Origin of the sequence: Vallitalea pronyensis (genome assembly GCF_018141445.1) — a bacterium.
In the GTDB taxonomy this organism is placed as follows: domain Bacteria; phylum Bacillota; class Clostridia; order Lachnospirales; family Vallitaleaceae; genus Vallitalea; species Vallitalea pronyensis.
The window spans coordinates 205,001-320,343 of record NZ_CP058649.1 but is presented as its reverse complement, the minus strand read 5'-3'; the positions used below and the strand labels follow the sequence as shown (position 1 = coordinate 320,343).

Annotated in this window: 89 protein-coding genes, 3 rRNA genes and 1 pseudogene (2 of these 93 running past the window's edge); 71 read left to right on the top strand and 22 right to left on the bottom strand. The window is 37.6% G+C overall.

The annotated features are described in order from the left end of the window. The 3 genes from HZI73_RS26740 to HZI73_RS01335 form a co-directional block, all read left to right on the top strand. On the top strand, positions 1-154 hold the final stretch of the coding sequence (locus HZI73_RS26740) for an ABC transporter permease (RefSeq protein ID WP_330619675.1). 1,223 nt of this gene lie to the left of the window's left edge; the window shows 154 of its 1,377 coding nt (coding positions 1,224-1,377); the start codon falls outside the window, past its left edge; its stop codon occupies positions 152-154. A 94-nt stretch (positions 155-248) separates the two neighbouring features. Then, on the top strand, positions 249-1,085 hold the full coding sequence (locus HZI73_RS01340; protein ID WP_408648282.1) for a carbohydrate ABC transporter permease: 837 nt from the start codon (positions 249-251) through the stop codon (positions 1,083-1,085). Positions 1,086-1,204: 119 nt separating this feature from the next. Beyond that, positions 1,205-2,875, top strand: coding sequence for an extracellular solute-binding protein (locus HZI73_RS01335; protein WP_212696477.1), 1,671 nt, complete (start codon positions 1,205-1,207; stop codon positions 2,873-2,875). A gap of 486 nt (positions 2,876-3,361) precedes the next feature. Here HZI73_RS01335 and HZI73_RS01330 read toward each other — a convergent pair whose 3' ends face one another. Further along, positions 3,362-4,504 (bottom strand): hypothetical protein, encoded by a 1,143-nt coding sequence (locus tag HZI73_RS01330; protein WP_212696476.1) that lies wholly within the window; start codon positions 4,502-4,504, stop codon positions 3,362-3,364. Between the two features lie 726 nt (positions 4,505-5,230). Between HZI73_RS01330 and metG the strand changes: the two genes are divergently transcribed. After that, positions 5,231-7,201, top strand: a complete 1,971-nt coding sequence (gene metG / locus HZI73_RS01325; protein ID WP_281418889.1) for a methionine--tRNA ligase — start codon at positions 5,231-5,233, stop codon at positions 7,199-7,201. 15 nt (positions 7,202-7,216) lie between these two features. After that, positions 7,217-7,993, top strand: coding sequence for a TatD family hydrolase (locus HZI73_RS01320; protein ID WP_212698670.1), 777 nt, complete (start codon positions 7,217-7,219; stop codon positions 7,991-7,993). Positions 7,994-8,027: 34 nt separating this feature from the next. On the opposite strand, the gene HZI73_RS26610 is transcribed toward HZI73_RS01320, so the two are convergent. Then, on the bottom strand, positions 8,028-8,150 hold the full coding sequence (locus HZI73_RS26610) for a hypothetical protein (protein ID WP_281418845.1): 123 nt from the start codon (positions 8,148-8,150) through the stop codon (positions 8,028-8,030). Between the two features lie 433 nt (positions 8,151-8,583). On the opposite strand from HZI73_RS26610, the gene rsmA reads away from it, so the two are divergent. Beyond that, the gene (gene rsmA, locus HZI73_RS01315) at positions 8,584-9,456 is read left to right on the top strand and encodes a 16S rRNA (adenine(1518)-N(6)/adenine(1519)-N(6))-dimethyltransferase RsmA (protein WP_281418844.1); all 873 of its coding nucleotides are present in this window, start codon (positions 8,584-8,586) and stop codon (positions 9,454-9,456) included. Positions 9,457-9,536: 80 nt separating this feature from the next. Continuing rightward, on the top strand, positions 9,537-10,715 hold the full coding sequence (locus tag HZI73_RS01310) for a DUF6128 domain-containing protein (RefSeq protein ID WP_212696474.1): 1,179 nt from the start codon (positions 9,537-9,539) through the stop codon (positions 10,713-10,715). A 235-nt stretch (positions 10,716-10,950) separates the two neighbouring features. Here the strand turns inward: HZI73_RS01310 and pgsA are convergent, their stop codons facing one another. The 4 genes from pgsA to HZI73_RS01290 form a co-directional block, all read right to left on the bottom strand. Next, positions 10,951-11,487 carry a CDP-diacylglycerol--glycerol-3-phosphate 3-phosphatidyltransferase gene (gene pgsA, locus HZI73_RS01305; RefSeq protein WP_212696473.1) on the bottom strand — a complete coding sequence of 179 codons (537 nt, stop codon included), beginning with the start codon at positions 11,485-11,487 and terminating at the stop codon, positions 10,951-10,953. A 322-nt stretch (positions 11,488-11,809) separates the two neighbouring features. Next, positions 11,810-13,021: a DUF4097 family beta strand repeat-containing protein gene (locus HZI73_RS01300; protein ID WP_212696472.1), complete on the bottom strand. Its 1,212-nt coding sequence runs from the start codon at positions 13,019-13,021 to the stop codon at positions 11,810-11,812. A gap of 2 nt (positions 13,022-13,023) precedes the next feature. Beyond that, positions 13,024-13,671, bottom strand: a complete 648-nt coding sequence (locus HZI73_RS01295; RefSeq protein WP_212696471.1) for a DUF1700 domain-containing protein — start codon at positions 13,669-13,671, stop codon at positions 13,024-13,026. Beyond that, positions 13,664-13,987 (bottom strand): PadR family transcriptional regulator, encoded by a 324-nt coding sequence (locus tag HZI73_RS01290; RefSeq protein ID WP_212696470.1) that lies wholly within the window; start codon positions 13,985-13,987, stop codon positions 13,664-13,666. Before HZI73_RS01290 ends, HZI73_RS01295 begins: the two co-directional genes overlap by 8 nt. A 553-nt stretch (positions 13,988-14,540) precedes the next feature. Here HZI73_RS01290 and HZI73_RS01285 point away from each other — a divergent pair. From HZI73_RS01285 to HZI73_RS26805, 10 genes and pseudogenes are all read left to right on the top strand, one after another. Next, complete coding sequence (locus HZI73_RS01285) at positions 14,541-15,506, top strand: beta-ketoacyl-ACP synthase III (RefSeq protein WP_212696469.1); 966 nt, start codon at positions 14,541-14,543, stop codon at positions 15,504-15,506. Positions 15,507-15,673: 167 nt separating this feature from the next. After that, entirely contained in the window at positions 15,674-15,898 is a 225-nt protein-coding gene (gene acpP, locus HZI73_RS01280) for an acyl carrier protein (RefSeq protein WP_212696468.1), read from the top strand. A 150-nt stretch (positions 15,899-16,048) separates the two neighbouring features. Beyond that, a complete protein-coding gene (gene fabK / locus HZI73_RS01275) occupies positions 16,049-16,987 on the top strand; it encodes an enoyl-[acyl-carrier-protein] reductase FabK (protein WP_212696467.1) in 939 nt (312 codons plus the stop codon). A gap of 28 nt (positions 16,988-17,015) precedes the next feature. After that, on the top strand, positions 17,016-17,942 hold the full coding sequence (gene fabD, locus HZI73_RS01270; protein ID WP_212696466.1) for an ACP S-malonyltransferase: 927 nt from the start codon (positions 17,016-17,018) through the stop codon (positions 17,940-17,942). A gap of 26 nt (positions 17,943-17,968) precedes the next feature. Continuing rightward, the gene (gene fabG / locus HZI73_RS01265; RefSeq protein ID WP_212696465.1) at positions 17,969-18,706 is read left to right on the top strand and encodes a 3-oxoacyl-[acyl-carrier-protein] reductase; all 738 of its coding nucleotides are present in this window, start codon (positions 17,969-17,971) and stop codon (positions 18,704-18,706) included. Positions 18,707-18,724: 18 nt separating this feature from the next. Beyond that, positions 18,725-19,963 (top strand): beta-ketoacyl-ACP synthase II, encoded by a 1,239-nt coding sequence (gene fabF, locus HZI73_RS01260; RefSeq protein ID WP_212696464.1) that lies wholly within the window; start codon positions 18,725-18,727, stop codon positions 19,961-19,963. A 122-nt stretch (positions 19,964-20,085) separates the two neighbouring features. Continuing rightward, entirely contained in the window at positions 20,086-20,562 is a 477-nt protein-coding gene (accB, locus tag HZI73_RS01255; RefSeq protein WP_246552503.1) for an acetyl-CoA carboxylase biotin carboxyl carrier protein, read from the top strand. An 87-nt stretch (positions 20,563-20,649) separates the two neighbouring features. After that, complete coding sequence (gene fabZ, locus HZI73_RS01250; protein WP_334300211.1) at positions 20,650-21,072, top strand: 3-hydroxyacyl-ACP dehydratase FabZ; 423 nt, start codon at positions 20,650-20,652, stop codon at positions 21,070-21,072. A gap of 24 nt (positions 21,073-21,096) precedes the next feature. After that, positions 21,097-22,440 (top strand): acetyl-CoA carboxylase biotin carboxylase subunit, encoded by a 1,344-nt coding sequence (locus HZI73_RS01245; RefSeq protein WP_212696462.1) that lies wholly within the window; start codon positions 21,097-21,099, stop codon positions 22,438-22,440. Between the two features lie 809 nt (positions 22,441-23,249). Further along, a pseudogene (locus tag HZI73_RS26805) lies at positions 23,250-24,968 on the top strand (acetyl-CoA carboxylase carboxyltransferase subunit alpha). An 86-nt stretch (positions 24,969-25,054) separates the two neighbouring features. Here the strand turns inward: HZI73_RS26805 and HZI73_RS01230 are convergent. Next, a complete protein-coding gene (locus HZI73_RS01230; protein WP_212696460.1) occupies positions 25,055-27,262 on the bottom strand; it encodes a multicopper oxidase family protein in 2,208 nt (735 codons plus the stop codon). Between the two features lie 415 nt (positions 27,263-27,677). On the opposite strand from HZI73_RS01230, the gene HZI73_RS01225 reads away from it, so the two are divergent. The 5 genes from HZI73_RS01225 (at position 27,678) to HZI73_RS01205 (ending at position 32,207) form a co-directional block, all read left to right on the top strand. Continuing rightward, complete coding sequence (locus tag HZI73_RS01225; RefSeq protein ID WP_212696459.1) at positions 27,678-28,106, top strand: MarR family winged helix-turn-helix transcriptional regulator; 429 nt, start codon at positions 27,678-27,680, stop codon at positions 28,104-28,106. A 57-nt stretch (positions 28,107-28,163) separates the two neighbouring features. Next, on the top strand, positions 28,164-28,982 hold the full coding sequence (locus HZI73_RS01220) for an alpha/beta fold hydrolase (protein ID WP_212696458.1): 819 nt from the start codon (positions 28,164-28,166) through the stop codon (positions 28,980-28,982). Between the two features lie 432 nt (positions 28,983-29,414). Continuing rightward, the gene (locus HZI73_RS01215; RefSeq protein WP_212696457.1) at positions 29,415-29,762 is read left to right on the top strand and encodes a VOC family protein; all 348 of its coding nucleotides are present in this window, start codon (positions 29,415-29,417) and stop codon (positions 29,760-29,762) included. Between the two features lie 240 nt (positions 29,763-30,002). Continuing rightward, a complete protein-coding gene (locus tag HZI73_RS01210) occupies positions 30,003-31,421 on the top strand; it encodes a hypothetical protein (RefSeq protein WP_212696456.1) in 1,419 nt (472 codons plus the stop codon). 120 nt (positions 31,422-31,541) lie between these two features. Beyond that, the gene (locus tag HZI73_RS01205) at positions 31,542-32,207 is read left to right on the top strand and encodes a stalk domain-containing protein (RefSeq protein WP_212696455.1); all 666 of its coding nucleotides are present in this window, start codon (positions 31,542-31,544) and stop codon (positions 32,205-32,207) included. Positions 32,208-32,335: 128 nt separating this feature from the next. Here HZI73_RS01205 and HZI73_RS01200 read toward each other — a convergent pair whose 3' ends face one another. The 5 genes from HZI73_RS01200 to HZI73_RS26730 all read right to left on the bottom strand — a co-directional run bounded on the left by HZI73_RS01200 (position 32,336) and on the right by HZI73_RS26730 (position 35,724). Then, positions 32,336-33,232 (bottom strand): sensor histidine kinase, encoded by an 897-nt coding sequence (locus tag HZI73_RS01200; protein WP_212696454.1) that lies wholly within the window; start codon positions 33,230-33,232, stop codon positions 32,336-32,338. Positions 33,233-33,271: 39 nt separating this feature from the next. Beyond that, complete coding sequence (locus HZI73_RS01195; protein ID WP_212696453.1) at positions 33,272-34,066, bottom strand: ABC transporter permease; 795 nt, start codon at positions 34,064-34,066, stop codon at positions 33,272-33,274. Continuing rightward, positions 34,059-34,982 carry an ATP-binding cassette domain-containing protein gene (locus HZI73_RS01190; RefSeq protein ID WP_212696452.1) on the bottom strand — a complete coding sequence of 308 codons (924 nt, stop codon included), beginning with the start codon at positions 34,980-34,982 and terminating at the stop codon, positions 34,059-34,061. The genes HZI73_RS01195 and HZI73_RS01190 overlap by 8 nt, the downstream gene beginning before the upstream one ends. Positions 34,983-35,045: 63 nt before the next feature. Continuing rightward, positions 35,046-35,333 carry a winged helix-turn-helix domain-containing protein gene (locus HZI73_RS26735; protein ID WP_330619672.1) on the bottom strand — a complete coding sequence of 96 codons (288 nt, stop codon included), beginning with the start codon at positions 35,331-35,333 and terminating at the stop codon, positions 35,046-35,048. 10 nt (positions 35,334-35,343) lie between these two features. Further along, positions 35,344-35,724, bottom strand: coding sequence for a response regulator transcription factor (locus tag HZI73_RS26730; protein WP_330619671.1), 381 nt, complete (start codon positions 35,722-35,724; stop codon positions 35,344-35,346). Between the two features lie 350 nt (positions 35,725-36,074). Between HZI73_RS26730 and HZI73_RS01180 the strand changes: the two genes are divergently transcribed. Both HZI73_RS01180 and HZI73_RS01175 read left to right on the top strand, forming a co-directional pair. Then, positions 36,075-36,410, top strand: coding sequence for a PadR family transcriptional regulator (locus tag HZI73_RS01180; RefSeq protein WP_212696451.1), 336 nt, complete (start codon positions 36,075-36,077; stop codon positions 36,408-36,410). After that, on the top strand, positions 36,403-36,936 hold the full coding sequence (locus HZI73_RS01175) for a DUF2812 domain-containing protein (RefSeq protein ID WP_212696450.1): 534 nt from the start codon (positions 36,403-36,405) through the stop codon (positions 36,934-36,936). The genes HZI73_RS01180 and HZI73_RS01175 overlap by 8 nt, the downstream gene beginning before the upstream one ends. 442 nt (positions 36,937-37,378) lie before the next feature. Here HZI73_RS01175 and HZI73_RS01170 read toward each other — a convergent pair whose 3' ends face one another. Next, positions 37,379-37,672 carry a hypothetical protein gene (locus tag HZI73_RS01170; RefSeq protein ID WP_212696449.1) on the bottom strand — a complete coding sequence of 98 codons (294 nt, stop codon included), beginning with the start codon at positions 37,670-37,672 and terminating at the stop codon, positions 37,379-37,381. A 940-nt stretch (positions 37,673-38,612) separates the two neighbouring features. On the opposite strand from HZI73_RS01170, the gene HZI73_RS01165 reads away from it, so the two are divergent. The 9 genes from HZI73_RS01165 (at position 38,613) to HZI73_RS01125 (ending at position 47,582) form a co-directional block, all read left to right on the top strand. Continuing rightward, positions 38,613-39,257 carry a hypothetical protein gene (locus tag HZI73_RS01165; RefSeq protein ID WP_212696448.1) on the top strand — a complete coding sequence of 215 codons (645 nt, stop codon included), beginning with the start codon at positions 38,613-38,615 and terminating at the stop codon, positions 39,255-39,257. A gap of 312 nt (positions 39,258-39,569) precedes the next feature. Next, entirely contained in the window at positions 39,570-40,667 is a 1,098-nt protein-coding gene (locus tag HZI73_RS01160) for a polysaccharide deacetylase family protein (RefSeq protein WP_212696447.1), read from the top strand. Between the two features lie 227 nt (positions 40,668-40,894). Continuing rightward, positions 40,895-42,334 (top strand): glucose-6-phosphate isomerase, encoded by a 1,440-nt coding sequence (locus tag HZI73_RS01155; RefSeq protein ID WP_212696446.1) that lies wholly within the window; start codon positions 40,895-40,897, stop codon positions 42,332-42,334. Between the two features lie 119 nt (positions 42,335-42,453). Then, positions 42,454-42,993 carry a transcription repressor NadR gene (locus HZI73_RS01150; protein ID WP_212696445.1) on the top strand — a complete coding sequence of 180 codons (540 nt, stop codon included), beginning with the start codon at positions 42,454-42,456 and terminating at the stop codon, positions 42,991-42,993. Between the two features lie 66 nt (positions 42,994-43,059). Continuing rightward, positions 43,060-44,163 carry a PTS transporter subunit IIC gene (locus tag HZI73_RS01145; protein WP_212696444.1) on the top strand — a complete coding sequence of 368 codons (1,104 nt, stop codon included), beginning with the start codon at positions 43,060-43,062 and terminating at the stop codon, positions 44,161-44,163. Between the two features lie 218 nt (positions 44,164-44,381). Further along, entirely contained in the window at positions 44,382-45,980 is a 1,599-nt protein-coding gene (locus HZI73_RS01140; RefSeq protein ID WP_212696443.1) for a DUF4097 family beta strand repeat-containing protein, read from the top strand. Between the two features lie 80 nt (positions 45,981-46,060). Then, a complete protein-coding gene (locus HZI73_RS01135) occupies positions 46,061-46,606 on the top strand; it encodes an RNA polymerase sigma factor (RefSeq protein WP_212696442.1) in 546 nt (181 codons plus the stop codon). Then, positions 46,587-46,925 (top strand): hypothetical protein, encoded by a 339-nt coding sequence (locus HZI73_RS01130; protein WP_212696441.1) that lies wholly within the window; start codon positions 46,587-46,589, stop codon positions 46,923-46,925. Before HZI73_RS01135 ends, HZI73_RS01130 begins: the two co-directional genes overlap by 20 nt. A gap of 21 nt (positions 46,926-46,946) precedes the next feature. Beyond that, positions 46,947-47,582 carry a hypothetical protein gene (locus HZI73_RS01125; RefSeq protein WP_212696440.1) on the top strand — a complete coding sequence of 212 codons (636 nt, stop codon included), beginning with the start codon at positions 46,947-46,949 and terminating at the stop codon, positions 47,580-47,582. 155 nt (positions 47,583-47,737) lie between these two features. On the opposite strand, the gene HZI73_RS01120 is transcribed toward HZI73_RS01125, so the two are convergent. Beyond that, on the bottom strand, positions 47,738-48,028 hold the full coding sequence (locus tag HZI73_RS01120; protein WP_212696439.1) for a hypothetical protein: 291 nt from the start codon (positions 48,026-48,028) through the stop codon (positions 47,738-47,740). 288 nt (positions 48,029-48,316) lie between these two features. On the opposite strand from HZI73_RS01120, the gene HZI73_RS01115 reads away from it, so the two are divergent. From HZI73_RS01115 to HZI73_RS01090, 6 genes are all read left to right on the top strand, one after another. Beyond that, on the top strand, positions 48,317-50,332 hold the full coding sequence (locus HZI73_RS01115) for a methyl-accepting chemotaxis protein (RefSeq protein WP_212696438.1): 2,016 nt from the start codon (positions 48,317-48,319) through the stop codon (positions 50,330-50,332). A gap of 309 nt (positions 50,333-50,641) precedes the next feature. Next, positions 50,642-51,592, top strand: a complete 951-nt coding sequence (locus HZI73_RS01110) for a hypothetical protein (RefSeq protein ID WP_212696437.1) — start codon at positions 50,642-50,644, stop codon at positions 51,590-51,592. 102 nt (positions 51,593-51,694) lie between these two features. Further along, on the top strand, positions 51,695-52,417 hold the full coding sequence (locus HZI73_RS01105) for an ABC transporter ATP-binding protein (RefSeq protein ID WP_212696436.1): 723 nt from the start codon (positions 51,695-51,697) through the stop codon (positions 52,415-52,417). Further along, the gene (locus HZI73_RS01100; RefSeq protein ID WP_212696435.1) at positions 52,414-53,148 is read left to right on the top strand and encodes an ABC transporter permease; all 735 of its coding nucleotides are present in this window, start codon (positions 52,414-52,416) and stop codon (positions 53,146-53,148) included. The genes HZI73_RS01105 and HZI73_RS01100 overlap by 4 nt, the downstream gene beginning before the upstream one ends. A gap of 2 nt (positions 53,149-53,150) precedes the next feature. Continuing rightward, entirely contained in the window at positions 53,151-54,608 is a 1,458-nt protein-coding gene (locus HZI73_RS01095; protein WP_212696434.1) for a sensor histidine kinase, read from the top strand. Positions 54,609-54,611: 3 nt separating this feature from the next. Next, positions 54,612-55,301, top strand: a complete 690-nt coding sequence (locus HZI73_RS01090; RefSeq protein WP_212696433.1) for a response regulator transcription factor — start codon at positions 54,612-54,614, stop codon at positions 55,299-55,301. Between the two features lie 385 nt (positions 55,302-55,686). Here the strand turns inward: HZI73_RS01090 and HZI73_RS01085 are convergent, their stop codons facing one another. Further along, a complete protein-coding gene (locus HZI73_RS01085; protein WP_212696432.1) occupies positions 55,687-57,723 on the bottom strand; it encodes a chitobiase/beta-hexosaminidase C-terminal domain-containing protein in 2,037 nt (678 codons plus the stop codon). 266 nt (positions 57,724-57,989) lie between these two features. On the opposite strand from HZI73_RS01085, the gene HZI73_RS01080 reads away from it, so the two are divergent. From HZI73_RS01080 to HZI73_RS01050, 7 genes are all read left to right on the top strand, one after another. Continuing rightward, positions 57,990-58,910 carry an ABC transporter permease gene (locus tag HZI73_RS01080; RefSeq protein ID WP_212696431.1) on the top strand — a complete coding sequence of 307 codons (921 nt, stop codon included), beginning with the start codon at positions 57,990-57,992 and terminating at the stop codon, positions 58,908-58,910. Positions 58,911-58,921: 11 nt separating this feature from the next. After that, entirely contained in the window at positions 58,922-59,800 is an 879-nt protein-coding gene (locus tag HZI73_RS01075) for a carbohydrate ABC transporter permease (RefSeq protein WP_246552314.1), read from the top strand. Positions 59,801-59,827: 27 nt separating this feature from the next. Next, positions 59,828-61,492, top strand: coding sequence for an extracellular solute-binding protein (locus HZI73_RS01070; RefSeq protein ID WP_212696430.1), 1,665 nt, complete (start codon positions 59,828-59,830; stop codon positions 61,490-61,492). A gap of 185 nt (positions 61,493-61,677) precedes the next feature. Continuing rightward, positions 61,678-63,486, top strand: a complete 1,809-nt coding sequence (locus tag HZI73_RS01065) for a sensor histidine kinase (RefSeq protein ID WP_212696429.1) — start codon at positions 61,678-61,680, stop codon at positions 63,484-63,486. A gap of 1 nt (position 63,487) precedes the next feature. Continuing rightward, positions 63,488-65,047, top strand: coding sequence for a response regulator transcription factor (locus HZI73_RS01060; protein WP_212696428.1), 1,560 nt, complete (start codon positions 63,488-63,490; stop codon positions 65,045-65,047). Continuing rightward, positions 65,044-66,594 carry a hypothetical protein gene (locus HZI73_RS01055; RefSeq protein WP_212696427.1) on the top strand — a complete coding sequence of 517 codons (1,551 nt, stop codon included), beginning with the start codon at positions 65,044-65,046 and terminating at the stop codon, positions 66,592-66,594. Before HZI73_RS01060 ends, HZI73_RS01055 begins: the two co-directional genes overlap by 4 nt. 22 nt (positions 66,595-66,616) lie before the next feature. Further along, positions 66,617-68,131, top strand: a complete 1,515-nt coding sequence (locus tag HZI73_RS01050; RefSeq protein WP_212696426.1) for a glycosyl hydrolase — start codon at positions 66,617-66,619, stop codon at positions 68,129-68,131. A 116-nt stretch (positions 68,132-68,247) separates the two neighbouring features. Here HZI73_RS01050 and HZI73_RS01045 read toward each other — a convergent pair whose 3' ends face one another. After that, positions 68,248-68,532, bottom strand: a complete 285-nt coding sequence (locus HZI73_RS01045) for a hypothetical protein (RefSeq protein WP_212696425.1) — start codon at positions 68,530-68,532, stop codon at positions 68,248-68,250. A gap of 227 nt (positions 68,533-68,759) precedes the next feature. Here HZI73_RS01045 and sfsA point away from each other — a divergent pair, with 227 nt between their 5' ends. The 3 genes from sfsA (at position 68,760) to HZI73_RS01030 (ending at position 71,583) form a co-directional block, all read left to right on the top strand. Continuing rightward, a complete protein-coding gene (gene sfsA / locus HZI73_RS01040; RefSeq protein WP_212696424.1) occupies positions 68,760-69,446 on the top strand; it encodes a DNA/RNA nuclease SfsA in 687 nt (228 codons plus the stop codon). Positions 69,447-69,664: 218 nt separating this feature from the next. After that, positions 69,665-70,606 carry a phosphotransferase enzyme family protein gene (locus HZI73_RS01035; protein WP_212696423.1) on the top strand — a complete coding sequence of 314 codons (942 nt, stop codon included), beginning with the start codon at positions 69,665-69,667 and terminating at the stop codon, positions 70,604-70,606. Between the two features lie 365 nt (positions 70,607-70,971). Then, a complete protein-coding gene (locus HZI73_RS01030) occupies positions 70,972-71,583 on the top strand; it encodes a pentapeptide repeat-containing protein (protein WP_212696422.1) in 612 nt (203 codons plus the stop codon). Positions 71,584-71,798: 215 nt separating this feature from the next. Here HZI73_RS01030 and HZI73_RS01025 read toward each other — a convergent pair whose 3' ends face one another. Beyond that, positions 71,799-73,862 (bottom strand): M56 family metallopeptidase, encoded by a 2,064-nt coding sequence (locus HZI73_RS01025; RefSeq protein WP_212696421.1) that lies wholly within the window; start codon positions 73,860-73,862, stop codon positions 71,799-71,801. A gap of 2 nt (positions 73,863-73,864) precedes the next feature. After that, positions 73,865-74,227, bottom strand: coding sequence for a BlaI/MecI/CopY family transcriptional regulator (locus HZI73_RS01020; protein ID WP_212696420.1), 363 nt, complete (start codon positions 74,225-74,227; stop codon positions 73,865-73,867). 404 nt (positions 74,228-74,631) lie between these two features. Between HZI73_RS01020 and HZI73_RS01015 the strand changes: the two genes are divergently transcribed. The 9 genes from HZI73_RS01015 (at position 74,632) to HZI73_RS00975 (ending at position 91,555) form a co-directional block, all read left to right on the top strand. Beyond that, complete coding sequence (locus tag HZI73_RS01015) at positions 74,632-76,962, top strand: glycoside hydrolase family 65 protein (protein ID WP_212696419.1); 2,331 nt, start codon at positions 74,632-74,634, stop codon at positions 76,960-76,962. A 38-nt stretch (positions 76,963-77,000) separates the two neighbouring features. Further along, complete coding sequence (locus HZI73_RS01010) at positions 77,001-78,029, top strand: LacI family DNA-binding transcriptional regulator (RefSeq protein WP_212696418.1); 1,029 nt, start codon at positions 77,001-77,003, stop codon at positions 78,027-78,029. Positions 78,030-78,049: 20 nt separating this feature from the next. Continuing rightward, on the top strand, positions 78,050-78,934 hold the full coding sequence (locus HZI73_RS01005; RefSeq protein ID WP_246552312.1) for a carbohydrate ABC transporter permease: 885 nt from the start codon (positions 78,050-78,052) through the stop codon (positions 78,932-78,934). Then, complete coding sequence (locus tag HZI73_RS01000) at positions 78,924-79,748, top strand: carbohydrate ABC transporter permease (protein WP_212696417.1); 825 nt, start codon at positions 78,924-78,926, stop codon at positions 79,746-79,748. The genes HZI73_RS01005 and HZI73_RS01000 overlap by 11 nt, the downstream gene beginning before the upstream one ends. A gap of 91 nt (positions 79,749-79,839) precedes the next feature. After that, positions 79,840-81,162 carry an ABC transporter substrate-binding protein gene (locus tag HZI73_RS00995; protein WP_212696416.1) on the top strand — a complete coding sequence of 441 codons (1,323 nt, stop codon included), beginning with the start codon at positions 79,840-79,842 and terminating at the stop codon, positions 81,160-81,162. Positions 81,163-81,559: 397 nt separating this feature from the next. Then, positions 81,560-84,826 (top strand): TIM-barrel domain-containing protein, encoded by a 3,267-nt coding sequence (locus tag HZI73_RS00990; RefSeq protein WP_212696415.1) that lies wholly within the window; start codon positions 81,560-81,562, stop codon positions 84,824-84,826. Between the two features lie 145 nt (positions 84,827-84,971). Continuing rightward, the gene (locus HZI73_RS00985) at positions 84,972-88,793 is read left to right on the top strand and encodes a TIM-barrel domain-containing protein (RefSeq protein ID WP_212696414.1); all 3,822 of its coding nucleotides are present in this window, start codon (positions 84,972-84,974) and stop codon (positions 88,791-88,793) included. Positions 88,794-89,455: 662 nt separating this feature from the next. Further along, a complete protein-coding gene (locus HZI73_RS00980) occupies positions 89,456-90,520 on the top strand; it encodes an endonuclease/exonuclease/phosphatase family protein (RefSeq protein WP_212696413.1) in 1,065 nt (354 codons plus the stop codon). Between the two features lie 57 nt (positions 90,521-90,577). Continuing rightward, positions 90,578-91,555 carry a cation diffusion facilitator family transporter gene (locus HZI73_RS00975; protein ID WP_246552501.1) on the top strand — a complete coding sequence of 326 codons (978 nt, stop codon included), beginning with the start codon at positions 90,578-90,580 and terminating at the stop codon, positions 91,553-91,555. A 235-nt stretch (positions 91,556-91,790) separates the two neighbouring features. Here HZI73_RS00975 and yyaC read toward each other — a convergent pair whose 3' ends face one another. Continuing rightward, positions 91,791-92,366, bottom strand: coding sequence for a spore protease YyaC (yyaC, locus tag HZI73_RS00970; RefSeq protein ID WP_212696412.1), 576 nt, complete (start codon positions 92,364-92,366; stop codon positions 91,791-91,793). 297 nt (positions 92,367-92,663) lie between these two features. Here yyaC and HZI73_RS00965 point away from each other — a divergent pair, with 297 nt between their 5' ends. Then, positions 92,664-93,956: a LysM peptidoglycan-binding domain-containing protein gene (locus tag HZI73_RS00965; protein WP_212696411.1), complete on the top strand. Its 1,293-nt coding sequence runs from the start codon at positions 92,664-92,666 to the stop codon at positions 93,954-93,956. 234 nt (positions 93,957-94,190) lie between these two features. Here the strand turns inward: HZI73_RS00965 and HZI73_RS00960 are convergent, their stop codons facing one another. Further along, a complete protein-coding gene (locus HZI73_RS00960) occupies positions 94,191-96,557 on the bottom strand; it encodes a glycoside hydrolase family 2 TIM barrel-domain containing protein (protein ID WP_212696410.1) in 2,367 nt (788 codons plus the stop codon). Positions 96,558-96,846: 289 nt separating this feature from the next. Between HZI73_RS00960 and HZI73_RS00955 the strand changes: the two genes are divergently transcribed. From HZI73_RS00955 to rhaA, 4 genes are all read left to right on the top strand, one after another. Next, positions 96,847-97,713: an AraC family transcriptional regulator gene (locus HZI73_RS00955; protein ID WP_212696409.1), complete on the top strand. Its 867-nt coding sequence runs from the start codon at positions 96,847-96,849 to the stop codon at positions 97,711-97,713. A gap of 101 nt (positions 97,714-97,814) precedes the next feature. Further along, positions 97,815-98,840: an AraC family transcriptional regulator gene (locus HZI73_RS00950; protein WP_212696408.1), complete on the top strand. Its 1,026-nt coding sequence runs from the start codon at positions 97,815-97,817 to the stop codon at positions 98,838-98,840. A 257-nt stretch (positions 98,841-99,097) separates the two neighbouring features. Continuing rightward, complete coding sequence (rhaB, locus tag HZI73_RS00945) at positions 99,098-100,555, top strand: rhamnulokinase (protein ID WP_212696407.1); 1,458 nt, start codon at positions 99,098-99,100, stop codon at positions 100,553-100,555. 51 nt (positions 100,556-100,606) lie between these two features. Beyond that, positions 100,607-101,878, top strand: coding sequence for an L-rhamnose isomerase (gene rhaA / locus HZI73_RS00940; protein WP_212696406.1), 1,272 nt, complete (start codon positions 100,607-100,609; stop codon positions 101,876-101,878). Between the two features lie 106 nt (positions 101,879-101,984). On the opposite strand, the gene pepF is transcribed toward rhaA, so the two are convergent. Further along, positions 101,985-103,793 (bottom strand): oligoendopeptidase F, encoded by a 1,809-nt coding sequence (gene pepF / locus HZI73_RS00935; RefSeq protein WP_330619670.1) that lies wholly within the window; start codon positions 103,791-103,793, stop codon positions 101,985-101,987. A gap of 139 nt (positions 103,794-103,932) precedes the next feature. Continuing rightward, a complete protein-coding gene (locus HZI73_RS00930; protein ID WP_212696405.1) occupies positions 103,933-104,307 on the bottom strand; it encodes a winged helix-turn-helix transcriptional regulator in 375 nt (124 codons plus the stop codon). A gap of 152 nt (positions 104,308-104,459) precedes the next feature. Here HZI73_RS00930 and HZI73_RS00925 point away from each other — a divergent pair, with 152 nt between their 5' ends. The 8 genes from HZI73_RS00925 to HZI73_RS00890 all read left to right on the top strand — a co-directional run. Next, entirely contained in the window at positions 104,460-104,855 is a 396-nt protein-coding gene (locus tag HZI73_RS00925) for a pyridoxamine 5'-phosphate oxidase family protein (protein WP_212696404.1), read from the top strand. A gap of 287 nt (positions 104,856-105,142) precedes the next feature. Next, on the top strand, positions 105,143-106,588 hold the full coding sequence (locus HZI73_RS00920) for a glycogen synthase (RefSeq protein WP_212696403.1): 1,446 nt from the start codon (positions 105,143-105,145) through the stop codon (positions 106,586-106,588). A gap of 349 nt (positions 106,589-106,937) precedes the next feature. Continuing rightward, the gene (locus HZI73_RS00915; RefSeq protein WP_212696402.1) at positions 106,938-108,059 is read left to right on the top strand and encodes a YkvI family membrane protein; all 1,122 of its coding nucleotides are present in this window, start codon (positions 106,938-106,940) and stop codon (positions 108,057-108,059) included. 13 nt (positions 108,060-108,072) lie between these two features. Further along, positions 108,073-109,212, top strand: a complete 1,140-nt coding sequence (locus HZI73_RS00910; protein WP_212696401.1) for a DUF5711 family protein — start codon at positions 108,073-108,075, stop codon at positions 109,210-109,212. Positions 109,213-109,225: 13 nt separating this feature from the next. Next, positions 109,226-109,933 carry a CvpA family protein gene (locus tag HZI73_RS00905; protein WP_212696400.1) on the top strand — a complete coding sequence of 236 codons (708 nt, stop codon included), beginning with the start codon at positions 109,226-109,228 and terminating at the stop codon, positions 109,931-109,933. 648 nt (positions 109,934-110,581) lie between these two features. Then, positions 110,582-112,110: ribosomal RNA gene (locus tag HZI73_RS00900) — 16S ribosomal RNA — on the top strand. 164 nt (positions 112,111-112,274) lie between these two features. Then, positions 112,275-112,392: ribosomal RNA gene (gene rrf / locus HZI73_RS00895) — 5S ribosomal RNA — on the top strand. Positions 112,393-113,071: 679 nt separating this feature from the next. Next, a 23S ribosomal RNA gene (locus HZI73_RS00890) occupies positions 113,072-115,343 on the top strand; it runs 633 nt beyond the window's last position. Together the 16S, 23S and 5S rRNA genes form the textbook arrangement of a ribosomal RNA operon.

Below are 115,343 nucleotides of genomic sequence, written 5' to 3'. Positions count from 1 at the left end.
CGTTATTAGTACATTTGTGTATAGGCTTGGGCTGATTCAAGCGCAATACTCTGTTGCAGCAGCAGTAGGTGTTTTCAAATCCTTTATCAGTATGTTTTTGGTCACAACATCTTACTATTTGAGTAAAAAATATGCAAATTATCGTATTTTCTAGGAGGGATAATATGGTGAATAATGGTCATGATGCCAAACCACCCAAAAAAATTAAGAAAAGCAAAGGGCGAATAGCCTTTGAAGTCATAAATATCGTGTTTCTTGTGTTCATAGGGATAACAACACTGCTACCCTTTATCCATGTTCTAGCCATATCACTGAGTTCATCAAGAGCTGTTATGGCAGGAGAGGTTATGCTATGGCCCATAGAATTTACGGTAAAATCCTATAATTTTGTTGTTTCAAGACCCGCCTTTTTAAAGTCCATTCTTGAGAGCTTCTTTCGAATTGCTGTTGCTATGCCTATTTATATGGTTTATATTATTATCACAGCATACCCTTTGTCAAAAGAACCAAAAGAGTTCAAATGGCGAAGTTTTTATGTATGGTTTATCTTCATTACAATGCTTATCAATGGCGGGTTGATTCCAACCTATTTTGTTATCAAGCAAATAGGCTTATATAATAGTAGATGGGCCCTAATCGTTCCATTATTAGTTTTTCAGGTATTTAATATCATCTTATTATTAAATTTTTTCAGGCAGTTACCAAAGTCTTTAGAAGAGGCGGCATTTGTGGATGGGGCGAATTACTGGCAGGTACTGCTTAAAATCATTATACCTCTATCAAAGCCAGCAATTGCAACAGTTACGCTGTTTGTTTTGGTATTTCACTGGAATGAATGGTTCCATGCGCTTATCTATATGTCAAACCCAGACAAATACCCATTAGCTAGTTATCTCAGAATGATTTTAGTTGAGATGAGTGGTCGAACCATGTCCATGGATGATATTGAATATTTGAAATTTATTAATAACGAAACATCCAAAGCCGCTCAAGTTTTTGTCGGTGCACTACCCATTATTTTAATCTACCCTTTCATGCAAAAATTCTTTGTGAAAGGGATTACTCTTGGCAGTGTAAAAGGTTAGTGATCTTGTATATGAGGTAAAAAAAAGACAATGGATGTAAAAAGTGTTCTCTATAAGAGTATCATTTTGCGCGTTATGATAGACATGTAGCAGAAAACAGAATATAGGAAGGAGATCATATGAAAAAAATGAATAAGTTGTTCGTTTTATTACTTTTGGTGTCAATGGTTTTAATGGGCTGTAGTAAAAGTGGGGATACAGTAGTCGTTGTACCTGATGGTGAAGAAACAGATACAGATCAAGCAGGAACAACAGAAAAACCAGCAGAAGTTGATATTTGGGGTAAATATGAAGAACCCGTTGAAGTTGAGCTTGCCGTATTTTTACCCGGTGACATTAAATTTCCAGAGGGTGATAGCTTTGAAAACAATATTTGGACGAGGCTTTATAAAGAAGAGTTGAATGTGGATGTTAAGTTCAAGTGGGTTGCGCAAACGTGGGAAGTCTATGAGCAAAAAATGAATATTGATATTGCAGCTGGAGACCTACCAGACATTTTTTGGGTTATACCTGAGAATATGTACAAGTTAAATGAAAGTGGTTCTCTTGCAAATCTAACAGAAGCTTATAATGCATACCTGATTGATACATACAAGGACCTTTTAGAAGTGGATGATTATCTTGAGAAGTCTTCAAGTGCTGACGGAAAGTTAATCGCTATGCCAGAAAAGCCATTGCAAATGGATGCCACCACAGTATGGTTAAGAGAGGATTATCTAGATGCAGTTGATGCAGATGTACCTACTTCTTATGAAGAATTACTTGAACTTGCAAGAACCATAAGTAAGAAAGACGTAAGCGGCTCTGGTACATTTGGCTTACCACTTAATAATACGCTAACCCTTGCTGATGGTTTGTTTGCTGCTCATGGCGTTAACCCTCGAGCATGGATTAGTGATGGTGAAGGAGGTATTGTTTTTGGAGGTATTCAAGAAGAAGCCAAACAAGTATTAGCTGATTTAGCTGCACTATATGCTGAAGGCGTTATTGACCCTGAGTTTGTGATTAAAGGGGATGGTGCTGTTTTTGGTGACTTAACGGCAGGAAAATTCGGGATTTTAGCCCATAAGACATGGAACCCGTTTTGGCCACTTAATCAGATGGTAACGGATGAGCATGCTGTAAAATGGATTCCTATTAACATGCCTTCCGTTGGAGGTGGTGAAGCACCTGGTTTTATTAATGCAAAAGGTAATGGCCGATTTGTGGTTAATAAAGAATATGAGCATCCAGAAGTATTAATGAAGATGATGAATGTAGCATGGAAATACTTAGGTGTTGATTCAGAAGATGCATCCATTGATTATCATTCTCCTGATGGGATTGTACAATTTAAGCTAAGTATCTTTAATTATTATACACCAATAGGAACCAATGGTATTATTGCAAGAGGTGTCGCTAAAGCTCTTGAACAAGGGTCCATCGAGGGTTCTGGGCTCAATGAGTTAAATCAGAATTACTATATAGAGTCTAAGAAGTATTTAGGTGGGGAAATAAGTGGTACCACATGGGCAAATTGGGCAATTTATAACAGTGAAGGCTCTGCCATTCAAGAGTTAGCATTATACGAAAGTGGAAATATAAAATATGATGAAATGTTTTGGACACCTGGTGAGATGTATGCATCCAAATGGAGTACATTAAGCAAGCTTCAAGAAACCACCTATACGAAAATAATTATGGGTGAAGAAAGCATTGATGCCTTTGATACTTTCGTAGAAGATTGGAAAGCTTTAGGCGGCGATGACATTACGCTGGAAAATAACGAGATTTATAAGTCTTACAATTAATAGATATAAATAGAGTAAATTGTTCTAAAAAGAAGAGGGTCTCTCACCAACTAGACATAAATGTTTAGTGAGATACCCTCTTATAGTTATTTTTTAAAGATACCCTACTGATTTTTTCGTATTTATAATCCTCCAAAATAATATATAATAAATGCGTACTACACATGTAATAACATACGTTTTAAAATAGTCAACATAATAAGAAGTCTAAAAACATCATATAGTATTCAAATTTCTTACTTAGAGGTATAAACAATGAAAAAAAGACGATCAAAGCCGTTGTTATTGTTATTGGATTAATTATAGTTACTCTTTTATATATTCAATAAGATGTATAAAGTTAGTAATCCAAGCCAATGTATAATGTGCACGTTTGTCAAGACATAAATTAATATAGAGCTGTGCACTTAACTCGTACAAGTTAGTGCAATAGCCCTTTTCTGATATTAATGTGTATTTTATATATTATTCAATATTGATTTATTTTCAAGTATTATTTTTTAGTCTCACAAAATGCCATATGCCTTCTGATGAAGGTAGTGGCATAACTGATTCAACTAATTTTGTAATTGTTGAGCCTGCTTGAACATTAAAAGTATAGTATACCTTTTCACCTGTTCTATTAAAGTATGCATCACTTATGCCATTTGGTGTTTTCATTACTAAACGTTTTCCAGCACCATTGCTGATAGTATACACGCCAACTTCAACAGTTCTTGTTTTACTTCCTGTATTTTTAATAACAATATTATGTCTATATTGAACTCCCCAGTTAGCTAAGTTCTCACTTCTATTAATATATGTAGTACCACCATTTTTTAAAGGTACGGTAAATTCAAATATATCATCTAAAAAAGCATTAGGTTGATTAGCCTGTTCATGTGTATTTGTTTGTAGCATATCATATTGTTTATTATTATATTTTACAGGTAGATAGCCAGAGGTTGAATCGCTTATGGACCAATTAAATGTTTCGGTTAATATAGGGAGATTAGGAGCTTCTCCTTTATAGACACCATTTTGCAATATATAATTTGGTGGGTTAAACCAATCTGCTCTTGAACTAGTTATAAAACCAATATAACGAGCACTACCATCTTCTGCATAAGAAATATTTCTAAACGCATAAAAATTAACAATTGCATAATTATTTACATTAAATTCAATTACACCAGAAACTACGTTAGCATGGCTAACTGAATTAGATATGTAAATCCATTTAGAACGACCTGAAGGAATTGTTATGTTTTCAATAGATGTATCATTATAAAATTCATACCATGCGGGAGCTCCATTCCAACCACTTGTGGAATCTCCTTTCCTTTTAACCTTTACTGTTAGTGTAGTAGAGTTTGGGTTATATACTTGTACCCCATATTTAAATATTTGATTTGTACAATTTAAATGTTCAAAAATAGCTTGTGCATCTCCTGGAGGTATAAGCTCTTCATATATTATAGAACCATTATCGGCTAAATCACCTTCATTAATAAATTCTGGGTTATTACAGTATAAAAATGTACCTGACTGCTTACTGTATGATACTGTTGTAGGAATAGCCGAAGAAGCATGTGATATATTTGAGAATACGAGCAAAAATGCAACTATAAACAAATTAAATTTTTTCATTATCAGTAAATCTCCTTCCTGTTATAAATTTTATATAAAATACACTATATATATTTTATTATTATATGCATTTAATGTAAATATTAAAAATAAACAAAAAAACTAAAAATTTATTTATATATTTATTTAAAATTTAAAATATATAAAAAAATAAACAAACCTATACATTTATAGTGATAAATACCTTTATTACAATATTCAGACTATCCACATTGCCAATAAAAAAATAGGCTAATTACACATCTTTTACTAATACAAAAGGGAATAAAAGTGCAAGTATCATCCCAATCACCAGTATAATTATTTAGATGTATGATTATGAATTACTGTTATTAAACGATGTATAGTATAATGCTACATCTATCTATATATGAACAGTAAATTCATTGGTTAACTTATTATATTAACTATAATCTTAGAATATATGGATATTTAAATATCTACTATATAAAAGATTAACTGTTATGGATAGTTTTAGAGGGATGGGCTGAATTTATATGCATACGTACAGAACAATCAATATTTGTTACCCAAGTGGGCATTGAAAGGAAAGTACTGATAACTCAAATATTGTATACAAACATTATTAGCATCCATGATGAGGGAAATAGTGCTAAACAGATAAAAAGCCATCTTAGGAAAGGCACCTAGGAAAAATACTTTGCTTTTTTTTGGTTATAACTATATAATATATCATAACGATAAGACTAAGGATAAGCATAAATCATAGGGTTTTATCATTCTAATAATGAACGGAGGATTTTCATGGGTAAGAAACCATATTATATTACAACACCAATCTATTATCCAAGTGATAAATTACACATTGGTCATTCCTATACAACCGTAGCGGCAGATACAATGTCAAGGTATAAACGCATGCGAGGCTATGATGTCATGTTTTTAACGGGTACGGACGAACATGGACAGAAAATTGAGAAGGTAGCCATGGAAAAGGGGACAACCCCAAAAGCATATGTGGATAACATTGTGGATTGGATAAAGGATCTGTGGAAAACAATGGATATATCCTACGATAAATTCATTCGTACAACCGATAAAGAACATGAATTAACAGTACAAAAAATCTTCAAAGAATTGTACGACAAAGGTGATATTTACAAGGATGCATACGAAGGATGGTACTGTACCCCATGTGAATCCTTCTATACAGAAATACAGTTAAAAGACGGGAAGTGTCCAGACTGTGGACGACCTGTGGATAAGATTAAAGAAGAAGCTTATTTCTTCAAATTATCCAAGTATCAAGACAAATTAATTGCCCACATTGAAGAAAACGATGATTTTATTCAGCCAAAGACCCGACAGAATGAAATGCTGAATAACTTTTTACGTCCAGGTCTTGAAGACTTGTGTGTATCAAGAACCTCTTTTGAATGGGGTATTCCTGTAGAATTTGATAAGGGGCATGTGGTTTATGTATGGCTGGATGCGTTATCCAATTATATCTCAGCCCTTGGTTATTTAACAGATAATGATGAGAAATTCACGAAATACTGGCCAGCAGATGTGCATCTTGTAGGAAAAGAGATTGTTCGTTTTCATACGATTATATGGCCGGCTATGCTCATGGCACTTAATGTTCCACTGCCTAAGCAGGTATTTGGGCATGGATGGCTTGTCATTGATGGTGGTAAGATGTCCAAATCAAAGGGCAATGTTGTGGACCCAAAAATCTTAGTGGAACGTTATAGTTCCGATGCCATTCGCTATTTCCTTATGCGGGAAATCGCATTTGGACAAGATGGTAATTTTACCAATGAAGTATTGATAAAACGTATTAATGCAGATCTTGCCAATGATCTTGGTAACTTAGTTTCTCGAACAGTGGCCATGATTCATAAATATTTTGGTGACGATTTCCCTACAGATTTCAAAGGAACGGCATTTGATGATGATCTAAAAAAAGTTGCACGTGATACAGTTGCAAAAGTTGAAGATGTTATGGAAGGCATGTTATTCAGTAATGCCCTTAATGAAATCTGGAATTTGGTTCGAAGAACCAATAAATATATTGATGAAACAAGACCTTGGATCTTGGCAAAGGATGAAACAGAAAAAGATGTCTTAGCAAATGTGCTGTATCATCTAGCAGAAAACCTCCGTATGATTGCCATTCTTATTGAACCATTTATGCCCAATACACCTAAGATTATACGGGAGCAGTTAGGTATAGAACAAGCAGAACTTGCTACGTGGGATAGTCTTGAGAAGTGGGGCATGTTGCCTAAAAAAATACATGTTAAACCGGGGAATATTATCTTCCCTAGAATTGATATGAATAAAGAGTTAGAAGCACTGGAAGAAGCGCAAAAAGCAGGACAAGAAGAACCAAAAGAAGTAGATGATGACAACTACATCACCATCGACGATTTTGCAAAAGTGGAACTCAAAGTTGGTGAAGTGATGGAGTGTCAGCCAGTTGAAGGTGCTGATAAATTATTAGTGTCTAAAATTAAGATTGGTAAAGAGATTCGCCAAATCGTATCAGGCATTGCTAAGCATTATACACCAGGTGAGATGATTGGCAAAAAAGTGGTGGTTGTGACCAACTTAAAACCTGTCAAGCTTCGTGGTGTCTTATCAGAAGGCATGATTTTGGCAGCTTCCCATAAAAAAAATCTTGTCATAGCGTCTGTTGATGGTGATATCAACAGTGGTGCTGTTGTAAAATAGGTTGGAGTGAACAAAATGATATTTGAAAGTCATGCCCATTACGATGATAAACGGTTTGATGAGGACAGACACCAGCTGTTAGCACAGTTACCAAAGGAGGGCATTCAGTATGTCCTGAATGTAGCGGCAGATATACCGTCAGCTCATGTAACCGTAGATTTGGCCAAGCAATATGATTACATCTATGGAGCGGTAGGTGTTCATCCTCATGATGTAAAGGATATGAAAGAAGAAGATTTAGAAGTTATTAAAAACTTAGCAGCGTATGATAAGATTGTTGCAATTGGTGAGATTGGCTTGGATTATTATTATGATTTTTCACCAAAAGAAGCGCAAAGGCTATGGTTTAGAAAACAAGTTGAATTAGCTAAAGAGATAAACTTGCCAGTCATTATTCATAGTAGAGATGCAGCTCAGGACACCTTTGATATACTGGATGAAACGGATGCTAAAATGGTAGGCGGTGTTATACATTGTTATTCAGGAAGCCTACCCATGGCTAGAGCATATGTAGAAAATGGTTTTTATATTGGTATCGGTGGTGTCATTACCTTTAAAAATGCCGCGAAGCTCAAAGAAGTGGTTAAACATATAGCCATTGATCACTTACTGATCGAGACAGATTCGCCTTATATGGCACCTGTACCTCATCGTGGCAAGAGAAACGATTCTAGAAATCTTAAGTATATTGCTGAAGAAATAGGCAAAATAAAAGGGCTTACAGCCCTTGAAGTGATTCAGTGTACCAATGTTAATGCATGCAAGTTATTTGGCATGCAGTCATCTGTATAGGTAGAATAGGGGTTAAGCTGCATAGGAGGGTTTTCTATGTGGCCTTGCCCTTTTGTTTGTCATGGTTATTTAGGTTATCCAATAACCTATCCAGTAATATATCAAGTTCTTTGGATATTTTCATGATTTCGGTGTCAACGGTTTGCTTGGTTTTCATTTGATTTATTATAGATATAAAACCCTCGTTTACTTGTTCCATAATTTCTGTACGACACATAGCAAGCACCTCGCTTCATTTTGTTGGGTAGGAAAAGTTATCCATGATAACCTCTTCCTGCTGATTTAAATGAAATATGTAAAGGTTTACGCTTAGGTTAAACAAGAAGTCGCTAAGTAGTCCTATGAAGGTTAATCGTAATGAACAATAAAGCCGTATAAGTTGAACAAGGTTTTTCAAGGTAAGGAATAAGCATGTCCTCCTTCCATTTTAACATCAAAGGTTTTATTTTTAAAGAATAAAATGTAAATTTTTACTAAAATATCGAAAAATTAATTAATTTTTCATCTTTTTTTAATATTTTTGATACAATTAAAACATAAAATAGACACATTGACTGCAACAATGTGAAGAGGAGTTAAAAAAATAGACGATGATTGAACGTATTGCTACTCCAAAAAAAACAAAGGAAATTATATCCACCTATGGTTTTGCCTTTCAAAAGAAATTTGGTCAGAATTTTTTGGTGGACAGGCATGTATTGAATAAAATCATAGAGGCGTCCCATATCACGAAAGATGATGTGGTGATTGAAATTGGGCCAGGGATAGGCAGTTTGACCCAAGAGCTTGCGGAACATGCTAAGCAGGTAATAGCCATTGAGATTGATCAACAGCTTATACCCATCTTGGAAGACACCCTGAGCGCATATGATAACATAACCATCCTGAATGAAGACGTGTTAAAAGTTGATTTGGTTAAACTGGCTAAAGAAACCAATAACGGGAAACCCATAAAAGTGGTAGCTAATCTGCCTTATTATATCACCACACCCATTATTATGGGTTTATTTGAAAGCCATGTTCCTGTAGAATCAATCACCGTCATGGTGCAAAAAGAAGTGGCTGACCGTATGAAGGCAGATCCAGGTACCAAGGATTTTGGAGCCCTTTCACTAGCGGTGCAGTATTATAGTAAGCCTTATATTGTAGCCAACGTGCCGCCCAATTGTTTTATGCCAAGACCCAAGATCGGGTCAGCGGTTATTCGCCTTACGGGGCATACCTCAAAACCCGTTGATGTAAAAGATGAAAAACTGATGTTTCGTCTCATTCGAGCTTCTTTTGGACAACGCCGTAAAACCCTCATAAACAGCTTATACAATCATCTAAAAGATATGTATGATAAAGAACGATTAAAAGAAGCCATTGAAAGTATTGGACTTCAGATCAATATAAGAGGAGAAGCATTAAGTTTAGAAGCTTTTGCAGCATTAGCCAATGCATTATATGAAAGGCATTCATAGAAATAAGCTAAAACTTATACGTTATCCTGTGCTAAAAACCCCCTACCATCAATATAATAGTAAAAAAGGGGGTTTTTATTGTGCAAAGTTATAACCGTCAGATTATTGATTTAAAAGAAGAGGAACGAGGATTTACAACGCAGAGCAGGGGACCTTATGGCTATTGTAAACTAGAAACAAGAGGAAAAAAGAGTCGAATTAAATTAAATGTGAATCACTTAGAAAACGCTCATAACGTATACCGGGCACAACTGATCAAAACAGATTCTGATGCTACCCAAATCATTAATCTAGGTGTCATGGATATAGATGATCAACACAGTGGTACACTTAATATCAGCGTAGATTCTGGTAATGTTGCCGGTTCAGGTTATGGTATAGATGATTTTTCAATTATAGCTATTGCCAGTCTGGATAATAGGCGCCATCCTATATTCCCTCTTATTGGATATATAAAAGATGCAAATCCCTCATGGAAGCAATACGTGCATACCAGTGACACGAAGAAAACGTATACACCCACAGAGCCCGTTAGACAAGAAGTTCAGGAAGCTAAGACGAAACAACAGAAGGAGGATACACCTAGAGCTAAAGTATTAGCCGATAAACCCATTCAAGAAAATCATGTAGATGAGAGGCCTATGGACCCTTATCATGATGAGCATATGACTTCTTTTACACCTGAATTTAATGCAGAAGAAAAGCCTTTTGTACAAGAACCTGTTATACCTCACTCCATGAATGAAAAAGAAGCGTCTTTAGGTAGTCACGAAAAAGATGCCTCTCCTTATTATTCGGATCACACCTACAATGCAAAAGAATCTATTGAAATAAACGATATGGGCAATCAGACCTTTGATATCATTAAAAAACATTTTGAACCAAAAGAATTAGAGGAAATACATAAAAATATATTCCGTGATTACCCCAAAATGAATCCCTTTGAGAAAGAAGATTCAAACAAGGAGTGGGTAAGGATAGAACCCGCTGATATTATCTATTTTCCAATGGATACATGGATGCTGACCAATAATACCTTTTTACTTAATGGGTATAAACGGTATAAACACCTTATATTAGGTAGGGATAAAGAAACCTATGATAGTCAACCCCGTTTTTATCTAGGTGTGCCAGGTATATATCATCCAAAAGATCGTGTTGCTGCTTATTTCTATGGATTTAAAGAGTTTATTTGTTGTGCAGATACCAAGACCAAGGCTGGTGAGTATGGGTATTGGATTGTTGAAATAGAAGGATAATATGTAATAGAATTGTAATCTCGTTGACATCAAACGAACACATAAACATGCTATATTATAAGTGGAAACTATCCCCCCTTTTATTTACAATAAAATAATATAATTAGTCCTACCTTTTGGGTAGGACTTTTTCTGCCTAGAAAAGAAGATGATCCATTAAATAAAAGCTGGATTAACCTTATAACATCTAATGACAAAGAAGTTACAGGTATAAGCCAGCATTCTTATAAAATACTTATACTGTTTGGTTTTTAATGTTTCTAAAATAGTGATTCACATAGCTTGAAAGGGCAATCAGTTCTAAGAAAAGAGCAACGATCACAGTGGTAATACTGGCAATGGAATTGGGAAATATAATTGTCAAGACAATGGCAAGAGAAAAAACAACCGTGGCCATTTTACCAAATTTATTAGATGGTATAACCGTCTTTTCTTTCTTAAAGTATAAGAAGATACCCGATAGAACAAGGGAGGTTTCTTTTATAAGGATAATGATTAAGACGCCGATAGGAATATATTCAGAGATATAGAGACAGCCCAGTGTTGTCATTAACATTAATTTATCGGCTAAAGGATCCAGAACAATACCAATGATAGAAACCACATTGTACTTTCTTGCAAGATACCCATCCAAGAAGTCTGTCAAACTAGCAACCAAAAATATGATTAAGGCATAAAAATGTGCATTTTCCATTTGTGAAAAAAAGACAATAGGAAATAGTGGCACCAAAATTAATCGTATGATGGTTAGAATATTCGGTATATATTTCATAATAATCCCCCTGATTAATATGTATTGCTTATGCTTATATATATCATATATGCATAAGGCGGTTATATTGTTAAAAATCAACGTTAATTTTAACAACATGATCGATATCATGCTTAAAAACAAATAATAGGTACATGAATATTATATAGAAAAGATAAATCTACGTCTATAGTTTTATGATATTTCTATAAACAAAGAATGGATTATTTAAGCCTACACATAGATAATTTTCACATATGAAAACCCCTAACTTGGCAATGAACCAAGTTAGGGGTTTTATAACGGTAATCAACGTACTATTGCTGGATGATACAGCCCAGTACTATCGCTTTTTAATGGTAATATTACCCATGGCACAATCAACAATATAATCCTTACTGCTGCCTTTGGCAAAATCAGAAGAAATATTACCCATGCCTACCTTAGAATTGATGACCGCATCATCGTTATCATATAACTTAAGGTCGATATTACCCATGGCACAGTTAATGATAAATCCATCCACTTCTTTTTTAAAGGTAGCATCAATGTGACCCATGTTGGCATCAAGAGTACAGTTATCAACGACACCATCAGCATCAACAGTAATAGTACCCATATCAGCATCCATAATTAGAGTACGGATATGACCCCCATGATTAAGACGAATCTTACCAGCATTAGCAAGCATGTATAAGTTATCAATTTCTGCATCGTTATCTAGGACAATATCACCCGCAGATGCGGTTAGTTTCACATTATCCACTTCATTGGATAAACGAATGTCAATACTACCTAAGTTTGCATGGATATTTAATTCTTCAACTTTGGAGTAAAATGCATTATCTTTAACCCTACCTAAATCATTATAGTATGCTAATTCATTTACCACAAAATCTTCAGGTACATGAATAATAATATCATTCTGATAGTTCTCAAGGCTTCCAATATAATTATTGGTTTTAATATGTTGTTCAATCCGTAGTGTATCACCTTTAACTTCAACGTCATAAGATAGAAAAACACTAGATGTGTCGGGTTTTGTATAGATATACTCCACTTGAATATCCTCTCTGTTTTCTTCTACAAAATGAAGCTCGGATATATCCGTGACGATTTCCATCTTATGAATACCTTCAGAAGAGATATGATCCACAATGGTGTCCCCTACTTTTGTATACTTTGGTAGGTTATTATTCCATTTCCAATTGTCTTTCCATGAATCCATACTACTCTTCCATGAATTCATGCTATCTCTCCAATTGTTGCTCCAATCTTTCCAGTTATCTTTTTGCTGTTTGGCGATATCAATTCCTTCGTGAATGGCATCATTAACCTCATCTTGAACAAAATCCTTGAGATCATCATTGACAAAAGGTATATAATCCAGCCAGTCAAAGTTCATATGTGACCGATTATAATGATTTATGTTTCTCGTAAAATATATTTTAGCAGCAGCTGGGTTGCTTGAAAGGTAACTGATGATACCAATAAGTGACAATGTTAATGTAATGGTAAAAAATATAGCTAAACGTTTGGCAATTGATTTCTTCATAATTAATGCCTCCTTATAAATCGCTTGGACCAGTCAATATAGTTCTTCGTCAAGCGAACATATAGCTTTGTTAGTTTAACCGTACCTATAAAAACAAGACCGGATAAACTGCCTAAGAAAATAGACGTCAAAATCCCAAGGGGTTGAAACATGGTCACTTGGAATGGATGAGATACATAGGGAAATAATTGCCCGGTTAATGTTTCTAAAAAGATAACCAAAGCTGCCACACTTGTTCCAATGCCTACACCATAGAATCCAATAATAACGCCCCATATACCAATATAGATACCTAATCCGAAGATAATGGTCAGGGATACAAGTGCAACCGTTTTGCCTACTGACACGTTATCATCCCATTCATAGGAACGCTGTTGATACCTGTTATATCTAGGTGGTTCTTCTGTGGGTGATGGTTCCTCAGGTTTTTCGTCTTCTTTTGGTGGGTTATATGGTGTTGGGTACGTGATGTATTGAGCTGCCAAAGTTTGGGGATCACCCAATTCGTTGGCGATATCTTCTTCTGTCTTACCATCAGCTAATCCTGCTTTAAAATGTTCTTCATAATCGTACATGATATCTTTTCGCTCATCGTAGGTAAGAACTGTAAGCAAAGCATCCAACTTGCTTAAGTATTCATTCTTATTCACAACTATCTTCCTCCTCAATTAAAGAATTAACTCGTGATACAAAATCATACCACTCATGACCGAGTAATTCTTTTGCCTCATGCCCTTTTTTGGTTAGAGTATAATACTTTCTTGGTGGACCTTCTGTAGATTCTTTCAGATAAGTCTCAAAATAATTTTCTTTGGTTAATCGCCTAAGCAATGGATAGATGGTTCCTTCTGATATTCTTACATTATTAGATATCTGCTTAACTAGCTCGTATCCATAATAATCATCTCGTGAGAGTAAAGATAATACGCAAAGTTCTAAAACACCTTTTTTGAACTGTATGTTCATATATTAACCTCCTAATATACGTCTAGTCTATAAACATATATTCTTACTGCCATATGGCATTTGTTTGCTAAAATGTCTTATTGATTATAATATAACACATGCTACCTATTAATACAAGGTACTGTCTTCTTTTTAAAACCAACATCATTGTTGGCTTATGCATCTGGAAGGATAACGCTTCATTTCTAGGCTTCACTTCCTGAATAAGTTATGGTATGATTGATAAATAAGTTTTAGTTCATGTACCTCATCACCTTTCATTTTTTGGTTTAATCTATCTTATAGATGTGCCTATAGATGCTATGGACGATAGGTCCAAATTATGACATGATTATGTAACTTGTTTTATTAGCTACTGTGTATTACAATATAGTGGAATAATTTAAGTATAGCATACACTACCTTTGAATGCAAGGTAGTAAAATTAAAAAATCATTAAACTTCCATTAAAGGATTTGGGAAAATTCTCAATAATTTCTTGACAATCCGACTAAATTCCTATATACTTTGACTATCAAAGTATTTGTAATGCAAACTAATTAGGAGATATGATATGAAAAATGTTAGAATCATTGGAACAGGCAGCTACACCCCTGACAACATTGTATCGAATAAAGATTTATCCTCCTTTGTTGATACCAGCGATGAATGGATTAGCAGCCGAACAGGCATTAAAAATAGAAGAATAAGTACGGGTGAAGGTACTGTTAGTCTATCTGTAGAAGCTGCAAAACGTGCTATCGCTTCATCTGGCATAACACCTGATGAAATTGATTTAATTATTGTAGCAACCATATGTTCTGATCACTGTACACCGTCTGCAGCCTGTGAAGTTCAGAGAGATATTGGTGCTCATGATGCAATGTGTTTTGATATGAATGCTGCTTGTTCTGGTTTTGTATATGCACTTAACACAGCCACTGCTTATATTAAAATGGGTATGGCAAAGAAAGCATTAGTTATAGGAACAGAAGTATTATCCCGTTTAACCGATTGGGAAGACAGAAGTACATGTGTTTTATTTGGTGATGGATCTGGAGCTGCTATTATCAGTGAATCTGAAGAAGTGGGCATTGATAACTTTTACTGCCGATCATTAGGTAGCCTTAGTGAACATCTTGTATGTGGTTCAAGAGATTTTGTTAACCCCTATACCAATCAAAAGGTAGATCCTTATATACGTATGAATGGTCAAGAGGTCTATAAATTTGTATGCACATATGTGCCAAATGCTATAAAAAAAGTAATAGAACAGTCTCCCTATACATTTGAAGACATTGATCATTTTGTTTTACATCAAGCCAATATGAGGATACTTGATTCTGTGGCTAAACGTTTGAAAATAGACAAAGATAAAATATATAGCAACATACAATCCTATGGTAACACATCTGCGGCAAGTGTGCCCATTGTATTAGATGAAATGATAAGAAAAGGCATTCTTAAGAAAGGTCACAAGATTGTTATTGCAGGTTTTGGTGGCGGCTTAACGTATGGAGCAGGTATGATTACCTTATAAATTGTTAATAGTGTTAAGTATGAGGAAGTTTCAAAGAAGAGCATATAACAAAGGGAAATTTCTTCATTATGAGAATTGATTGATGATAAGAAGGTCAAGGATTCTCCCATAGACGGAGTAAGTATACTCCAAAAAAATAGTGAAAGAATATCTAGGAGGAACAAAAAATGGATTTTGAAAAAATGAAAGAAATCGTAGTGGAGCAATTAGATGTAGAGGAAAATGAAGTGACATTAGAAGCGAAATTTATAGACGATTTAGGTGCTGACTCATTAGATTTATTTGAGCTTGTGATGGCTATTGAAGAAGAGTCAGGCGTTGAAATTAAAAACGAAGACTTACCTTCCGTAATTACAGTGCAAGATGCCCTTAATTACGTGGCAAATAATTAAATATTAAAACTGTATGGGGCTATCTCATAATACTTTGATGGCTATTATGTTTCATGGTAGTGGTCTGTAGGCATAAGCAATTATAGGCCGCTATTTCTAACGTAAAAAAGTATTATGGGGCAGCCCTTATATTTTAAGGAGTGAAGACAGGTGGAGTCCAGGATATGTGAGATGTTAAATATAAAGTACCCCATACTTCAAGGCGGCATGGCATGGATTGCTGAACATAAGTTAGTAGCTGCTGTATCCAATGCTGGCGGTCTTGGCATTATTGCAGCAGGTAATGCTCCCGTTGATGTGGTTAGGAACGAAATAAAAAAAGCCAAGGCACTAACGGATAAACCTTTTGGTGTTAATATTATGTTACTGAGTCCTTATGCAGAAGAAGTAGCTCATATGGTCTGTGAAGAAGGGGTGGCTGTTGTAACAACTGGAGCAGGTAATCCAGGTAAATATCTGGATATGTGGAAGGCTCATAACATTAAGGTAATCCCTGTTGTGCCTTCTGTAGCTCTTGCAAAGCGTATGGAAAGAGCTGGTGTGGATGCTGTTATTGCTGAAGGTTGTGAGTCAGGTGGTCATGTGGGTGAATTAACCACCATGGCACTATTGCCTCAAGTGGTTGACGCCGTTAACATTCCAGTTATTGCAGCTGGAGGTATAGGTGATGGCAGAGGTGTGGCTGCTGCTAAGGTATTAGGAGCCGATGCTTTCCAGATTGGCACACGTTTTTTAGTAGCAAAGGAATGTATTATTCATGAAAATTACAAGCATAAGGTTCTAGCAGCTAAAGATATTGATACAAAAGTTACGGGTAAACCAACAGGGCATCCTGTGCGTACCCTCAAAAATAAACTCACGAGAAAGTTCTTACAGCTTGAAAAAGAAGGAGCTTCTATTGAAGAGCTTGAAGAATTAGGAAAAGGTACCCTGCAATTAGCTGTATTTGATGGTGATGTAGCCAATGGTTCAATTATGGCAGGTCAGATAGCAGGGATGGTAAACAAAGAGCAAACGTGTGAGGAAATCATTGAAGAAATGATGGCACATACACAAGAAGTCATAAACCGAGTAGGTCAATGTATATAGTTCAGGTGTGAATGAAAGGATGTAAGTCATGGGAAAAACAGCATTTTTATTTCCTGGTCAAGGGGCTCAATACCTTGGTATGGGTCGTGATGTGGCAAGTTTATATAAAAACAGTAAACAGATATTCACGATGGCAAGTGAAGCTTTAGATATGGATGTTGAATCACTATGTTACGAAGAAGAAGATAAATTAAATCAGACAGAATACACACAGCCTGCTATTCTAACCACCACCATGGCGATTTTGGAAGCCGTTAAGGAACATGGTATTGAAGCAGACGTGATGGCTGGGTTAAGCTTAGGTGAATACAGTGCCCTTGTTGCAGGTGATGTACTTGATTTCAAAGAAGCTGTAAAGCTTGTGCGAAAAAGAGGTAAGTTTATGGAAGAGGCTGTACCAGACGGTAAAGGGTCCATGGCAGCTGTTCTTGGCTTAACACCAGAAGTTGTTGAGGATATCTGTGGTGATATCGATGGCATCGTTATGCCTGCTAATTATAATTGTCCAGGTCAGATTGTAATTGCCGGTGAGGTAGAAGCCCTTAATGAAGCTTGCAGTAAATTAGAAGAAGCAGGTGCAAGACGTGTACTGAAACTGAATGTCAGTGGGCCATTCCATACACCAATGTTAAGGGACGCAGCCAATCGATTAAGTGAAGAACTGGAAGAAATAGCACTTAATGATATTAAAACCCCTTACATAACCAATGTGACTGGGGAGCTTGTTGAGGATAGCCAAGATATCAAAACTTTATTAACCAAACAAGTGGTGTCACCGGTTAGATGGGAAGAAACCATTAAAAACATGATTGATGATGGTGTGGAGACTTTTATAGAAATTGGTCCTGGTAAAAGTTTATCAGGGTTTGTAAAGAAAATTGATAAATCCAAGCAGATCCTTAATATTCAAGACATTAAGTCTCTGGAAAAGGCCATTAGAATCTTAGATATATAATCCTATACAAAGAAAGGATGAATGCAATGGAGCAAAAAGTTGCATTAGTGACAGGTGCCAGCCGAGGTATTGGTAAAGCCATTGCTGCACAGTTAGCAAAAGAAGGCTTTGTGGTAGCTGTTAATTATAGAAGCAGTGAAAAAGAAGCTGATGAAGTCGTTAGTGGTATCGTTGAAAATGGCGGACAAGGAAAAGCCTATAAAGCAGATGTCAGCTCTTTTGAAGAAGCAGAACAGTTAATACAACAGATTAAAAAAGACTATGGGCGTTTGGATGTGTTAGTGAACAACGCCGGTATTACAAAAGATATGTTAATGCTTAAGATGACAGAGGCAGAATTCGATGATGTCATACGTGTGAATTTAAAAGGAACTTTTAATTGCATTAAACACGTGAATCGCATGATGCTAAAACAGCGTAGTGGACGTATTATTAATATTTCATCTGTTATTGGTCAAGTGGGTAACATGGGGCAAGCCAATTATGCAGCTTCAAAAGCGGGTATTATTGGATTAACCAAATCCATGGCTAAGGAAATGGCAACAAGAGGGATTACCGTTAATGCCGTTGCACCTGGATTTATTGAGAGTGACATGACAGAGATATTAACTGACAGTGTAAAAGAACAGATTTTAAACAATATACCTATGCATCGCATTGGTAGACCGGAAGAAGTAGCACAGACAGTAGCCTTTTTAGCTTCTGAAAAAGCAAGCTATATTACCGGTCAAGTCATCAATGTTGATGGTGGTATGGTTGTTTAGAACGAAAGGAAGGTAATCATGAAGAGAAGAGTTGTTGTTACTGGTTTAGGTGTTATTTCACCAGTAGGTAATTCAGTAGAGGAATATTGGGGAAATCTAAAAGCTGGGAATAGTGGTATCAGCAAAATATCCACATTCGACACAAAAGACTACCGCTCAACGGTAGCAGGTGAAGTCAAAGATTTTGACCCAAAAGAATACATGGATAAGAAAAAAGCAAAACGCATGGACCGCTTTTCTCATTTTGCTATTGCAGCGACTAAACAAGCCCTTGATCAATCAGGTATTGACCTTGAAACAGCTAATAGGGAACGGATAGGTGTGATTGTCAGCACAGGTATTGGTGGACTTGATAGAATAGCAAAAGAAAGTCTCAAGCTGGAGTCAAAAGGACCAAACAAAGTTGCACCCATGTTTATCCCTACCGTAATAACCAATATGGCAGCTGGTAACGTAGCCATTCAATTCGGTCTTCAAGGTACTTGTACCAATATCGTTACAGCCTGTGCATCAGGAACCAATTCCATTGGTGATGCGACACGTATTATCCAATATGGTGATGCGGATGTGATGGTTGCTGGTGGAACAGAAAGTTGTATTGTACCCCTAGGCGTAGCCGGCTTTACTGCTTTGACAGCCCTTAGTGAAAATGACGATCCTGCCACAGCTTCAAGACCATTTGATAAGAACAGAGATGGTTTTGTGATGGGTGAAGGAGCAGGTGTCCTTATATTAGAAGAATTAGAACATGCAAAAGCTCGTGGAGCCAATATTTTAGCCGAAATAATTGGCTACGGTGCTTCATGTGATGCATACCACATAACCTCACCAGCACCAGGTGGTGAAGGGGGTGCTCGAGCCATGACATTAGCCTTAAAAGATGCAGGCATTAAGCCAGAAGAAGTGTCCTACATTAATGCCCATGGAACAAGTACACCTTATAATGACCGTCTGGAAACGGCAGCCATTAAAAAAACCTTTGGTGATCATGCTTACAAGATTCCCATTAGCTCAACCAAGTCCATGATTGGACACTTACTTGGTGCGGCAGGAGCAGTAGAAATGGTAGCTTGTGTTAAATCCATTGAAGAGAGTTTTGTCCATCCAACAGCAGGTTATACAACCCCTGATGAAGAATGTGACCTTGATTATATACCTGTAAAAGGCCGTAAGCTGGATGTGAAATACGCCATCTCCAATTCCTTAGGTTTCGGAGGTCATAACGCAACTTTAGTTGTTAGCCGTTACGACGATTAAGAGTAGATTTATAGGCATTAGGTTTAATAAGGTTCTTCTTGGGGAATTATGTTGGTAAAAGCCCTTCGTGTTTTATCAGTAGGTTGGAGGGCGTCAAGGTAAGTGTAAAGGATGTGAGTAAAATGAAATTTGAACAGATAAAAGAGTTAATTGAGTTAGTGGATGAAAAGAAATTAACACGTATAGATATTGAAGAAGAAGATTTTAAGATAACCATTCGAAAAGAGTATCCCAAGGTAGTTGCTTCAACAGGTGATGCAGATGTTCAACCTGTACCAAGTATACAACCTGTCATACAGCAAGTCAGCGTGGAACCAGGTAGTCAGGTAACCACCAATGAGCTTGAAGCAGATGAAAATCTTTTTGTGGTTGAGTCACCGATGGTAGGTACCTTTTACAGTGCTAAAAGTCCAGAAGCAGAAGACTTTGTAAAAGTGGGTGACCAAGTGACGGAAGGTGCTACTCTTTGTATCATTGAGGCCATGAAGTTAATGAATGATATTGACGCAGAGGTATCCGGGCAGGTTGTTGAGATTCTAGTTAAGAATGAAGAACCTGTGGAATACGGTCAACCACTTTTTAAACTTAAGGCTCAATAATAGACACAAGGTGAAGACAGTATTGTGAAATCATCATTGGATATAAATCATTTCAGTAGGAAATTGAAAAAAGGAAGGATTATAAAGATGCTCGATATCATGCAAATTCAAGAAATCATACCACACCGTTATCCTTTTTTATTTGTGGATAAAATCACGGAATTGGAAGAAGGGAAACGTGCGGTTGGTTATAAGAATGTAACCATGAATGAATACTTCTTTGCAGGACATTTTCCTGATGAGCCAGTCATGCCTGGTGCTCTTATTGTTGAGGCATTGGCTCAAGTGGGAGCAGTCATTATACTAAGTGAAGAAGGCAACAAAGGTAAAACAGCTTATTTTGGCGGTATTAATGGCACCAAGTTTAAACGTAAGGTTTTACCAGGAGATGTATTACAATTAGAAATTGATATTATTAAACGCAAAGGACCCGTTGGCATTGGTAAGGCAGTTGCTTCTGTGGATGGTGAAGTTGCTGCTGTCGGAGAGCTAACATTTATTGTTAAGTAAATCTGCCTTTTAGGAGGTAAAAAAATGTTCCATAAAATATTAATCGCTAATCGTGGCGAGATTGCTGTAAGAATTATAAGAGCTTGTCGCGAAATGGGTATAGAGACCGTTGCCATCTATTCGGAAGCGGATAAGGAAGCGCTACATACGCAGCTTGCTGACGAAGCCATATGTATTGGTAAGGCGACGGCAAAAGATAGTTATTTGGATATAAAAAGAATCATCAGTGCCGCTATTATTACAGGTGCTAATGCCATCCATCCTGGGTTTGGATTTTTATCGGAGAATAGTCACTTTTCTTCCGTATGTGAAGAATGCAACATTACCTTTATTGGACCTACTGGAGATATGATGGATAAGATGGGGAATAAATCTCAGGCAAGAGAGACCATGATTGCCCATCATATTCCTGTTGTACCTGGCTCAGAAGGTGCTGTTAGTCATGTGGAAGAAGGACTTGAGGTAGCAGCGTCTATTGGTTACCCTGTCATTATCAAAGCGTCTGCTGGTGGTGGTGGTAGAGGTATGCGTATTGCGAGAAACTCTGATGAATTGGTGCATTCTTTTGAAACGGCAAGTTCAGAAGCGCGTAATGCTTTTGGTGATGATACCATGTATATTGAGAAGTATGTGGAAAACCCTCGTCATATTGAGTTTCAGATATTGGCTGATAACTATGGTAATACGGTACATCTGGGAGAACGAGACTGTTCCATGCAGAGAAGGCATCAGAAGGTTCTAGAGGAATCCCCTTCTGCGGCTATTGATGATGAACTTCGTACAGCCATGGGTGATGCAGCAGTAAAAGCTGCTAAAGCCATTCAATATCGTAATGCAGGTACAGTGGAGTTTTTATTGAGTGCAAGTGGAGAATTTTATTTTATCGAGATGAACACCAGGATTCAGGTGGAACATCCCGTAACAGAAATGGTGACAGGTATTGATTTGATTAAGGAACAGATTCGTATTGCTTATGGCGAGCCGTTAGGTTATACCCAAGAAGATGTTAAGATTCAAGGGCATGCTATTGAATGCCGTATCAATGCAGAAGACCCGTCAAAAGGATTTCGACCTTCACCAGGTATGATTGATTTCTTGCATATGCCAAGTGGTAAGGATATTCGGGTAGATAGTGCTATTTATGCAGGGTATAGCATACCCCCTTATTATGATTCTATGATTGCTAAGTTGATTGTGTTTGATGAGAATCGAGAGAAGGCCATTGCTAAGTTAAACAGTGCTGTGGGTGAATTTATTGTGAAAGGTATTAAGACGAATCTTGATTTTCAGTATACATTGATTAATCATCCGAAGTTTGTGAAGGGTGAGTATGATACGTCTTTTATTGAGAAGAGTATGGTATTGTGATGGTAGTTTTTGATTTATATTTGTAGGTTGTGTAGCTGGAAAAGTAGTTTTGTGGATGTTTTTAGGCTGAGTCTGTGGGATTTGTTGTATGGGATTTAGTGTGCAAGACGGCGTAGATGATAGGCTATACAAAAATGGTTCATGTTAAATGGTTGGAGAAACACTAAGCTCATTACAGTCAATATTTCTAAACCTTAAAACTCCCTGCGGTCAGACAATTAAGGTTCTTAACGAAATATGGATTTCCATTCGCTAAGTGTTTCTTACCAACCATTTAAAAATCACCTTTTTGGATAGCCTATCATCTACTGGGGCTACGTTGGCGGAGGGTAGTGCCATGTATGTTGATTAGGGAAATTATGATGATTGGTTATACAAGGACTATATGGAGTAATTTTGGTTGTATAAGAGTTGTATAAGAAATGAAGAAGTTTGGACGTCAAAAAGTGATACTTGGTACCTAAAATAGATGGTATGAATTTTGAAATACAAATGACAAGGAATAGTAAAGGGTAATATTTGATTTAAAAATTGTTATATGCTCAACAATGTTTAAACTTAGAACTCCGTGTCCCTTTGCAAATATTACCTTTTACTATTTTTTGTAAGTTTTATATGGTACAATTATTTTATATGTATTGATGACAAGATTTTAATGAATGTTATGAGATTGAGATAGAGTATGGTGTAAGATTTGTAAAAGGAGAAATAATGTTATGCGTGAGTTATTTAAGAAAAAACGATATATTAAATTGCAAAAAACAATCGTGTCTGAACCAGAGAGTATTAAAGAGAGTCAGAAGCGAAGAATGCCAGAGCCTTCTGTGCCATCGGGTAAGTGGGTGAAGTGTACCCATTGTAGTGAGATTATTTATCGTGATGCGTTGATGGAAAGTGACTATGTCTGTACCAGCTGTGGGCAGCATTTTCGTATGAGCAGTGGTGTTCGCATTGATCAGATTATAGATGAGCATACTTTTGAGGAATTGGATACTTGTTGTGAGACGGTCAATGTGCTTGATTTTCCAGGGTATTCAGAGAAAATTCTTGCTCTACAAGAGAAGACTGGATTAGAAGAGGGTGTTGTAACCGGTGAAGGGGATATCCATGGCATCAGAGCTGTCATTGCGGTGATGGATAGCCGTTTTATGATGGGAAGTATGGGGCAGGTTGTTGGAGAGAAAATTACCAGGGCTATTGAACATGCTACGAAGAAACGTTTACCGTTAATTATTTTTACTGCTTCTGGTGGTGCGAGGATGCAGGAGGGAATTGTCTCCCTTATGCAGATGGCTAAGACATCGGCAGCCCTTGCTCGACATGGTGAAGAGGGATTGTTATACATAACGGTATTAACAGATCCTACTACAGGTGGTGTGACAGCTAGTTTTGCTATGCTTGGGGATATCATTTTGGCAGAACCGGGTACCTTGATTGGTTTTGCTGGTGCACGTGTGATTGAGCAGACCATTAAGCAGAAGTTACCCGATGGTTTTCAGCGAGCTGAGTTTTTGTTGGAGCATGGTTACATCGATAAAATTGTCAAGCGAAGTGACATGAAGGATACATTGCATCAGTTATTATCTTTCCATGTAGATGTGTCATGTTAATCACTTAATAATAGATAAGGGATACTTGGATAGGTATAGAATCAAGTTATTTTGATAATAGGCGAATACTTCATGTAGGCGTTTTGTCTATGAGTTGAAAATAAGATAGAGGAAATAGAGGTGTCAGATATGAATCCATGGGATAAGGTTCAGCTTGTTAGAATGGCTGAACGACCAACGGCAGAAGATTATATTCATTTGATTTTTGATGATTTTATAGAGCTTCATGGTGATCGGTTATATGGTGATGATCAAGCCATTATAGGTGGTATTGGGAAACTAAACGGTATGCCGGTTACAGTTATAGGACAACAGAAGGGGAGAACCACGAAAGAAAATATCGATCGTAATTTTGGGATGCCCCATCCAGAAGGTTATCGTAAGGCATTGCGCTTAATGAAGCAGGCAGAGAAGTTTAGACGTCCGATTATATGTTTCGTAGATACGCCAGGAGCTCATTGTGGTATCGGTGCAGAGGAAAGAGGACAGGGAGAAGCCATTGCGAGGAATCTCTATGAGATGTCCATGCTAAAAGTACCCATTATATCCATCGTCATTGGTGAAGGTGGTAGTGGAGGTGCCTTAGCGGTTGCTGTATCCGATCAAGTATGGATGCTTGAGAATGCGATCTACTCTATTTTGTCCCCTGAAGGTTTTGCTAGTATTTTGTGGAAAGATAGTAAGCGGGCTCAAGAAGCTGCTGAGGTCATGAAGATTACGGCCGATGATTTGTTAGAGCTTGGTATTATTGAGAAAATAATTGAGGAACCGAATGGCGGTGCGCATAATAGTTTGGATGAAATTAGTGAAATGTTGCAGGATTATTTGATGCAGGCTTTGGGTGAATTAGGAACACTCAGTCAAGATGAACTCATTAACAAGCGTTATGACCGTTATCGTCGTTATATTGAAGTTTAGATGTGATTTAATTAGAATATTAGGCTACATATATGCTGAACATATATGTAGCCTTTTTATCCTATTGAAGCGTTTTATTTACAGTTTTAATGATGTATACAACTTTTTCTAATGCAGACCTTGACGATGTCTTTTTCAACAAATTTATAGGCTACTTGGTCATTGGTTACAGGATGTATGCCGAAATTCTGGGTTTTTCCATACACTTCACATAGCACCGTTGAACCTGTCACCATGAACGAGTCGTTCTCATTAGCATCTTCCCTGTCAATGACGCAATGGAAAGGAAGATCATCTGTAAGAATATGTTCTTTTTTGGTTCCACAATCTAGAACTGCTGTGTAACACAGTGTTTTACGAAGGAAACCACTGATAAATACTTTCTCTGGGCATACTTTTTCAATGTCAGCAAAGACAGTCTTGCTTTGACAAACAGGTGCACTGTTTAATGCAGGTGGTACCAACTGAGTATTCCCCTCCACAACAACCTGACAACAGGTTTGAGGATTACTTTCAACAATAGGACAAGATACAACCTTCATTGGCCGCATCATTTCATTATCTTCATGATCGATGATATGGCAGTGCCATACATAGCCAGGACCGAATGTAGGATCAAATGGGAATAAATTAACACCAGGTTTTGAATCCCCTGAGGGTACATCTTGTGGTGTGAAACGAAGTCTAATCCTCGTGATTTCACTTGGGTTCATCCGTATGGTATCTTTCCACCCCTGCTCATTCAAATCCGGTTCAATGGGGTCACCTATAAGGTATGGCTCTACAGGTAATGGTATGGTTGGGTGTTGAAGAGGGGGCTCTCCATTAATACTTAACCAATCTTCTAAGTATTTATCCGAATCAAAGAGTTGACGATTAACGATTTGGAACTGAATAAGGTGTATATGAACAGGATGAGTAGCTCGTGTCAAGTTAGGAACTTCCCACTCCACAGTGGAACCTACGATGGGCAGCTCTGAGATGGGAGAAGCCCACTTTTGTCCATCCAATAGTAATTCAAGAGGTCCATTGCCATTATTTAATACCACATTGAGTGTTAAGATTTTTTTGGGGACATCTGGAATCAATGTGGGGATTTCATTCAATATAGGTGGAAGAGGCATTGGTGGTACGGATGGTGTATCAAGTACAGTGAACTGCATAATCTGTCCAGTGGTATCTGGGTCAGGTGGATCGCCACCAGGGAAAGGCGCAATGGCATCATTGGTAACGATAATTTTAGTACCGGCGCATTCTTTTGAGAAATCAATTAAAATATCCACACGCTCTGCTGGTGCAATGAGAACTTCTGTTAACGTAACAGGGAATGGCAAAAAGCCACCATCAGAACCAATCTGAATAAAGGACTGTCCATTTGATAATTTGAGGTTATAGAAACGGGAATTGGATCCATTAAGGAATCTAAACCGATATTGTCGTCTCTTAACATTAAAATTAGGCCATACTTTACCGTTGACCATAATGGTGTCCCCAATAAAATCATTCACCCAATAAGGATGAACTTGAGGGTTAACACCTACGTTTGGGAATAATAAGGAACCATCCTCATTAAATGAACGGTCTTGTATAACAATAGGCACTTCATATGGTCCACTTGGAAGCAGTGGTTCTATAGGATTATGAGGATCTCTTAACAAGTAGAATCCAGCAAGTCCTGCAACAACATTAAGTCGTGTAATACCCAATGCATGAGAATGATACCATAAGGTAGTAGGTTCTTGCTGATTGGGATATGTATAGCGGGATTTTAGGAAGTCAGGACCTACCTGCTGCTCACCAGCGGTAAACCACGATTCTGGCCCCCCATCTGAATCGGAGCGAACCTCTCCTCCGTGCAAGTGGGTTGTTACAGGTACAGGACTCTGCGCCAGTGGATAGCCAGGTGGAAAATCAAGAAACGGTGGCTCAGGTGTGGGCATATTATTGGGGTTTGCCCAATGTAAGGTTGGGTCTACGGGAAGAAAATGAGGTTCCGTAAGATTATTGACCCACTGGACATTCACTGGGATACCTCGAACAGCCTCAAAAGTGGGGCCTGGTGTACTGCTGAAACAGGAACCATCTTCAATAATGCCCTCGTAGCCATACACAAGTGTTTTAGGGAAACAATCGGGAAGAAGCTGTTGTTTTAATTGTGTTTCAAAGACCGTATAATTATGGCTCAATACTTTATCATTGGATGGGTCTGTGGCAATAACAGGTTTAAATACAGGCGGTCGCTCCAGTTCATTAACATACTTAGGGATAGTCTTAGGATCTAAAGGTTGGGTCATTTGTTTATCCTCCTTTATGGATTTATATAAATAATTGTAGTAAGAAATGTATCTCTACGATTAAATATATGTGACTTAAATATAAATATGATGGGTAAATGTTGAGAAAAGGTAATAAAAGTAGTTAAAAATGTGTAAATATAGTTTGGAAAATATTGTCTAATATTTTATGGATAATTCTTTAAATTATCCAATGCCACTATTTTTAATTTGCTTAAAACCAGCAGTATAGAGGAAGTCACACAATCTAATAAAAAGACATTAAATGAAGATGTTACAATAAATCATAAAGGTTTAGGTGAAGAAAACTATGACCATTCAAAGAACAGAAATTGATGAAAGTCTAAAATTAGATATTGACAAAAATAGTAATAAATAGTAAAGTATGATTAGAGTTCTAATTATGGAGGAAAATATGGCAAAACTACATCTAATGAACAAGTTGGGTAGGATCTATCTTACATGGACAAGGAAACTCCAACGTGAGCTTGTCCCTCATGATATCTCCTTAAAACAACAGTTTGTTTTAAAGCAATTGAAAAAGAAATCATTTTTATATCCCTTTCAAATAGCAGAAATGCTGTATTGCGACCGTCCTACAGCAACAGTAATCATAAAGAATCTAGAAAAAAAAGGTTGGGTCAAAAGAGAAAGAGATCCAGAAAACGCTAGACAATATAGGATTTCCATCACTGAGGACGGGCTTATAAAACTAGAGTCCTTATATGGTGCTTGCGGACCTAAGGACATGGATCGGTTCGATCCATTGAAATGTCTAAGTAGTGAGGAGAGGGAGCAACTGGAGCAATTGATTATGAAGGTATTTAAAAATATGGATTACTAAAATTGATTTTTTTTTAATTTTATAATTAGAACTCTAACTAAAAAATGGAGGTATAATATGGGTAAAACAAAAATTTATAGAAATATTGCTAAGCTGAAGAGTATTGACATGTTTTATTTTGACACAAAGACCCAAGGACCAACAGTTCTTTGTCTTCATGGATTATGGGGAAGAGCAGAAACTTGGTCTGACTTTATCCAACACTATGGAGAACAGTATAGAATTATCGCACCAGATCAAAGGGGACACGGATTAAGTAGTAAACCTGAATCAGAATATACAACTGAAGAAATGGCTGGGGACATCATTGAACTATTGAATTTTTTGAAAATAGATTCAGTCATTTTGGTAGGTCATTCTATGGGTGGAGCAATAGTAGCATATTTAACAGCGGTATATCCTAAGTATGTAAAAGCAGTAGCTATACTTGATATTTCTGCGGCAGGACCTGTAGAGCCAAATAAACTATTAGATAAAAGTGAACGCAGTGACCCAATGACTAAAGATTGGCCCTTGCCATTTGCCACACTAAACGAAGCAATGAATTTTATTAAGCAAGCTACAGAATCAAATTTGGAGTATCAACATTTTATGAATAGTTTGGTAGAAACGCTAGAAGGATATCAGATGTTGTTCAGTTCTAAGGCTATGGCAAGTTACTTAGCACATAGACAAGATTGGTTTCATATCTTGCCAAACATAAAGTGTCTAGTGTTGTTAATTAAAGGAGCAATAGCAGAAGAGGATTTTCTTAAGATGAAATCTCTAATTCCGAATTGCCTTGCCTACAAAATGTCAAATACTAATCATAATGTTCATTTAGGACATAAAAGAGAATTTTATCAATACTTTGATGAATATTTAAAGAGAATATAAAAATTAATCCACAAAAGTAGTTTAACATGGCTTTCTATGAAATCAGCAATAATTAAGGACGAAGCTATTTGGTTACATATAACAATCATTGAATACGCTGGTTATAAACAATAAATTAAAAAATAATAAAAGAATTTTAAATTTACAACTCTGACATTTATATGACAGAGTTGTTTTGTTATGATTAAATCTCTACAGTACATACCCCATTATGGTCTCCAGAATCTAAACATATTGCATACCTTAGCTAGGATAACGGATAGTAAGGAATTTCATATACATGAATTTGATATTTCAACAAATTAAAAGATATCTAGGACAGAATTAGAGATAATCATAAGATGAATAGAATGGTATCCGTTTATGGTTGATGTTATAATGAAATAAGCATTGTACATAATGATTAGAATTTAAAATAGGGAGTTGATAGAAGTGGAGTTTGGAGAGTTATGTTTACTTACAACCAATGTTCCAAGGTTAGCAGATTTTTACAAAAAGGTTTTAAGAACCTCATCAGATTGTGATAGTGAAATACATCAAGCCATCACAATCAAAGGTGTTACATTGGCTATCTATAATAATGGGCATGTAAAAAATAGTAAAAATGAGAACATGGTTGTTGCTTTCACTGTGGATGATGTTGATCAAGCGTATGAGAGGTTAAGTCAACTTGGTGTAAAAATCATTGAAAAGCCAACAACAAGACCTTGGGGAGCTCGAAATATGTATTTTGAAGATACTGATGGTAATCAAGTGGTTTTTAGAAGTTTTCCTAATTGAGATATGGTATCCTTGATTGTTAAGAAATCGAAAATAAGTTATAATAAAACGGATATGGTGGAATCAATAAAGGGGTATTCCTCATGCATATTGGTAATACAGAAGATAAAGTATAGGAGGGATTATGTATAGTGTAGAAACAAATGGACATGATAAACACTTAATGAGTTTACATAAGTAGCGCAGTATTAACCATGTTTATAGTGCATCTTATTAGGATGTGATGAGAGGAAAATATGAATGAAAAAAATGTTATATAAACATAAAATAATATCGATTGTAACACTATCTATTGTCACCATAGGATTGGTTGTATTAGCTCTTTCCATGCAATCACATAGTAATAATGTTGATGATAATTTAAAAGATAATGATGACATGAATGCTAATGCTAATGAATTAACGAAAGAAGAAGTGATAACTTGGGTTAAGGAGCAGAGTGAACATAAAACAGATTATTATGAGGAATTTGAATATGAATTAGTTAATCTGGATAGTGATACAGAACTAGAAATAATCGCTAAGAATATTGGTGGCGTACATCTTGGTAATTTCTATATTTTTGATATGAATGAAGAGGGTAAACCTGAACTCATAGCCGATGAAAAGTGGCATATATCGGAATGGAATGTAATGAAGCCTATGATGGTGGGTGGGAAAAAAATCTTTGAAGTAATAGACAGAACGGGGGGTACAGGTGTTGATGTACTCACATCCCATCTATGGTACATAGAAAATGGAGAATTTATCAAAGCTTGGGATGGTATATTAAAGTCCCGCTCTACTTATAAAGACGATTATAATTTAAAAATGGGGAGTTATCAATTTAATGAAGATAATAACCTTCTATATACATGGCTAAGCAGCTATTTATATGATGCAGATGGTGTCAACCTTAAAAAGATTGATGGAACCGAAACCATCATTTATACATTTGATGGTACGAGATTTGTGGAGTCTCTAACAAACATGACGCCTAAAACGCAACCAACTGGAGCAACTCCAAGTAACAGGTTAACAGATACAGAAAAACAAGAAATTAAGCAATACATTGATTGGATATATAATAGCCATTATGTAGAAGCAGTGCCCGTATTTGAAGACATCAATCAAGCCAGTGAGGATTGGATTTGGAGGATGGCATCAGAATACCTTGTACAAACAAAAGGAACACATGAGTTCACCTCTGATGAAGTGGAAAAAGCAGCTAAAATACTATATGGTGACGACTTTTCAAAAAAGATCACAAAAACTAGTTCAAGGTTAGTGAAGTATTTAGAAGAGGATAACATGTATTGTCTTGTTGGCATGAGCGTAGATATGATATGGGACTATATGGTAAAAACAGTGGTAAAACAAGAGAATCAATACACCATTGAGATTGTTGAATACATAGAGTCTTATGAAATGGGATTAGACCCTGTAGAGAGAGTAGTATTGAATTCAGAATATGAAGAAATAACATCCTTTCCAATAAAACATTTTTCAGCATCTAACGATGAAGAAAAGAAACTATTAGAAGAAGAATCCGAAACAATTAAAGCCAAAATCAAAGATTTCGTGTTCAAAAATGCAGATCAATTCCATGCCAAAGAATTAGTCATAGAGAGAAATGAAAAAACTGGGTTACTACATATTGCAGCAGTAAGGAGTAAATAACTGATAAAGTACATGTGATTATTTATATAGTAAGGGAAATAGGAGTATGGGTGATGCATAATACCATACTTCATAATCCCTAAAATCAGTATGATGAAACAGTATTATGGAGGGATTAATTTGAAAAAGAACAGACGAATGATAATAGCGGTATTATTAATATGTATAACATATTCAGGTATTACTTTTGCATATAGTAACACTAATATTGAAGTGTTATTTAATTATATTAATATAAAAATTAATGGCGAAAAAGTGGATTTAGATAATTTTATATATGAAAATACAACATATGTACCATTACGTAAAGTATCTGAATTACTCAATAAAGATGTGATTTGGAATGACGTAACAAAAACAGCTAATATAGTAGAAAATAGTAATAGCAGTAAAGCTTATTACACAGAATATGATGGTTTTAGAAATGCATTAATAACACATATAAATAATAATGAATTAGATTTGGAATTTATAATCAAAAATATAACGCAAGAAGATATAACGATTACTTTAAAATACCCCTATTTTGATTTTGCTATCTATGATGAAAACGAGTCAGAAATTTATCGACACTCTAAGGCGTACCCGATTTATGCTACGGTGATTAAAGATGAAAAGATAAATAGTGGTGATAATTTTGTTGTTAAGGAGAAAATAGATTTGACTGATTTAAACCTAGTATCATGCAAAATATATAAAGTTGTATTTGATACGGATGTGGAGATAAAGGCCAACAAACGTTATTATAAATTAAGGGAAGATGCTTACTTTAAGATTCCAGAATAACATCATTATTAGAGGAAAGATATAGGATAAAGGTTTAAAGGAGAGCATTGGAGTATTATAAACCATTTACAAATAAATGTTATCTATTGGTTTTGCAGTACACTTAAGATGAAATAAGTTAATTCAAACTAAACGTTATGGTACACGTTTAAAGCAACACATATATCAAGTTCATCATTATCAAGTGTTGCATACACATACCCATCCATCTTCTCAGTTAATTGGCGTACGATGGATAAACCAAGACCTGCCCCGTTACCTCTTGCTTTATCTCCTGTGTAAAAACGATCAAACAATCGATTGATATCGATCGATGACCCATTAGAAACAGTATTATTAAAAGATATAATGGCATATTGGTCTGTATAGACTTTGACCCGAATGTGCCCTTTGCCATGGGTTAGGCAGTTTCTGATAAGGTTCTGAATAACTCTTATGGTTAATAATCGGTCGGCGTAAGCATATACGGCGTTATCCTCTTCAACGATCACAGACATGCCTTCTTTTTCAAAAGAAGCTACATATTCTGCGAGACATTCTGTTACCAGGTTTGTTAAATTAATACGTTCCCAATGGATGTGAATATCTGCTGTTAAGGCGGATGAATATTGATAAAACTGTTCAATCAGCTCTTCTAAAGCTCTTGCATGTTTTTGTGCAATATGTAATTTTTGGAGTTGATTGGCTGTCAATTCTTCTTTTTCCATAAGTTGCTGATAGCCTTTAATAGCCGTCAGCGGTGTCCGTAGATCATGTGAGATATTAGCAATCATTTCTTTAAAGCGTTTTTCTTCCCCCACGACTTCTAGGCGGAGTGCTTCCTCCGCCTTAAAAAATTGATTGATATTGTGAGCTAAATGGTTGAGTTGTTTATTGAATAATTCAATACTGATGGGCTGCCTCGTATGTTCAAGAAATCGTTTTGACATCTGCTGATTCATACTGCGTAACTGAATTTGAAAGAAAGCGATATAGCCCATCAGTAATAATATAATCATAAACAAGATACCTATTATAATGACCATGCTTACAACCACCTTTAATGATTCATATCATAATAGCATTTATTTAATCTCCGCTTTTTTAAATAAACGGTTTGTTAGACTTACTATAACAACAATATATAAAACAATGATCAATATTGTTTTTATAATAGATGTCCATGGCGTATCAAGGGTCAGTAAGATGTGCCTACCACCGTATGGGGTAAGTGCAAATAATCGGTCAAACTGAGGAAATTTACCCTCTAATAATAATAACTGAGCACATATACCTCCGAAACCATAATAGAGACCAACAATATACAAGGGTTTTTTTAGTTTAAATCCTAATAGTATGGTGATACTTAATTGACTGATATATACACCCATCAATGTTATCATAACAATCACCAATTTCAACACATTGGATGCTGTTAAGGTTTTACCGCTATCTGTCAGTAAACCAAGAAACCCTACCGATTGATCTACCATACTAAACACATCGCCTGTTGCAAAACCAATGCCAACAATAATAGCATAAGGTAATAAAATAAAACCAATGACTAAGCATAGTACAAGGGTCTTACTTATAATAACTTTTCCTCTGCTATGCCCACTTGCTATCAAATCGTGGATAACCTTGTTGTTCATATCACCACAAATCAGAATACCTGCAGTTACAGCACCAATGACGCTCATAATATGTGCATCTGAAAACATTAAACCAAGATCAGCAAAATTAGGGTTCATTCTACCTTGTGGTATCAAATAAGCCATCAGTATCATGATTGTAGCACATATTGTGCTGATAAGGAATAATGCTTTAATATAGGTTGATCGGCTTACCTTATACAAATCCGCTCTGACTAAATTATACATCCTTACCACCCCCAATAACAGAAACAAAGTAATCTTCTAATGTATCCCCTCTAACAGATAAGTCCGTTGCAATAATGCCATTTTCATAAATTACCTGAGCCACCCATTCTTTTTTATTCAAATAATCGTACAATTTTACACTCTTATCGGGCATCACTTGATAGCTTTTGGTGTGAAGTTTCATTTCAAGTATACTTACCAGTTTTTCTGGCTCATTACAACCTATATGAATATGATGTTTACATTGTCCCTCCAACGCTTCTAGGGTAATCTCTTGTTTGATCTTGCCTTGATGAATAATAATATAGTCTGTTGCTGTTTGATAAAGTTCTGGAAGATTGTGACTGGAAATCAAGATGGTTATGTTCAACTCTTCACATAGTTTTTTGATAAGGCTTCTTATCTCTACGATACCAATGGGGTCAAGACCATTAATAGGCTCATCAAGCATGAGAAACTCGGGATTACCTAATAAAGCATTGGCAATACCTAAACGCTGCTTCATCCCTAGAGAGAAATGTTTAATCTTTTTCTTGCCTGTTTCAGCAAGTCCAATACGTTTCAATAACTCAACCTCTAGTTCCTTATCTGGGATACCTCGGGATAGTCTTCTGTACCTAAGGAATTCTTTTGCGGTCATATTTGGAACAAGTCCAGGGTATTCAATCATACAGCCAATCCTTTTTCTTTCCAGCTGTAACGATTTATCTCCAGTATGCCCAAAGAGTTCAAAGGTTCCCGTATCTGGGAATGTAAGACCAGATACGACACGCATAAACGTTGTTTTGCCTGCACCATTCTGACCAATTAACCCGTATATTTTACCGGTAGTTAGGGTTATGGATACATTGTCTAAAGCTTTAACACCACGATAGGTTTTTGTTAGATTATTCGTTTTTAAAACACATTCATCCATCTTTACACCATTCCTTTCTATCACTAGTGTATTATGCAAAGGTTAAGAAAGGGTTAAGAAAAATTATGATCGATTTTTGTATAAACGGTATCCCAATCCCCATACTGTTTCAATATATTGCGTTTTGGGGTTGGCTTTTTTTAACTTATTTCTAAGATGACTCATATGGGCTTTTATGACATTGTCATCTCCAAGATACCTATCTTCCCAAATCGATTCATAGAGGTTAGCTTTGGTAAAGACTTTATCTTGGTGGGTCATTAGCAGCTCTAAAATCATATATTCTTTTTGCGTCAGTTCTATAATCTGCCCCCTAATTGTCACACATCGCCGCTCAATATCCATTATCATATCGTTATATTCAAGTACAGGTGTTTCCTGTTTTGGACTGCCTTAGATTAGTCTCTATGCGGGCCATTACTTCTCCTAGATCAAATGGCTTTGTGATATAGTCATCTGCTCCTAATTTCAACAAGTCTATCTTGGTTTTAATCATCTGACGAGCCGAGATGATAATGATAGGAATATCGGATATTTCCCGAACCTCTTGTAAGATTGCTTCACCGCTTTTATAAGGAAGCATAATATCTAATAAGATAAGATCATAGGATAAAGTCTTAGCTTCTTCTATTCCTGTTTTACCATTATAAACAGATTGTACCATGTAGCCCTCATTGGTTAACATTTCTGCTAACATAAGATTTACATCCTTGTTATCTTCGATGATTAATACATGATGCATCGTATCCTCTCCATTCAAAATCATGACAATCTTTAACCATGACCAACACTTAAAAGTTGTAATACATATCATACTACTTTAGCATCATTTTATATGACGCGTTTATTAATTTCAAGATAAAATATGTTGCATATTCATGGACTTACATAAATGAATGCTGTAAAGAACGTACTTTAAATACATAAAGTAGCCTTATCTAAGTGATACATAGGAACATTATGTTAATGGAGAATATACTCTTTAATAAAATAGCTTGACAAATATATCGGCAGCCGATATAATTATGTCATCAAGCGATATGTCCACAAACGATATATTAGCTATTACTAAGAGAAATTGGAGGTATTCTTATGCCAGAGAGTCATGAGAGAATGGCTTTAACAGAAGCAGTATTCTATATATTACTTACATTAAAAAAACCTCTACATGGTTATGGCATTATGCAGAAGGTTAGTGAAATGAGTGGAGATAGTGTTCAATTAGGCAGCGGAACCCTCTATGGTGCGATTAATACACTGCTAAATAAAGGGTGGATTAAAATACATCGCCAAGAAGGTACCAGTCGCAAGAAAAAAGAATACATTATCACAGATGAAGGTTTACATATAGCACACCAAGAGTTACGACGCTTACAACATCTGACAACATTAGGTGAAGATATACTAGGAGGTAAGGACAATGACTAAAATAGCTTTTCGATTTTTTATAGACTATGAGAAGGAAGAAAAATGGCTTAATGAGATGGAAAGTAAAGGGTTTCATTTTCTACGATACTGTTTTTTCTTCTATATATTTGAAAGAGGTAATCCCAATACCTATACTTATGGTATCGAATTGCTGGAAGATATGTCACATCATAAAAACTACGACTATTTAAATTTTCTAAAGGATACAGATATAGAGCATGTGGCTTCATGGGCGAGATGGGTTTATTTGAGAAAAAGGAAAGAATACGGTCCTCTTAATCTTTTTACAGATTTAAGCAGTAAATACAGCCATTTCAAACGTATCTTCACATTTCAGGTGTGTTTACTACCAATCATGATAGCAAGTTTTATTAAGTTATTAGATTTAACATGGCATGAAGGTGATTTCTTCTACGTCGCTGTGAGCGTTCTATACACCATATTTCTAATATTTTTTACATCCAATACAATCAGGACACACTATAAAATTAAGCATATCAAGGAGAATATGCAGATTCATGAATAATATAGGTAGGGTAACAGTAATGTTTTAGCATGCTGTTACCCTTTAATATTACTCTTAGACAAATATGCTTATCGTATTCTTAATGTACGTATTAATTGTTATAAAAACCTAACTGTAGCAAATGCAATAAAACTAAATAAACCAATAATAAACCAAAATATAGAGAGGACATAAAATATCATCCATATTTTTTTCTGTTTTCTTCTTGAATTAGTAATGTTAAATATACCAATAACAAATAATAAAAACCCAATAAAAAAGATTGGTATATTGCTGTAAATATAGTTAAGTACCGTATATAGCATAGTTGGTATACTTATCACGATCATACTGATATATAAATAGTCTTTTTTTATAAGATGCATTTATGTAATCTCCTTTTACTCAACTTTATATGCAAAAGTATATCATTAATCAAAAATAAATCCATAGATAATTTATATTACGATAAGATATTTAGTGTTTTCAGTAATTTTATACAGTCATAATATCCTGCTAAATATAAGGTATCATTAGCACAGGCTATTTGATGATTGCGCTGTTCAATGTAATGATGCAAGAACGTGCAGTCCTCTGGTGGCAATCTGTTAATAATAGATAAATATTTTTCTTTATGATTCATTAAATAACACTCAAGCTCTTGGTATTCCATATCTGTTTTAATAAAGCTAATGTCTGCATCAGCTCGCATCTGTGAAATGAAGTAACTAAAACATTCGTTTATATCGCCCATCATAATCCTCCTATTTTTTATTAATATGTATCAAAACATATGTAGTATTGTATCATTTTTTAACGACGTATCTATACGCATGTGCGTGTAAATCAAAGAATAAGTACCCAAAAGGCATGAAAACTTATATTAGATGGAGTTCCTATGTAGCTATCTTAAAATAAAATCATTTTATCAAGTGATGGGTTAGGTAAGCTAGGGCTATGGGCATCCTTCCGTAAATGCCGTCTCTTTCATATTAATTGTGGCTATTGGTTTCTGGCGAAGGGGTATAGGTAGTGTTCTTCCGACACGCTAAACGTCCATGTTTAGATTGTCGGCGCTCACCGTCCTGGTTCGCTCTCCACACTACCTATACCCCTTCGCCTATATGTTGACGTTAATATGAAAGAGACATCATTTACTATCTTATTGGTTTCATACAATTCTTCCTTTACTTCATAATGTTCTCAATTACTTGTTCTAAAAAATCTTTGTCAACACGTGCTCTAATCTTTTCTTATTAAATCCACAAGTTCTTTCCACTTATGTTTTTACAAACGCTATATGTTTAGTATATATACCCATAGCCCCTTTCAATTGCCTAGTAGGTAGATAGGTACCATAAATCCGTGATGTTTAAATCATGGTTAGAAATTCTTAGTGAATGAAAAGATGAATGGCGTTAAAAAACTGAAGTGTTTGAACGTTAGTGAGTTTTCAGTTTTAGACATTCAGCTTGGAATGAACTTAGTATTTCAGCCATGATTTAATCTGAACGGATTTATGGTACCTATCTACCTACGGAAGTCTTACACAATGTCTTCCCATCCTACCAAATATGTAATCTTTTCATGCCGTTGTCATATCATGAAAAATAAAATAAAATTTCTTATAAAATTATGGAACAAAATAAACCCCTCCTACGTCTAACCCACTGTAACACTTAGAAAGGGGTTATATAGTGAAAAAGATATGCATTTGGTTAAGTATCCTATGCATAATGATTTTCTTAGTAGGATGCTCAGAAAAGCCAAATAATAACACACAAAATCCTGCGGTAGAAACAGAATCAGGAACCAAGGATACGCCAAATTCGGACTCATCCGTTGAAAATGAAGGGGAAACAGATGACGAAGTAGATGGCGAAGAGGGGCAAGTGAATCATCCAGAAAAACAGCCTGAAAATGGCGAAACAGCAGAAAGCTCTGACTTAGCAACCATCTATAGCATAGCACTTGAAGCCATTATGCCCGTAGACGATGCACTTAACGAAGACATGACGTACATAGCCATTAATGGCGGAACGTTAGTGGATGCTACAGATGAAGATATGCAGACGATTTTGAGTTATTTTAACAAGTATAATGTGGAAGTTAAAAACACATCCTTTAAAGAACTAGAAGAAGAAGGGCTGGTTCAGGAAGGAAATTATATTGAGGGGATTTTACTTGAAATCGACGATGTGGAGTCAAAAACCGATGATAAAGTGGTGCTTAATGTCAGTAAATTCCGTTCGGGTCTAGGTGCAATTGGCATCAAAGCAACGATCATCAAGGAAGAAGCAGGCTGGAAACTAGAAAGTACAGAAGAGACGTGGATTAGCTAAAATGAAATTGGGTTATTATAAAGAGGGTAAAAATGGGGCAATCTCATGTAAGCTGTTACAGTGTATGAGATATGCCCCATTTTGTGGAGTCATTATTGCTAGAATCAAGATGTTTATTTAGTGATCAACATAATTTTTTAATAAATTATTCATAGAAATTTAATGGTAATATAAACCTAATAATCTAGATTTATGTCATAAAATCAAGTATAATATAGACCAAGATAAGAATTTATGTGATTAATCTATGGTGCTAAAAGAGAAAAGAAAATCATAAGCAATGGGTTATGTTTTACAAAGGGGAGAAATAAGATGGCTAAAAAGAAGAAAAAAGAATCAAAAACATTAAAAGCACTTTTGGTGCTATTGTTAGTAGTAGCAGCAGTAGGCATAGGCGTAACACTAGGTTCTAGTGCATTCAAAATAAACCAAAATAAAAATAATCCTACTGTAGCAGCTGATGTTGATGAAGATGCTAACCAAAATCGTATAGATAACGCAAGTCAAAATGCGGCAGAGGATCAGAATTCAGTTAAAGATCAAGAAGCAACACAACTGGAACAACAACCGGAAGATCAAGGGACAGAAGAACCCGAGGAACAACCGGAAGATCAAGCAGAACAGCAATCCGAAGATAGTAACGAAGACGACAATGCCGAGCTTCCACAAGGTAGTGATACAGGAGACTTAGACACTTCTGAAGTGGATGTGAATGGATTATCCAATATAAGTCATAGCTGGAGCTGGAAAAGAAACAAAGAACACAGACGACCAGAGGCTTATAACAAATTTGATATTAAACCTTATGATGCTTATTATGTGATGAATACCGATGAAAAAGTTGTTTATTTAACCATGGATGAAGGCTACGAAAACGGTTATACATCCATGATATTAGATACTTTAAAAGCCAATGATGTTCAAGCAGCTTTTTTTGTCACAAAACCCTATGTAGAGCATAACTTAGAGTTGACTAAGCGGATGAAAGAAGAAGGTCATATCGTTGGAAATCATACCGTGAACCATAAAAAAATGCCTACACAAACGGATGAAGAGATTAACTATGAGATAGAAGAAACAGAACGGTATTTTGAAGAGATGACAGGGTATAAGATGGATAAGTTTTTTAGACCACCCACTGGAGAATACAGTGAAAGAACACTTTATTTGACCCAGCAATTAGGTTATAAGACCATGTTTTGGAGCTTGGCTTATGCGGATTGGTACCGTGAAAAAGAAAAACAACCAGGAAAAGAATATGCTCTAAACCATGTGTTGGAAAATGCCCACCCAGGTATGATGCCATTATTACATGCCGTATCATCATCCAATGCAGAAGCCCTTGATGATATCATTAAACAATTAAAAGAGCAAGGTTATCGTTTTGGCAGTTTATATGAAATAGAGTAACAGGGTCAGATTATAATCCATATCCTACACTGAGGAAAGACAGTGTAGGATATTTTCATGTTTTAAAGCTTTACAAAGACGGAACAATTCTATATAATTTAAACTGGTTAAAAAAAGCTGAATAAGTGGTAAAACATACCATTTATTTTTTCATAAAAAAAGAAAGGTTCATAGGTTTTTGCTCATAATAACTATGACACTTTTAAAAAAATATAGGAGGTACATACATGTCCAACAGATTTGAACAACAAACATGGCGTGAAAGTATGAAGTTAAGACTTGACTTTAATCATATGATGACAGCATTCGTCGGTGAAAGTGGTATTGATGAATCCCAGATTGCTGCTATTGAGGGACAGATTGAAGCAGCTGAGAAAGCAATGGTAGATAAGCGTGCCAACGGTGGGATGGATTGGCGAGACTTACCCTACAATCAAACAGAAGTGGTAGCGGATATTAACGACTATGTGGAAAGTGTAAAAGATGATTTTGATGCCTTTGTTGTACTGGGTATAGGTGGTTCTGCACTTGGACCAATTGCTGTACAACAAGCCATTAATCATCCTTATTATAATGAATTATCAAAAGAGCAAAGAGGCGGCTATCCTAAATTATATGTAGCCGATAATGTGGATCCTGAAAAATTGGTATCCTTATTAGAAGTCCTTGATTTAGAGAAAACCTTATTCAATGTAATCACGAAATCAGGTAGCACATCTGAAACCATGTCCCAATTTATGATTATCAAAAAAATCTTAGAAGAGAAATTGGGTGCTGAGAAAGCCAAAAACCATATTGTATGTACGACAGATGCTAAGAACGGTAACCTTCGCCCAATTGCTGACCAAGAAGGTTACAAGAGTTTTATTATTCCGGCAGGCGTTGGAGGAAGGTTCTCGGAACTTACGCCAGTTGGTTTATTACCAGCAGCTATGTGCGGTATTAATATTGCAGAGCTATTAGCTGGAGCAGGCTATATGGACGAGTTATGTAAGACGGAAGATACATTCAAGAATCCAGCAGCTATGTATGCCATACTCCATTATCTTGGTATGAAAAAAGGCAAGAACATCTCCGTTATTATGCCTTATGCGGACACACTCAAATTCATCGGTGACTGGTATGCGCAATTATGGGCGGAGTCACTTGGTAAGAAATTTGATAACGATGGTAATGTGGTTCATGTAGGGCAAACACCTGTAAGAGCACTTGGTGCTACAGACCAGCATTCACAAGTTCAATTATATGCGGAAGGTCCTAAGGATAAAATCATTGTATTCGTTGGTGTGGACCAATACAAAACATCACTGAACATTCCAAAAATCTACGGGGATATCCCAAGCCTTGGTTTCTTAGGTGGGGAGACCCATAATAAGCTTATTCAAACAGAGCAGATGGCTACCGAGTACGCATTGCTCAAAGGTGGTCAGGCGAACATGACCATTACGTTACCAGAAGTCAATGAATTCACCCTGGGTCAGATTCTATACTTATTTGAAGTGGCAACAGGTTTTGCAGGTGAGTTACTCAACATTAACGCTTTTGATCAACCGGGTGTTGAAGAAGGTAAGAATGCCACATATGCTATGTTTGGACGTCCAGGGTACGAAAAGAAAAAAGCAGAGTTGGATGCCCGTCCAGCAAAAAATAAGAAATATATGATTTAATATAACGTTAATGCTAAGACACCCTAGAATATAATCAATCTAGGGTGTTTTTTTAACTTTTGTTCTAGGCCTATATTTGGCATAGATAATCATATGATTGTATGTTAATATAGTATAGGATGAAACATTATGATAAGAGAGGTGAGACCATGGAAGGTACAAAGCGGAGACAAATGATTATTGAAGATTTAACGAAAAAGCAAGAGCCTATAACGGGTTCACAATTGGCAAAAGCCTGTTCTGTCAGTCGTCAAGTGATTGTTCAAGATATTGCTTTACTCAGGGCTGAAGGACATAAAATCATCTCCACATCCAATGGTTACATGATTTATGAGAAAAAAGCAGATTATACAAGGCTATTAGCCCTTAAGCATACCAAAGAGGACATACGTGAAGAATTACAAACCATTGTGGACTTTGGTGGTACGGTGATTAATGTCATGGTGGAGCATCCTGTGTATGGGGAAATTACCGCGGATTTAATGCTCTCATCTAGAAACCATATTGAAGATTTTATAGATAGACTTGACCAAGCAAAATCCGTTCCATTAATGCGGCTAAAAAGCGGCGAGCATTATCATTTGGTTAAAGCAGCCAATGAAGGTGTCATGAATGCCATTGAGAAAGCGTTAGATGAAAAGGGCTTTTTATTAAAATAGGGTGATAGAACAGACGTCTAATGAGGCTTTTATATACAAAAATTTTACGAAAGGGTGACAAGACACATGAATATACAAAACAAGGATACTAAGCAATCTACAGGGTTTACGTTAAAAAAGCTTGGCAACAGATATTTTGTAGATGGTTTAAGTGGTATGGCGTTAGGATTGTTTTCTACGCTGATCATAGGTTTAATTATAAAACAATTAGGTAGTTTAATAGGGAAAGGCACCATCGGCACTACATTGGTACATATCGGCTCTATAGCAACAGTTATGACAGGAGCAGGTATCGGTGTCGGAGTAGCGCACAAATTAAAAGCGTCTCCCCTTGTGATCTATGCCTCCATTGTTTCTGGACTGGTTGGAGCTTATGCTGGGAAAATCATGAGTGGTCAGGCTTTTTTAGAGGGTAATATCCTATTCATTGGACCAGGTGAGCCATTGGGAGCTTTTATTGCCGTTATGGTGGGTATTGAAGTGGGGCGATTGGTTTCTGGTAAAACAAAACTGGATATTTTACTATCCCCCATGGTAACCATCTTATCAGGCAGTGCAGCTGGCTTGTTGGTTGGTCCATCCATCAGTGCTTTTATGAACGGGTTAGGGCATATCATTGAAGTGGCCACTGTACAACAGCCCTTCCTTATGGGGATTTTTGTGTCGGTTCTTATGGGTATGATTCTAACACTGCCTATTAGTTCAGCAGCGTTATCCATTATATTAGGACTTAATGGATTAGCAGCAGGTGCGGCAACAGTAGGTTGTGCCACACAGATGGTCGGATTTGCAGTGGCAAGTTATCGGGAGAACAAGATGAATGGACTTATTGCACAGGGTTTAGGCACATCCATGTTACAAGTGCCCAATATTGTTAAAAATCCTCGGATATGGATACCGCCAATTATAGCCAGTGCCATATTAGGCCCTGTATCCACCCTTGTTTTCAAAATGGAAAATAATCCTTATGGTGGTGGTATGGGTACTTCTGGTCTTGTGGGGCAGTTAATGACTTATGATACCATGATTGATAGTGAAGCAGGATGGCTTATCATGGTGAAAATAGGCTTGCTGCATGTTATATTACCTGCAATATTAACCTACATCCTATCAAAATACTGCCGCATAATGGGTTGGATAAAAGAAGGTGACATGACGTTAAAATTATAGATAGAGAGGTTCAATTATAAAAGCAATAGCATGTGAATATTATAAGATAAGGGGTTCAGCGTAAAGCCCCTAAAATTTTTTTATTATTTTTGAAGGGTATCCGTGAAAAGCTGCGTCTAAAGTTATGTAAGATTCCATATCGAATGCTATAGCGACATACAAATGATGGATGAGTCATGATCATGATGAGTGGGAGACAGAACATGAGGAGGAGCAACATGAAAGATAAAAAAGTAGGTATCATTACACTGGCTTTAACACTAATTGCTTTAGGCATGATATTAACGTTAAATAATTTTTTAGTTTTTGAAATGTCTAAGGTGCTAAAGGTACTAGCGGCACTGAGTATTATTGCCCTTGGTGTAGAATTTATTTTTATGGAATGGTCCAATAGAAGGAATGAGGAGAAAGTACGATTAAAAATAAGTGGGTTGTGCATTGTTGTATTAGTCATCATTTATGGTGTTTCAACATTTATTCCTCTGGGTATTGTCATCAATAATGATAACGTCTATTTCAATGGATGGTCCCTATTTAACCATCAATATGAGTATAAGTTTGAACGCACCTATGAGGAAGATGCTGAAAATTTAACTAAATTTGCTGTTAAAAACAATTACGGGGATATTGATATCGTAACCACTGAGACAACCAAGGTAACAGTCAATGCCATGATTAGGATTGCTCTAAACGAAGATGATGAAGCTAAGGCAGAAGACATGGCAGATGAAATCATTAACCTAAAGTCTCTAGGTGATACAGTAGAGCTATCTGCTACTAAGTACTATAGTAATACAGTTTCCATTGATTATATCATAGCCGTACCATCCAGTGCAGTAACCACCATCAGCAACGGAAATGGTGACATTCAGATAAAAGGCGTTAAAGAAGTTGCCATAGATAACCGCTATGGTGATGTGGTGATACAGGATATCATAGGAAAAGTATCTTTAATTAATAAAAATGGTCATATCACCGTTAAAAACGTTGGGGATCGATTGGTTGTTGAGAATAGTTATGGTAATGTAGAAGCCAGCTCCATTGATGGCGATGCCAAAATAGAAAACAAGAATGGTGACATTGAAGTAGAAGGGATAAAAGGGGATCTGGACATTGACAATCAATATGATGATATCATCTTTCGTGACATAACAGGCAATGTGGTTATTGAGCATAAGAATGGTGATATTCTAGGGGAGCAGGTAGGAAAAAGTGTTGAAGTCAACACAAGCTATTCTTCTGTTAGCCTTGATAATGTTGAGGGTGATGTGGATATTGAAACAAAAAATGAGAAAGTGACCCTAACCAATATTGGTGGAAGTGTTGTTGTTGAAAATGAATATGGGAAAGTAACAGGCAAAACCATAGGTAATGATATCAGCATTAAAAGTAGAAATGGTTTAATAAAAGTAGAAGATGTTAAGGGTAAGGTAGAAGTAGAAAGTGAACACGATGCCATTGAACTCATTGATATCGATTCCCATATTAAAGTGATACAACAATATGGTAATGTTACTCTGGAAAATACAAGTGGTGATATTGATATTAAAAATAAGAATGGTGATATTACCGTTAAGAATAGAAACAAAGCATTAAAAAATGTTGATATACAGAATGAATATGGTGATGTAACCCTTGATATACCGGATAAGCAGGAAGGCAAATTTACCATTTACACCAAGTATGGTAAGATTAAAACAGATAAAGGTTTGTCCATCTCAGAAAACAATAGTGAACGCATAATTAGTGAAACCTTAGGAAGCGGGTTAAATACCATTTCAATAGAAGCGAAAAATGGTGACGTAACCATAGAATAGTAGATATCGTACATGACTAAAGAGATAAGACAGTCCTATAAGGCGGTGGTAAATTGGATGAGCGCTATATAGAAAATTTAATGAAGCAGGATCAACATGCTTTTCAGCATCTGGTTGAAGACTATCAGTCCAGTTTTTTGACCATGGCTTATAAGTTCACCAATCATTACACCGACGCCGAAGACCTTTGCCAGGAGATCTTTATAAAAGTATATAAAGCATTGCCCACTTATCGGAAAAAAAGTCAGTTATCTACTTGGTTATACCGTATAGCCGTTAACCGATGTTTGGATTGGAAACGCAGGTCCAAATCCAGTTTATTTCAAATGGTCAATCTATCTGACTTTTCACCTGGGCTAAAGACAAATAGGTCAACGGAGGAAGAAGTTATCTACAAAGAGAAACAGCAATTTATTCATCAAACCGTTTACAATCTTAAAGATAAGTATAAAACCATTGTTATTTTATATCATTTTAATGGGTTAAGTTATAAAGAAATCTCAGAAATCCTTAATTTACCCGTTAAAACCATAGAAACAAGGTTATACCGAGCTAGAAAACAAATAAAAGATAAATTAATGCACCAAGGGTATGGAGGTGATATCATTGAAGTACAAGGCATATAATGCTAAACATGAAAAAAACATGGAAGACGTGATAACATTATTAGATGAGCACCCAAAGATTAACCAAGATGACTTTCTCACAACAAAAATTATGCAATCGGTTAATCACTTGGCGAAAAATGAAGTTCCCAAAAAACGCAAACCGTTTACGTTTGAAATGAAATTAGCAGGGAGTCTCATTTGTTCAGGTGTCCTCATCCTAGTCAACAATGTGATAACCTTAGGAAAGGATTTGTATTTTAATGAGGGGGTTATGAAAACCATTGATTCACTAAACCATATACTATCGGATGCCATTAATCGATTAGGTAGATATTAAAAGAAATAAGGAGGTTATTACATGAACTGTTATTATCATCCAGATAAACAAGGGGAATACACATGTCTCGAATGTGGTAAAACCCTGTGTGAATCATGTGTCAGAAAAGATGGTGACAAAACCATCTGTAACATGTGTGAAGAATCCATTCAAGGGGATATTAATTATGGCTATAGTAAATTTTTAGGATTCGTACTGTCCTTGTTCCCAGGAGCAGGTCATATGTATCTAGGGTTTATGGAAAGGGGACTTACGCTGCTGTTAAGTTTTGTTGGTTTGATGTTCTTTTCCAGCATCATCCATTCCAACATTGTTCCTTTTATAATGATTGTATTTTATTTCTATAGCTTCTTTGACGCCTATCACCTGAGAAGAAAAATCGACAATCGTGAAACCATCATCTATCAGAAGTTTAATATTGACAAAGTCTACTTGGCCTATGGATGTGTTGCTGTAGGAAGTATTCTCTTATTAAATGTTATTGTAGATGATTATGTGCGCGACTTCTTAACGTATGCCACCATACAACGCCTTAGAAATATCATCTTCCCACTCTTACTTATTGCTGCTGGTGTCATATTGATTATGCGTATTAAGAAGAAGGAAGAAAAAGTTATTATTGAACATGACTTAGATGACATGGATAAAAGCAGTTAATAAAGATTGGATAAACATGTCCTATGAGATAATAAATAAACAACGCTGTGTTATGGAAGATTAATTCATAGGTTATATAAAAATAATCACAAACCTACTGGTGGGTAGGTGTGATTATTTTTTTGTCTTTTTTGAGGTGTTATTTGGACGATGCATTAAGCCCGTCTACGCTTCTTCTTCTCATCTTCGATTATCTCAATCTCCAAATAATCAAAATCTATTTGTTCAATAAAATGATCCTGTTTGAAGGCTGTACGTCCATAGGCAGGATAGTCCTTATGGTTATCATTTAACCACATAGGGTGCTGGAGATCAAAGGTTTCACATATTTTATCTAAACAGATTTCTGTTAATTGATCTTTGGTTTGGTTTGACTCGTCCATATTAATAACGGTGTCCCTTATAATTTTATTATGTTTATATAGTTTTCCCCATAGTCTAAACATGGTAACGTCCTCTCTATGATGTCATGACAATGTCATAACAAAGTATATGTAATCATTATATAGGCATCGACACTAAGCTTCAACTGTTTTATGAATCTTTTTGTTTGAAGATTATTGTTCCCTTACAAAAAAGGGTTTTATAGTAATGGGTGAGCAAATGCGTATAAAACTACCTTAAAATGGTAATCTTTACAAGTATTTAACATGAATCTAACATGGCTCACATAGAAAAACAGTATAATTTCTATGTACATTTTAAGATAAAATATTTTTCTAAAAGGAGCAAACATGAAGCTAAAGATTAAGAAATTTCATTTTAGAGATATGTGGATGAGTAACCAAATAATGAGTATTATGATTGTCATTGCATTAATTCCATTAATTATCGTGAGTGTATTTGTCAATAACTCCATTAAAAAACAAGTATTCGCTGAAACAGAAAATAAACTTAATCAAGATGTTACATACATTGAAGACTCATTAAAGACAACCATCAATCATTCCATTGAGTTAATTAAAGTTATCAAAACACAGACTAGGCTAGATAAAATATTAGGCGATATTGAGTCAGGACGCATACAAAAATACTCCCCCGAATTCGAGAGCATTACAAAGGTTTTTGAAAACCTTGTTTCAGAATCTGAAGAACTCTATGAACGTATTTTAATTGCCGATGGGCAGGGGAATATGATTAGCAATATAGCCAGAGAAGACGAAGGGTTTCATCTTCTATCCATAGCCAGTAAAGACTATTATAAAGAATTAAAAGGGGATTACTTTATAGGGAAATCCATTATATCATCAGCTACCCGGAGACAAGTGATACCCATTTCCATGAAGATAGCTGACCATGAAGATACCTTAGGTGTCATTGTGATTTTCTTTGATTTAGAAGTGTTAACCAAGGTGCTTCAGAAAGTCAATAACGATCAAGGAACATGTTTATTATTGGATAACAGAGGGTATTATTTATATCATTTTAATGAAGAACAGCTATCAAAGCGTTGGGATAGCTATAAGGAGCACCCACATGATGAAGTGATGACCTATGAAGACAATGGTATCGTATATTATGGAAAAAGTAAAAAAATCGATGGTTTAAACTGGTCCACAGTAGCGCTAATCAAACAGTCCGTGGCTTTAACAACCATCACCCAAATCAATAATAATCTAAAAGGTATGACGTTACTTCTACTTGTATTTATCATTGGTATTTCACTGATATATGCCCGTTTAATAACGAGACCCATAAGCTATTTGGCTAAACAGATGCAAGATGTGATGCACGGTAAATTTAATCACAAAGCCAAATTTCATACCAATCGTGAAATCACCATGCTCAACAATCATTTCACCAAGATGATCATGTATTTAAAGGAAATGATAGAGAGTATCACATTAGCATCAAAAACATTAAATGAATCTTCTGCCACACTCCTGCAAGATACAGAAGAAGCCTATGATTATACAAGAACCACCAATGAATCCCTTGAATCCATTGGCCATGATGCCTTATCCCAACAAGATAACATACAAGTTGGTTTAGATTTACTAAATAGCTTAATGAAAGAAATGGGTAACATAACAGATTCAACACGAGACATTAAAGCGTCCTTTGAAACATCCAAGTCCATAACAGAAACAGGGAAGCAGTCCGTGCAAACACTTCGAGACAACTCAAAGGAAAGCAGTAAAATATCCAAGGAACTTCTAGAAGAAATGAATACCTTAATAGAGGCCATAACGGAAATAGAGAGAATCAGTAATACCATCACAACCATATCCAAACAAACGGACCTCTTAGCGCTTAATGCAACCATTGAAGCAGCAAGAGCAGGTGAATATGGTAGAAGTTTTGGTATTGTAGCCAATGAAGTCAAGGATTTGGCTGGAGATATTCATCATGAATCCAGTCATATCAACGAAATTACAATAGCACTAAAATCCAAATCAAAAGACTTAAAAAAATATATCGCCACAAATCAAAGTATCATTGAAAGTCAAAACACAGCGGTAATAGGTGCTGAAAACTCATTTGCAAATATCACCAATAATAGTAAAACAATCCTGACAAAGACCAGTAATATTATTGATTCCATTCACGAAGTCAAAACAAAAAATGAAGCCATCCATACATTTACGTTGGACTTATCCACTAATTTTGGTGAAACGGTTAATAAAACCACAGCCATCATGGCTTCTGCACAACATCAATTTGCCGTGATTGAAGAGCTAAAGGATGCTTCTTCTGATTTACAAATACAATCCAATACGTTGGTTAAAGCCGTTGAAAATTTTTCATAAACGATTTAAAAATACTGACTCAATTTTTTGAGCAGTTTTTTTATGTTCATTGACGTATAAAGTTCTAACAGACGAAGCAATATAAGGAAGTGAAACCTTAAAAAATGATGATGCCTTTGAATGCTGAGTGTTATAAGACTATCAAAAATATATTAATAGATGTCACAGGAAATATTTATAAAAGTTTATATAAATTTTATAATTGTTTAAGATGGGTTTTATACGTTGTGGGTATACTAATAATATGCTTCATAAAGCACAAGTAAATATCTGTGTGCTTCTAGCAAATAAAAAATGAGGAGAGATTTAATGAAAAAGAAAAAAATCACACTAATGATGACATTAATCGCAGCCATAACCGTATTGACTGTTACCGTATTCGCATCTTCTTCCGTTCAAGAGAATGGTTACGAGACCTTAAAAGATACGCTTTTCTCCATGGAGATGATGGACAACAAAACGGTATCCATGAATGCAGAGATTATCGATAATGGTCAAAGTATTGCTATGATGGAAGGTGTAGCAAAAGTAGACCCTGAAAGTAAGGATATGAGTGGCGCATTCAAATTTTCCATGAATGACCTAACAAAATCCATTGAAATGTATAAGAATGGCGATACGCATATTCTAGTAGACAAAATCAATGACCTTTATTATCAAATAGAAAAGCCAGTAAAAAAGGGTTGCTTTAGAGGTCGAAAATATCATAAACGCTTTGAAGATCATGATAAAGAAATGACACCTCAGCAAGAAGCATTTTTTGACTTTATCGTTGGTGACTTAAAAGATAATTTTAGCATCAAGTCAAGTCAAGGTGGCAACAAGGTTATATCGTTTAATATGAAAGAAGAAGATATTCCTGTATCCGTTAATTTACTTCTTTCAGCAGCTGCATCCATGCATGAGCCAGAAGAGCACAAAATGGATAAATTCCCTATGGCACTTAACAACATCCCACTATTAGAAGGTATGGATGAAGTGCACAAAATAATGCCTAAATTAAAAGATGATATAAAATTATTAGAGGTCAATGTGGATCTAACGGTTAATCCTAACGACCAAATTATTGGTAATGCATTTGTATTTACATTTGAAGGAAAAGATGCAGAAGGTACCCATCATGAAATCATGGTGAAGGGTATCGTGAGTATTGAAGACATTCAGCAAACCACCGTGGATACAATTGATGTATCGGATAAAGAAGTGACCTTTGTTGATGTGAAAAAATTCATGGACATGTGCGAAGAATACAACGACTAAATCAAAGCAGCAAGGCTTTATACGTAACATGATTCAAATGTGATAGAAATAGTTTGGTTGATAAGACCAAACTTTTTCTATCTATAGGAGGAGGCTACCCAGATGTCTTTATTAACAGTAAAAAATTTATCTAAAATATATAAAAACAATCGAGGCATTAAAAACCTTGATCTTATCATTGAACCTGGAGAAATCGTTGCTCTTCTTGGACCTAATGGTGCAGGAAAGACAACGGCCATAAAAAGCATGTTAGGTTTTGTGAACATAACAGACGGTCTTGTCATCATGCAAAATTATACAATGAACGAAATAGAGAAAGCACGAAAAGAAACAGGTATCATGGTGGGTAAACCCATGCCCTATGATTTTTTAACGGGCTATAAGCACATGAAGATACATAGTCGACTGTATGATCAGGTGGATGACCATCTTATTGACCAAGCTTTAGAGGCTGTTTTATTAACCCCTTATAAACACGAGCGGATAAAACATTATTCAACAGGCATGAAACAAAGATTAGCGTTTGCACAAGCCATTGTGCATAAGCCTAAATTATTAATATTGGATGAACCCTTTTCTGGATTAGATATCGAAGGAAAAGCTGCAATAAAAAATCGGATTAAACAATTATGTCATGACGAACAAGTAGGTGTCTTAATATCTAGCCACTTAATTCATGATATTGAGGATATGGCTACAAAAGTATGTATTATTCACGATAATCGATGGCTAGTAACAGAATCAGTTAATCATATATTAAGGACGTACAGCAGTCTAGAAGCTTATTATCTGGATCAAGTGCAAAAAAAGGTGGTGTATGCATGAAACAATTATTAACATTATCCCAATCTGAATTTGATAAGATTATTGAAAAAAGAAAATCGAAAGTATTAATTATCCTTGTAGGTATGATGTTGCTTGGTGCTGGAGGCTTGTATTTTTATGTGGAAAACAATCTGAACCTCACAACCATCAGTGGAAGTAACTTTTCTGTGTGGATCCTTGAATCATTAATGGGTTTTATACTGCCTTTTTTCGCCGCAATGGTCATAGCAGATAGCATTGCTGGGGAATCTCAGGTTGGAACAATGGCCAATGTATATGCATTGCCAGTAACCCGCCAAACCATGTATGTAAGCAAAATCATTGCCAGTTTATCTTATGTAGCTATGATTGTCGGTGTTATATTTGTTATGACATTGATGGTGGGTATCGTCACAACAGGGCTCGATATTTTATTCAGTCTGGGAATGATTTTAACAACCTATCTAAAGGCTATAGCGGCACTTGGTTTAGTGATTGCATGTGTGGGTTATCTTGCGTTGTGGATGAAATCAAGCAGCATGACACTTGTAGTCAGTACAATTTTATTTATTGTTATGAACATATTTGGTCTTTTTATAGGTACATGGGATGGCCTTTTACCAACAACGGTTATCGGTTCTTTTGATAAAATATTTACACAAAATCACATGTCCTTATTGGTAAATATGATTTCTTATTATATAATACTAATTATAATTGGTATCTTTAAATTTCAAAAGAAGGAAGTTTAGTCATGTCTATACGTATAAAATTAATTATTGCTTACATGATTATGATTACACTATCAGGCTTTATTTTAGTGACATCAGGCTTTGGTATGATTGGGAGCTTTTTTTCAAACATGACCAGTATTGTTATGAAAGATAAACAGCTAGATGAAGTGGTTTATGAAGTGGTGGATCTATTAGCAGACCTGAAAAGCACCGAACAGATAGAGCCAGCATTATTACTAGATAAGAGCTATATGGAAGAAGTGGAAAAGAGAATATCTGAATTTTCCAGTACACTGATTGTTAAGTATAAAGATGATTTTATAAATGTAGGGCAACTGGATGTATCCCAAGACTTTTTTCAGAAACTGTTAATGAAAAACCCTTATTATCACACCCGTGGAGAAAGAATAATTACACACCAAGAAGCCACCTATTTCTATATGGAACATGATTTTACTTATCAAGGGGATAGGATTACCTATTATTTTATTGTGGATGTGACCCTGTTTAGGGATACCCATACCACGTTTGTTCGAGGATTTTTGTTTGTGCTCATTATCATTCTACTTATTGTCATTTTACCGCTGACATATATCCTATCCAGAGATATTATTCAGCCGCTTAAAAAACTAGAAGAAGGTACCCATAACATTCAAAAAGGGAATCTGGATTTTAAATTAGAAGCCCAATCGAAGAATGAAATTGGCAGGGTGATTAATTCCTTTGATCGCATGCGGTATGAACTTAAAAAATCACTGGAACAGCAAATTGAATATGAGGAAAATCGAAAAGAATTGATTTCAAGTATTTCACATGACCTGAAGACACCCATTACATCCATCAAGGGTTATGTAGAAGGTATTATGGATGGTGTGGCAAACAGTCCAGAAAAATTAGAAAAATACCTACATGTCATTTATAATAAATCCGAACATATGGACCGTTTGATTGATGATTTATTTCTCTTTAGTAAATTAGATTTGAATCGTTTGCCTTTTGATATGGAAGATATTCAAGTGTCAAGATTTATAGAAGATTGTATGGATGAATTAAAACTAGAACAAGGCCATGGTGATATTAAAATTAAGATGCAGAATCAGGTGGAGGAAGATACGCTGGTCATCATCGATTCTCAGAAAATTCGACGTGTTATTTTTAATATTGTACAGAATGCCATTAAATATATGGAAAAAGATGACAAGATATTGACCATCTCTCTTACAGAAAGACAAGATACAGTGAGTATAAGTATAATGGATAACGGTGTTGGTATTAAAAAGGAACAACTACCTTTTATCTTTAATAAATTTTATCGAGTTGATGAATCACGTAATACAAAAGCTGGAGGGACAGGTCTTGGTCTATCCATTGCTAAACAAATTATAGAAGCCCATGGAGGAACCATCTGGGCAAGGAGCCAGCAAGGTGAAGGAACCACCATATGCTTCACGTTAAAAAAAGTCATGAATGGGGAATAAACCATGAACAAAAAAGTGTTAATTATAGAAGATGAAGTCAGCATTGCAGAACTGGAAAAGGATTATTTAGAAATTAATGATTTTGAAGTTGAGCTAGAGCATTCTGGGATAAAAGGGCTTCATAATGCCCTGACAAATACCTATCATCTGATTATTCTTGACCTTATGCTGCCAGATATGGACGGTTTTGAAATATGCAAGAAAATTAGAATGAAAAGTAATGTGCCTATATTGATGGTGTCTGCAAGACAGAAAGATATTGATAAAATTAGAGGTCTAGGATTAGGTGCTGATGATTATATGACGAAGCCTTTTAGCCCTAATGAGTTGGTTGCCAGAGTAAAAGCCCATATTGCAAGATATGAAAGACTGGTTGGTGGCGAGAAGGTAATGAGCGAGCTGTCTATTAGAGGATTAGTCATTAATATGGATGCGAGACGTGCTACTGTTAAAGGTGAAGAGATTGTTTTAACGACGAAAGAATATGATTTATTATTGTTCTTGGCCAGTAACCCTGATAAAGTATTTAGTAAAGAAACGCTTTTTGACAGAGTGTGGGGGATGGATCATAATGGGGACATTGCAACGGTAACGGTTCATATTGGTAAGATTCGAGAGAAGATTGAAAAAGATTCGTCGAATCCTCAATATATTGAGACGATATGGGGGGTAGGTTATCGGTTTAAGATGTAGAGGGAAATAGCGTAATTTGATGAGGAGAGTGCAAGACGGCCGTAGATGGGGGATGGACACCATAAAGTCGTTCAGGTTAAAAGAGGCTAAGAAAAACTAGGTTCGTGGAAGAGGTATTTCCTAGAGCTTACGAACTCCCTGCGGTCAGACAAGTAAGCTTTTTAACGGAAATACCTCTTCCACTCACCAAGATTTTCTAAGCCTCTTTTAAAAATCACGACTTTATGGTATCCATCCCCCATCTACTAGGTTATAGTAATGTTGGGCATGCGTAAGGAAAGACTCCTTTAATTTGTCAGGAGTCTTTCCTTATTTTTATTCTCATGATCATTTAAGTGTTCACAAACGATTAAAGTGACTGCTTAAAATACTATAGGTTAGGGTTTTATTGACTTACTTCTATGGTATCCATATTGAAGCCTGTACCTGTTTGCTCGATGGTAAGGGTATGGGTGCCGGCACTTATATTAAATGAACTGCTTGTGGAGGTTGTGAAGGTTTCCCAATCGCTGGTTTGAGGAATGTTAATGGTGGCCACGGTATTGCCATCTAACTTAATGGTTGCTGTGGTTGCAGCATTACCGTTGGATAGTCTTATTGTTACTTTATAATTGTTCGTGGAGGAGGCGTTTATTTTATAGGAAGCCCAGCTATTTCCTCTAGGGATGTTATCGTAGACATAATCCCAGTTACCCCATGCGAGCAATAAGTTATTGGAATGTGCGGCAATAGGTGCTTGGACAAAATTATAGTAGTCATAGAATCCTTCTGCTTCAAAGACTGTTGGTATATCATATTGTGGTTCTGGCACAACGGGTTCTGCTGGTGTTGATGGGTCGAAACCAATAGCAGCATAGAGATTTGCGGATTCGTTCAGGTATCTGGGTTTGGATACTTCTGCTTTCCACTTGTTATAGATATAGCTGGCACCTGGTTGTTGAATTCTTGTATCACCCCAAATAGTTGGGTCACTAAATATGGGTTGTTGATTCCAATCTTGATTAATGTAGGATAACATTTTCACATTATTTAATGCAATATAGTCAAAGACTTTTTGGAAATATTGGTCCCAGTTAGCAGCGTTTGTCATGGGGTAGTAAGCTCTTCCTGAGCATTCCCCAAGCATAAGGGGCTTGTTCTTTTGATTAGCAAAATCGGCTGCGTTTTGACGGTATTGGGCTGCTGTAGCTTCTTCGCCTGCTGATGGCCATCCAAACCAGCTAACGCCTATCCAATCCACGTAAGCATCACCAGGATACCAGGCTTCAATATCCCAGCCCCATGCAGGTTCAATGCCAATGACATTCCATACAAAGGCCACATTACTTACTTCTTCTTCTCTAAAGATATTGTGAACACGTCGATAGGCCATTACATATTCGGAAGGTTCGAAGTAATGATTGTGATTGCCGTCTGGTTCATAACCTATGCGGACGTAAACAGGTTTATTGGAGGCTTTTATGGCTTGTGCCATGGTTCGAATATTGGCATCTCTTAACCCATCAGCAACTTTTACTTCTTCATCTTGACCATCTTGATGTTGGTCATAATCGGTCATATCAATACCAATCTGACATATGGAATGTGGTTTGTTGTTAATCCAGTGTTGAAGGTCTTGCATGCCTGCACCTTTGTCCGATGGTGATGTCATGCCTGCGGCATCAACCGTACCGGTATAAATCATATAGCCAGCAGGGTCGGGAATATCTGGCAAGGCTTCATAAGCATCCATTTCATCACGGTCTTGACCAACCACAATAAGGGTTTTGCCATCAGCAGGTTCAAATTTAGCTAATGTACTTTGACCACCGATATAATAAGTGGCACTGCTTATGTTAGAAGGTGTCATACCGGATTTCACACCAATGGCTTTTACGGTTTTATTGGTGGATACGGTAATCGGTGCAGTATAGATTGGTGAAGACGTGGTTGGTGTTGAACCATCTATTGTATAGTGGATATCAGCACCAGAGGTAGCACAACTGATGGTCACATCTTGAGGGTTGCTGTATGTCCCGCCAGATGGGCTCATGGTTGGTGCAGCCACTTGCTGTGAGACTGTACCATGGGTAAAACTAAAATTACCGGTGTCTTTTTGGGTACTGCCAATCTGGTATGTAAACCAATAGTCGATGACATCACCATTCACTAAACCGTTCACATCATAAGTCCATGTATCCCCATTGGCTTGCATCAAATAGTTTAACTGGTTACCATTATTCACTTGATAATGAATGTAAACATAAGTTGAAGAACAGTAAGATTCAAAAACGATTCGAGCTGTATCGGAATCAATGCTGGACGCAGATTCACTGTAATCAGCCGTGGTTGTTGCCATTACGGAAGTCATGGTACCTGTGAGCAATAAGATGGACATTGTTAAGCTTAAAAATAGTCGTTGCATGCCCTTTTGACACTTCATAATATCATTCTCCTTTGTTAGAATTTTTTAATGGAACCTTAATTGCCCTTTCATTTTAAAATATATTCAGTCAATGATAAAGTCCAATATTTTAGATTGTAGCCTATTATTTTGGGACTTGTGTTGTGATGAGAACATTAAACCTAATAAAGTGCTATTTTCTAAAATAATGTACCCTCATCTAAAATGCTGGTATTGCATTCAAACTTCTTGACTTTTATACTTGAAGTAGCTAAGAAAAAACAACGAAAGTGCAGGTCAACGATATGATGAAACAACATACATGGGTCAAGAGGTTAAAGAGACAGAAGCAGAGACAGCTAATGGTATTACCAGGTATCATATGGTTGATTGTTTTTTGCTACATACCCATTTTTTGGCTGGTTATCGCTTTTAAAGAGTACGATATCACAAAGTCTGCCTTAGAAGCACCTTGGGTTGGGTTAAAATACTTTAAAGAATTTCTGAGTGATGAGCGATTTTATACCATGTTAAAGAATACAGTGGGTATTGGTTTTTATAAGCTCATCGTTGCATTTCCAATACCCATTATCTTTGCTTTATTTCTCAATGAGATCAAAGGGACTAAGTTCAAAAAGTTTGTACAAACAGCTTCTTATTTACCTCATTTTATTGCCTGGCCGATTCTTGGCGGTATTATCCTAAGCTGGCTGGGTAAAACAGGTATCATTAACCATGTGATGATCACGTTAGGTCTACAAGATACGCCAATCTATTACATCGCCAAGGCTGAATATTTCTGGCGGATTGCTGTTATTTCCGATGTCTGGAAGGAGTTAGGCTGGAATGCCATTATCTACATTGCAGCCATTGCAGGAGTCAATCCCGTGCTCTATGAAGCGGCAGATATCGATGGTGCTGGACGATTTAAAAAGATGTGGCACATTACCATTCAGAGCATTCGTCCCACAATTGCTATTCTATTTATTTTAGCGGTAGGTAATCTACTAAATGGCAGTAATTTTGAACAGATTTTTGTCTTAAGAAATAACATGAATCTGGATGCCAGTGAAATTGTGGATTTATATATTTATAATATTGGTATTGGAGCAGGACGTTTTTCCTATGCCAGTGCAGTCTCCTTACTAAAAGCGGCAGCGTCACTTATCTTGGTATTGGGAGCTAACCTTGTCACAAAAAAATTAACGAAAGAGTCCATACTATAGGAGGCATTCCATTGAAGAAAAAGCTGTTGCAAATAAAAGCTTTTGATGTCATTAACATCAGTATCATGTGTTTTATTTGCTTTATTATGATTTATCCCTTTTACTTTGTTTTTATTAATTCAATCAATGATGGCTATGACGCCATGAAGGGCGGTATATATTGGTGGCCTCGGGTGTTCAGCATTAATAATTATATAGCGGTGTTTCACAATTCAGGGCTTGCAAGGGCTTTTCTGGTGACCATTGCAAGAACATTTATTGCTACCACACTACATATTTTCTTTTCAGCGATGGTTGCCTTTGGTTTGTGCAAACAGGGTTTAATAGGGAAAAAAATATACATGATGTTGGGTATCATCACACTCTTTTTTAATGGAGGACTCATTCCAACATTCTTACTAATCAATAGCCTTGGCTTGTATAATAAATTCATTGTTTACATTATCCCAACCATGCTTAATTTTATTAATGTGATTATCTTCATGAATTTCTTTAAGCAGTTACCCATTGCATTAGAAGAATCGGCAGTGGTGGATGGTGCCAGTGATTTTCGTATCTTTACACGTATTATTTTACCCTTATCCAAGCCCGTTCTAGCAACCATTGTACTCTTTGTAGGTGTGTACCATTGGAATGATTATTTTATGGGGGTTGTCTATGTCAGTGATGATGCTTTGCGACCCATTCAAACCTTTTTCTATAAAATCGTAGCAGAAAATGCCACTCAAGCTTTACAGCATCAATCCATGGGTGCCTTTGGTAAAAAGATAACTTCTCAATCCATCAAATACGCAACCATGATTATTGCTACACTGCCCATCATATGTGTGTACCCCTTCTTGCAAAAGTATTTTGTAAAAGGGATGTTAATAGGTTCCATCAAGTCATAATCAAACATAAAAATGGAGGTATTTAAAATGAAACGAATCGTGATGTTGTTATTGGTACTGGTATGTTTATTATCAGCATGTACCAGGGATTCTGGAAAGAAAGACATGGAGACAGGGTCGGAGCATGCTGATAAGGGTTCGTCTAATGGCTCAGAGAACAACGATGAGAATGATTCAGTGAATCCAGATGAACCGGGCTGGAAACAGGATACGTCACCTGTGGCGCTTGATTGGTATGTGCATGCGTCTTGGTATACAGGTGAATGGGGGAAAAGTCTTGTATCCAAGTACATTACAGAGAAAACAGGGGTGGATGTTAATCTGGTTATTCCATCAGGGAATGAAAATGAGATGCTGAATACACTCATTGCTTCCAACAACTTACCGGACATTATATCTATTGGGTTCTGGGAGCAAAATGCCAAAGTGTTAATGGAAAGTGATATGGTCCATGCTCTCAATGATTTAGCCGATACCTATGACCCCTACTTTTTCAAAGTAACAGCAGATGGCAGCTCAGCATGGTATACGTACCCAGATGGCAACTTGTATTGTTATCCTAATGAATCTTATTCTCCAGATCAAATGACCGATGATGTTCTCCTAAAAGCCAATCAAACATTTGTTGTAAGAAAAGACATCTACGAAGCTATCGGTGAGCCAGATATGCGTACACCAGAAGGCTTCTTGAACGGTTTGCAGCTGGCAAAAGATTATGCAGCAGATCAAGGACTGACCATACTGCCTTTCTGTTTTCAAGGTATTGGTGATATGGGAAGTTATGCTTTTGAATCCTATATTCAGAACTTCCTAGCCATACCCTTTGAAGAAGATGGTCAATTGGTGGATCGCTTCACCCATCCAGAGTACATTAGGTGGATGAAAACCTTTAGGCAGGCCTTTGAAAAAGAACTGATTACCCTTGAGCCGTTTATTGATACTGCTGCACAGGTTGAGGAAACCATTAACAATGCAGGTTATTTTGCCATGCTGCGTGAATGGACATCGCTGGAAGTTGCCAATGGTCTTATCCACGACCAAGATCCTAATCGTATCTATATTGCCATTGATGGACCATCCAATGCCAATCTGGATAAACCGCTACTCTACCCAGGAGGTGTGGCAGGATGGATGTTAACCATGATCAGTAAAAATTGTGAAAACCCTGATCGAGCTATTCGTTTCTTAACGTACTTGATTAGCGAAGAGGGACAGCAAGATTTCTTCTTAGGCAAAAAAGGTGAAACATGGGATACCATTGATGGTAGAGACCAACTGCTTCCTGACATGATTGATTTACTACAGAAGGACTATACGAAATTTACCAATGACATTGGTGCAGTGGATACCTATTGGTTAATGCGAAATCCGGTCATTGTTAATAAATGGCGTCCTGAGTATCCCGATTACATCAAACAAATGATTGAATGGACCAGAGACAAAGTGGATACAACACAAGGTTTATATGACTCCATTGATCCACCAGCTGATATTGATGAAGGTATTATGCTTCAAAAAATCAAACGTTTATGGGGCAGGGTATTACCTGAGCTCATCATGGCAGAATCTGATGAAGAATTTGATACCATTTGGGCAGAATTTATAGCTGAAAGAGATGCTCTAGGATTTGAAACGGTGCAGGCTTATCGACAAATGCAGTTAAATGACAATAAAGCCAAGCTCAACCAGTAAAGCCATTAAGGGGTTATATTCCTATGGGATGACTAAGTAGATGACAACATGTACTTGGTATTGGAACCTGATTTTCTCCGTCTATCTGTCAAAAATCGACATAATTGTTAAACAAGATAGCTTATAATGAAATAAAAGCGACTTATTATAGACGGAGACATTCGGGTAAAGAGGGTAGGATGACCATGAGATTAAAGAGAGTCTTTCAGCGATTAAGTATATCCCAAAAATATATGATCATTTATATCAGTCTATTTGCTATACCGATTATTGTCTATGCACGTATGACGTTCATGATAGCAGAAAAGGATCAAATGGATGCTTTCTATAAAGACAATACAGAAAAGATGGCAGAAATACATGGTCAACTGTTGCAAAAAGTAGCGGTATGTGATCGAACAGCCCAATTAGCTCTTAGTAACAATGGGTTTATCACGTTTGTTTCCTCCAATATGACAGAAGATGCCCATCAATTGGTGAATTTCAAATATGGTGAGTATCAAGAAATGCAGAATATCATTAATATCAATCCCAGTATATACAACATTACTTTTTTTATCAATAATCCTGATATCTATGAGATGTGGCCCCTATTACTGCACAGGGATAAATTTCCTTATCCCCATGACATAGAGAAAATATACAAATTGGATGGTATGCGAACATATGCTTATGATAACAGTGAAAAGCGTCCAGCCATGCTCATGAAAGAGGATACAAGGCGTATTAATCTCTATAGAAAAATCCACCTTGTTGATGGCTTTATAGAGGTTAGTATGCTGCTGGTGGATTTTTTTGAAAGCACCTTATGGCATCAAAGTGATACCACATCTTATTATCTTATTAAAGATGGTCAACCCATTATTGTGGATGAGAACAACGCCTTTTTTAAAAAGCGACTATCCCTTATGCCCATTATTAGTAAAGCATCCACAGCTCAGTCAAAAGGCGACCATGGCAAGATTGAATTGCGGGTTAATCAAGAGGCGTTTTATTTGCTTTATCGCTACATGGAACCTCTTGATGCTTATATTTATCAAATATCCTCCATTGACTCCATGATGACGATATTGGATAAAACAGGTTATAGCATTACCGTGGCAGTTATCATTGCTATTGGTGTGTTAATTGTCATTACCAGTATTGTGACGCTGCTTCTGACCAATAAAATAAGACTATTAAGGGCCTCTATTCGTCGGGTAGAGTCAGGGGATTTGAATGTGATCATTCCCGTAACGGGTAGTGATGAAGTGGACGAAGTCGCCAAACACTTCAATCATATGGTTGTTAAAATACGGGATTTAATTGATAAACTAATAGCCAAAGAAGTCGCCGTCAAAGACATTGAAATCAAAGCGTTGCAATCACAGATTAATTCACATTTTCTACATAATGTTTTAGAGTCCATTCGCATCTTAGCAGTCTTAGAAAATAATCAAGAAATCGCTGCAGCAACCGGATCACTGGGGAAGCTCATGCGCTACTCCATGAATTGGGAAAAACAGCTGGCTACAATAAAAGAAGAAATCACATTGGTAGAAAGCTATATTCACTTGATTAATCTCATTTCAGATGGAACAATCGTCTTCAAGTATCAGGTAGAAAACAAGTTGTTGGACGTTAAACTATCCAAGATGCTCATTCAGCCCATTGTTGAAAATGCCATAAAACACGGCATTCAATCCATCAAGAAAAATGGTGAAGTGGCATTACATGTGATAACAAATCCTCAAAAAAGCTGTTTACAGATTATTATCATGGATAATGGGAAAGGGATGGACCAAGAAGAATTACAGAACATTCGCCAATATATAGTGGATGTGAAAGGGGATAAGCCTACAGAGGAGCAACATGCCATTGGGTTAAGAAATGTGGATGAAAGAATCAAATACGTTTATGGTGAAGCCTATGGTATAGCAATTGAAAGCGAAAAAAGTAAAGGGACGAAAGTCACGTTAAGTCTACCCTATAAAGACAGTGTGGGAGGATGGTAACATGTTACAGCTGCTGATTGCTGATGATAATAGCGTCATAAGGAAAGGTATTATTAATCTATTAAACCAATATGACATGGTCTTTGATGCCATCTATGAATGTGCCAATGGGAAAGAAGCCTTGGCCTTATTGGATCAACATGCCATTGATTTGGTCATTACGGATATACAGATGCCGGTTATGGATGGTATTGATTTAATTCAAGAAGCCCATAAAAAGCACCCTCAAGCCAAGTTCATTGTCTTAACCATGTATGAAGATTTTAATTATGCAAAGGATAGCATGAATTACGGTGCCATTGCCTATCTGGTTAAGCCTATTGGAGGGCCTGTGTTTTACGACACCATACATGGCGTGCTATCAGCAATCAAACAAGAAAAGGCCATCCAGAAGCAACATAAAGAAGATGCCTTAAAGCTTCTCTTCTTATCCCATCAACACAATAAAAAAGTCATGCAAAAAAAGTTGAAAGCCATGGATTTCAAGTTCTACCGTAAAACATTTTATATTGGTGTATTAATAGAGGTTGGTATGGATAGGAAGGATTATACCCATGAGAAAGATTATGCAGAAGTAGAATGCTGTATCCATGACTTATGTGAAAGCAAAGAGGTGGATGTGTTTTATTTCATACTGAACCATGAGGTTGTCTTGTTTTCCAGTACCCATGAAGGTTTATTGCATATCTGTCATCGTCTGTCTACATCACCGGACTATTTTATGTCCATTAGTCAGATGTGTTCAAAATCCATAGAGATGTACACCTATTACTGCCAGGCGAGAGAGGGTTTAAAATATCGGTATCTTTTTGGAACAGAAGGGTATGTGGACAGCCATGACATTCGCCATTTAAAGAGTGATGGTCGTGTTCCTTTGAAACGTATAGGGCAATTAGAACAATTAATCGGTACCCCAAACATACATGAAATAGATGAGATTATCGGGGATATTTTATTACGAGAAACCATCATTCAGCATCGAATAGAATACTTAGAGGCAGTCATTCAAGCCGTATATGCTGTGTTACAAAAAGTGGCCATACAGCTGCCTCAATCATCGGATCAAGATACACGTCAGCTAGAAAAGCTTGAATCCTTATACAACTTCAAGGATGTGAAGCATTATATCAAGTGTTTGAGAGCATACATAAGCCGGGTGAACCAATCCCTTATTATGCTGAAACAGCTTTATAAAGATAAAGAAATAGATGCAGCCATTCATTTTATACAAGAAAATTACCATAAGGATATTACCCTTGCAGTGGTATCCAATTATGTATCCTTAAGTTACTCCTATTTTTCCCATGCTTTTAAAGACATGACAGGTATTAGCTTTTCGGAATATTTACGGGAAGTAAGAGTGAATCGATCTGTTGATTATTTGGGGGATACAGCTTTAAAAATAGGCGAGATTGCCGTGAAGGTAGGCTTTACAACACCTAAAAATTATACGAGAAGTTTTAAAGCAGTGATGGGCATATCACCGGTTCAATATCGCCAGAAACTGCTGATGACAAAACGGGTCAACCAGATAGACTCCATAGAAAGGGTAATACAATGAAATCAGGTAAGTTCCAACCCATTAACGGAAAATGTTATACAGGAGCAGGTCAGAGTATGGTAGCCATGGTTGAGATGCTGCATCACATCGATCATGGACGTAAGCCTGTTATCTTTGCACTTTATGATGCTATTTTTTCAGCTAATTATGAGGTAAATGCCGATATTCTGGAAGCCCACAATGTATTTCCAGGGGGCTATCTTCAGATTGGATTAGCACTACCCCTTCATGATGACCAAGGACTTGAAGCCTTAGGTAAGGGCCAATATGATGAAGCACTTACGACACTTGTTAGAACCTATAAAAGTATAGGTTTACCGATTTTTTTAAGGATAGGCTATGAATTTGACGGACCGTGGAATGGTTATGCTCCTAGGCTTTTTATCAAGGCTTACAGGCATATTGTGGATGTTTTTAGAAAGGAACAAGCAGACAATATCGCTTTTGTATGGAATACGTATATCTGTGATAACCAAGATATATTCCACTGGTTTCCTCATGATCCAGATAGCCAGCAACAAGATGGTGGGAACTATATAGACTGGTTTGCTTATAACACTGTTACGGCTAAGTTTGAAGCAGATTGGTTCATGGAGCAAGCCAGAGCATATGATAAGCCTGTGATGATAGGAGAAGCTTCTTACGCCATTGTAGAAGAAGACATGACTTTTGAAACTTGGGTAGATTGTTTCTTTACAAAAATAAAACAACATCACGTGCAAGGGTATCAATACATTAACTGGGATTGGCATGTCTATCCGGAAGCAACCAATTGGTTAGATTGGGCTTGTGGGCGCTACACGTTAGATAAACAAAAAGTAGCCCAATACAATGCTTATCTGGACGATTACTTTGTCTATCGAGGACAGGCTTATGCCCAACCTGTTAAGTTATTTGTCCATTGTGCTAGAGGTTTAAAAGAATCGGATGAGAAAGGCATGAGCTGGTGTAAAGACAAAGACCATTATACCATGGAATCGGGTTACAACTATCATTTGTCGGAAAGTACATTGCAATATGGTGATGGATGGAAACCTTATTGGCAAAGTCTTGAAGATCATATGGCGCTATGCATCACATTGCCAAAGAAAACAGAGGGTTATCTGCTACTGGATGTGCTGGATTATTCCCCTAACCAGATGATGATCATAACCGTTAATGATGAAACCTATAACATATCCCATAAAGGCAATGGCTATATCAAGATTCCACTGAGTAATACAGATGATAAATGGGCATCGATTGAAGTGGCTATCACGGCAATGAATAGTCAGGTGAAACTGCATCAAGTAGGGTTTATGGAAATTGCTTATGCGCTTCATGCAGTAGGACATTTACAGGGTATAACACAGGATGATAAAACAAGGATACAGTGGACACAAGTAAAGGATGCTTTTACTTACAATGTATACATTAATCATTGGTTACAGGCTATAACACAAGAATTGCATTATGATTTAGAGAAGATACCAGAGGGGTCTGTGATAGCTGTTTCACCAGTGAGCAGGACAAAAGGAGAGGGCTTATTAAGTAAAATTGTCTTATAAAAAATTATGGAGGTTATAAGAAATGAAAAAAATGCGCGTCATGATGACTTTGTTTCTAAGTATGATGATCATCATCAATGGGTGCACAACTTCTTTGACAGCTATGGCGGCTTCTCATGTTGAAAGCGGAAAAACCTTATTACTCATCGGTCAGACGTTCCAACAGGAATATGAGGATTATATCAATGGTATCGGTACGGCACCGGCTGGCTCCTCTCACTATGCAGAAATCTATACAGGTACCATTAATCAAGGAGATGATGGCAAATTTTTTGATGATTCTGCCCCATACTTGCATTGGGTCAGCCAGCATTATCCTCAAGCAACAGCCCTTATTGCCATCAGTATTAAAGATAATCCCATGTCAGGGGGTTATGGGGCTTTAACAGATGATAATCCAAGCTGCGTCTACCATGCCACAAGAGACATTGCTTATACCACAAAATGGGATGACAACATCATCAAGTTAGCCAATAAATTCAAACAGTACCCCAATATTACTTTTTTTGTCAGGATTGGGTATGAAGTAAATCTATTAATGATGGCTAATGCAAGTGGACAGAAATTCACGGATGTACTGGATAAATACAATGCTTTAGGTATTAACATATTTGATGATATAGCATTAGCTGACCCAGCGGATATTGATGTGAAAGCCTATCATGATGCCTATAATAAAATGGCTAGAATGGTCAGAGATGAACAAGGGGCATCCAATGTGAAATTTGTCTACCATCCTGTTAGAGGTTTTGGGGAAGTAAAAGCCTTATACCCTGGCGATACTTACGTGGATTATATTGGATTTTCTACCTTTAATCATGATTTATCAGTGGGTACAGATGAGCCCAATGAATTTGTTAGAACAATCGGTTATGATGGTTCAAGGCTCGATAGCAATTTGGAGCAAAGTTTAACTTGGGCTTCAGCCAAGAAACCCATTATCATAGCAGAAGCAGCCTATCAAAAAGCACCACCTGAGTGGGCAAGTGCAGTAGGATCCAGTCATAGCCATGCATTTTTAGAGTACTTGGATAGATTGTTTGAGGTGATTGAGCAATACGATATCAGAGCCTTAACTTATATTAACTCCGATTGGATTGCTCATCATTGGCCCAGTCACTGGGGGGATTCAAGAGTAGAAGCTTTTCCAGATGTAAAAGCCTATTGGATGGATAACGTGATTAACAACCCTCGCTATGTGCATGATGGGACTGTATCGCCTACGCCAAGCGGCAATCTTATAGGTCCATACACCAATGGTGAAACAAAATCTGTAGATGTGACATTGACCACATCGGGTATGTATAGTCTAGATGTAACAGGTGATACAGGTGTTGTCAGCCAACTCATTTCTGGAACATTAGGAACCAGTGATGGTGGTATGGCAGCGCTTAATGAGGGGACAGTTTCGTCTATTTATTTTCATGGCATACAACCGGGTACAATGCCTTTAACCCTCACATCAAAAAGTGATCATGTGGCATTGGCTAAGGTCACGTTATTTGACCCCAATAATCAGGAAGTTATACTGGAATAACCTGCAATGCTGTGGCTTTTCATAGGCACACTATATGTAATGAGGCTGTCTAGTCCAAGATGAATATGCTAGGATAAGCATACTGAATGGATTAAGACAGCCTCTTTTTCACATTTCTATGCATTTTTTGAATCTTCATCTTCAATGATTTCAATTTCAAAAAGGTCAAAATCAATTTCTTCAATAAAATGATCTTGTTTAAAAGTGGTTCGTCCATAAACAGGATACTCTTTATCGTTGTCTTTTAACCACATGGGATGTTGGATATCAAAAATATCACACAGCTTATCCATGCAGGTATTGGTTAACAGATCTCTAGACAGGTTTTGCTCATCCATCCTTACGACTGTATCTTTTATCATACGATTTTCTTTATATACTTTTCCCCAAAGTTTAAACATGGTTACATTCCTCTCTTTTAGTCATTGTTTTTGTTTTCTTTGTTTTTCCATGGGCTACAATGTTATTTTAATGTTATAATATGCATAATGAGAAAGACATGTTTATGATTGAATAGGTTTTTATTGTATTTTAATTTAAAACAAGTACAGACATATAAAATTAGTGTGGGTTTAAAAACCTATTTTCATCAATTAAAAATCATGCAAGCATGGGAAGGAAAACCAAAATGACTTATAACGATATGGTAGAAGGTATTTTTTTAGAACGTCCTAATCGATTCATTGCTAAAGTGCTTATAGAAGGGCAGCTTGAAACGGTACATGTAAAAAACACAGGACGTTGTAAGGAAATTCTTATAAAAGGTACCAAAATTTTTCTTCAAAAAAGCAATAACCCAAATCGGAAAACGAAATATTCCCTTATTAGTGCCTATAAAGATAAGCTGCTTATTAACATTGATTCTCAGGTGCCAAATGATGTGGTTTATGAGGCCATCATCAGCCATAAGATACCTGAACTTCAGCATTTACATGTTGTTAAACGGGAACAAAAATATAAAAATTCCCGATTTGATATGTATTTTGAAGGAGAAAACAGAAAAGGATTTGTGGAAGTAAAAGGCGTTACGTTAGAAAAAGAAGGTCTAGCCATGTTCCCAGATGCGCCTACAGAGAGGGGAACAAAGCATGTAAAAGAGTTGATAGATGCCATGAAAGAGGGCTATGAAGGCTATGTGTTTTTACTCATACAGATGGCTGGCATTAATAAATTCGTGCCCAATGTGAAAACAGACCCTAAGTTCAGCGCCGCACTAAAACAGGCGAAAGATGCAGGTATACATATATTGTGTTATAACTGTTATGTAACAGATGATGCCATAGAGATTGGCCATCGAGCAGAAGTGGTCGTATAACAAGATGTTTTATATGTTAAATGACTTTATATATGTTATAATTTAACAAGAGTGAAAGGAGTGATTGGATGAACAATCAAAAACTTAGAATAGGATATGATCGGGAGACTTAGTTCACATGAGAAAGGGATGATAACATTAATACAGATGCATTAAAAAAAACATTAACACAAGCAGTCCAAGAAAGCTATGGGTTTAAGAAGGTAACCCTTAATAAGATGCCAGCTCATAATGGATGTGTCAATACAGTTTTTCATATGCGCAGTACAACAGCAGAAGGTTATGTGAGAGTGACCACAAGGCAGGATAGAACTATGGCCGATTTGCTGGGTGAAATTAACTTTATTCGTCATTTGGATGCCAAGGGTGTATCCGTGGCCACACCGTATACTTCAAAAGACGGTCAAACTGTCTCCATGGTGGAACATATGGAGCAGGTGTTCTGTTACGTGATCTTTCGGGTAGCCATTGGTGAGCAATTAAGCCATCGAGGTTACAAGTATATGGAAGGTGTGCCTCTAAGCAAACACCACTATAATTGCGGTCGAATTCTTGGTCAAGTACATAAAGCTTCGGAGACATATGTACTAACCGATGGGCATAAGCGGCATCATATTCTAGACTACGTCAAAGTGTTAATGGAAACTTATTTGCCTTATGACATGATTATCGTTCGAGAAAAAATCAATACATGTATGAATCAGTTGGAAGCACTTAAGAAGAATCCGAAGAGTTATGGTATGATTCATGGTGACTTTGGTGATGGTAATTATAACATTGACTATAGCAACGGACAAATAACCCTTTTTGATTTTGATGATTGTGGTTACTGTTGGTATATGCATGAGATAGCATCTGCTTGGTCAGCTTCTAGAGGCTGGGTCATGTATGAGCAAGATTTGGAGCAGCGAAAAGTGTTAATGGATAACATATTCGCATCCATTGTAGAAGGGTATCGCTCTGTCAGACCACTGGAGGATACTTCCATAGAACAGCTGCCCTTATACTTAAAGTTCATTGAGATAGAGTGGTTTCTTGATGAACTAAGGTATAGGTCTTTGACAGAAGGGACCATTGATTTTGAGGACCAAGAGCTACAGGAAATAATCCACTGTATAGAGAATGATATTCTGTATTTTGGATTGTTTGAAGAGGATTAGTGGGATTGATGTCACATGTTAATATCAGCGATTCATAGAACAATAAATTATGATGCGTAACAATTGTATACGAAACCCATAAACAAAGATTGCCCTTGCGGAATACACGAGTCAGGGGCAGTCTTTTTTGATTATTTTTATACCTTTCTTCCATGGTTACAATATAGGATAAAATAATTTCTTACCTCATGAAATGAAGGTTATAGACAGGCATGCAATCTTCCGCTATACCCTATTCCTGTTTTGGGTCTTGACGCCGAACATTTGTTTGCTTACAATGTAATTGGATAGGTGTCCATCGCTATTCTTAATATTTTTTGCACATGACATGGTCATCTTTTTATTTATTATGAGGAGGGTTATAGATGATGATAAAAGATAGGGAACACTATTGGGATGAGGATTTTTCGGGGATGAGGTTATCCATGACATCCCTGACCGGCTGTGTTTTCCAAAATTGTAATTTTAAAAATGCTTACATGCATGAGTTAGCCACCAAGAGTTGTCAATTTATCAACTGTGACTTTACAGCAACAGAGCTCAATGCGTCACATCACCACTATTCGGCATTCACCAATTGCAAATTCAGATTTAGTAATCTGTTTAGCACTAAGTTTCAAGATTGTAAGATGACAGGTTCTAATTTTATTGAAACCAATATAAGCGGTATCACCATTATCGCTGGTGATTGGTCTTATGTCCATATGAATGGGTGCTATTTTAAAGGGCTTGACTTGCGACAGGTTAACTTCAAGCAAGCGAATCTATTTAAGGCCAATTTGGAAAAAGCTGATTTACGAGAAGCTGATTTTACCCAAGCCATCTTGTCAGGGGCGTCCTTAAAAGGGGCAGACTTAAGAGGTGCTAAAATTGATGGTGTGGATGTGAAAGCCCTTGATTTCAATAAAACAAAGATTGATTTAAGCCAAGCAGTGATCATTGCAGAAGCTTACGGTGCTGTTTATGAAGAGGGTTAACACCCTGTGTAAAGAATACATCGATAGGTAGATGAAACGGGAGGTCATTTTTCAAGTGAAATAGAACCTATAATCAGCAACTCTTTTTTTTGAATTGTCCATCCTATAGGTTCTGTTTTTAGTGTTGTAAACCTTCAATTCTATAACTTATCACATTTATCAAAGGAGCTGTTCATGCCTAACTTAGCGTGTGAACATAGCATACACTGTTGTGTTTATGGTACATATATCTCAGTAATGCTCACCACATACCCATCTTTTGCTATAATGGAAAAGGGTGGTGAGTAATCCGTAAACTGCTCCAGGTATGCGTTAAAATCCTGCTTACTAACAGATACATGAGGTGCTTCGTCTAATCGGTTAACAAGACGATATTGGGTCTGTTCAGTGGTGCTGCCATGCATGGGATACGTATCATGATTGTGTATGTAATAACCATTGGGCAGACTATCTGGATCAATGTTTAGTTCCTTCAGTCGATCCGTATCATCATATGTCAACCACTCAAACCGATCAAAATGGAAGCCTTCATCCTCAACACTAAATGTTGTGATGTAAGCCGTGAAATGGCTCTCTGGTGTTTTGGCAAAGTCCTCAACGGTTGCATCATATTGGACCTTAAGGTCATCAAGTGTAAGATGAAGGCCATCAATACCTATATGGGTATTTGTATAGTCGAGAGCAACCTGTAAGGGATCAAGTAGAGCGGGTTGATGCCCCTGATCACATTGTTCCTGTAAGTCACGGTAATAATCCATGATAAGCCCATCCGTTATAGGGGATGCGTAGTATAAGTTACCATTGGTATCTTTCCAACGTTCCACACACCAAATGCCTTGTTCGCCTTGAATCACTGGTTGAGATAAAAAAAGCTGACTCATATCCCCCAGTGACAATGGGAACTTAACAAGTACATGATTGCCCTTATAGGTTACACGGGGCAATAAGCCTGTTTCTTCAAGATATTTACGCAATACGGTTTCTTGACCAGCAAGTGTTGTCAAATTATCCTCCATACTCCACATACTGCCTATATACTTAGGTCGATCATTCTCATATGAAAAGATAAGCATGCGTTCACCACCACTTTCATCAATGATCCAACCATCATCCATATACATACCCCCTGCGAACATAACCTTGCTTGCATCATCCGGTTTCAGACGATATTCAAAACGCCATAGCTCTAAAGGTGATGCATACATAGCATCAAAAGCAGCTAACTTCTCAAGTGTTGTAATAGCACTGTCTATAATCTGATAGTTATGGCCATGGTTTTTTTCATGGGATGCGATGTCTTGTTCAATGAAGGCAAGAGCGTAATCTTCTACGGTCATATGATGTTGCTGGGGATTACTCATAAGTCCTATATAAACAGCTGCTACGGCAATAACAGCTACAATAACTACCCAGAATCCAGGTTTTTTATAGTTTAATATGTGCATAATGCGTCCTTTTGTATTGTTCTCTCCAAAGGCGAGAGGGCAGCCACGGATGACCCGTTTTCCAGTGGACAGGGATAAGAGAGATGTTGTATAGTCTTTTTTAATAGCACTGCCCAACTGTTTAATCACACGTTCATCACAAGATAATTCCATGTCTTCGCTCATGAGAAAGAAAGCCAACCAAACAAGAGGGTTAAACCAGTGAATGCACAGGACCAAGTATGCAATAGGCTTGATGATATGGTCAAATCTTTTTATATGGGTTTGTTCGTGCTTGATGATATACACCCTTTCCTTTTCCGATATACATGTTGGAAGGTATATCTTAGGTTTAAGGATGCCAAACACAAAGGGTGTTTGGATGCCGCTCTTCTCATAAATATTGTCCGCCACATGTTTCGAAGACTTTAAGTTAATATAAAGTCCTATAGCCGTTAAAATACTGTAGGCTAATAAAATGGCTATACCAAGCAGCCATAGGACTGCTCCAAAAGAAACCCATGTCCGTGTGGCGCTTTCATTGACAGGTTGAACAGTATTGACAGGTAATCTGTTATCCGTTACCACAGGGGTTATAGGGATTAAGCGATCACTGCTATCTTGCGTGTGAGGATGCATGATGTTTTGCATGGGTACTTGGGTATCAGCAGGCACAAAACTAAACATACTTTCAAAAGAAAGTGGGCATATCAGTCGAAAGAGTACAACCAACCAAAGGGCATAGGAAAAAATCTTAGGAGCTCTTTTGAGTAGAAAACGAACCAAGATAATGCATATAATAACATAACTTGCCGTTACACTCATCTTCAGAATCTGCAAAAATAACGTCTCCAAAGCTACCCCTCCTTATGCTCGTCAATGAGCCTTTGTAATGCATCTATTTCTTGATGACTTAATTTTTTGCTTCTTGTGAAAGAGGCCAAAAACTTTGGTAGTGAGCCCTCAAAGGTATCTTCCACAAAGAGCTTGCTGCGTTCTGCGTAAAAAGCATCTTTTTTTATGCATGCAGATACCATACCTTCCTTGTTTTTAAAGATTTCCTTATGTTCAAGGCGTTTGAGCATGGTGTAAGTGGTTGATTTTTTCCAGCTTAGCTCCATAGCGCAGATTTTTACAAGTTCTCTTGAAGGCAAAGGCTCATTAGCCCAGATGATATCTGCAAACTTTGATTCTGTATCCGTAAGTCTATATTCTCGCAATGGCTTCAACTCCTTCCGGTCTACAAGTCTTAGACCAACTCATTTTATAGTTTACAACTTGTAGACTGTATTGTCAAGAACATATTTTAAAATCATGTGTTTAGACGTTAATGATGCTTAAAGTAAATCATTCTTTGGTGTTATTTAAACAATAATGTTAAACGGACTTGTTAAACGATTAAATAAAATGCAAGTTATATCAGATAACCTCTTGCAAATTATATGGATATAATATATAATAATAACATAAATATTGATGTATTATTATGTATATTGTCTTAAAACACTCATTTTAAATATAAACCGTACATAAATATAACTCTATTTTTTTAGTTAATAATTTAAACGTTTAACAAAAATAATCATGACAAAATCCCTTTAACAAGTTAAAATTGGAGTGGTAGATGATGATAAAGGAACAGAGTAATCCATGGTGCATTGTTCAAGATGTTATGGATGCAGCTAGAGAAGGATTTTATGAAAGTTTGTTTTCACTGGGTAATGGCTATATGGGGGTGAGAGGATTTCATGAGGATGATTGTCATAAGCTGCCTCATGAACGTAGTCAATTCATAGCAGGTATTTTTGATGCGATTGATTCAGGTGTGACAGATATGGTGAATACACCACATTACTTGCATACAACGTTTACAGTAGATGGCGAACCTTTTGATCCACATGAAGGCAAAATATTGGACTATAAAAGTGTACTGAATATGAAAGAAGGTACACTCACACGGACCATTCTGTGGGAAAACAATCAAGGGCAGATAACGAAGATTGAGAAGGAAAGGTTTATGAGTTTACACCAATTACATTTAGCCTGCCTTAGATATACCTTAACACCTATGAATTATAGCGGGGAACTGATGATTGAAACGGGAATAGACGGTCATGTCCGTAACAACCCTATCCATGATGATCAGATGAAAGCGAACAATAAAACCGTGAAGCTATTAGAGGAAGTGGATGTAACGGGTGGTGTAAGAAACGGCTACATGGAGATGGTCACGAAGACCAGACAAGATGCCATTGCTGAGAGTTATGTCGTGAAACCGTTAATACCTGAAGAGGATATAGTCGAAAATACCAAGATTCAAAGAGATGCTTATGTATGCAGCCGTTTTATGATTAGAGCTTGCCAAGATAGACCCTATACCTTTGAGAAATACATCAGTATTTTTACGTCAAGGGATCAGGTAGAAGGACTTAAGGATACCACATTAAGGTTAAGTGAAGAAGCGAGTCATATAGGGTATAGCGCTTTACACCATGACCATGCACAAGCATGGGCTAAGAAATGGCAGATAGCAGATATTGAAATAAGTGGTAATCATCGTATTCAGCAAGCTATCCGGTACAATATATTTCAATTAATTCAGACCAATGCAGAGCATGATCATCGTGTCAGTATTGGGGCCAGAGGCATCATGCATGGCCGTTACAAAGGATGCTACTTCTGGGATACAGAGATATTTATGTTGCCATTTTTTCTCTATACCAATCCAGAAGCCGCTAAGAATCTTTTGCTATACCGTTATTACACCCTTGAAGGCGCTAGGGATAATGCAAAAGCCTTGAACCTTAAGGGGGTAAAATACCCTTGGATGTCCTCAGCAGATGGCAGGGAACAGTGTGAATCATGGGATACGGGTTCCTGTGAGATACACATTAACGGGGATATTCCTTATGCCATTCATCATTATTATCAAGTGACAGGGGATGTGGATTTTATACTGGATTATGGGGCAGAGATATATATTGAAACAGCCAGGTATTGGAGCAGCCGTTTTTCTTATGATAAGGGTCAAGATATCTACAACATGCTTTTTGTAAAGGGACCGAACGAGTATGGCGGTGTCACCCTGAACAATACTTATACCACGTTTATGGCACGGCATAATCTAGAATTGGCCATAGAAGGGATTGCTTTATTAAAAGAGCATCAAAGATGGCATGACCTTGCTGAAAAATTAGATTTTGATCATAAGGAGTTAGACCGTTGGCAGGATATACGGGATAAAGCGGTGATCCATTATGATGAGGGAAGGCAATTATACATTGAAGATCAGCACTTTTTTGATTTAGAACCCGTGTCCTTAGATGATTTCAAAGATGGCGAGACGCCCCTTTATCAAAAAATCTGTTTTGATCGTCTGCAACGCTATCGGGTACTAAAACAGGCAGATGTGATTCAGTTGATGACCTTATTGCCTAAGGCATTTACACAGGCAGAAAAAATGGCTGCATGGCACACGTATGAGCCCATCACTTTACACGATTCAACCCTTAGCTATGGCACCCATGCATTATTTGCAGCCACATTAGGTTTAGATGAGGCGGCATGGGATTATTTTGAAAAAAGTGTTGTATTAGATATGGAGGATGTGATGCATAATACAGATACAGAAGGTATTCATTTTGCTTCACTTGGTATCAGCTGGCAAGCCATCATCTTTGGTTTTGCAGGGGTGGTAGTAGAAGAGGACGGTTTATCCATGTATCCTAGAATGCCTCAGCAATGGGATAAGATACAATTCAAAATCATCTATCGAAAAAATCTCATGGATGTAACCATCATGGGAAATGCAGCAGAAGTTACCTTATGTGAAGAAAGCCAAACAGAACACATAGACATGAAGATATGGCATCAAGTATTATCTTTAGAAAAGGGAAAAAGTAAGCAAGTAAATAAAACAGCCGCCCAGATCAATAACCAGCAACAGCTTGGGTAAGAGACTTAGGGTGAGGCAAACATAAAGGGATGAGACATGTGAATAAAAGAGTAACCATAAAAGATGTAGCTAAGGAAGCAGGCGTATCCATCGCCACCATATCCTATGTATTGAATAAGAAAGGACGGGTGCGTGAAGAGACGGAAGAAAAGGTTATGGCTGCTGTGAAAAAACTGAATTACATTCCGGATATATCGGCTAGAAGCTTAGTCAGCAAGAGCTCTAAGCTGTTAGGTGTGGTGATTCCCCAGACAGAAGTGGATCGTCAATTAATGCTGAACAATCCATTTTATAGTGAGTTTCTTAGTGGTGTGGAGTACTATGCAAGGAAACATAATTTCCAAATCATTGTTTCAGGAACAGATATTGATAAAAAGTATTTGGATATGGCCTTAGAACGTAATATGGATGGCATCATTGTCATGGGGATGTACCCGGATGCTTTTTATGAGGAGTTAAAGAAGAGTAATATACCCATTGTATTAGTGGATAGCTATTGCAATGATCACTATTTCCACAGCGTTCAGATTAATGACCGATACGGTGCTTATCTAGGGACCAAACACCTTATTGAAAATGGTCATGAGCACATTGGTATTTTGACAGGTAAGATAAAAGCTGGTGGTGTTGTAGAAGAACGTTACCTTGGGTATCAAGATGCTTTGAAAGAGTACGGTCTTAAAACGACGAAAGACCTTGTTTTTGAAGGGGTTGTTGATTTTAACTACGGCATTGAATCGGCGAAAGAAATCATCAAAAACAAAAAAATTACCGCTTTATTTGCCAGTGCAGATATTCTAGCTCTTGGGGTGATAAAAGGGTTAAAAGGGCTAGGCAGTAAGGTACCGGATGATATATCCGTTATGGGCTTTGATGATATTTATATTTCGGAAATTTTTGACCCTGGGCTGACCACTGTCAAACAGGACATTTATAAAAAAGGACAGAAAGCAGTTGAGATTATCGTCAAGAGCATTACGCAGGATAACAATGCTAAACAAGAAATCGTATTACCAGTAGACATTATGGAAAGAGAGACAGTAAAACGACTATCAGCTAAAAGTTAACCATTAGGAAGGTGGACCACATGCAGAAAACGGTGAAACGAAAAAGAAGATTAGCGGCCATGTTATTTTTACTGCCTGGATTTCTAGGCATGCTGGTATTTTTGTTTATACCTATAGGTGCGTCATTTGTATTGAGTTTTACAGAGTGGGATTTGCTTGGTGATCCAAAGTTTATTGGGGCATATAATTATATTGATTTGTTAAGTAATGAAGATTTTAGAAGTGCCTTGCAACATACACTGACTTTTATCGTAGGCTATCTACCTTCAGTTATCTTCTTATCCTTATTAATTGCTATTCTCCTTAACAGTAAAGTGAGAGGCATTGTTGCTTTTCGCGCCATATACTTTATTCCAGTGGTATCGTCGTGGGTGGCTGTATCCATGATCTGGAAGTGGTTGCTTAATCCACAATATGGTGTCATCAATTATCTCTTGTCTCTCATTGGTGTGCAAGGCCCCATGTGGCTATACGACCCTAATTGGGCCATGTTTGCCATTATTATAACCAGTGTATGGAAAGACCTGGGCTTCGTTATGGTCATCTTCCTTGCAGGACTTCAAGGTATACCCAAGTTTTATTATGAGGCAGCCAACATTGATGGCGCCGGGGTTATAGCCAAGTTCCGTCATATCACTGTGCCCCTGCTTCGTCCTACAACATTTTTTGTACTCATTATCTCCCTCATTAACTCCTTTCAAGTATTCGATCAAGTATGGATTATGACGGAGGGTGGACCAGCAGGAGCTACCAGTGTTATTGTGGAACAGATTTACAAAAATGCTTTTTCTTATTATAAGATGGGTGTTGCATCGGCCATGTCTTGGGTATTATTTATCATTATCCTCACCATCACAGTGATTCAGAATAGACTTCAGAAGAGGTGGATTGACTATGAAATCTAGTAATGTATTAAGAGCATTAACCTATACCGTTTTGATTCTTGGGGCTGCATCCATGATTATTCCTTTTCTATGGATGTTATCCACTGCTTTAAAGACAGACGCAGCTACTTTTGTACTTCCACCTGAAATCATTCCGAAAAACATCACGTTGCATAATTTTATCAAGGTATCCCAACTGATGCCCATTTTCCGATTTTTTATGAACAGTTTAGGGGTAGCACTGACCATTACAGTAGGTCAGCTTATTATCTGTTCCATGGGAGGATTTGCTTTTGCAAGAATTGATTTCAAAGGGCGTAATCTTATCTTTTTGCTTTATCTGGGTACGTTAATGGTGCCTTCTCAAGTAACTTTAACACCGCTTTTTATACTCATGAAATACTTGGGATGGATTAACACATACAAAGCTCTTATCATACCATCGATGTTTAAGATTGCCTTTGGTACATTTTTAATGAAACAGTTTTTTATGAATGTTCCAAAAAGCATTGAGGAAGCCGCTTTCTTAGATGGCGTAGGGTATTTTAGGTTATTTAAGAGTATTTTTGTGCCTTTGGCAAAACCTGCTCTTGCGACGTTATCGATTTTTAGTTTTATGGAGTCATGGAATAATTTCTTATGGCCGTTAATTGTTACCAATGACACGTTACATATGACCTTGCCGCTTGGGTTATCGGTATTGCAAGGGAGGTGGGAAACAAACTGGAACTTACTCATGGCTGGTACAGTCATTAATGTTTTGCCAATTTTAATTGTGTATATATTTGCACAGAAATATTTTATTGAAGGATTGACACACACAGGCATCAAATAAGAGATTATCATCATTCGATGGCTTAAACCAAAGAGTTTGATGACATTCTCGTTTACTCAAAAACCAAACAATCATACATGGGGGTAATAAAATGTTTAAAAAATGGATAGCATTACTAGTCGTTATGTGTCTGATGACAACCATCATTGGATGTGCCAAAACAGATGGGGATAACAAAGAAGAGGGTTCTAGCAATGTGGTAACCGACGGCGATAAAAACAAAGGTTCAGATAGTGATGACGAAAAGAAACCAGAAGAACCTGTCACCATTGAGTACATGACATTCTCAGCATCACCCGATCATATTGAAGATCTTGAAGAGATGATTGCTGCTTTTGAGACAGCTCATCCTACTATTAAAGTAGAATACGATGCAGTAGGCTGGAATGATTACTTTACCAAGTTACAGACAGCCATGGCAGGTGACAATGCACCGGATACCTTTGAGCTGAATTACGAAACCTTTGTCACATATGCTTCAAAAGGTGTACTGAAAGACTTAAGTCCATATCTCAAAGATGTTGATACATCTGTTTATGACCAGACAGCCCTTGATGCGTTTAAGTATGAGGGGACACAATATGGTCTAGTGGAGAGCTTCTCCAATGTGGTCTTCTTCTACAATAAAGATTTGTTTGACCAAGCAGGAGTTGCCTATCCTACAAAAGATTGGACATGGGAAGACGAGTTAGAAGCGGCTAAGACATTAACCAATGAAAAAGAAGGTATTTGGGGCACCTATTCACCTATTCAATTCTGGGAGTTCTACAAAACCATTGAGCAAAATGGTGGTAAGGTCTTTGATGATAATGGGAATGTGGTGATTAACAGCCCTGAGAATGTGGAAACATTGCAATGGATGATTGATAAAATAGATCAACATAAGGTGACACCCAGTGACGCTCAAATGAGTGGTCAAAAATCAGAAGACCTTTTTATGGCAGGAAAAATAGCCATGATGCGAACAGGTATCTGGATGTTTGGTATGTTTGCTGATGCGCCATTTGCCTGGGATATTACACTTGAACCTGGTAACACACAAAAAGCCCATCATTTCTTCTCTAACGGTGTTGCTGTATCCAATAAATCAAAGCATGCCGATGCAGCTTTCAAATGGATTTCATTCTTAACATCTAGCAAAGAAGCAACAGAAATCCGCGTGAATGCCAGTTGGGAGTTGCCAGCTGTATCGGACAAAGCTGTGCTGTATACGTATTTAGAGAAAGAGCCGCCAGCAAGCAGAGAAATTGTATTTGAGGCACTTGAAACACTTGTTGTACCACCTGTTATCGAACAGTGGAATGAATTAACAGATGCTGTAGGTAAAGAACTTGAGGCAGCAAAATATGGTACCAAGTCCCCACAAGAAGCCTTAGATGCAGCAAAAGCTGCCATTGAAAAAATCATCAAATAGATGGTAACGCAATAATAATGTACCAGTGTTTATTTAGGGGCTGATGACTCAGCCCCGCCTATTCCTTTGGAATAATTGGATGATATCAAGCATAAACCTAAATAAGCCTATGACAAGATGTAAATATAGCAATTATGTTAGTCAATCATAGCATAAAATGTCGCAATATTAAAAATATGATAAAGACCATTTAGTAGCGTGAAAAATCTTGGAAGTCTCTTGATGATGATGTATTAATCAGCTTATGAACAGGGGAATTTCCATTAATCTATACATTGTTTTGGACTGGATAAGTGATGAGGGATAACTTATTCGGGAAGAAAATAAAGCTCAAGGGAGGGATGTTTAGTAATCATGTTTTGTCGTCACTCAACCATGCTGATAAGGAGGAATTAAGATGAAGAGAAGAACAAGTTTTTGTATCATTTTGGTCATATGTCTAATGATGTCATCTACCGTTGCCTTTGCCATTGACGGCATCTGGCATAATCCATTAGGGTATGAAGGCATTTATCCTGGTAGTTCAGAGGTACAGTTTGAGCCTTCAGAACGCTATCCAAGAGACCCCCAGGCAGGCGAAAATGTGTACATTAAGATGAATACCTGGCCCATAGAAAGTGGCCAAGCCACTTGGGTTACTTGGACGAAGAATGGTGTAAGCCAACCTGTTGTTAACAGTGATTGGAAATATAATGACAGTGGAAATACCTATTGGGAGGCTAATTTAGGCAGCTTTCAAAAAGGTGACCGCATTACATATACCGTTCACGGAAACAAAGACTCACAAAATGAGAAAACCATGGGACCCTATTCATTTACTGTAACCGAGTGGGATTGGGTAACCCATGTGACCAGTTATAATGATTATGGTAATCGTTTAGAACTGGTTTGTGCATCCAATAGTGGTGATGCTGTACCAAAGGTGAATATTTATTTCCCAGAGACAGATTATTTTGGTCTCCAATTTGCCCCATTAGGAACAGGAACCATGAAAACGGGAGCAAGCCAATATACCATGGATGATCAAGGTTCTTATATATGGGTGAACACAAGTCATATGAAGCTAAAAATTAATAAGAACCCCTATCGATTAGAGGTATACAAAGCCGATGGAACACTGATTACCAAGGAATATGATCCAAATTTAGGCCGCTCACTTGCTTTTTTGTCCGATGGGCAAACGGTTGTACAACAAGTGGAAGAGAATTTCTACACCCCTGCTAATGAAAAATTCTTTGGCTTTGGTCAACGTTTTAGAGAACTGAATAAAAGAGGCATGAATGTGGATATCCATACGGTTAACTGGTATAAAGACCAGCAAGATAAAGCCTATTTACCTGTGCCTTTCTATGTGAATACCAATAAGTATGGTTTCTATCTTGATTCCACCTACTACGCTCAGTTCCGTATCGGCACAGATGTCAGCGATAAAGTAACCATTAGAGCCAATGCAGGTCACACGGTGAATCAAAATCTAGAATTCTATATCTTTGCAGGTGATTACAAAGATATCTATGGCGATTATGCTAAAGTCGTTGGAAAGCCAGCGTTACCACCCATTTGGGCATTTGGTGTATGGATGTCAGCTAATGAATGGGATACACAAGCCGAAGTGCAAGAACAGTTGAATCTGACCAAACAGCATAATGTGCCTACATCGGTTATTGTACTGGAACAATGGAGTGATGAGCAGACCTTCTATATTTTCAATGATGCTACCTATACAACCAATAATGGGGGGCAGCCATTCTCAGCAAGTGACTTTAACTTTACAGGTAAATGGCCTAATCCCAAACAAATGGTGGATAATGCCCATCAAGATGATGTAAGACTCTTACTGTGGCAAATTCCTGTCCTTAAGAAAGATGAAAACGTACCTATATTTGAACAAAGAGATAACGATGAAGCCTATGCCCTTGCTAACAATTACGTGTTAACAAATGGTGATGGTAGTCCATATCGCCATAAAGGTGGTTGGTTCAAGGAGAGTTTAACCCCAGACTTTACCAATCAGGCGGCGACCAATTGGTGGTTAGGTAAACGTGATTATCTCATTGACGACTTGGGATTTGACGGTTTCAAATGTGATGGCGGCGAGTTTGTATGGGGTAGAAACACAACCTTCTCTGATGGGTCAAAAGCGGATGAAATGCGTAATGTATACCCAGACCTCTATGTACAAACCTATTATGACTATTTGAAGAATAAGCGTAGTGATACCATAACCTTCAGCCGTTCAGGCGGTGCTAAGGCTGGGCTACATCCTATCACATGGGGTGGCGACCAAGAATCCATATGGGATACTTATGTCGCGTGTGTACGCTCTAGTATCAGTGCTTCATTAAGTGGTGTACCTTTTGTGGCATGGGATCTAGCAGGTTTCAGTGGTGATATTCCATCAACAGAATTGTATAAGCGAAGCATTACTCAGGGTGCATTTTCGCCTATTATGCAGATACATTCTGAGAAGGCTAATCCATCACCATCCCAAGCAAGAACACCTTGGAACATGGTGGATCGAACAGGGGACCAGGATTGCCTTAACATTTACCGCAAGTTTGCCAATGTAAGGATGTCATTAATACCGTATTTATTCAATGAAGCAAAATATACATCAGAAACGGCAACACCCATGATGCGTCATATGATCCTTGATTTCCCCAATGATAGTGAAGCCGCTAGTCAAGAGTACCAATACATGCTAGGCGGCAATCTACTTGTAGCACCTGTCATGGAAGAGGGAAGCGATAATCGCAGCATCTATCTTCCGGAAGGAGAATGGGTAGACTTCTGGTGGGGTGCTCAGCAACCAGGTCAGCAAAGCATTGATTATCATGCTGGACTTGACAGTATCCCTGTATTCGTCAAAGCTGGAAGTATCCTGCCCATGAATCTGAATGCAGACTATGATCTAGGAGGTACCATAGGAAATGATTTAGATAACTACAACCATCTGACCTTTAGAATCTTCCCAGAAGGTACATCCAGTTATGACTGGTTTGATTATGTGAGTCAAACCACAAGACAAATCACAGTCGTGGAAAATGATAGTACAGATACGGTAACGGTTCAAGTGCCAGATATGCCTCGAACCAGTACCCTTCAAGTGTTTGCATCTAAACCACAGGGTGTAACCGTTGATGGCGGCAACCTTACAACATATACGAACATGACTGATTTTAAAAATGCAAGTTCAGGTTGGTATTATGATACAGCTGGATTAATGACGTATGTCAAATTAGCATCAAGTACCCAATCAAGAAATGTTGTCTTAAATGGTGTGAACAAAGCGTCCTATGAGGCTGAGTATGCCACCCATACCAGTGTAACCACCAATAATAACCATGACAATTACTATGGTACAGGTTTTGTTGATGGATTTGCAGAAAGCGGAGACGCCATCACATTTGATGTATGGGCAGAAAGTGGAGGCACCAAGACAGTTGATATCCGTTATTGTGCTGGAGCTTCTAATGGACAGCGTTCCATCTATGTCAATGGAACACATATGACAGACGTAGCATTAGCTAAGACAAGCGACTGGGACACTTGGAACACAGTCACTGTACAATTATTACTTAATCAAGGTAAAAATACCATCAAACTTAGCTATGATCAAGGGGATTATACAGGCATTAATGTGGATCATATCGTTATGCACTAGGTCATATCGGCATGTCCCATAAGCAAGTGATTCCCATAAGAAAAAGTGAGAAACAATAAGTACAATATCAAATGACAACGAGGGGCAGTCCACATCATGACTTGGTATATGTTGGGATAGCCCCTCATTTATAAGGAGGATTTCCATGGTTCATTTCATAAAAAAAATAAAAAGCATGTTACTGATTCTTTTTATGGTAACAGCAACCCTAAGTTTTCAGAATCAGCCCGTTTATGCTTATGTAACCACATTAGGTGATGTAACCCAAGTATCCGTTAATGGCGATACCATGGTACTAACGGTAGATAATGGTACAGAGCCAGGTGATGATATATTAGAGATTCAGGTATGTGAGGATAATATTCTACGTGTTAATTATAGACCCAATGGCATATCACCAAGCCCAGATACACCCATGCTGGACCCTAATAAAACATGGGACAGTGTAGGTGCCACCATCCATACAGCTTCGAATCCAATGACCATAACAACCAGCGATATGATCATTGAGATTGGAAAAACCCCATGCCGTATGACCGTTAAAAAGTCAGATGGTACAACTCTTTTATGGGAGGATGCCACAGGAGGCGTTTTTAGTGATGGCATCCGATTTCGTCATAGCGGGTCAGATAATATCTACGGTATAAGAAGTTACGATTGTTTTGACAGCAAAGGAGAAATCATACGTAATGATAGTAACCATGCAGCCCATGCCGGTCAACAAGGTGACTCAGGTGGACCTTTTATGTGGAGTACAGCAGGTTACGGCGTATTGGTTGATAGTGATGGAGGATACCCCTATACCAATAGTGAAGAAGGAAAATTGGAATTTTATTATGGCGATACACCAACAGAAGGCAGGCGTTACAGCAAGACCGATGTGGAATATTTTATTATGTTGGGCGAGCCAAAAGAAATGATGGCAGCTATGTCTGATATTACAGGTCATTCACCCATGTTACCTAAGTGGTCACTAGGCTTTTCCAACTTCGAATGGGACATGGACCAAACAGAAATGGTGAACATGGTGGATACATACCGGGCTAAGAACATCCCTATCGATAGTTATGCCCTTGATTACGACTGGAAGTGTTATGGAGAAGATAATTATGGTGAATTTCGTTGGCACACAGGTCGCTTTCCTGATGCCAGCAGCACATCCCTAAAAACCATCATGGACAATAAAGGCATTAAAATGATCGGTATAACCAAGCCACGGATTGTCACAGAAGATGCCAGTCAGAATCGTACACAACAATATCAAGATGCCAATCAAAACGATTATTGGTATCCAGGTCACTATGAATATCAAGATTATTTTATACCTGTCCAAGTAAGAAGTATTGACCCTTATAAATCTGGCGCACGGACATGGTTCTGGGATCATTCCAAGGATGCTTTTGATAAAGGTATTGTAGGTTGGTGGAACGATGAAACAGACAAAGTATCCTCTAATGGGGCATCCTATTGGTTTGGAAACTTCATGACCACCCATCTATCTCAAGCAATATATGAAGGACAAAGAAGTTATTCAGATCGTCGTGTATGGCAAACTGCCAGAACGTTCTATCCTGGAGCTCAGAGGTATGCCACCACGTTATGGTCTGGTGATATTGGTATCCAATTCTACAAAGGTGAAAAAGTGGATTGGGCAGCAGGCATGCAAGAACAATTACCTGTCATGCTATCCTCCATTAACAATGGTCAGCCAAAGTGGGGCATGGATGGCGGCGGTTTTAACCAAAGTGACGGTACAACGGCTAACCCTACACCAGAACTCTATGCAAAGTGGATACAATTTGGTGCTTTTACACCTGTATTTCGGGTACATGGGAACAACCACCAGCAGCGGCAGCCTTGGTTCTACGGCAACACAGCAGAAGAGGTGTCTAAACATGCTATTCAATTACGCTATAGCTTACTTCCTTATATGTACACCTACGAAAGAAGTGCTTATGATACAGGACTTGGTTTAGTCAGACCTCTTCTATTTGATTATCCCAATGATCAATCGGTGAAGAACTATACCGATGGGTGGATGTTTGGTGATTGGTTGATGGTATCACCTGTTGTGGAACAGGGACAAAACATGAAATCCATCTATCTTCCAGCAGGTACTTGGTACGATTATTTTAGAGGTGATACGTATACAGGTGGTCAGTGGCTGTCTTATCCTGTCAATGGGGTATCCTGGACAGATATACCTCTATTTGTTAAGGAAGGGGCTATCATTCCAACACAAGCTGTTCAAGACTATGTGGACCAACAAAGTATTGATCAGATTGATGTGGATGTATTCCCTAGCAGTACAGAAACCAGCTTTGACTATTATGATGACCATGGTGATAACTATCAATATGAATCTGGTGAATATTTCAAGCAAGTGCTAAAAGCTCAAGATCAAGGCAGTCAAATAAGGTTGAAGATTATGGGTAAAACAGGCACCTATCATAAAAGCACATTTACGTATATGGCTAAGGTTCATGGTAAAGCTGCAAGCAGTGTAACCCTTGATGGGGGCAATCTTACTGCATACAGTAGCTTAAGTGCCTTAGAAGCTGCTAGTGGAAACGGCTACAGCGTTGGAAAAGATATCTATGGTGATGTTACTTATGTCAAAGTGAATGGTGGCAGTTCATCGGATATGACCTTATTATTAACAGGTAACACAAGTGTAACAGATACGGCTTATATTTATGAAGCAGAAGAGGCATCTTTATGGGGCGAGACGGTATCTACAAAAGCAAAAGTAAACAACAACTACAGTGGTTATTCAGGCACAGGTTTTGCAGAAGGTTTTGATCAGGCTGGTGCAGCAACCACATTCTATGTTAAGGTACGAGAAGGCGGCGATTATCCTGTAACCCTTCAATATGCTAATGGCACAGGTGTGGATAAGTCATTGAGTATCTATGTGAATGGTGAACGCATTAAGAGCACTCATCTTAACCCATTAACAGGATGGGATGCATGGGGCAGTCAAGTGGAAACATTACCACTTAGCTCAGGTAATAATATGATTACTTATAAATACGATAATCTGGCTTCAGGAAATGTGAATGTGGATTATATTAAGGTACCCTTTGAACCCACATTACTCAAATATGAAGCTGAAAATGCAAACCTTGTAGGTGGTGTATCCATTAACCGTAATCATAGTTTCTATTCGGGTGATGGTTTCGTGGATAGTTTTACTTCAGCAGGAGCAGGAGCAACATTTACGGTTCAAGTACCATCAGCAGGTAACTATAACGTGCAATTACGCTATGCCAATGGTACAGGTTCAACCAAAACCCTTAGTACTTATGTGAATGGCTCTGATGTAGCTACGGCTCAGTTATCAAGTCCTAGTCAGAGTTGGAGTGAATGGCATCATTATGATCAACAGCTAGCTTTAGTTGCTGGTAAAAACACCATTCAATACAAGTATGATGGCGGTGACAGTGGCAATGTGAATGTAGACCGATTAGTTATATCAGCTGAGAGCATCGGTTTACCAGAATCAGAAAAAAATCAATTGGATAATGGGAATTTTGATCGACCTATTGATATGGGGGATAATTGGACAGAATGGCATCCTGTAGGACAAAGTGTTGCTTATGGTATTGATGCAGGTATTGGCATGAATCCTCCTGAAGCAGCTGTTACAGGTAATCTAAGAGCTTATTTCCATGCAAGTAGTGCCTATAAGCAGAGCATTCATCAAGTGGTTAATGTAGATAATGGTACTTATAAAATGCAGGCTTTTGTTCGGTTGGTAGGAGCAAGTCCATATACGGCTAGGGCTGAGATTAGTAATTTTGGCGGTGCAGCGAAGTATTATGATTTATCGGTGGACAGTATATGGAAGTGCATTGAGGTGGATGATATTGTGGTGACCAATGGACAGGTGGATGTAGGATTTTATGTGGATTCGCCGGGGGGTACGGTATTGCAGTTTGATGATGTGAAGTTGATGAAGAAGTAGAGGAGGGGGGTATGCCCCCTTTCTTTGTTTATAATGTGATAAGTAAGTTGGTGAAGGATGGCCAACGGAAGTTGAGTAAGGCCATATATAATGCTCATTCACTCTCGTTACATTTGTTGCTTTTATCTGGTTTAAAGGAATGGCAACAAGCTGTAAAAGTCGTTCATGAGCATTATATATGGTCTCCTTATTGGGTGCCACTTTCATGCAGGTGAAAACCGCTTATTTAGCTTTTGGTAGTATGTTTGATAGTTGGTAGGTTGAGGTAAAGATAAAAAATAGACCTATGAGAAACAAAATCAACAGATTACGAACATATAGCAAAAGTGAATCACGTACCCAGTCATACAGAGGCTCTAATGTTTCAACGTCAATATCAAAGGAATGTCCTATAGGTGATGCGGCAAGCGTGTCATGGACGACTAAGCGCCTTTCCTCTAAACACGGACGTTTAGGGAAAGGAAAAGCATCACCTATAGGACATTACCAAAACCACCAGCCATCACAGAAACATTAGAGCCTCTGTACTGACGACATAAACCACCCCCACCCTCCTTCCCCCTAGTCCATATCCGTTATTGTTTACAACAATACCATTAAATGATAAGATAAAAATACCATTAAAAGTACCATGTGAATAAAGTAGTTTAGGGGGAAATACAATGTTGATAAAAGCAGTAAAAATAGCTGGCGTGCTCCTATTAATATGCCTTGTTTTTGTAATTGGGTACTTAGTATTTATGACCGTAACAGATTATAAGCCTCATGCAGTTATAGCACTTAATACGGAAAATAACAAGGGACAGGTTTTGACACATAATACAGATATAACAGCAACAATATATAATATAGGCTATTGTGGTTTAGATAAAGATCAAGACTTCTTTATGGATGGGGGTACCGGTTCGCGCTCTGAGAGTAAAGATAAGACATTAGAGAATCTTGAAGGTGTGACTACCTTTTTACAAGGACAGGCGTCTGATTTTATACTCTTACAAGAAGTTGACCAGAAAGCAACACGAAGTCAGAAAGTGAATCAGTATGAGCACCTTAAGGATGCGTTTAGTGATTATAGTGCTACCTTTGCTATTAATTATAAAGTGCCTTGGGTACCTGTGCCTTTATCCAAACCCCATGGTGCTGTGGAGTCAGGATTAGCAACCTTTAGTCAATATAAGATGGACAGGTCTAATCGTCATCAGTACCCTGGTAAAGAGAAGTGGCCAAGGCAGTTGGTTTTGCTTGATCGGTGTATGATAGAAAGTAGAGTACCAGTAGAAGATGGAAAAGAATTGGTGCTTATTAATTCTCATTTATCTGCTTATGATAAGGGTGGTACGATTCGTAAACAACAGTTGGGTTTCCTTGAGACTTTTATTGTGGAAGAATATAATAAAGGTAACTATGTGGTTGTAGGTGGTGACTGGAATCATCTGTTACCGAGTACGAACTTGGATGTTTTCGAAGCAACACAATCTTGGCCAGAATGGTTACAGTCCATGCCGGAAGATTTTAGCCCTGAGGGTTTTAAGTGGGGGTATGATAATACGGTACCAACAAATAGAACGGTGGATAGGGCTTACAAAGAGGGGGTTAATTTCGTCAGTATCATTGATGGTTTCTTGGTATCGCCTAATGTGACCATTGTAGATGTAGAAGGACATGATTTAGGTTTTGAGCATGCAGATCATCAGCCTGTGACACTGATCTTCAATCTCAAGGATTAGATGGATAGGCAGATTGACAAATATTGGAAATAATGATATGATGATTTTAATAGTGTGATGAAAGCATGTCAAAAGCATGCGTTAAAAACCTATAAGTCGAACCTAGGCTTACAGGTTTTTGTTGTTGTGGAGGCTTTAATGGACAACGTATTAAAAAGAGGTTATGAGGCTAGAAAAGTGACACGTATTGGGTTAGTCATTAATGTGCTTATTGCATGTATGAAGCTTTTAGCTGGTTTTTTTGGTAAGAGTAGCGCTATGATAGCGGACGGTGTCCATTCGTTATCTGATTTTTTCTCGGACATCATTGTCATAGCAGGTCTTCGGTTAACGGATAAACCAGAAGATGCATGTCATAATTATGGTCACGGTAAAATAGAAACATTGGTGACGGTCTTTATCAGTTGTCTACTGATGATTGCAGGTTTTTATATCATGGAATCGGGAATAAGTAAGATGATTGGTGTTATACAGGGGCAAGAACTCCTTCGACCAGGTTGGATTGCATTTTTTGCAGCGATTTTTTCCATCGTCAGTAAAGAAGGTTTATATGTTTATACCATAAGAGCAGGCAGAAGGATTAACAGTCCTGTACTTATTGCCAATGCTTGGCACCATCGTTCAGATTCATTATCATCCATTGGTACTTTAATTGGTATTGGTGGTGCAATCTTGTTAGGAAATAAGTGGGTGATACTTGATCCAATAGCTTCTGTTGTGGTTAGTCTTTTTATTTTTAAAGTGGGTTATGACATTATTAAGCCTGCTATCAATGAATTGCTAGAATGCAGTTTAAATAATGAAGAAATTAATCAGATAAAGGACATACTGGATAGGTATTCAGAAGTGAAATCTTATCATAAGCTAAGAACCAGAAGAATAGGAAGAAAAATTGCCATTGATGTCCATACGTTATTGGATAAAAGACTCAATATTGTTGAAGCCCATGATATAGCAAATCTTATTGAAAACGATATCAGGGCATTGTTTGGCGATATTAGCATTATTAATATTCATATAGAACCCTTTTTATAGGGAAAGATTGTGCCATACAGGGATATAAAAACATCTTGGATTAAGGTTTTGGAATAAGAAATGGAGGATACGTTAGCTAGTCAGAGTAGATGGTACTAGAATAGGACTATCTTATGGGAAGCCTTATTAACACTTTGGTTTACATAATTTACTAACTCTTGTATTATCTAAACGTTGACGGCTCTTTCATGGACAGTCCTATCATTTACAATGTTGATTCTTATGTCAACTTCTCCTAACCTACAGATCGGCTCAATAACTGAAAGGTTCTTCTAATACCTACAGCTATAAAATCCGCCATACCCATGACGGTATGCAGTCGTGTATTTTGTAAAATCAGCATATCCATAAAACCTGAGAAGTTCACGATGCCAGTAATGTACATATCGCCTACAGCAGGAAGGGTTTTGTTGACACCTGCTCCTGGGTTAATGGAACCTTTCCCAAGGCTTACGTAACCAATATGATCCATCTTACCAAGACAAGCATCAATAGCAATAATAAAAGGGTTTTGGTATGTCTTATGAATGGTTTGAATGGTTTCTTCAATATTTTTTGCGTGAACAGGTTGACTGAGCGTACCGTATACAACCACGTTTTCTAGAAACATTTTTTTTAGTTTGTAACCAACAATTGGACCAAGACAGTCGCCAGTTGCACGGTCTGTCCCAATACAGAGTATAATAATGTTGGCACCCATCTCTGTATTATTCTTTATAAGGTTGTATAATGTATTGGTGAATTTACGAACGGCGTATGTATCATGCACATTATAATAATGAATGTCTTCGGATCTTCTTCTCAATTTCATCTATTTGCCCACTTTCCATATTATTCTTTACCAACGGATATTTTCATAAAGACCTTTCCTTTATATCTTTGGCAAAAGACCATTAAAATAAACCCTTCATGCGAATAATTCATGCGCGACTATTTACAAATATTTCCAAATTTCTATCTTGGCAGGGTATAACCTCCTCATTATTTCCAAAAAAAGGAAATTTCTTCTCGAATAAGCTATTATTCTTAAGACAAGCTTTGCTATAATTTTTTTTATAGTTATGCTATAGTCTTCATATATTTAATGTATTTATGGGGTGTGCAAATTATGAGTGAAAATTACAAGAATAATCATCTGTATTTAGACAAGCTGGAATCATTACCAAAAAACGTTCGTCAGATTGGTGAAGCCATGGAAGGTAATCGGATTTACATGGAGGATTACGTCTATTCCTATCTCAACCAATATGCAGCGGAGAAAAAAACATCGGAACAAATTGCCTTCTTAATAGGTAAGAATTATACCTATAATGACGATGTGGTAGTGATTATTCATGGTGCTGTAAAAGGTGAGCACACGGAAAAGGTTAATGGGGATTTGTGCATAACAGAGCGAACATGGTACTATGTCTATGAGAAAATAAGAAGGTATTTTGAAGATTTCAGTGTAATTGGTTGGATGTATACCCAGCCAGGGTATGGCATATTATTAACTTCTTTCCTAAAAGATCATCATCACAAGAATTTCATTGATGATAAGCAGTTACTTTATCTCATTGACCCTCTTGAAAAAGAAGACAGCTTCTTTGCCATTACGAATGGTGAATTGCAGGAGAAAAAGGGTTATTATATCTATTACGATAAAAACCCAGCAATGCATCATTATATGTTAGAGAACAAAGCCATAGAAGAAGAGAAAGACAATGAAAAAGAGGTTCAGGAAGAAAAGAATGTTGTACGAGCTTTTCGGCGAAAAGAGCATGAACGTCGGGAAGATGTGTATCAAAAGAAGTTTATCAACATGTTAACTATTCTGTGTGGTGGATTGGTACTCATATGCTTACTGATGGGTATTGGTCTTCTGAGCAATATTGAGAAACTCGACGAGTTACAAACAGCCATGAGCACCATGACAGAGAAATACAACACCATTAAAGAAGAAGTAGGAAGCCTAGAATCAGGACAAGATATGGATACCAATGGGACTTTAATACCGACCCAGTCCATTGAGTCTACAGAAGCAGAACAAGGTGAAAAAACTGTCAACGAGACCCCTGCAACAAACATAAGGACAGCGGTTGAAGAACCACATGTGGAAGATAAACCGGTTAGTGGTGCTACTCAGGATATAGAGGTAGAGCCAGAAGAATCAAAACCCGTTGTAGAAGACAAACCAGAAGCTGTACCGGCTATGGCAACGACAGCATTGCCAAAAACCACAACCATATCTGCCGATAACATACCCAAAAGCTATAAGGTTAAAGTAGGTGATAGCCTTAACACCATTAGTGAAAAATTCTATTATAGCTTGGATATGGTTCCAGCCATTCAAGAGTTAAATGATATCGGTAATCCTAATCGGATATATGTGGGACAAGAGATACTGTTACCAAAGCCTTAACAGCATAACGATAACATGTATGTGGAGAAATAATATAAAAAGCTGCCCCTTCTAGTAATGGTGTTATTGGAAAATCTAAGGACGAATTTCCAATAAGTTAACATCATCCTATTATTGGCAGCCTTTTTTTCTATCAGAATGTTTCATTTTAACGGAGATAGGAACATGCTCATTTGTGTTAAGGGAACTGTCCTAACGGACAAATCCGTTTTAGGGAACGAGATGTAGCCTCTTTTATTCTTGAGATTCAAGGGTCAGGATACATGGTTTAACGGCAATGTCACTGTATTTTTGAGGATGCAAGAGTTCTGCTTTTATATGAATGATTCCAGGCTCTGTTGTGGATTGAATCAAAACACCTGTCTGCCCCAGTTCAGGGCGTTTGATAGTGTCACCTACAATTGTTGCAGGACCTTCCACACTAAACGTAATCTCATGAGCGTCCAGCGTAAGAGGCGTTATGCTTTGACGGTCATCATGAACATCACATCGGATAAAGAGTAAATCTGAACCATCAGCCCTAAGATTAAGCCCCATTGTATCAGCTTCTAGGTGAAGTGTTCTAGGCACGCCTGGTGTAAAACGATGATCCACAGCAACGATCTTGTCTTGGATTAAGCCTTCAACTTTTATTTCTGAACGTTTGCGGCCGTAATAAAAATTGTTTGGGAACGTAAAAGGTGGATGATTAATGGGTACATTGTCAGGTTCCCGTTCTTCTATAAAAGTGTCATTATGATAGAGACGCACTTTTTCACAATTACTATAAACGGTTATGTCATCTGGGCTGACATCAGTCCAGTAATTGGCAATATAGATCATTGGACCGGAATCAATGCCATCTAATAGTTCATGGGGATTCCGTTGACTCTTGAAGAAATAAAAGCTGTATTTTGGAATACGTTGCAGATCAAGAAACCCGCCCCAACAGGGGTTAATATGGTAACCTCGGTTATGTTCCATACCTGGCCACATACCGAAACCGCATAGGGTATCGTTGTTCATCATATCCCGATAGTTGCTCATCCATTTCCTATTGGAATCCCAATAGTCACTCATCCATGTATTTTTGTCCCATATCATACGACGGACTTGCTTTAACATAGCGTCTTCTCCCCAGCTCCTGGGTACACGCCATGCACAGTTTTGATCAACAAAGTTATCCGGACAATCACCATATTCCCTTACCCAACGAGGCTTATCAAAACGTTTCTTCATGGCAAGATAGGTATCCGGGTCATAGTGGTCCGATTTTGGACCAAGCATATCCGGGTCAAAGTCTTGATAAACCACATCGCTAAAGCCATTATCTGATCCTGTATAACAAGGACCATACGGCAGTTCTTCATGGACAATATGGTGAAGATTCTGTTGGAAATCTTCTGGCATAGGCGTTTCATTAAGAGCTGGTTCCCATAGAATGATAGAAGGGTGATTACGTAACCAGCGTACCATATCACGGAGATTTTTTTTCACTCGGTCTACAAAGATACCCTCTTCATAATACTGCCAGCCAGGGGAGCTGATGATTAACATGATGCCTAATCGATTACATTCTTCAATGAAGGTTGTGGCAAAGGGATAATGAGAACGTATATGAATCATTCCTGCTTCTCGGTACTTACGGGCATCCCTTTTCAAGAGGCTAGATGGCATGGCATTACCCACATGGATATAGGTTTGGTGGTAATTAGCACCGGATACTTTTAATTTTTTTCCATTGATTAAGAAGCCTTGATCTTTTGTGTATTGATACGTACGTATACCAAGTGGGGTAGTAACCGTATCTACAACGGTGTTATCACATAGAACATCGGTCTTGATCTGATATATATAAGGTGTGTAAGGGTGCCAAAGATGAGGATTCTCAATAACACACTGCTGCATAGCTTGTTGGTCGCAATCCCCTTCTAGTTGATATGCCTTGGAGCTGACTGCAACGGTTTGACCGGTTTCATCTAGGATGGTGTGTTTGACTTGGTAACCTTTCTTATCCATACCCTCGTGGCGAATATGGCTCTGTATGTTAACTGTTGAAGACCCTTGGGAAACACTCTTACAGAAAACGTATAGGCCGCCACCTGCCACTTTGTTTTCAAGTAGTGGATGGGTAATATGTAAAGCAGCTGTCTGTGTAAGGGTTACTTGACGATAGAGACCTCCTTCGTAAGCAAAATCCAAATCTCTTTGAGGTTTCCCAGGAGGTACATCATGGCGGTCGGAGTTGTCTAGCCTTACTGCCAACACATTTGTTTCTGTATAAGAGATATAAGGCGTAATATCATATACTGCTGGTGTGTAGCCACAGTAATGGGTAGGTAATTGGTGGTCGTTAAGCCATACGTCTAATACATGCATGGCACCTTCAAATTCTAGAATAACCCGTTCGTCAGTTGTGATAGGTTGTAAATCAAAATGCTTGCGATAGCGGCATATACCTTGATAGTTTCGCCCGCCGCTACTAATAATTGGTGTTATGGTTACGCTATGAGGCAGATGAACCGTTTCCCATAGATAATCGTCATAATCACGGGTATGAGCGTCTGTTTCATCACCTAACATAAAGTACCAGTCTTGGTTCATCAACGATGTTTTTCTCATGTTTATACCACCTTTCTTTAATGATATAGTTTGAAGTGTCATGCTTTAGTGGGAGAATTCTTATTTGAGCTTTTGAAATATTTTTCCCATAAGCGTCAAAGCAACTTTCCTCATGGCTAAAACTTCCTATGGAAGTTATCACTTAGTTGCTTTTCTTGTATTATAGAAATAATCATGGATGAACGGAATGTACAATATCATTTTTTTTTATACAATATCAATGTATGGTATAATAGGTTTATAACCATGATCGGGCATCATGCTCAATAAATGATGAGAGGTTAATAAAATGAAATCCCTTCATATAGATGATAACGAAATGAATCCTACGATACGAAAAGTAGGTATACAAGGTATATCCGGCTGGCCAAAAGGGCGTAAACTTTATGACTATGAAATGCTGTATGTAATTAAGGGTAAAGGCAACATAGAAGTGAATGGACAAAGGTCTAAGCTTACATCGGGATCATTGGTACTCATTCCACCTGATACAGCCAGTGAGCTAAGTTTTACCAGTGTTTTTATTGATGTGATTTGGATTCATTTTGATTTTATGTTTTTTGGCAGCGGTGAAGATATTGATGATTTTGATAGCCAATTAAAGAAAAAGCATCTGGTGCGGCCGCAGATTTACTTTCATAACGGCTATACATTGCCCTATCATATGAAAGTAGACGATAAACAGCAATTCTGCGATTATTTTAAAAGACTGTTGGACCATTATAGTGCCCATGGGCTCTTTTGGCAGTTAAGGTGTAAAAGTATTCTATTGGAGATTCTATACCAGATGGTGAATCAACTCTATTTAGACAGCGGTTTTTCAGATAGTTTATCCAAAGAACGTTTGGTCCACGATATGCAACATTACATCCATACCCATTACACTCAGAAACTCACACTTAGTGAAATAGCTGGCTTTGCAGGGATTAGTCATAATTATGCCAATCAGCTTTTCAAAGACCAAATAGGGGAAACCATTATCCAACACTTGAATCAGTTTCGCATTAAAAAAGCCATTAATCTTATAAAGACCAGTTCGCTCACCATGGAGCAGATAGCTGAGCAGGTAGGCTTCTCCAATACCTACTACTTTAGTCGGGTCATGAAAAAAACGACAGGTAACTCCCCAACAGATTATAAAAAAGGCGCTTTATAGGTGTAAGAAAAGATTAAGTGACTAGAGCATGAATTGGGAGATAGTAGAATGATAATAAAGTGCAAGGAGCGTTAAACGCAAATAAAATAGGAGTATAAGCCATGACATATGAAGGATTAGACAAACGGCTAAGAAGTCTAAATGAAAGGGAAATGACATTACAAAATCTGTTAAAAAATAAATCAGATATAGCCTATAAAAAACAATTAAAGGAATTTTTTTCAGATAATCAAGATCATAAGGATTGGATTATTAATTATGATAAAGTGATGTCTTACAATTTGCCCATGACCATTCATAAACATGATCGATTTATTCCCTTTGATTATCATAAGCATGATTATCTAGAACTTATTTTCGTGTATTCAGGTAAGATTAGACAAGCCATTGAGCAAGAAGAGATGACCATTAAAAAAGGGGAAATAGTTATCCTTGATATGAATGTGGAGCATCGTATTGATGTAGCAGGAATGGATGACATTGCCATTAATGTTCTGCTTACACAAGATTTTTTTGATTGGATTTTTCTAAAGCAGATAGCCTACAATAATGTTATTTCTGATTTTGTGGTAAAAGCTTTGTATGAGAAAAAAGCCTACAAGCAAAATCTTCACTTCAAAACATCCCATAATGAAAAGATCTGGCAACTTATGTTGTCTATATTGTATGAATACTATGAACCAAAAATTGGTATGGAAACGGCAATAAAGTCTTATATGACGCTTTTGTTTAATGAATTATTACGTGATTATAGAATGCATCTTAATGATCATGTTGCTAACAAAGTAGAAAAGACAATGGCTATAGAGATTATGGATTATATACATGATCACAGCTCAAATGGGAGTCTAAAAGAAATGGCAGCTTCTTTCAACTTCCATCCAGATTATATGGGAAAACTGATTAAACAAGTAACTGGAAAAACCTATAAGGTGTTAATGAAGGATAGGAAGATTCAGCAAGCCAAGTATCTACTGGAACATACACAATTATCCATCGTTGATATTGTGAGTGAAGTGGGATATTCTAATGTAAGCTATTTTTATAAACAGTTCAAAGAAAGTATGGGTATTACCCCTGATACTTATCGGCATCAAAGTAAACATTTTAATAAGGATATTCCATAGGTCATGTTCAACCATGATCTATTTTTTTATCTTATTATGAAAGCCCTTAGATTTAGTATATGAAATAGAAGCATTCTCATATTCTTTAAGGATATTTTCTAAAGAAACAATTTGTTTCAAAGACGCCACGTAGTCGCTTTACGCTTATCATCATGTGTATATCTGTTTTTGATACTTATTAAAGCTGTAGGGGTCAATGTATTACAGGTAAAACAAGGTTATAATGAGGATAGTAAAGCATATAAGGAGCTGGTTTCATGAAAAAGATATGTTTAGCCGTAGATATAGGTGCTTCTAGTGGACGGTTGATTATGGGTTCTTTGCTAAATAAGAAGATAGTCATTGAAGAGATATACCGTTTTAAAAATCAGATGTACAAGGAAAATGATCATTATTATTGGGATATAGACCATCTATTTTTTGAAATACTAACCGGTCTTCGCAAGATTAGTACTGTAGGGTTAAAGGTGGAGAGTATAGGCATTGATACTTGGGGTGTGGATTATGTTCTGATTGATCAAGAAGGGAAGAGGCTATGCCCAGTATATGCTTATAGAGATGGTAGAACCCATCATGCAATGGCGGATATTTTTGCGTTATGTTCTCAAGAAAAAATATATGAAAAAACAGGTATTCAATTCCTTCAGTTTAACACATTGTACCAACTGTATGTGCATATGAAAGCTGAACCTCTTTTAAAAAAGCAGATATATCAATTATTGATGATTCCAGATTATCTGAACTATTTGCTCTGTGACAAAAAGACAATGGAATACAGTAATGCAACAACAACTCAGATGTATAACATCCATCAACAGTCATGGGATAAAGCATTATTAAAGGTAGCCCAGATAAGCAAAGATAAGCTTCCAAAGCTCGTACAACCAGGAACAGTAATAGGGTCTGTATCAGAAAAAGTTGGAAAAGCTTTAGGCATGACAGGGTTACCCGTGATAGCACCAGCAACACATGACACAGGGTCGGCAGTTGTGGCAGTGCCTGTTATGGATAATGAGGACGTGGTTTATATTAGTTCAGGTACTTGGTCTTTAATGGGGATTGAACATGATTCTCCTATCTGTACGAAAGAAGCTTTAATGTACAACTTTACCAATGAAGGCGGTGCATATGGGACCATACGTTTACTAAAAAATATCATGGGTTTATGGTTGATTCAAAAAGTGAAGGCTATGTTAGATAAAGATTATAGCTTTGCAGCATTAGCCCAATTAGCATCAACGTCAACCTGCACATCTCTGATTAACCCGAATCACGCAAGATTTCTCAATCCGAATCATATGCTTGAAGAAATTAATGATTATTGTAAGGAAACGCACCAAGACATACCCTATACACCAGGGGACTATGCAAGGTGTGTGTTTGAAAGTTTGGCACTAGGGTATAAGCAGGTACTTCATCAATTAGAAAGCATAACGGGCAAAAAATTTCATAAAATACATATCATTGGTGGAGGTTCACAGAATACTTATCTGAATCAATTATGTGCTGACTATACAGGGTGTGTAGTGTACGCCGGTCCAGTAGAAGCAACAGCTATTGGAAATCTCATGGTTCAGTATATCACACTGGGTCTTGTTGATTCTTTACAAGATGCTCGAAGAATAATCAACCATTCTTTTCGTATTCAGTCTTTTTATCCACAATCCCTCAACAATAAGCACAAAAGGTGGCATACATTTAATCAACTTCCTTAAAACCTATAGGGCGTTTTTGAATGACAAGCTGTGACCAATATGGAGGTAAAAATGAGAAATAAAAAACAGGTAGTAGAGGCCTATGCCTTGGCTAAAGACTTATATGGACGTATAGGCATTGATACAGAAAAAGCTATTGAGAGATTGACTCAGATACCCATTTCAATGCACTGTTGGCAGGGGGATGATGTAACAGGTTTTGAACAGACAGACTGCCAATTGAGTGGAGGTATTCAATCTACGGGCAATTATTCTGGAAAAGCAAAGACACCGGAACAACTCAGGGGAGACTTAGAAAAAGCATTTACTCTTATTCCAGGCAAAAAGCGTCTTAATCTACATGCAATGTATCTTGAAACAGAAGGTGAACGTGTAGACCGTGATGAAATTGAGCCCAAACATTTTAAAAAATGGGTATCATGGGCGAAGGGACATAACATAGGGTTAGACTTCAATCCGACCTTATTTTCCCATGATAAAGCTAATGATGGCTTAACCTTATCCCATCCCAATAAAGGGATTAGAGATTTTTGGATAGAACATTGTAAACGTGCGAGAAAGATTAGCGCTTATTTTGGAAGAGCCTTAGGAACACCTTCTGTGATGAATATTTGGATTCCTGATGGGTTCAAAGATGTGCCTGTTGATCGCTTAGGACCTAGACAACGATTAAAAGACTCACTTGATAAAATCTTGGAAGAAAAAATGGATCCGGCTTATCATTTGGATGCTATTGAAAGTAAACTATTTGGTATTGGTTCAGAGAGCTATGTGGTAGGTTCACATGAGTTCTACATGGGTTATGCGGTTAAAAATGATACTGTATTGTGTTTAGATGCAGGGCATTTCCACCCTACAGAAGTTATTTCTAATAAAATATCTGCACTATCCCTTTTTACAAACCACCTATTGCTGCACGTTAGTCGTCCAGTTCGTTGGGATAGTGACCATGTGGTTCTATTAGATGAAGAATTAAGAGAAATAGCGTTGGAAATCGTTAGACATAATCTTGTTAACAGAGTACATATTGGTCTTGACTTCTTCGATGCAAGCATTAACCGTATTGCTGCATGGACAATTGGTACAAGAAACATGATGAAAGCTTTGCTCATTGCATTGTTAGAACCAACAGATGCATTGATTAAACTGGAGCAAGACTTTAATTTCACAAAAAGGCTTGCTTACCTTGAAGAGTTAAAATCTTACCCATGGCAGGCTGTTTGGGATTATTATTGTCATAAGAATGGTTTCCCTATAGGGCTTGACTGGATGGAAGAAGTAAAAAACTATGAAGCAGAGGTACTTGCTTATCGTTGTAAATAATCAGGACATAAAAAACCAAGAATCGTACGTATGTGTTAATACGGTGCAATTCTTGGTTTTTGTTTATTAATTTTATGCCCCAAAGTACTTCGTGATTTAGTAGTCTTTATTGAATCATACTTTCCATTTCATCCAATAATCCTTCAAACACTTTAAGCGCCTGCTCAATAGGCTCAGCAGTTGTCATATCCACACCAGCTTTTTTAAGTGTTTCGATAGGATATTCAGAACAGCCACTCTTAAGGAAATTCTTGTAGTTGGTGACAGCTTCTTCACCTTCATTAAGAATCTTCTGAGATAGAGCAATCGCTGCTGAATAACCTGTAGCGTATTGGAATACATAGTAATTGTAATAGAAATGAGGAATTCTTGCCCATTCCATATCAAGGTCTTCATCAATGATCATATCATCACCAAAGTATTTCACATTGATGTCATGGTACATCTCACATAATTTATCAGCGGTAAGTGCTTCACCGTTTTCAACCACTTCATGGGTAAGCCGCTCAAACTCTGCAAACATGGTTTGACGATAAACGGTACTCTTGAATTGCTCCATGAAGTAATTGATGAGATATAACCGCTGATTTTTGTCTTCCGTTGTCTTTAGAAGATGCTCCATAAGCAGTGCTTCGTTAACCGTTGAAGCAACCTCTGCTAAGAACGTTGGGTATTCTCCATAGATAAAGGGCTGGTTTGTATACGTATAATGGGTATGAAGGGCATGACCCATTTCATGAGCAAGGGTAAACATGGTGTTGACGTTATCTTGGTGATTCAGTAATACATATGGATGAACACCATAAGTTCCCCAAGAATAAGCACCACTGCGTTTTCCTTCATTTTCATACACATCAATCCACTTTTCTTCAAAACCTTTCTGAATGAGTGAGCGATACTCTTCACCCATAGGAGCAAGAGCTTCGTACACTTTTGCCTTAGCTTCTTCGTAAGGAATGGTGACATCCACATCTTTTACAATGGGTGTATACACATCATACATATGCAGTTCATCAAGGTTCAACATCTTTTTACGAATGGATACATAACGATGCATGAGTGGCATGTACTTGTGTATGGTATTGACTAATTGGTCATATACAGCAACAGGAATATTATTTTCAAAAAGACTTGCTTCACATGTAGAGTTGAACTTCCGTGCCTTCATGTTAAAGATATCTTTTTTAATATTAGCTGTAAATGTGGTAGCGATGGTATTTTTAAATTTTTTATAAGTAGCGTACATGGCTTCAAAAGCATCTTTTCTAACGCGACGGTCGGTACTTTCCATAAACGTTACATAACGACCTTTTGTAAGCTCAACATCATGTCCCTCTTCATCTTTGATAGTTGGGAACTTAATATCTGCATTGTTTAACATGGAGAATATATTTTCAGGAGAACCAGCTAACTCAGCTGCCTCTGCCATTAATTTTTCTTCAGCTAAACTAAGAATATGGGCTTTTTTACGAAGAAGATCATCCATATAAACTTGGTATAATTCTAAACCATTACCTGATGCCATATAGGTTTTCAGTACATCTTCAGGCATAGCGGAAATTTCAGGCTCAATAAAGGATAAACTACTGCTTACACGTACGGCCAGAGAATTTGCTTTTTCAGCAGTTGCTTGAGCATCAGCATTATTAGAATCCTCATGTAAACGCATATTGGAATAGACATATAACCGTGACAGTTTCTCATTCAGCTCATCTCTTTTTTGTAAGCAAGCGAATAGTGTGTCATCAGAATCTTGCAACGTTCCTGAATAAGACGCTATGGCTTCAGACAGGGCAACGATTTCATCATAACGCTGTTTCCAATCTTCTTTTGATGCTACCATGTCTTCTAGACGCCATTTAAACGTGTCATCAATCTCACTTCTCTTTGGAAGTTTTGACATTTTACTCATCATAACAACTCCTTTCAATGGTAGTATTATAATATATTACCAAGAAAGTTTCTATAAATTTCTATTAAAATATTCATGTTCTTCATAAATAATAGCATTTTGTTTTTATTGATTGAGGTACCCCTCTTAGGCAATATCAGTATTATTTAGGCATATTATCCGCAATATAGTCTGAACCCCAATCAAACATTTTGTCAATCACATGAATTAAATTCTTGCCAGTGTTGGTGAGATAATACTCTACCTTTGGAGGGACTTCATTGTATGATTTTCGTATGAGTAAACCATCAGCCTCCAGTTCTTTTAATTGGCTGCTAAGATAGGCCTGGGTGACTTTGGGTATGGATTTTCTAATTTGAGAAAATCGTAAAGTCTCCTTTCTTAGTAACCATATAATCACAATTTTCCATTTTCCACGGATGATTTTCTGTGTTAAACACACAGGGCACAACTGTTTTTTTATGTCTTCTTCAATGGGACATTTCAGACATTCATCAATGTATTTTTGAGCTAGCATATAATCCTCCCTTTAGTATACTTTTATATACTTAATATGAATAATTGTCGTACTTGTTTTTTTCATATCATTAATATATGATAATCTTGTAAGTAAGTCAAGAAAAACCAAATTTAGAAATAAGCCAATTTCTAAACGAAAGGAGACAAAGCATGAATATTCCTAAGAACGCAATTCAATTACTTAATGATCCAGAGGCATCAAAAGTTTTAACAACTGTTTCCAGTGATGGGGTACCACATTCAATTGTGGTAGGTAGCATGATGGCTCCTAGTGACAATCTATTATGTGCAGCTGAAGTATTGATGAAAACTACTGCAAAAAATCTTGAAAGCTGTGAAAATGTAGCTGTTTTGGCTGTTAAGGGGGCAGAATCCTACTTGGTAAATGGTACTGTCAAAGAGCGTCAAACACAAGGTGAATTATTTAATCAAGTTTCTGAACAACTAAAAGGTATGGGGCTTACAGCGCAAGCAGTATGGACATTTGACCCAACAGAAGTATATAATCAAAGTGCAGGTCCAGATGCAGGGAAAAAGATAAGTTAATAAAAAACATGTAATAATCTGCATAGTGTATACATATTTTAAGGGGCTGTCTCATCAAAGCAAAATAACGTCAGTAGGTAATGATAAGTTTAACTTATTATGGTTGACGTCTAGCCGACAAAATTGCTTTTATGACACAGCCCCTTTTTTATCATACCGATCCTTTTTTTAGATTCCTAGCATATAATGGGACATACTTCTATATACTATATAAGCAATGGAATTTCTGGCAATGTGTAAGCCATCGTCACTGATTATGATAAGGATGATTGAAGAGGGGATCTAATATGAGAGAAAATGTAAAGTTGTTATATGTGTCTGCTGAGATTGCACCTTATGCCACCACTGGTGGGTTAGGTGATGTGAGTGAATCTTTACCAGAAGAATTAGGTGGCTTGGGCGCAGAAGTTGTTCGGGTTATGCCTAAGTATAAGGGCATTGAAAAAGATTATCCACTACAAAAGACACTGCAATACATGATAGAAGTTGATGGACGTGTGGCGTCGGCAGACGTCTATGTCCTTAAAGAAGACAAGTTGACAACATATTTTATTGGAAGCCTAGAATATTTTGAACGCGACCAACTCTATGGCTATGAAGATGATGGTTTGCGTTTTGGTTTTTTTTCCAAAGCGGTGTTGCAGCTGTTGCCCCTTATTGATTTTAAACCCCAGGTTATTCATGTAAACGATTGGCATGTTGGTCTCATACCTTTCTTATTAAAGACCGCCTATGGTCACCATGTTTATTATCAGGACATGAAAATTTTTTATACCATTCATAACTTACAATATCAGGGTGTATGTCATAGCGATATATTGAATCAACTCAATATACCCAGACATTATTTTCATAATGAAGCGCTGGAATTCTACGGTAATGTGTCCTTTATGAAAGCGGGTATTATCTTTTCAGATACGGTTTCTACAGTCAGTCATACTTATGCAGAAGAAATTCAAACGCCCCTTTATGGGTATGGACTAGATGGTGTTTTACGCCAGCATAAGCTTAAGCTTATGGGTATCATTAATGGGGTTCACTATGATAAATTTAATCCAGAGACAGATCCTTATCTGCCATATACCTATGGTATGGACGACGCCATATTGATTAAAGGTAAGAATAAGTTGACATTGCAGCAAGAAGTAGGTTTACCAGAAAAACAAGTACCTCTTGTTAGCATGATAAGCCGGCTTAGTGATCAAAAAGGCGTGGATATTGCCATTGAAGCAATGGAAGCTCTCGTTAAGGAAGAGCTGGATGTACAATTTTTAATTCTTGGAACCGGTGAAGAAGCCTACGAAAATGCCCTTAGAGATTTGGAAAAAGAGTATTCAGACAAGATTAAGGTGATGATTGCTTTTGATCACCAATTAGCAAGGAAAATCTATGGCGCTTCTGACTATTTTATGATGCCATCCCTTTTTGAACCTTGCGGTTTGTCACAATTGTATAGCATGCGATTTGGTACAGTGCCCATTGTTAGGAAAACAGGTGGTCTTGTGGACACCGTTGAACCCTTTGATGAAGCCACATTATCTGGTTGTGGATTTGTGTTTGAAGCATATCATCAGACAGCATTAAGCGAAGCTATTAAAGAAGCAATAGACACCTACCATCATAAAAAGAAACGGCAAGCATTGGTTCGTCATTGCATGGAGAAGCAATTTTCTTGGGAAAGTTCTGCAAAGGTATATGGAGAGGCGTATACATCATTAATCAATAACGTGTAAGCCTTAGCGATTTTAAAGGTTACCATCAATAACTGGTGTAAGAGGTAATTGTTTTATAAACCATATTATAATAGAAGAATGATGTCATAAAAAATATAAAGGGACTGCTTATGAAAGCATATTGATGAATAATTGGATGCTTTCATAAGGCGTCTCTTTTTCTTGTTACCCTATATCGTATAGTAAAAGCGGCCATCTACATGAATGATAATAAGATAGTTGTCAATTCGTTTAATTAAATAAGGCATACAATCTAAATGGACTTATATGGTATGAACTTATATACGCCAACATAAATATATAGTAACGAGTCTTTATTAAACAATGATGATATTCAGGGGTTGATAGATTGAAAACAGATTTCAAAAATGCTATAAAAATTGCTTCAGTATATATAGGAACAGTTCTCGGAGCAGGCTTTGCTTCTGGTCAAGAAATGATGAAGTTTTTTGCCTATTATGGATTCAAAGGTATGATCGGGCTATTACTCACAGGTATTATGTTTGCACTTATTGGCTGGGCAGTTCTTGAAATTATCTACCATAATGGTTCAAGGAACTATAAAGAATTTATACATCCCATAGCAGGAAAAATATCGGGTAAAATACTGGATTGGACCGTTGTCTTTTTTATGTTTGTATGTTTTTGCGCCATGTTTGCCGGTTCAGGTGCTTTATTTCAGCAAAGATTTCACATACCTTACCAAGTAGGTGTTCTTGTCATGGCCGTATGTTGTTACATTACTTTTTTATTCGATGTGAAAGGTGTCATTACCGTTAACTCCTTTTTAGCACCTATTTTATTAGTAGGTGTGTTAATCGTTGGTTTGTATATGTGGTTTTTTCGAAGCACGTCGGTTATGAGCAATATGGTTCAAGTATTTTTAGTTGTTCGGGATAATTGGTTTAGTTCGGCCATTATCTACGTGTCCTATAATATCATAACAGCGGTGGTGGTTTTGACCACTTTGTATAAATTAGTGACCAGTAAATTCACTGCAAAAGTTGGGTCTTTACTTGCAGGTTTGGCTCTTGGTATGATTGGCATCATCCTTGGTTTTGTTATTCTGGTACACTATAAAGATATACAAGGAATAGAAATTCCTATGCTAGCTATTGTAATGAGATATGCGAAGGTGGTACAATATATTTACATCATTGTTTTAATATCTGCTATGTTCACAACAGCGGTAGCTAATGGTTACGGCATATTATCTAAGTTAAAAATAAATAAAACTAAAGGTGGTAAAGTCAAGCTGGCCGTATTTATTGGGGTAGCAGTGCTCTTTTCTCAAATAGGTTTTTCAAATATGGTGGGTAAGGTTTACCCCATATTTGGGTACATAGGCGTATTTGAAATTATTCTTATTATGTTGTATTTTATTAAGATTAAATGGGATACATTTAAAAATAAGTTTAAAGGTAACGAAGTATTTAGGAAAACGATTAACAGAAGGTTAAGGAAAGAATAACGTAGGTGATAAGGTGAAAAAACAAAAGATGAAGATTTTTCTCATCATGGTTGCTGTCATAGCCTCATTGGTAGCATATATAGTCATTATACGACCAAAGGGGTATGGCTTAATAGGTGGAAAAGTTAAGTTTGAAGTCATGAATACCACTGCCATTAATCCACTGGATAAGGTAAGTTTAAGACAATTGGGTAAGCATATTGTAAGAATATCAAAAGACGGTGTCACCATGTTAGATTATGAAGGTAAAACCATATGGGATAAAACCTTTAACATGATGAATCCTAAAGTTATTAGTAATGAAAAGTTTTTAGCCGTTGGGGATATATCATCCAGAGATGTTTACTTGTTTAATGAAGAAGGTTTTGTACGACAATATGATGTAAATGACCCCATCATCATGTATGACATCAATGAAAATGGTATTGTAGCCATTATTGGGCAGAATGACAAAGGACATGTTGTGCAGCTATATGATGCAGATGGGACAGCATTAGTACATAGAGAAACTTTTCTGGAAAATGACGGATTTCCTTTAGCCTTAGATATTTCAGAAGATGGTACCAAGATGGTGACAAGTTATTTATTTGTAAAAGGCGAAACAGTGGTATCCAACTTAACCTTTTTCAATTTCAGTGACACAGGTCAAAAATTTGATGAAAGAGTAACGGGTGCTTTTGCTGTTGACGATACCCTTATTCCAGAAGTTAAGTTTCTCGATGGGAATCATGTCAGTGCCGTTGGGGACAATCGGGTTTTATTCTATCAAGTAGATATTAAGCCTGAGGAGGTTGCCAACGTTACTTTGAATAATGAAATTAAAAAAGTGTCTTATGCAAATAATAATCTATTAACGTTATTGGGTAGACCTCTTTCAGGTGAATCCACGTATCAAGAAAATACGTTAGTGGCCTATGATAATGCTGGTCAAGTGGCTTATGAAAATGCTTATGAAAGTGCCATTACCTATTTAGAAGGTAGTCATGAAAAATATTATGTGGAATCAGAATTTTATATAAGAGAATATTATAACGGTAAAATTAATTGGGAAACACCCCTTAAGGAAGACATAAAGTTCATCAGTTCCTTAGGACGTAATAAGTTCCTAATCGTTTTACAAAATGAGTATAGGGTAGTAAAGGTAATCAAATGAGGAGGAAATGATAATGAGTTGGTTAGATATAGTGGTGATAGGTATTATTGGGCTTAATGCTTTTATTTCCTATCAAAGAGGGTTTATAAAAACGTTATTTAAGTTTGTGTCGTTAATTGTATCCGTCATGGTTACCATGTATGTATATCCATATGTAAGCCAATTTCTTATTCATCAAACAGGTGTCTATGCATCTATAAAAGATGGGATTATTCGTTTGTTAAAATTAGAAGGTGCTGCTGAGACGGCTCAGACAACAGGCGATCAGATTAACTTTATTAGTAACTTACAGATTCCTGAAGCATTCAAACATATATTAGTCACAAATAACAATAGTGAAATATATAATTTGCTGGATGTGAGCAGTATAGGCGATTACATTGGGGGCATGATTGCTACATTGATTATTAACATCATTGCTTTCCTTGGTGTATTCATTATTGTATCCATTCTGTTGAAGGTTGTTATCAACTTAGTTGACTTGGTAAGTAAACTGCCTGTACTTAATCAGATTAATAAACTGGGTGGTTTAATCATTGGTGTCATTATTGGTATTGTTATGGTTTGGTTTCTAAGTCTTATACTGTCCATGTTTAGTGCGAACCCGGGTGTGGCTAAGGTTTTTGAGACATTAGAAGTGTCAGAAGTGGCTAAGTTCTTCTATGATAATAACTTATTGATGAAGATTGTGACCAATGTTTCCAAGAGTATTGTAGGTTAGATTGTGATTAGGCAAGTATATGTCCTTTTGCAAGTATAATATAAATTAGTATATAAAGCGTTCTTACTTTTGTATGAGACCCATACAGAGGTAGGAACATTTTTTATACCTTCATGGCATGACTAAAGAATGTGCTATTTTTTGAATTTATGTTTTATGGTAAGCGATAAAAGAGAGATTCCAACAAGAGGCGTGGTCGGGAACAAGAGAGGGAGAATTCTCATTCTTTGATAAGGTATATATTTGATAAAGTTTATCCATCATTTCTGAAGGTATTAAGAAAACCAAAGGTGAAAAAGATAAAAAATATAATAATAATAAATGATAACGGTAGGGCTTAGAGTACCCGTCTATAAGGTCTTAGACAATCCTGTCATGTTTTATCGAAAAAAGTTTACTAAAAATCCTTGACTTTAATTTACTGGGATGATACAATACTTCTCGCTGGTAAAACAGCAAACAACAACGTGTAACAGCAAGAACCTTGAAAACTGAACAGTGAAACAAACCAAAAGCTTATAAAAGCTTTACCCAAATAATTCCTTTGTAAATTCAGAGAATTGTTATGCATAGCTTAACAATCTCAAACAAAGAGACGGTAGTCTATAAACTACAATTGCCAGATTAGTCTGGTCAGAATAAACTTTTTAACATGAGAGTTTGATCCTGGCTCAGGATGAACGCTGGCGGCGTGCTTAACACATGCAAGTCGAGCGAGAAACTTAAGGATGAACCTTCGGGTGATTCCTTAAGTGGACAGCGGCGGACGGGTGAGTAACGCGTGGGTAACCTGCCCTATGCAGGGGGATAACGCACTGAAAAGTGCGCTAATACCGCATAAGACCACAGGATTACATGATCTGGTGGTAAAAACTCCGGTGGCATAGGATGGACCCGCGTCTGATTAGCTAGTAGGTGAGGTAACGGCTCACCTAGGCGACGATCAGTAGCCGACCTGAGAGGGTGATCGGCCACATTGGGACTGAGACACGGCCCAAACTCCTACGGGAGGCAGCAGTGGGGAATATTGCACAATGGGGGAAACCCTGATGCAGCGACGCCGCGTGAAGGAAGAAGGTTTTCGGATCGTAAACTTCTATCAGCAGGGAAGATAGTGACAGTACCTGACTAAGAAGCCCCGGCTAACTACGTGCCAGCAGCCGCGGTAATACGTAGGGGGCAAGCGTTATCCGGATTTACTGGGTGTAAAGGGTGCGTAGGCGGCGGAGTAAGTCAGATGTGAAAGCCCCAGGCTCAACCTGGGGACTGCATTTGAAACTGCTTTGCTAGAGTGCAGGAGAGGAAAGTGGAATTCCTAGTGTAGCGGTGAAATGCGTAGATATTAGGAGGAACACCAGTGGCGAAGGCGACTTTCTGGACTGTAACTGACGCTGAGGCACGAAAGCGTGGGGAGCGAACAGGATTAGATACCCTGGTAGTCCACGCCGTAAACGATGAATGCTAGGTGTCGGGGGTCGAACCTCGGTGCCGCAGCAAACGCATTAAGCATTCCACCTGGGGAGTACGATCGCAAGATTGAAACTCAAAGGAATTGACGGGGGCCCGCACAAGCGGTGGAGCATGTGGTTTAATTCGAAGCAACGCGAAGAACCTTACCAAATCTTGACATCCTTCTGACCGTTCCTTAATCGGAACTTTCCTTCGGGACAGAAGAGACAGGTGGTGCATGGTTGTCGTCAGCTCGTGTCGTGAGATGTTGGGTTAAGTCCCGCAACGAGCGCAACCCTTATCTTTAGTAGCCAGCAAGTAAAGTTGGGGACTCTAGAGAGACTGCCGGGGACAACTCGGAGGAAGGTGGGGATGACGTCAAATCATCATGCCCCTTATGATTTGGGCTACACACGTGCTACAATGGTAGTGACAAAGGGAAGCGAAGTGGTGACATGGAGCCAACCCCAAAAAAGCTATCCCAGTTCGGATTGTAGTCTGCAACTCGACTACATGAAGTTGGAATCGCTAGTAATCGCGAATCAGCATGTCGCGGTGAATACGTTCCCGGGCCTTGTACACACCGCCCGTCACACCACGGGAGTTGGAAGCGCCCGAAGCCAGTGACCAAACCTTTATGGATGGAGCTGTCGAAGGTGAAGCCGATGACTGGGGTGAAGTCGTAACAAGGTAGCCGTATCGGAAGGTGCGGCTGGATCACCTCCTTTCTAAGGAAGATCGTTAAAGTTGAGGCTTTAAACGATAAGTAGAATTGCATGGAATAGTAAAGCATAGCCGAAGGTGTTATTAACCCTGTTAATAACATTTGTTTCACTGTTGAGTATTCAAGGAAAAACAACATATACCGTTTATTCTAAGAATAGAAGAGATTTCTGGTGGTGATGCGTCTATGGGACATACCCGTTCTCATACCGAACACGATGGTCAAGCCACAGACGGCCGATGGTACTTGGTTGGAGACGACCTGGGAGAGTAGGTGGCTGCCAGATTGCCAATAGTTTTCAAGGCTTTACTTAACAAAGAAAAGGCTGAGAAAACTTTAAAAAAGTGCTTGACATAGGGCAAGTGACTATGATAATATAGCCTAGCGCTTAAATCAAGCCAAAGAAAAGTTATAAAAAAGCGATTGTTTTGCATTCGCAAAGTCAACGCTTATCGAACATTGAAAACTTCACATTGAAAAGATATTTAACAAAGAAGAAGTCATTCTTTCAGGAGATAACTTCTAAGGAAAGAACCTTTTGTCATGCCATAAAATGTATGCAAAAGAACTTAGCCATTTGTTAAATACTGACATCAAATGATAATCAATTATCCTATGATTTAAAAAGAAAGCACTTGTTTTGCATAAGCAAAGCCAATGCTTAAAAGAACCAAGAGTAACCAAGAACAAGCTACGTATCCTATTGTGTAAGCAATGGGTGTATACAAATAACTTGTAAATCTTAGCTCTTAGTGCGATCAATGCATGCTTGATTGGAAGGTTGTTATACATGTTTATAAGAATCTTACGAGAAAAGCTGTTTATGGCAACATTTATTCTCATATTGTTCTTCTAAGCTTTAAAAATCACCCAAAACCGTGGTGATATTTAAACCTAAGAATCACGAAGAGATAGGCAATCGTTTTGCATGCGCAAAGCCGATGCTTAGATGAGAAAAATGTATAGGTCAAGCTAATAAGAGCAAAGGGTGGATGCCTTGGCACTAGGAGCCGATGAAGGACGTGATAAGCTGCGAAAAGCTTCGGGGAGGCGCAAATAGCCATCGATCCGGAGATATCCGAATGGGGAAACCTGACTGGGAAAAGCCCAGTTACTACATGGTGAATACATAGCCATGTAGGGGGAACTCGGGGAACTGAAACATCTAAGTACCCGAAGGAGGAGAAAGAAAAATCGATTCCCTAAGTAGCGGCGAGCGAAAAGGGAAGAGCCCAAACCTAAGAACTTAGTTCTTAGGGGTTGAGGACCGCAGAATGTATCTTGACGTTTAACCGAATGGTTTTGGGAAAGCCAACCAAAGAAGGTGAAAGTCCAGTAGGTGAAAGACCGAGAGAGCAGGCGGTATCCAGAGTAGCACGGGACACGAGAAACCCTGTGTGAAGCTGGGGGGACCACCCCCCAAGGCTAAATACTCCCTAGTGACCGATAGCGTATAGTACTGTGAAGGAACGGTGAAAAGAACCCCGGGAGGGGAGTGAAAAAGAACCTGAAACCCTTTGTTTACAAGCAGTCGAAGCTCGTATATAAATCAGAGCGACGGCGTACTTTTTGTAGAACGGTCCGGCGAGTTACGTATAACTGGCAAGGTTAAAGACTAAAGGTCTGGAGCCGAAGGGAAGCCAAGTCTTAATAGGGCGTTAAGTCAGAGTACGTAGACCCGAAACCGGGTGACCTACCCATGGTCAGGATGAAGTTACCGTAAAAGGTAATGGAGGTCCGAACCCACACGTGTTGAAAAACGTGGGGATGAACTGTGGGTAGCGGAGAAATTCCAATCGAACCCGGAGATAGCTGGTTCTCCTCGAAATAGCTTTAGGGCTAGCCTTGATGGAGTCTAATGGAGGTAGAGCACTGAATTGTCTAGGGGGCCGCGAGGCTTACCAAAACATATCAAACTCCGAATGCCATATAGATGCTCATCAGGAGTCAGACTGCGCGAGATAAGTTGGGTAGTCAAAAGGGAAAGAGCCCAGACCACCAGCTAAGGTCCCAAAGTACATGTTAAGTGGAAAAGGATGTGAGATTTCGAAGACAACTAGGATGTTGGCTTAGAAGCAGCCATACATTCAAAGAGTGCGTAATAGCTCACTAGTCGAGAGATCTTGCGCCGAAAATGTCCGGGGCTAAAACATGACACCGAAGCTGTGGATTGATAGTAATATCAGTGGTAGAGGAGCATTCTTAACTGGGACGAAGCTGTACTGTAAGGAGCAGTGGACTGTTAAGAAGAGAGAATGCCGGAATGAGTAGCGAGAGAGAAGTGAGAATCTTCTCGGCCGAATATCTAAGGTTTCCAGAGTAAAGCTGATCTTCTCTGGGTAAGTCGGGACCTAAGGCGAGGGCGAAAGCCGTAGTCGATGGACAACAGGTTGAAATTCCTGTACCGCATGCAAACAGAACTGTGGGGACACAGGAGGATAGGAAAAACGGGGAATGGAAAAACCCGTTCAAGTACAAAGGATAGGAAGACAGGCAAATCCGTCATCCGTTTCTGAAGTACGATGAGGACCGAAATATAAGTAGGGAAGTTTCTGAATCCAAACTGTCGAGAAAAGCCGCTATTGTTTTGTATGTGCCCGTACCGTAAACCGACACAGGTAGATGAGGAGAGAATCCTAAGGCCGACGGGAGAAGCGTTGTTAAGGAACTCGGCAAAATGACTCCGTAACTTAGGGATAAGGAGTGCCTCTTTAGAGAGGCCGCAGAGAATAGGCCCAAGCGACTGTTTAGCAAAAACACAGGTCTCTGCAAAACCGAAAGGTGAAGTATAGGGGCTGACGCCTGCCCGGTGCTGGAAGGTTAAGAGGAGGGGTTAGCGTAAGCGAAGCTCTGAATTTAAGCCCCAGTAAACGGCGGCCGTAACTATAACGGTCCTAAGGTAGCGAAATTCCTTGTCGGGTAAGTTCCGACCCGCACGAAAGGCGTAACGATTTGGGCACTGTCTCGACAACGCGCCCGGTGAAATTGTAGTACCGGTGAAGATGCCGGTTACCCGCGACAGGACGGAAAGACCCCGTGGAGCTTTACTCCAGCTTGATACTGGGATTCGGTATTACATGTACAGGATAGGAGGGAGACGTAGAAGCAAGGACGCCAGTCTTTGTGGAGTCGCTGTTGGGATACCTCCCTTGTAGTACTGGATTTCTAACCTAGCACCCTAAACGGGTGTGGGGACAATGTCAGGTGGGGAGTTTGACTGGGGCGGTCGCCTCCGAA

Coding starts and splice junctions, on each gene's coding strand:
- HZI73_RS01335 (WP_212696477.1), top strand. CDS start 1,205: ATGAAAAAAATGAATAAGTTGTTCGTTTTATTACTTTTGGTGTCAATG.
- HZI73_RS01330 (WP_212696476.1), bottom strand. CDS start 4,504: ATGAAAAAATTTAATTTGTTTATAGTTGCATTTTTGCTCGTATTCTCA.
- HZI73_RS01320 (WP_212698670.1), top strand. CDS start 7,217: ATGATATTTGAAAGTCATGCCCATTACGATGATAAACGGTTTGATGAG.
- HZI73_RS26610 (WP_281418845.1), bottom strand. CDS start 8,150: ATGAAAACCAAGCAAACCGTTGACACCGAAATCATGAAAATATCCAAA.
- rsmA (WP_281418844.1), top strand. CDS start 8,584: ATGATTGAACGTATTGCTACTCCAAAAAAAACAAAGGAAATTATATCC.
- pgsA (WP_212696473.1), bottom strand. CDS start 11,487: ATGAAATATATACCGAATATTCTAACCATCATACGATTAATTTTGGTG.
- HZI73_RS01300 (WP_212696472.1), bottom strand. CDS start 13,021: ATGAAGAAATCAATTGCCAAACGTTTAGCTATATTTTTTACCATTACA.
- HZI73_RS01290 (WP_212696470.1), bottom strand. CDS start 13,987: ATGAACATACAGTTCAAAAAAGGTGTTTTAGAACTTTGCGTATTATCT.
- HZI73_RS01285 (WP_212696469.1), top strand. CDS start 14,541: ATGAAAAATGTTAGAATCATTGGAACAGGCAGCTACACCCCTGACAAC.
- acpP (WP_212696468.1), top strand. CDS start 15,674: ATGGATTTTGAAAAAATGAAAGAAATCGTAGTGGAGCAATTAGATGTA.
- fabD (WP_212696466.1), top strand. CDS start 17,016: ATGGGAAAAACAGCATTTTTATTTCCTGGTCAAGGGGCTCAATACCTT.
- fabG (WP_212696465.1), top strand. CDS start 17,969: ATGGAGCAAAAAGTTGCATTAGTGACAGGTGCCAGCCGAGGTATTGGT.
- fabF (WP_212696464.1), top strand. CDS start 18,725: ATGAAGAGAAGAGTTGTTGTTACTGGTTTAGGTGTTATTTCACCAGTA.
- accB (WP_246552503.1), top strand. CDS start 20,086: ATGAAATTTGAACAGATAAAAGAGTTAATTGAGTTAGTGGATGAAAAG.
- fabZ (WP_334300211.1), top strand. CDS start 20,650: ATGCTCGATATCATGCAAATTCAAGAAATCATACCACACCGTTATCCT.
- HZI73_RS01245 (WP_212696462.1), top strand. CDS start 21,097: ATGTTCCATAAAATATTAATCGCTAATCGTGGCGAGATTGCTGTAAGA.
- HZI73_RS01230 (WP_212696460.1), bottom strand. CDS start 27,262: ATGACCCAACCTTTAGATCCTAAGACTATCCCTAAGTATGTTAATGAA.
- HZI73_RS01225 (WP_212696459.1), top strand. CDS start 27,678: ATGGCAAAACTACATCTAATGAACAAGTTGGGTAGGATCTATCTTACA.
- HZI73_RS01220 (WP_212696458.1), top strand. CDS start 28,164: ATGGGTAAAACAAAAATTTATAGAAATATTGCTAAGCTGAAGAGTATT.
- HZI73_RS01210 (WP_212696456.1), top strand. CDS start 30,003: ATGAAAAAAATGTTATATAAACATAAAATAATATCGATTGTAACACTA.
- HZI73_RS01200 (WP_212696454.1), bottom strand. CDS start 33,232: ATGGTCATTATAATAGGTATCTTGTTTATGATTATATTATTACTGATG.
- HZI73_RS01195 (WP_212696453.1), bottom strand. CDS start 34,066: ATGTATAATTTAGTCAGAGCGGATTTGTATAAGGTAAGCCGATCAACC.
- HZI73_RS01190 (WP_212696452.1), bottom strand. CDS start 34,982: ATGGATGAATGTGTTTTAAAAACGAATAATCTAACAAAAACCTATCGT.
- HZI73_RS26735 (WP_330619672.1), bottom strand. CDS start 35,333: ATGATAATGGATATTGAGCGGCGATGTGTGACAATTAGGGGGCAGATT.
- HZI73_RS26730 (WP_330619671.1), bottom strand. CDS start 35,724: ATGCATCATGTATTAATCATCGAAGATAACAAGGATGTAAATCTTATG.
- HZI73_RS01180 (WP_212696451.1), top strand. CDS start 36,075: ATGCCAGAGAGTCATGAGAGAATGGCTTTAACAGAAGCAGTATTCTAT.
- HZI73_RS01175 (WP_212696450.1), top strand. CDS start 36,403: ATGACTAAAATAGCTTTTCGATTTTTTATAGACTATGAGAAGGAAGAA.
- HZI73_RS01170 (WP_212696449.1), bottom strand. CDS start 37,672: ATGATGGGCGATATAAACGAATGTTTTAGTTACTTCATTTCACAGATG.
- HZI73_RS01160 (WP_212696447.1), top strand. CDS start 39,570: ATGGCTAAAAAGAAGAAAAAAGAATCAAAAACATTAAAAGCACTTTTG.
- HZI73_RS01155 (WP_212696446.1), top strand. CDS start 40,895: ATGTCCAACAGATTTGAACAACAAACATGGCGTGAAAGTATGAAGTTA.
- HZI73_RS01150 (WP_212696445.1), top strand. CDS start 42,454: ATGAAACATTATGATAAGAGAGGTGAGACCATGGAAGGTACAAAGCGG.
- HZI73_RS01145 (WP_212696444.1), top strand. CDS start 43,060: ATGAATATACAAAACAAGGATACTAAGCAATCTACAGGGTTTACGTTA.
- HZI73_RS01140 (WP_212696443.1), top strand. CDS start 44,382: ATGAAAGATAAAAAAGTAGGTATCATTACACTGGCTTTAACACTAATT.
- HZI73_RS01135 (WP_212696442.1), top strand. CDS start 46,061: ATGAAGCAGGATCAACATGCTTTTCAGCATCTGGTTGAAGACTATCAG.
- HZI73_RS01125 (WP_212696440.1), top strand. CDS start 46,947: ATGAACTGTTATTATCATCCAGATAAACAAGGGGAATACACATGTCTC.
- HZI73_RS01120 (WP_212696439.1), bottom strand. CDS start 48,028: ATGTTTAGACTATGGGGAAAACTATATAAACATAATAAAATTATAAGG.
- HZI73_RS01115 (WP_212696438.1), top strand. CDS start 48,317: ATGAAGCTAAAGATTAAGAAATTTCATTTTAGAGATATGTGGATGAGT.
- HZI73_RS01110 (WP_212696437.1), top strand. CDS start 50,642: ATGAAAAAGAAAAAAATCACACTAATGATGACATTAATCGCAGCCATA.
- HZI73_RS01105 (WP_212696436.1), top strand. CDS start 51,695: ATGTCTTTATTAACAGTAAAAAATTTATCTAAAATATATAAAAACAAT.
- HZI73_RS01100 (WP_212696435.1), top strand. CDS start 52,414: ATGAAACAATTATTAACATTATCCCAATCTGAATTTGATAAGATTATT.
- HZI73_RS01095 (WP_212696434.1), top strand. CDS start 53,151: ATGTCTATACGTATAAAATTAATTATTGCTTACATGATTATGATTACA.
- HZI73_RS01090 (WP_212696433.1), top strand. CDS start 54,612: ATGAACAAAAAAGTGTTAATTATAGAAGATGAAGTCAGCATTGCAGAA.
- HZI73_RS01085 (WP_212696432.1), bottom strand. CDS start 57,723: ATGAAGTGTCAAAAGGGCATGCAACGACTATTTTTAAGCTTAACAATG.
- HZI73_RS01080 (WP_212696431.1), top strand. CDS start 57,990: ATGATGAAACAACATACATGGGTCAAGAGGTTAAAGAGACAGAAGCAG.
- HZI73_RS01070 (WP_212696430.1), top strand. CDS start 59,828: ATGAAACGAATCGTGATGTTGTTATTGGTACTGGTATGTTTATTATCA.
- HZI73_RS01065 (WP_212696429.1), top strand. CDS start 61,678: ATGAGATTAAAGAGAGTCTTTCAGCGATTAAGTATATCCCAAAAATAT.
- HZI73_RS01060 (WP_212696428.1), top strand. CDS start 63,488: ATGTTACAGCTGCTGATTGCTGATGATAATAGCGTCATAAGGAAAGGT.
- HZI73_RS01055 (WP_212696427.1), top strand. CDS start 65,044: ATGAAATCAGGTAAGTTCCAACCCATTAACGGAAAATGTTATACAGGA.
- HZI73_RS01050 (WP_212696426.1), top strand. CDS start 66,617: ATGAAAAAAATGCGCGTCATGATGACTTTGTTTCTAAGTATGATGATC.
- HZI73_RS01045 (WP_212696425.1), bottom strand. CDS start 68,532: ATGTTTAAACTTTGGGGAAAAGTATATAAAGAAAATCGTATGATAAAA.
- sfsA (WP_212696424.1), top strand. CDS start 68,760: ATGACTTATAACGATATGGTAGAAGGTATTTTTTTAGAACGTCCTAAT.
- HZI73_RS01035 (WP_212696423.1), top strand. CDS start 69,665: ATGCCAGCTCATAATGGATGTGTCAATACAGTTTTTCATATGCGCAGT.
- HZI73_RS01030 (WP_212696422.1), top strand. CDS start 70,972: ATGATGATAAAAGATAGGGAACACTATTGGGATGAGGATTTTTCGGGG.
- HZI73_RS01015 (WP_212696419.1), top strand. CDS start 74,632: ATGATGATAAAGGAACAGAGTAATCCATGGTGCATTGTTCAAGATGTT.
- HZI73_RS01005 (WP_246552312.1), top strand. CDS start 78,050: ATGCAGAAAACGGTGAAACGAAAAAGAAGATTAGCGGCCATGTTATTT.
- HZI73_RS01000 (WP_212696417.1), top strand. CDS start 78,924: ATGAAATCTAGTAATGTATTAAGAGCATTAACCTATACCGTTTTGATT.
- HZI73_RS00995 (WP_212696416.1), top strand. CDS start 79,840: ATGTTTAAAAAATGGATAGCATTACTAGTCGTTATGTGTCTGATGACA.
- HZI73_RS00990 (WP_212696415.1), top strand. CDS start 81,560: ATGAAGAGAAGAACAAGTTTTTGTATCATTTTGGTCATATGTCTAATG.
- HZI73_RS00985 (WP_212696414.1), top strand. CDS start 84,972: ATGGTTCATTTCATAAAAAAAATAAAAAGCATGTTACTGATTCTTTTT.
- HZI73_RS00980 (WP_212696413.1), top strand. CDS start 89,456: ATGTTGATAAAAGCAGTAAAAATAGCTGGCGTGCTCCTATTAATATGC.
- HZI73_RS00975 (WP_246552501.1), top strand. CDS start 90,578: ATGAAAGCATGTCAAAAGCATGCGTTAAAAACCTATAAGTCGAACCTA.
- yyaC (WP_212696412.1), bottom strand. CDS start 92,366: ATGAAATTGAGAAGAAGATCCGAAGACATTCATTATTATAATGTGCAT.
- HZI73_RS00965 (WP_212696411.1), top strand. CDS start 92,664: ATGAGTGAAAATTACAAGAATAATCATCTGTATTTAGACAAGCTGGAA.
- HZI73_RS00960 (WP_212696410.1), bottom strand. CDS start 96,557: ATGAGAAAAACATCGTTGATGAACCAAGACTGGTACTTTATGTTAGGT.
- HZI73_RS00955 (WP_212696409.1), top strand. CDS start 96,847: ATGAAATCCCTTCATATAGATGATAACGAAATGAATCCTACGATACGA.
- HZI73_RS00950 (WP_212696408.1), top strand. CDS start 97,815: ATGACATATGAAGGATTAGACAAACGGCTAAGAAGTCTAAATGAAAGG.
- rhaB (WP_212696407.1), top strand. CDS start 99,098: ATGAAAAAGATATGTTTAGCCGTAGATATAGGTGCTTCTAGTGGACGG.
- rhaA (WP_212696406.1), top strand. CDS start 100,607: ATGAGAAATAAAAAACAGGTAGTAGAGGCCTATGCCTTGGCTAAAGAC.
- pepF (WP_330619670.1), bottom strand. CDS start 103,793: ATGATGAGTAAAATGTCAAAACTTCCAAAGAGAAGTGAGATTGATGAC.
- HZI73_RS00930 (WP_212696405.1), bottom strand. CDS start 104,307: ATGCTAGCTCAAAAATACATTGATGAATGTCTGAAATGTCCCATTGAA.
- HZI73_RS00925 (WP_212696404.1), top strand. CDS start 104,460: ATGAATATTCCTAAGAACGCAATTCAATTACTTAATGATCCAGAGGCA.
- HZI73_RS00920 (WP_212696403.1), top strand. CDS start 105,143: ATGAGAGAAAATGTAAAGTTGTTATATGTGTCTGCTGAGATTGCACCT.
- HZI73_RS00905 (WP_212696400.1), top strand. CDS start 109,226: ATGAGTTGGTTAGATATAGTGGTGATAGGTATTATTGGGCTTAATGCT.